This window comes from Mesorhizobium sp. dw_380 (genome assembly GCF_018588885.1).
GTDB lineage: Bacteria > Pseudomonadota > Alphaproteobacteria > Rhizobiales > Rhizobiaceae > Mesorhizobium.
Map to the genome: position 1 here is coordinate 223,787 of NZ_JAFFIW010000001.1, position 109,899 is coordinate 333,685.

The following is a 109,899-nucleotide window of genomic DNA, read 5'->3' on the forward strand; positions in this document are numbered from 1 at the left end:
GCGCCTTGGCGGTTTCCTTGCCGTCCTTGTAAGCCCAGGCAAAGAACTTCAGTGCCTCGCCAGTGGCGGCGGCATCATCGGGAGCCTTGTGGATCAGGACCCAGGTCGAAGCCGCGATCGGCCAGGTGGCGTCGCCGGGCTCGTTGGTGATGATGACGTTGAAGTTCTTCGCGCCCTTGAAGTCGGCATTCGAAGCGGCGGCGCCGAAGGATTCGAGCGACGGCTCGACGACCTTGCCGGCTGCATTCAGCATCTTGGAGTAGGACAGGTTGTTCTGCTTGGCATAGGCGTATTCGACATAGCCGATGCCGCCGTCCGTCTGCTTGACGGTGTTGGCAACGCCTTCGCTGCCCTTGGCGCCGACGCCGGTCGGCCATTCGACGGCGGTGTCCGAACCGACCTTGTCCTTCCAGTCGGGCGAGAGCTTCACCAGATAGTTGGTGAAGTTGAAAGTGGTGCCCGAGCCGTCCGAGCGATGCACGACGGCGATCGCCGTCGACGGCAGGGTGAGGGTCGGGTTCAGCGCCTTGATCGCGGCATCGTCCCAGGTGGTGATGGCGCCGAGATAGATCTGGGCGAGCGTCTTGCCGTCGAGGATGAGTTCGCCCGGCTTGACGCCGGAAAGGTTGACGATCGGCACGATGCCGCCCATCACCATCGGGAACTGCACGAGGCCGTTCTTTTCCAGATCGGCGTCGGACATCGGCTTGTCGGTGGCGCCGAAGGTCACGGTCTTGGCGATGACCTGCTTGATACCGCCGCCCGAACCGATCGACTGGTAGTTGAGGCCGATGCCGGTATCCTTCTTGTAGGTGTCGGCCCACTTGGCGAACACCGGATAGATGAAGGTCGAGCCGGCGCCGGAAAGGTCAGCTGCCATTGCCGCGGAAAGGGTGAAGGTAGACGCTGTAGCCATTGCAATCGCAACGGCCGCCGAGCGGATGAAATGTCTCATGTGGCCTGCTCCTGTTCGGAAGATGGTCTCTCGGCGCCATTTCTTTCCAGCGCCCGCTGAGGCCAATAGCCTTCGATTATAACAGTCGCATGACAGTTTCATGTCACCCCGGTAACGCGTCACCGGCGCCTCGAAAGGCGACAGCGACCGGTATCAGGGCCATGGCTCGGGTTTGCCCTCCGAATCAGCGGGTTGAGCAGCTTGCAACGTGCAGTCGCCGCCGGATTCGAGACCGCTGGCTTTGGTGAAAAAAATCCGGGCGGGAGTGCGTTGCTCGAGGCCAGAGCGTGTCGTGGCCGGGCCATCGCCAAAAACAGGTCCGTTGGGGTAGGTTGACGCTGTTCAGTGCTGGCGGTCGCTGCTCCCGCCCGTAACTGGAAGAGCGGAATTCGATGATTGCTATTGTCCCGGCTTAGCGCCGCCTTTGATATGGTGCGATCGCACCATAGGCATTGCACGCAGGGGTAGCGGCAAATCCGGATTGATTCTCTCGGCTTGCCTCTTCAGGCCCCTGGCACCGGGCGACGCGGTCTATCCCGCGTTGCGCTGGACCTGGCGGCCGGCACCGACCCAGCGCTCGACTTTCTCCAGCAGCGCCCTTGGGCTGATCGGCTTGGGCAGATAGTCGTCCATGCCCGCCTCCAGGCACCGTTCGCGATCGCCCTTGAGCGCATGCGCGGTGACACCGACGATCGGCACATGGCTGCCGGTTTCCTGCTCCAGCAGGCGGATCGCCGCGGTTGCCTCGAGCCCGCTCATCTCCGGCATCGAGACGTCCATCAGGATCATGCACGGATTGAGCCTGCCGAAGGCGTCGAGCGCCTTGCGGCCATTGCCGACGATCTCGAAACCATAGCCGGTCTCGCCGAGGATCTGGGTGAAGACCATCTGGTTCACCTCATTGTCCTCGGCGACGAGGATATCCAGCCTGTGTCCGCCCTCGCCGGTGGCGGGCAGCCGGGGACGAACCGGCGGCGGCTGCAATTGCGCGCGTTGTTCGGACGGCGCCAGCGGCGGCCGCTGAGCAGTGTCGATCCCCTCGGTTGCCGGCGGCAGGGCGGTGTGGCCGTCCGTGGCGTGGCGATGCCGCTGGATGGTCGCGACCAATGTCTCCAGGAGCACCGAGGAGCGCGCCGGCTTGATCAGCTGGGCGTCGATGCCGAGCTCGCGGTAGCTGGTGTTGGCAAGCGATTGGTCGACCGAGGTCAGCATGATGATCGGCGTGTCGGCGAGGCCTTCGGTGTTGCGCACGATGCCCGCCATTTCAGCGCCGCTCATCTCCGGCATCTGGTAGTCGAGCACGACGCAATCCACCGGCACGCCATAGGCGGCGGCGGCGATCAGCACCTTGAGGCCCTCGGCGCCGCTTTCGGCCGCGCAGGAATCGAATGTCCACGAGGTCATCTGCTCGGTCAGGATCGCTCGGTTGACGGCATTGTCGTCGACGATCAGCACGCGTGCGCCCGTCACGTCCACCGGCATGATGCGCTGCCCGTTCTGCTGTCCGGCCCTGGGCAGCGTCACGGTGAACCAGAAGGTCGAGCCCTTGCCCTCGGCGCTCTCGACGCCGATGGTGCCGCCCATCAGTTCGACCAGTCGTGAGGTGATGGCAAGGCCAAGCCCGGTGCCCTCGTGCCGTCTTGTCGACGAGGTGTCGACCTGGCTGAATTTTTCGAACACCAGTTTCAGCTTTTCCTCGGGAATGCCTATGCCGGTGTCGGTGACCGAGATTGTCAGCCTGGTTCCGGTCGGGACCCTCTCGCCGGTCACGTCGACCAGCACATGGCCCTCATCGGTGAATTTGACCGCATTGCCGATCAGGTTGGTGACGATCTGCCTGATACGGCCGACATCGCCGATGAACAGGCTCTCGAGCCTCGGCTCGATGCGCACGATGAGCTCGAGGTCCTTCTCCTTGGCGCGGGTCGACACCAGCGTCGCCACATCCTCGATCGCCTCGGCAAGATTGAAGGGCGCCGGATCGAGCACCATCTGGCCGGCATCGATCTTGGAGAAATCCAGTATGTCGTTGATGATGGTCAACAGCGCGTTGCCCGATTTGACGATGATGTCGGTGAACGTCTTCTGCTTCGGATCGAGATTGGATTTGGCCAGGAGTTCGGCCATGCCGAGCACGCCGTTCATCGGCGTGCGGATCTCATGGCTCATATTGGCGAGGAACTCCGACTTGGCGCGGTCGGCGAGCACGGCGCGCTGGCGCGCCTCGCTGAGCTCCGCCTCGCGCATCTTCAGTTCCGTGATGTCGGTGGTCGACCCGATCAGATAGAGCGAACCATCCGAGGCGATCATCGCGCCCTTGCGCGCGAACTGGTGCCTGACACTGCCGTCGGCAAGCCGCACCGTCTCCTCGATTTCCTGGGTCTCGCCGGTGCGCAGCACGGCGAGATCGCCAGCCACCAAAGCCTCGCCATCCGGCCCGAAGATCTCGACATCGGTCTTGCCGATCGCCTCCTGCTTGCTGAAGCCGGTGAGATCGCACCAGCCCTTGTTGACATAGAACTGCCGGAGGTCGGAGCGCTTGGCGTAGATCGACACCGGCACATTGTCGATCAGGCTGCGGAACACCTCGTTCTCGCGCATGCTCTGTTCCAGAGCCCGCTCGCGCGCCTTGACGTCGGTGATGTCGGTGCTGGAGCCGACCAGATGCACCGAGCCATCCAGCGCCACCAGGCGGCTCTTGCGCGTCATCAGTTGCCGCACCGTGCCGTCGCGATGGGTGACCGGCTCCTCGACCTCGCGCACCGTGCCTGTCGCCACGACATCGCTGTCGTCATGGCTGTAGCCTTCCGCGTCCTCAGCACCAAACAACTGGCGATCGGTCCGGCCGATGACGTCTTCCTTGGCGAGGCCGGTAATCGCGCACCAGGCCTTGTTGACGAATTCGATGCTCAGATCCTGCGCCTTGATGAAGGCGGCCACCGGCAACTCGTCCATGACATGCCGGAAGAGATCGATCTGGCGCATCGAGTCGCGCAAGGCCGCTTCGCGGCTCTTGATGTCGGTGATGTCGACGCGCACGCCGATGAACGTGCCGTCGTCGGTACGCATGTCATAGACCTGGTACCAGCGTCCGTCCGCGTTGAGGCGCTCGTAGGAAGAATGTGGCAGACGGTAGCGCGCCAGCATGCCGTCGAGCCAGCGTTCGGAATCGACCGCGTACAGGCTGTCGATCCCGGTATCGCCGCTCGAGCGGAAATAGCCGACCGAATGGCCGAACTCCAGCGCCTGGCGGAAAGTGCGGCCAGGCTGCCAGAAGGGCTTCAGTGCCGGCAGCGTGTCCTGCAGCTTGCGGTTGGCGAAGACGAACTTGTCGTCGCGGTCGTAGATGATGACGCCTGCCGGCAGCGATTCCAGCACACTGGACAGATGCTTGCGCGCATCCTGCGCCTCGGTCTCGCGCCGCTTCATGTCGGAGATGTCGAAGAGAAAACCGGCGACATAGTCGCGGCCGCTTGGCATGCGGACGCGGTTTTTCCGCACGATGCGTGAGCGAACGACGCCTTCGTCCTCGAAATTCTCCTCGACCTCGTACATCTGTCCGGTCGACAGCACGCCGCGTTCGCTCTGTTCGAACAGCGCGATATCGGCCGGTCCAAGGAAATCGCCGCCAGGCCTGCCAAGCATGGCCTGTGGCGTCTGGCCGAACAGCGCCGCGAATGCCTCGTTGACGAAGACGAAGCGCAGCCGATCGTCCTTGACGAAGATCGGATCCTTGACGCCGTTGATCACCGCTTCCGCCAGCCGCGCCTTTTCCAGCGCGTCGGCGAGTTCGGCGTCGCGCAGCTTCAGTTCGGTGACGTCGTAGTAGGTCAGCAGACGCTTGCCGCCCGACAGGGCGGTGACGGAGAACAGCATCGTCTTGCCGTCGGCATGGCGAAACTGGCGTGGCGCGACGCTGCCGGCGCGGATCTCATCCAGCCGGCTGGTGAGATAGCGCTCCCATTCCGGCTGGGCGATATCGCCATAAATGCCGTTGCGCCGGTTGATCTCCATCAGCAGGCTGAAGGGTGCGCCGACCGCCACATCGCTTTCCGACATCTTCGAGATGTCGCGATAGGCCTTGTTGACGATCAGCGTGTCGAGCTTAGCGTCGAGAAGCACGACGCCCATGCGCATGGCGTCCATCGTCCGCTCGAGATCGGCAAGATGCCCGGCGGTCTCGCCGCCGGCCGGCGGTTCCTGCCTGGATTCCAGGTCTTCGAAGGCGCTGGCCAGCGCGGTGACATTGCGGCCTATGCCGCGATAGCCGGAAAACTTTCCGTCGCTGTCAAAGCGTGGGAAGCCTGAGGTCAACACCCAGCGGCAATCGGCGCCGCCGCCCTTGAGCTCGTAGACGAAGTCGCGGAACGGCCGGCGCGCCTGCAGATCCTCCAGATGCGCCGATGCGCTGCGGTTGCCCTTCAGGACCTGGTTGAGGAAATCGAAACGGAACCGGCCAAGCACATCAGCCGGATCGATCCCGGTGGCCGCCTGATAGTTTTGCGAAAGCCAGGAAAAGCGCAGCTCGGCGTCGGTCTCCCAGATCCAGTCCGAGCCGGCCTCGACCAGTTGGCGAAGCGCGTCCGCACAATCCCTGTCGGCAGCGCATGATGACGTGTCGTCGTCATGCACTGCCAGTTTGCCGGGCCCGCGCTTGCCGCGCGCGCCGATTGCTTCATCCATTTCCGCCATGCCGTCCCCACCCCGAAAACCAAGGCCGAACCCTCCCTCCGCGGTTCGTCGGCGGACTGTGCCCGAGAAGCATTAACGATCCGCTAACCTTAACGGCGCAACCGACCCGCTGCTCCTGCGTTATTCGGTCCGGTTGTCGGGCGGACCAAGGCCGCGTTATAAGCCTTGCAGGGGTGTTGCTTATGTCTGGACGAATAGGGCCTTTCTTGCTGGGCGTGGCGCTGCTTTTCGGCAGCGGTTGTTCGCGCAGCTATGACGGCACGGTCATCATCCCGCGGCCGCTCGACGCCAGGCGCTTCTGGGACCGGCCGCCGCCCAATGTCGACTACGCACCGCAGGTCGAAAATGATGCGCTTCCGGTATCGCCACCGCCCGCACGGTTTTCCGAGCGCAGGGTTGCGAAGCCTGCCGTGCAGAGACGGGACCAGACGAGGCTTTCACCGCCGTCTCCCCCGTCCTCGGAGCCGGAAAAACAATTGGCATGCCGGAATGTAAGCGCACCAGGCCAACGGGTTCGCATGGTCTGCGACTGAAGACATTGCTGAAGGGCGTTTACCGGCGCCTGAGCCTGAAACCTTTGCCTGACTGCGGCGTTGAAGCGCAAAGGAGAGCGCGGATGTCGATCCACTTCACGGTATCGGAACTGACAAGGAATCTTTTTCATTCTCTTGGGCTGGATCATGAGCGTGCGCCACGACCGCTCAATCCCGAGCAGAACCTGTTGCTGGAGTGCTATCTGGCCGGGCAAATTCCGGAATCGGCCTGGAGCGACTATGTCTTCGAGACACCGGATCTGGCCCGGCATGCCGAGGCACGGCGCCTGCGCCATTGAGCCCGTTGATCCCGGAGGGGACCGGCCAGGCGCAGGTATAAAGCCTGCCGGACGTCTGCTTTTCGCGAGCTTTCCCTGCCCCATTGACTTCATGAATGGTCACCCGGTTGCAGCTGCTTCTCGCTGAAGGTCGGCGGGAACAGCTATTACTTCGGGGAGACCGATTGCAACTGCTTCGGGGAAACCAATTGCAACGTGAAGACCTTGCCGCCGATCCCCTGTGCCAGCGTCGGCGAGAAAGTCAGGGGTGTGCAATTCTTGACGGCCGCGGTGGCCGCGTCGATGAAGGCCCGCCGCGCCTTGTCATCACCGGCCACCTTGACGGCGGTCGGCCGCGGCGTGCCGATCAGGGTGCCGTCGCGCTTGAAGCTGAAGCTCAGGGTTACGGTCGAATTCCCGGCATCCGCCGGTGGGGTCCAGCACGCCTGGATCGCGGTCCCGACATCGTCCATTGTGTTGAGCGTCGCGGCCTGTGACGGGAGAAGGGTCCCGACCAGCATCCCAACGGCGATCATCGGCCTTGCCGCCACGCACTTCATCGCAATCCCTCATTTCACTGCCGGCCGGCATTCATAGCCGGGCCGCTGTAAGGGATGGTAGAGCCGAGGTCGGCAATGACAATATCTCGACGCAAAAAGTTGATGCTTCGGCGTTGCCTGACTTTTGTGCCGCGATGTCCCGGCACTACCGCCTCAAAAAGCAAAAAGGCCGGCACGGAGCCGACCTTTCCTTTCCACCGACTGGGCGCCAGTACATCCGTGGTCGCGCGGTGAATTCCCGGCAGTAGACAGGGCTTTGGTTAACGAATCCTTAAGCTCAGGCCTTCGCCTGCGACTTCACATGGGCGATATAGCCCCGCACATCGCCCGCCGGCTCGGCATAGGCCTTGCCGAGCTTCTTCTCGATGGCCGCCATGTACTCCTTCGCCCATTTGGGCAGCGTGTAGTCGATAACCGCCAGGAACTCGAGCGTCGCCGCCAGCCGGATGTCGGCAATCGACGGGTGCCTGCCGCCGATGAACGGCTTGCCATCCCGGAAGAAGCTGTGAAACACCTCCAGCGGCTCGGCGATGGCGTCCATCGCCGCCTTCTGCGCTTCGGATTTCTTGTCGGGATGGGCGTCGCTGTGGCCGACCTCGCCGGCATATTGCGGGAAACCCAGCGCCGGATAGGTGGCACGCGCAACATAGGGATAGAGCGTGGCCATCAGATAGAACATGGCGCTGTCGACCATCGCGCGCTTGGCCGGTGCCTTCGGATAGAACTTCTCCAGCCCGTGCTTGTTGGCCAGATACTGCATGATGGCGCAGCTTTCCCACAGAACGCCGCGCGGCAGGCCCTTGTCCTCGATCATCGGCGTCAGATGCGCCGGGTTTCGCGCCATGTATTCGGGTGAGCGCGTGTGTCCCCAGGCGTCGGTCTCGGCATGGTCGAGCCCGGCTGCGCGCGCGAACACCCGCACGCTCATATTGTTGACGCTCGGCTTCAGCATGCTGAGCGTCAGTGCCGGTTTCTTCGCTGATTTCGCCTTGGCCTGCGGTGCGGACGTCTTTGCGGCTGGCTTTGCCGCCGCTTTCACTGCAGCCTTTGGCGCTGCCTTGCCCGCAGGCTTCGCTGCTTTCCCTGTCGGTTTGGCCGCTGCCTTGGCGGCAGGCTTCTTCGCACTCTTCGTCACTGTCTTTGCCATTTGGTCCTCCCTTTGTTTTTTCTGGCGGTCAGTATGGGTTCTTCGGCGCCCGTTCGTCCGACAAGGTTGCGCGGGAACGCTCGACGAGCGCCTGGATCGCATCGGCGAGATGCACTTCCGCGATGTTGTAGTCGCCGCGCCCGACACGCAGCCTGTGCGCCTCCATCAAGACGTCGGCATGGGTGAAGCCCGCCGGCGGCTCGAAGCGGTAGGAGGCGAGCTCGATCAGCAGGCCGAGCGGATCCTCGAAGTAGATCGAATCCATGAAGCCGCGATCCTTCACGCCACTATGCTTGATGCCGCGCTCGTCGAGCCGGACGACGGCCTGCAGGAAGGTGACGCGCGACACCGCGAACGCGATGTGATGGACGCAGCCCGGATCGGTCGGCGTGCGCCGCTTCTGCGGCGTGCGGCTCTCATCGGTGAAGACGGTGATCAGCCGGCCGTCGCCCGGATCGAAATAGAGATGACTTTCGCTGGCCTTGTCGAGGTTGGGCTGCTCGAAGATGAACGGCATGCCGAGCACGCCTTCCCAGAAATCGATCGAAGTCTGACGCCCGGCGCCGACCAGCGTGATATGGTGGACGCCCTGCGATTGCAGTTTTTGCATTGGCCCTCTCCCGGGGCATCAGCTGCCCGTGCGGATCTGCCCGGCATCCGGCGTTGTGTGCGCCGCCGTGCCTCAGGATCCATCATGTGATGCTAATGCAATCAGTCCCACCGCGCCAGAAGCGGCGAACTCTATTGTTGTACGCCGGCGAAACCGCTCTCGGCCTTTAGGGTTACAGAACCTTTTCAAGGAAAGGCCGGCGTGAAAGTCGCCCCGTCGGTTCGTGGCGAAGCCGCGACTAAGCGACGGCCCTGAGCTCGGCTTCCGCCAGCATTCCCAGGCCGCCACACTCGGCGCAGGTGAGGGTCTTGCCCGGGCAGCTCGTCTGATGTGTCCCTTGCGGGCAGCAATACCCTTTCGACACACTCCATCTGGAGCAATCGAAAACCTTGCCGCCGCCATGGCAGCGCGAGCAAATCGTCTTGACTGAGGACATTCCAACTCTATCCGACCCAAGTCCGCTAGCCGCAGACGCTACCCCCGCACGCCAAGTACCAGAGATCGTTGCGCTTTCAAGCGTCGCGGCCTGACTTAAATTGGGGGGATTCGGGAATGCGGAGCCCCTCGACATCTCCGTCGAGGAGAAGGATCGGGCGGTTGAGAAGACTGCGAAACTTCCGTTGCTGTTTGCCTGCCCCTCCGTGATCAGACCGGGTGCAAAAATGGCCCGCTACGGTGTAGCAGCGGGCTCACGGTCTAAGGCAAACGTGCCTTCAATAGTCGGGCGTTGGTCGGACGGGGCTGGTTTCAGCCACCCATCTTCTTCGCCATCGCGCAAAATTCTGCGTGCGACTTGTTGAGCGTGGTATCGCCGCAGTCTTTCAACACGGCCTTCTTTTCATCGGGTTTCATGGCCATCCATGCGGTCTTGAAATCCGCTTCCGTTCTCAAGGTTTTCATGCCGGCATCGGTGAAGAATGGTGACATCTTTGCCGGATCGTCGAGTGCGGAAGTGCTGCCGGCGAGTGCTGAACCAGTCATCATCGCAAGCGCCATCGCGCCCGCTGTGAGCATCTTGATGTTCATCTGACTATTCCTCCGTTAGGTCATTCTCCTCCGTCAGGTCATTCAACCTGACCTTTAGGAGAAACGTCATGTGATCAACTCGGTTCCAGCGCCGAACCGGCAAGATTCGGAATTGATTGGCTACCCGGACGTGAGGAATGGCGAGGATTATCTTCACTGGAGTTTCGTCTCGCCAACCGGGCGGAGGCCGACCTCGACAGCAAACCGCACCAACTGAAGCATCGTCCGCGAGTCGGCATCCACATGCAGCGCATTTGACCGCTATTTGACGGTTTCGGTACGCCTGCAGCTATATCGCTTGAAATCCTTGGTACGCCCAAGGGGAATCGAACCCCTGTTCCCGCCGTGAGAGGGCGGTGTCCTGACCGCTAGACGATGGGCGCGCTCAAGAACCGGCGATATAGGCTGACGGCCAGGAAAAAGCAACTGGGGTTCGGCGGCTTTACCGCATCGAGGAAAACGCGACCCCGCCGCTAGAGCCGGATGACTTCAGGTCGAATCGGCCTGAAATCTGAATCCGCCTCTAGATCAAAGAGATAGAGCATGATGCCTGGACAAACGGTGCCCGTTTGTCCGAGAAAACCGCTTCACACTTTTCGGCATCATGCTCTAGCGTTTCGGCTCGATCAGATCCCAGAGATTGCCATGGAGATCGGCGAAAACCGCCACTGTGCCATAGGGTTCGAAACGCGGCGCCTCGCGGAATTCGACACCCTTTTCCAGCATCGCCGCATGGTCGCGCGCAAAGTCGTCGGTTTCGAGGAACAGGAAGACGCGGCCGCCGGTCTGGTTGCCGATGCTTTTCCGTTGCGCCTCGTCGGACGCCTCGGCCAGCAGCAGCCTGGCGCCCTGCCCGTCGGCCGGCGCGACTGTAACCCAGCGCTTGCCGCCGCCGAGATCGACATCCTCGAGGAGCTGAAAACCCAGCCGCTCGACATACCAGGCAATCGCCTCGTCATAATTGGCGACGACCAGCGCCACGGTCGCGACCCGGCGGTGTTCGGCAAATCCGCTCATTTGTTGCGAATTGCAAAGCGGCCGATCAGGCGGCGCTCGGCGATATCATAGACGAAGATCGTACGGCTGCCGTCGGTCAGTTCGGCGTCGATCGAGATGCGATTGCCGGACAGCGACTGGCTGACCACCTTGGCGCCGACCGGCAGCACGATGTCGCCGCTGAGCGGCTCGCCGGCGGGCACCTGGATATCGCCAGCCAGCGGCGGGTTTGCCGGCGGCGCCTTGCGGGCTTTGTAGACAATCGCCGCGATCACCACCATAAGGGCCAGCAAAAGCAGGCCAAGATTGATGGCCATGAAGCGGACGAGCTTGCCACGCATCTTTTCGACCTGGGGGTCGAGCGGCTTTTCCTGATCTTCTTCGGCAGCGGGCCGGGCCATGACAGATATTCCAGAACGGATTCTCGATGAGCGCTCATAGCGAAGAGGCCCCCCAATTGATAGGGGATCAATTGATAGAGGCAGCACCGACTGTGCTGGTGGCGGGCGCGGATGCGGCCGGCCAGCGCCTCGACCAATGGCTGGCGGCCAGCCTTGGCCCGGATATGTCGCGCAGCCGTGTGCAGATGCTGATCAGGCAAGGCGCGGTCACGATCGACGGCAAGCCGGTCGACGAGACCAAGCGCAAGATGGCCGCTGGCGAACGTGTATCGGTCGCCATGCCGGAGCCGGCGCCGGCCGAACCGCAGGGCGAGAACATCGCGCTCGATGTGCTCTATGAGGACGACGCGCTGATCGTCATCAACAAGCCGGCAGGCCTTGTCGTGCATCCCGGCGCCGGCAACTGGACCGGCACGCTGGTCAACGCGCTGATCCATCATTGCGGCGACAGCCTGTCAGGCATTGGCGGGGTGCGCCGGCCGGGCATCGTGCACCGCCTCGACAAGGAGACCAGCGGCGTCATGGTGGTGGCCAAGACAGACCGCGCCCACAAGGCGCTGTCCGAAGCCTTCGCCGACCATGGCCGGAGCGGCGATCTCGAACGCGCCTACCTGGCTTTGGTCTGGGGCATACCGCAGAGGCCGACCGGAACGGTCGATGCGCCGCTTGGCCGCGCCGCCGACCGGGTGCGCCGCGCCGTGGTGCCGGAGGGCCGCGACGACGCCCGTCACGCCGTCACCCACTTCGCCGTGCAGGAGCGCTTCGGCGCGGGACAGCGGGAATTCGCCACCGCAAGCCTGGTCGAATGCCGCCTGGAGACCGGCCGCACCCACCAGATCCGCGTCCACATGGCCCATATCGGCCATCCCGTCATCGGCGACCCCGATTATGGCCAGGCCTTCCGCACCAAGGCCAACCGGTTGCCCGAACCGCTGAAAAGTCAGGTCAAGGCATTTTCCCGCCAGGCCTTGCATGCCTGGCTCCTTGCATTTCGTCACCCGGATACCCATTTATCCCTGAGGTTCGAGGCGCCGTTACCGGGGGACATGGAGGAACTTGTCGACGGTTTTCGCAAGCTCTGAACTGCCAGCATCTAGCCTCGAGCTAGCCATCAAAAAACCTGACTGGTATTGTTCACTTTAGCGTGACACACTGTTTCGTGTTGAACAAATGCCTGTCTTTTCTGGTTTTGTTCCTGTATAAGATCTGGTGTCGCGGGCGAGCCTTCTGGTGCTCGCGTCACATGTCCGCCGCGTTTCGGGGGCATCACTCCAATAGAGAGGGGGCGCTATCATGGCCCAGTCACTACCAAGTATCGTTTCCGGTGAAGGCGGCCTCAGCCGCTATCTGGAAGAAATCCGCCGCTTTCCCATGCTGCAGCCGCAGGAAGAGTATATGCTCGCCAAGCGTTATGCCGAGCATGAGGACACTTCCGCCGCCCACAAGCTCGTCACCAGCCATTTGCGGCTCGTCGCCAAGATTGCCATGGGCTATCGCGGCTACGGCCTGCCGATCGGCGAGGTGATCTCGGAAGGCAATGTCGGCCTGATGCAGGCCGTCAAGAAATTCGAACCCGAGCGCGGCTTCCGCCTCGCCACCTATGCCATGTGGTGGATCAAGGCCTCGATCCAGGAATACATCCTGCGCTCGTGGAGCCTGGTCAAGATGGGCACGACCGCCAACCAGAAGCGTCTGTTCTTCAACTTGCGCAAGGTGAAGGGCAAGATCCAGGCGCTGGATGACGGCGACCTCAAGCCCGACCAGATCGCCGAGATCGCCACGCGGCTGAACGTTTCCGAAGCCGAGGTGGTGTCGATGAACCGCCGCCTGTCCGGCGACGCCTCGCTCAACGCGCCGATCCGGGCGACGGAAGGCGAGTCCGGCGAATGGCAGGACTGGCTGGTCGACGACCACGAAAGCCAGGAAGAGATGCTGATCGAGCAGGACGAGCTGGAAAACCGGCGCGGCATGCTGTCCGGCGCTCTTGCCGTGCTCAACGAGCGCGAGCGGCGCATCTTCGAGGCACGTCGCCTCGCCGAGGAGCCGCTGACCCTGGAAGAGCTGTCGGCCGAGTTCGACATCAGCCGCGAGCGCGTGCGCCAGATCGAGGTGCGCGCATTCGAGAAGGTGCAGGATGCCGTCAAGGCCGCCGCCAAGCGCCAGACCCAGGCGCTGCGCACCATCGAGGCTCAGCCCGCGGCGTAAAGCCGGGTTCGGTTACGAAAAAGCATCAAGGCGGCGTCAGGAAACTGGCGCCGCTTTTTTTGTATTCGGCTGTGGCTAGCGAAAGCGAGGGCGACAGCCAATCTCCCCACTTGAGGGGGAGAGATTGGCAACGTCAACAACGGCGCCTACAGCGTGAGCCTCCCTAAAGCCCATCCAGCGGAAACTTCAGGTACCTTCGGCCGTTGGCTTCCGGCTCCGGCAGCCGACCGCCATTCATGTTGACCTGCAGCGCGTGCAGGATCAGCCGCGGCATCGGCAGCGTCCTGTCGCGGGCTTCTCGCAGGGCGACAAACTCAGCCTCGCTATGCGCGGCGATGAGGTGGGTGTTGGTGGCCTTCTGCACCGCCACCGTGCTTTCCCATAAGGGCGCGCGGCCACCGGCCTGATAGTCATGGCCGACGAAGACGCGCGTCTCGTCCGGCAAAGCCAGGATGTTCTGGATCGAGCGCCACAGCCGCGCCGCGCTGCCGCCGGGAAAGTCCGTTCTCGCCGTGCCGCTGTCCGGCATGAACAGCGTGTCGTGGATGAAGGCGGCGTCGCCGATCACGTAGGTGATCGAGGCCAGCGTATGTCCAGGTGAAAACAGCACCTTGACCGGAAGGGTCCCGACCCGGAAGGTCTCGCCGTCCGCGAACAGCCTGTCCCATTGCGAGCCATCGGCGGGAAAATCCGGCCAGTTGTAGATCACCTTCCACAGCTTCTGGATGTCGATGATCCTGTCGCCGATCGCCATCGGCGCCCCGGTCTTCTGTTTCAGGTAGTGCGCGGCCGAGAAATGATCGGCGTGTGGATGGGTGTCGAGGATCCACTCGATCTCCAGCCCGTTTTCCCTGACGAAATCGAGCAGGGCATCCGCGCTTTTCGTACCCGTCGCGCCGGATTTCTCATCGAAGTCGAGGATCGGATCGATGATGGCGCATTGCTTCATTGTCGGGTCGGTGACGACATACTGAATGGCCCCGGTCGGCTTGTCGTAGAAGCCCCTGACCTGCGGTCTTGCCAAAGCAATGTCCAACCCGAGCTCCCAACCCAATGCCGCGGCAGGAACGATTTTCTCCGCCGAACCCCAACAGAGGCATGCTTGTCCAGCGCTGCTGGCCAGTCAAGCATGACCTGGCCAGCAAGGACGTAAAAGACAAAAATCGTTCCGGCGCCTGTCTCAGGCGGACGGCTGCTTGGTCTTCCTGAGATAGGGCAGGATGGTCTCAAAGGCGCCGAAGCGCTTGATCGCATCCTCGTTGGAAACGGCGGCGGTGATGATGACGTCCTCGCCTTGCTTCCAGTTCGCCGGCGTCGCCACCTGGTGCTTGGCGGTGAGCTGCATGGAGTCGACCGCGCGCAGGATCTCGTCGAAGTTGCGGCCCGTGGTCATCGGGTAGGTCAGCACCAGCTTGATCTTCTTGTCCGGCCCAATGACATAAACCGAGCGCACGGTGGCGTTGTCGGCGGGCGTGCGGCCTTCCGACGTCTCGCCGGCCCCGCCCGGCAACATGTCATAGAGCTTGGCGACCTTGAGGTCCTTGTCGCCGATCAGCGGATACTTCACCGACTGGCCGGTCGCCGTCTTGATGTCGTCCTGCCACTTGCCATGGCTTTCGACCGGATCGACCGAAATGCCGATGATCTTGACGTTGCGCTTCTTGAACTCGCCTTCGAGCCCAGCCATCGTGCCAAGCTCGGTGGTGCAGACCGGTGTGAAATTCTTCGGGTGGCTGAACAGGATCGCCCAGCCGTCGCCGATCCAGTCATGGAACTTGATCGTCCCTTGCGTGGTCTCGGCGGTGAAGTCCGGCGCGATGTCGTTGATACGAAGGCTCATGGTCCTACCCCTGTGACAATGCCGCAAACCCACTGCCGCGGCTCGACACCTTTTTACACCCTCGGCAGCACCAACAAAATGCTTAAACCTGCCAGCGGCAGCGCTGGCGGCGAAAAAGATGCTGTCCATCATGGCAATGGCGGCAGGAATTTTCGGATGTCCGCCGACGCCGAGGCAGCTTCCGCTGGAGAACGGCCTGCATCCGGCGCGCGGTGCTTCAGGCCTTGTTGATCGCCAGCGTTGCCGTCAGATCTTCCATGCGCTGCGCCAGCGCGCCAAGCGCGGTGGTCAATACGCTGTCGCTCTTGTCGGCCTTGGTCAGCGCCTCGTCGCGCGTCTTGCGCAAGGTCAGCACCTCGCTTTCCATGCCCTTGACGCGTTTCTGCAGCTCCGAAAGCTCGTCCATCACCATGATGCCGGCCATGACGGTCAGCCGCTGGTCACCTATCTCGCCGAAGGAATCCTTCAGGTGCGAGACATACCGGTCGAACCGCTCGGCGAGGTCGATCAGATGCTCTTCCTGGCCCTCGTCGCAGGCCATCCGATACTGTTTGCCGTCGATTGAAACCGTGACCTGCGCCATGGGCCAGCTCCTATCTGTCCAACACGGCTCGGATGGTTTCCATGGCGGTCACCAGCCGTCGCGAGACTTCCTTGTTGGCGTCTTCCAGCCGTTCGGCGCGTGCTTCGGAATTGTCGAGTTCCTGCGCCAGCCGCGAGCGGTCGGCGTTCATCCGCTGCACCTCGGCCTCGGCTTCCGAGTAGTCGCGTTCATGCTCGAGCTTGGCCGCGACGGCGTTTTCCAGCCCTTCTATGGCCTTGCCCAGCCTGGCGATCACTTCCTTGAGCGTGGTTTCCCCGGTCATGGCGTTCGTCCTGTGCCCTGCCCATCACCGAATCGTTCGCGTTCAGAACGCGTTATCCCGGAAACATTAGGCACCGGGTGAAGGCGACGTCAATAAAGCTCTCGCGACTGTCCCCCGCTAACGCTAATGTTGGCCCGCCGCCGGCATCACAAGACCGGCAAATGTGCACCCGATTTGTTGACTAAAAGCCCGCGCCTGCTATGTGTCGCGCACCCTTTTCAAGGGCTCTCCCAAGCCCCCAACTCCCCACCATGGAGGAACCATGACGTCGCGTGAACAACATGACCGGATGGCCAACGCAATCCGTTTTCTCGCCATGGATGCCGTCGAGAAAGCCAATTCGGGCCATCCCGGCCTGCCCATGGGCTGCGCCGACATCGCCACGGTGCTGTTCACGCGCTTCCTGAAATATGATCCGAAGAACCCCCATTGGCCTGACCGCGACCGCTTCATCCTGTCGGCCGGCCATGGGTCGATGCTGCTCTATTCCCTGCTGCATCTGACCGGCTACGAAGACATGACCATCGACCAGATCAAGCACTTCCGTCAGCTTGGTTCGAAGACCGCCGGCCATCCCGAATACGGCCATGCCACCGGCATCGAGACGACGACCGGCCCGCTCGGCCAGGGTCTCGCCAATTCGGTCGGCTTCGCGCTTGGCGAGCGCATCATGAACGCTGCCTTCGGCAACGACCTCGTCGACCACTACACCTATGTGCTGGCCGGCGACGGCTGCCTGATGGAAGGTGTCTCCCAGGAAGCCATCGCGCTTGCCGGGCATCTCAAGCTCAACAAGCTGATCGTCTTCTGGGACAACAACAACATCTCGATCGACGGTCCGGTCTCGCTCGCCGACAACACCGACCAGGTCGCCCGCTTCCAGGCCTCCGGCTGGAACGCCAGCCATATCGACGGCACCGATCCCGAGGCGATCGCCTACGCCATCGAGGCCGCCCGTCATTCCGACAAGCCGACGATGATCGCCTGCAAGACCACCATCGGCTTCGGCGCGCCGACCAAGGCCGGCACCAACAAGGCACATGGCTCGCCGCTCGGCGCCGACGAGATCGCCGGCGCGCGCAAGTTCTTCAACTGGCACTCGGCGCCCTTCGAGATTCCGGCCGATATCCTCGAAGCGTGGCGCACCGCCGGCAAGGGCAGCCTCAAGGCGCGCACCGACTGGGAAGGCCGCCTCGCCAAGGCCGAGCCGAAGCTGAAGGCCGAGTTCGAGCGTCGCGTCGCCGGCAAGCTGCCGTCCAATTTCGACGCCGTCATCGCCGACTACAAGAAGAAGCTTGTCGCCGACAAGCCGAAGGTCGCCACGCGCAAATCGTCCGAAATGGCGCTCGAAGTCATCAACGGCGCCGTGCCCGAAACCATCGGCGGCTCGGCCGACCTGACCGGCTCCAACAACACCAAGACCAGCCAGACCAAGAACATCACGCCCGACGATTACGGCCAGCGCTACGTTCATTACGGCGTCCGTGAGCACGGCATGGCGGCCGCGATCAACGGCTTGACGCTGCATGGCGGTCTCATCGCCTATGGCGGCACCTTCCTGTGCTTCTCGGACTATGCCCGCCCGTCGATGCGGCTCTCTTCGCTGATGGGCATCCGCTCGATCTTCGTCATGACCCATGATTCCATTGGGCTCGGCGAAGACGGCCCGACCCACCAGCCGGTCGAGCATCTGGCGGCTCTGCGCGCCATCCCGAACCACAATGTCTTCCGTCCGGCCGACGCGGTGGAAACCGCCGAATGCTGGCAGATCGCGCTCGAATCGGAAAAGACGCCCTCGACCTTGGCGCTGACCCGCCAGAACCTGCCGACGGTGCGTACCGAGTTCGTGGAAAAGAACCTGAGCAGCCAGGGCGCCTACGAACTGGCCGCCGCCAGCGGCGAGGCGGCGGTGACGATCTTCGCCACCGGCTCCGAGGTCGAGATCGCGCTTGGCGCCCGCGACCTGCTGGAAAAGCATGGCCACCCGACCCGCGTCGTCTCGGTGCCTTGCTTCGAACTGTTCGACAAGCAGGGCGACGACTACCGCAAGAAGACGATCGGCAATGCACCGATCAAAATGGCGATCGAGGCCGGCATCCGCCAGGGCTGGGATCACCTCATCGGCTCGGACGGCATCTTCATCGGCATGACCGGCTTCGGCGCCTCGGGCACCATCGAACAGCTCTACCCGCATTTCGGCATCACCGCCGAGGCGGCCGCAAAGGCGGCGGAAACCCGCCTGCACGGCAAATAAGGGATTGAGGCGTGCCCGCGAAGGCGTCCAGAGCGACTTCGTGGGCTGGCTGGCCCAACCTAATCGATTTAAATCCATGCCTTGGATGGCTGGATTCTTCTGCCGTCCGCCGCTATGAAGCTGCGGACCAAATTACCTTCCAGCTCCCAGGGAGAGAAGAATGACCGTCAGAGTTGCCATCAACGGATTCGGCCGCATCGGCCGCAACATCCTGCGCGCCATCCATGAATCCGGCCGCAAGGACATCGACGTCGTCGCCGTCAACGATCTCGGCCCGGTCGAGACCAACGCGCACCTTTTGCGCTTCGACAGCGTGCACGGCCGCTTCCCGCATGAAGTCTCGGTTTCCGGCGACCAGATCACCGTCGGCAGGGAAAAGTTCAAGGTCACCGCCATCAAGGATCCGACGCAGCTGCCGTGGAGGGAACTCGGCGTCGATATCGCGCTCGAATGCACCGGCATCTTCACCGCCCGCGACAAGGCCGCCGCGCACCTGACCGCCGGCGCCAAGCGCGTGCTGGTCTCGGCGCCTGCCGACGGCGCCGACCTGACCGTCGTCTACGGCATCAACCACGACAAGCTGACCAAGGACCACATCGTCATCTCGAACGCCTCCTGCACCACCAACTGCCTAGCGCCGCTGGCCGCCGTGCTGCATGAGACGGTCGGCATCGAAAAGGGCATGATGACGACGATCCACTCCTACACTGGCGACCAGCCGACGCTGGACACCATGCACAAGGATCTCTACCGCGGCCGCGCCGCGGCGCTGTCGCAGATCCCGACCTCGACCGGTGCCGCCAAGGCGATCGGTCTCGTCCTGCCCGACCTCAAGGGTAAGCTCGACGGCATCTCGATCCGCGTGCCGACGCCGAACGTCTCGGTCGTCGATTTCAAGTTCATCGCCAAGCGCCCGACCACGGTCCAGGAAATCAATGAGGCGGTCATCGCCGCTTCCAACGGCAAGCTGAAGGGCATTCTTTCCGTCACCCATCATCCGAACGTCTCGATCGACTTCAACCACGATCCGCATTCCTCGATCGTGGCGCTCGACCAGACCAAGGTGATGGACGGCAACTTCGTTTCGGTGCTGTCCTGGTATGACAATGAGTGGGGTTTCTCCAACCGCATGTCCGACACAGCGGTCGCATTCGGCAAGACCATCGCCTGATCGCGGATCATCTAGAGACTTGAAACGCCCGGCTTCGTCCGGGCGTTTTCATTTGCCGGAGCCACAACGCGGAACCGTCCGAAAATCAGCGGCATAGGCAAAAAACCACCCTCCCGCCTTGCGCTGGTCACGCCTTCGCCCCACTCTCCGGCAAAGCGGGAGAGTAGAGGAATTCGAGGGGCAAATCACGGATGGAGCATGCGATCTATCTCGTCACGCTGGTCGGCACGGCGCTCGTTGTCGCCGCCGCGTTTTCGAGCCTGATCGCCTTCCGCTTCGGCGCCCCGCTCCTGCTTCTGTTTCTCTGCATCGGGCTCGCCACCGGAACCGACGGCCTCGGCATCGAGTTCGACAATGCCCGCATCGCCTATTTTGCCGGCTCACTGGCGCTGGCCGTCATCCTGTTCGATTCCGGCTTCGGCACGCCGCTCAACGCCTTGCGGCAAGCGGCGGGGCCGGCGCTGTCGCTGGCGACCTTCGGCGTCCTTCTCACCACCGGCCTGTTCGGCGCCGCCGCCCACTACCTGCTCGATCTTACCTGGCTGGAATCCTTCCTGCTCGGTGCTGCGGTCGCTTCGACCGATGCGGCGGCGGTGTTCTTCCTGCTGCGTGCCGGCGAGATCAATCTGCGCGAGCGCGTGCGCTCCACGCTTGAGGTGGAATCCGGCACCAATGACCCGATCGCCATCTTCCTGACCATCACCCTGGTCGAGATCATCGCCGCCCACGCCAATCCCGAAGCCAATGTCCTGGTCACCAACCTGGTGCTCGGCTTCCTCGTCAATATGGGGCTCGGCGCCATTGTCGGCGTACTCGGCGGTCTTGGCATCGTGCGCCTTGTCGACCGGCTCAATCTCGATCATGGGCTGCTGCCGATCTTCGTGCTGACCCTGTCGCTGATGGTCTTTGCCGCCGCCGGCGCGATCGGCGGCTCGGGTTTTCTGGCGGTCTATCTCGCCGGTCTCATCGCCGGGAATTCCGACATCCGCGCCGTCACCATCCTGAAGCGTTTCCAGGACGGCATGTCTTGGCTGGCGCAGATCATCATGTTCCTGATCCTCGGCCTGTTCGCCACGCCTTCGCAATTCCCGGCGATCATGCTGCCGGCGGTGCTGCTCGGTCTGTTCCTGATGTTTATCGCGAGACCCATCGCGGTCTGGCTCTGCCTGGTCCCGTTCCGCCTGCCACGCCCCGAAGTCGCCTTCGTCTCCTGGGTGGGCTTGCGCGGCGCCGTCTCGATCCTGCTCGCCATCACCCCGCTGCTCGGCGGATTGGAAAATGGCCGCACCATCTTCAACGCAGCCTTCATCATCGTTCTGGTGTCGCTGGTCATCCAGGGCTGGACGGTCGGCCCGCTGGCGCGTCGCCTCGGCCTGATCGTGCCGGCGCGGCTGGGACCGCTGGACAAGGTCGAGCTCGAATTGCCGGGTTCCGCCCATCACGAGCTGCTCGCCTATCGCGTGGCGCCGGGCAGCCCAGTGGCGCGCGGCGAGCGCATCCCGCGCTGGGCTCGACCCTCGCTGGTGCTGCGTGACGGCCGCTCGATGCGCTTCCAGGACATGGGACGGCTCGCCGCCGGCGACCAGGTCTACATCTTCGTGCCCGATCGCTATCCGCGCCTGCTCGACAAGCTGTTCGCCAGCCGCGCGGTCGTCGATCCCGAGGATGCCGATTTCTTTGGCGCCTTCGCCGTCGACCCGGCGCGCTCCGCCGCCGAACTGGAAGCCGCTTATGCGCCGGGACTGACCGAGGCGGAACAGAAGCAAACCGTTGGCGCGCTGGTCACTGCGCGGCTCGGCGGCCATGCCGAATACGCCGACCGCGTGCTGATCGGTCCGATCGAGCTGATCGTCCGCGACGTCGACGACAAGGGCAGGATCACCGGGCTCGGCCTCTCCTTCGAGCCCACCGCGCCGGTGGCGCGTGTGCCGGTCTTCCTCAGCGCCGGCGAGATCGGCGACCGCCTCGGCGCCTTCATCCGCAACTGGCGCAAGCCGGCTGAGGCGCCTGCCGCCGAGACACAGGCGGAAGAGACGTCCGCCCCGGGACCGGCAGCGGGGAGAAGAGGGAATCCCTAGCAAATGCCACCGGCCATTCAGAACGGGGACTGGCCGGATCGCGCCATTGCGGTCATTCGGCGGGACAATATGCCTGTCCCTCCCCGCCGAATTCTGCAATGGCAAACGAGATAATGCTACGCAAGCGTGGCGTCATGCGTCGATCGCGATGGTAGATGAGTGACATGGGCCGCTCTCGCAGATGCCAATCCGGGAAGAGCCGGACGAGAAGGCCCACCTGTATATCCGAAGTCAGCAGAATGGACGGTTGCATAATTACGCCCAGCCCAGCGCGAGCAGCCATGCGTACGGCCTGACCGCTATTGACGGTGATCGACATTTTGAGATCGATTTCGACCTCATCCTTACCTTTCGATAGCCTCCAGGGCGATCGTGCTGCTGGGGTAAAGCCGATGGTTTCGTGGCCGGAAAGCTCGCTTGGATGGTGAGGATTCCCGTGGCGCGTGAGGTAATCCGGTGAAGCACAAATCATCATTCGATAGGGAGCAAGATGACGTGCAACGAGGCGGCTATCGGGTAACTCTCCGATGCGAATCGCGATGTCGAAACCTTCTTCCACGATATCGACGTTGCGATCTGTCAACGTGATATCCAGCGTCACGTTAGGGGCAAGCTCTCGATAACGCTGCAAGGCTGGCATTAAAACCTCTGCCCCAAAAGTCGTTGGCGCTGTGATCCTCAATAGCCCGCGAGGCTTCGTCTGCGATGCCTCTGCTTCCTGATCGGCAACGGCCACGCGCTCCAGGATATCCCGGCACTGCTCGACATAGCTCATGCCAAAATCCGTCAGGCTCTGGCGACGCGTGGTTCTATTCAGAAGTCGCGTACCGAGCCGTTCCTCTAGTGCGGCCACGTGCTGCCCGACCATCGCAGGCGATATGCCGAGCTTCGCGGATGCCGCGCTCATCGAGCCTTCCTGCACCGTTGTTACAAACACCTGCATGGAGCGGAAAAGGCCCATTCGATACCTATGCTTTTAAATGAGTAAATACCTTTACCTATTATCACGGAATAATATGGGAATTACAACGGCCACGACCCAATTCATTTAAGGAGCACGGCATGACGCAGACCAGATTCATGGGCAAAACGGTTCTCATTACGGGTGCTGGAACCGGTATGGGGCGGGCCGCTACCCTTCGCTTGGTGGCGGAAGGTGCACAGGTTGTCCTGGTCGGGCGCCGCCCCGATCCGATCCACCAACTGCTGTCCGAGATCGAGACATCGGGTGGTGCGGCAATTGCGATTGCTTGCGATATTGCGGACAACGAAGCAGTCGCGGCGACTGTGGAGAAGACAATTGCGCGTTTTGGACGTCTGGACGCCGTGTTCGCCAATGCTGGGGTCTTGGGCGAATTTAAACCGTTGGCAGTGACTGATGCAGACGATTTCGACGTGCTCGTCGGCACCAACCTTCGAGGTACCTTCTTCACGATCAAGCACTGCCTGCCATTCCTGGAAGGAGGCAGCATTCTCATCAACGCCTCGTGGACAGCAGGCGGAGTGATGCCAGGTGCGGGGGCTTACGCAAGCACGAAGGGGGCGTTGCTTGCCATGATGCGTACGTTCGCGGTGGAGCAGGGTACTCGGAACATCCGGATTAATGCCATCAACCCGGGCATCATTCTTACACCGATGGCAGATGACGTTATCGATCCGGCTTTTGCCGCACGCCTAGCCGCCCATACGCCTCTTCGGCGGAACGGAACATCGGAGGATGTCGCAGGTACCGTCGCTTGGTTACTTTCCGAAGATGCCAACTTCGTCACCGGGCAAGAGATCACCGTTGATGGCGGCTATACAATAGGAGGTCTCCGGCCCTAGGGCCGAGACAACCGTGTTCCTGACGTAATCCTAAGTCGCTCGCAAAGTTCGGCCGACGGTTGATTTTGTGAGCTCTTCAATGTCCGCAATGGGCACTGCCGCGAGCAGATTCATGCTGCGATTTGTATGCCAGATCCGTAATGTGTTCAGGTTTTTCCCAGCATGCTCGCCATAAGCTGGATCTCGGCATTGTGAGGGGCAGTGCTAACCACCGCCACCGCCATAGCCTCGCACCGACCTCAAAATTTCGCACCGCACCGCGGCCAAAGCCTTGCATCGCCGCCGATGCGGGGTATGGTCCCGGCGATTTTCCGAGGAAAGGGATCGGCATGGCTGCCTTCAGGACACTGGACGACATCGGCAACATCAGCGGCAAGCGCGTGCTGGTGCGCGTCGACCTCAACGTTCCCGTCGCCGACGGCAAGGTCACCGACGCCACCCGCATCGAGCGCATCGCGCCGACCATCGCCGAACTTTCGGCCAAGGGCGCCAAGGTCATCCTGCTCGCCCATTTCGGCCGCCCGAAGGATGGCCCCTCGCCCGAATTCTCGCTGGAACCGATAGCCAGGGCGACAGCCGAGGTGCTCGGCCGTCCCGTCGGCTTTGCCTCGGATTGCGTCGGCGACACGGCGGGAAGCGCCGTCGCCGCCATGAACAAGGGCGATGTGCTGCTGCTCGAAAACACCCGCTTCCATAAGGCCGAGGAGAAAAACGATCCGGCCTTCACAGAACGGCTCGCCGCCAATGGTGACATCTTCGTCAACGACGCCTTTTCCGCCGCCCACCGCGCCCATTCCTCGACGGAGGGGCTGGCACACCTTTTGCCGGCCTTCGCCGGCCGCACCATGCAGGCCGAACTCGAAGCGCTGGAGAAGGGCCTGGGCGATCCGGTCCGTCCGGTCGTCGCCATTGTCGGCGGCGCAAAGGTCTCGACCAAGATCGACCTGTTGATGAACCTGGTGAAGAAGGTCGACGCGCTGGTCATCGGCGGCGGCATGGCCAACACCTTCCTTGCCGCGCGCGGCACCAATGTCGGCAAGTCGCTGTGCGAGCATGATTTGGCCACGACCGCCAAGCAGATCATGATCGAGGCGGCAGAGTCCGGCTGCGCCATCATCCTGCCCGTCGACGGCGTCGTCGCCAAGGAATTCAAGGCGGGTGCTGCCTGCGAGACCGTCGCCATCTCGGATGTGCCGGCCGACGGCATGATCCTCGATGTCGGCGCAAAAACCGCGACCGCCGTCGGCGAATGGATCGACCGCGCCGCGACGCTGGTCTGGAATGGCCCGCTCGGCGCCTTCGAGATCAAGCCGTTCGACCACGCCACGGTGGCAGCGGCCAAGCACGCGGCGGCACGCACCAAGGCCGGCAAGCTGGTCTCCGTTGCCGGTGGCGGTGATACGGTGGCAGCCCTCAACCACGCCGGTGTCGCCGACGATTTCACCTATGTCTCGACCGCCGGTGGCGCCTTCCTGGAATGGATGGAAGGCAAGCCGCTGCCGGGCGTCGACGTTCTGAAGCGCTGAGGCGATCAACATAGAGCGAGCCATCACGGGCGCCTCTGACTTTCAATCGATTCGAGCTTTCCGATGCCATTCCTTTGGCGGTAGACTTCCGTTAAGCGCGGAACGAACCCTTTCAGGAGAAGCATGATGAGCGAACGTCTCGAAGACATTGCCGCCGCGATCGTGGCCGACGGCAAGGGCCTGCTGGCCGCCGACGAAAGTTCCGGCACCATCAAGAAGCGCTTCGACGTCATCGGCGTCGAATCGACAGCCGACAGCCGCCGCGACTATCGCGAGATGATGTTCCGCGCCAAGGACGCGATGACCAAGTACATTTCCGGGGTCATCCTCTATGACGAGACGATCCGCCAGAAGGCCGCCGACGGCACGCCGCTGGTCGACATCATCAAGGCTTCAAACGCCATTCCCGGCATCAAGGTCGATGCCGGCGCCAAGCCTCTGGCCGGCTTTCCCGGCGACACCATCACCGAGGGTCTCGATGGGCTGCGCGAGAGGCTTGCCGACTACTACAAGCTTGGCGCCCGCTTCGCCAAATGGCGGGCGGTGATCGACATCAATACGGCCAAGGGCGTGCCGTCGGCCAATTCGATCAACTCGAACACCCATGCGCTCGCCCGCTATGCCGCACTTTGCCAGGAAGCCGGCATCGTGCCGATCGTCGAGCCGGAAGTGCTGATGGACGGCGCCCACGACATCGACACTTGCTACGAAATCTCCAAGGCAACGTTGATGCGCCTCTATGACGAGCTTTACGCGGCGCGTGTCGTGCTCGAAGGCACGATCCTGAAGCCCAACATGGTCTTGTCGGGCAAGAAGTCGGGCACGGTGGACAGCCCCGAAGAGGTCGCCGAGAAGACCATAAAGCTGTTCCGCGAGACCGTGCCGACCGCGGTGCCGGGCATCGCCTTCCTCTCCGGCGGCCAGGAGGACGAGGAGGCGACCGCCAACCTCAACGCCATCAACGCCATCGGTCCGCATCCGTGGAAGCTGACCTTCTCCTATGGTCGCGCGCTGCAAGCCGCCCCGCAGAAGGCATGGAGCGGCAAGGCATCGAACGTTGCCGCCGGCCAGGCCGCCTTCACCCACCGCGCCCACATGAACCATCTGGCGGCGCTGGGCAAATGGAAGCCGATCCTCGAACAGGCCGCCTGATTTTTATCTTTCTGTCCTCATTCAAACCCGGGCCGATGCGCCCGGGTTTTTGTTTGTGGCTGCCGGACTTGGGGCCGAGCCTCGCCGTTCTTATTTCCCCTGCAGCAAATCGGCAGCGATGTCGGTTCGTGCCCATCCCGAACGTCCTTGGGGTGCAGACAGGAGAAGTTCATGCATCGCAACAAGGTTGTTTCACGCGAAGAATGGTTCCAGGCACACAAGGCACATCTCGCCCGCGAGAAGGAACTGACGCGGCTTCGCCAGCGCATCGCCGCCGAACGGCGTGAATTGCCCTGGTTGAAGATCAGGAAGGACTATGTCTTCGAGACCGAGCAGGGGCCGAAGAAACTGGCCGACCTGTTTGGCGCCAACAGCCAGCTGATCGTCTACCATTTCATGTTCGGGCCGGGCTGCGTCCATCATTGCGAGGGCTGCTCCTTCCTTGCCGACCATATTGACGGCGCCAACCTGCATCTGCGGCATCATGACGTGTCGCTGGTGGTGATCTCGCGCGCGCCGCTGGCCGAGCTTTTGCCCTACAAGCAGCGCATGGGCTGGAAATTCGACTGGGTGTCGTCCTATGCCTCGGATTTCAACTTCGACATGCAGGTCTCCTTCACCGACCGGCAGATCGCGGCCGGCGACACCACCTACAATTTCGAGACCCGTCCCCGGACGTCGAAGGAGCTTCCCGGCACCAGCGTCTTCTACAAGGACGAAAACGGCGACATCTTTCTCACCTTCATGTCGCGCGCCCGCGGCGGCGAGGCGCAGATCGGCGCTTACGACTATCTCGACATGACGCCGAAAGGCCGTAACGAGACCGGCCCCTATCACGGGCTGATGGACTGGGTGCGGCTGCATGACGAATATCAGGACAACCAGGCCGGCAAGGCCAACTGCTGCGACTGAAAGCGTTCACCTCGGCCGAAACATGCGCTAAGGCTGCCGCTGATCGTTAAACGGTATCGCCATGCGCTTCCCGGCCGTTCTCACCTGGTTCGCCTTCCCCGTCTATGTCTGGCAAGGATTGGGCGTGCGCCGCCGCACCTCGCGCATGCTGCCGGCGCAGGGACCGGTCATGCATGAGATATCGGGCGAAGCGCCTGATATCTCGCTGCTGGTGCTGGGCGACTCCTCGGCCGCCTCGGTCGGCATCGGCAATTCCGAAAACGGCCTGGCCGCGCAACTCGCCGTGCTGATCTCCCAGTGCACCGGCCGCGCGGTGCGCTGGCGCGCCGCCGGCTTCAATTCGGCGACATCGGGCCAGATCCGCGACCATGTCCTGCCCAATCTGTCGGCTGATCCGTGGACGCATATCGTGCTCGCCATCGGCACCAACGACACCAAGAATTTTCATTCCGTGCCGCGCTTCAAGAAGGAGTTCGGCGGCCTGCTTTATGCGCTGCGCGCCAAATGGCCGGAGGCGCGCGTGGTGTGGTCACCGGTGCTGGAATTCACGCGCGCGCCGGCCATGCCGCCGCTGCTTGGCAAGATCCTCGAAATCCGCGCCACCGCAATGAACCGGATGGGCGAACGTCTCTGCCTGGAACGCGGCGCGGTGCCCGCACCTCGCCTGCCGATCACCAACCCCGAGGCCGGTTTTGCCTCCGACGGATTCCATGCCTCGGAAGCCGGCTATCGCGCCTGGGCGGAACATCTCGTCGGCCCGGTGCTTGCCGGCTGAACACCGACCGCGCCGTTTGGGCAGCTATGTCAAATGGCCGAGCACCGCAGCCAGCGAGATCGCCGCCATGGCCAGCAGTGCCAGCTTCCAGAAATCGGCGCGGCGCTTCAGTCCGGGCCAGCCGAGCGGCTTGATCAGCTGGATGACCATGAAACCGACGATGACAAGGGCGAGGAGTTTCGTCATGCCGCCTTTGATCAGCAACGCGGCTGGCTGTCAAAGCGCGTTGTGCCGTCTATGGGAAAGAACAGGCGCCACGATCCCGGGACATGGCGCCCGCTTTTTGTACAGAGCGGTCTACTTCAGAGGCTTGAGACCCGCCTCGATCGAAGCGCGCTTCGGTTCAAGGAAAGGCGGCAAGGCAAGGCTCTCGCCCAACGTCTCCAGCGGCTCATCGGCGGTGAACCCCGGTCCGTCGGTGGCGATCTCGAACAGGATGCCGTTCGGCTCGCGGAAATAGAGCGAGCGGAAGTAATAGCGCTCGACCTCGCCGCTCGACGGCAGGCGGAATTCGGCCAGGCGTGCGGTCCATTGATGCAGCGTTTCCTGGTCCGGCGCCCTGAAGGCGACGTGGTGAACTGCACCGGCGCCTTGCCTTGCGGGTGCCAGCCCGGGCTGCACGGCAACATGAAGCTCCGCCGCCGGCCCGCCTTCGCCCATTTCGAAGACATGAACCTCGCCCTCGCCGTCCGGCGAGGCATAGTCGCGGACCTTGCGCATGTTCATCACCCTGGTCAGCACCGCCTCGGTGTTGGTGATGTCGGGGACACTGATGACGATCGGTCCGAGCCCGCGGATCTGGTGCTCGGCCGGCACCGGGCTTTGCGCCCAGGGATGGCTGCCGCCTTTGCCGCCATCGCTGACCAGCCGCAGGCGCTGGCCCTCGGGATCCTCGAAATCCAGGCAGGGGTAGCCGCCGATATCGGCAATCTCTCCTGCCACGATGTTTTCATCGGCCAGGTGCTGCTTCCACCAGGCAAGGCTCTCCTGGCTGCCGACCCTGAGGCTGGTCCGCGCGATGCTGTTTGTGCCGCGCCGTTCCCGGCCAACCGGCCAGTCGAAGAAGGTGAGATCGGTGCCCGGCGTTGCCTCGCCGTCGGCATAGAAGAGATGGTAGGCCGAGGTATCGTCCTGGTTCACCGTCTTCTTGACCAGCCGCAAGCCGAGCACCTTCGTGTAGAAGTGAAGATTGCCGGGCGCATTGGCGGTGATGGCGGTCAGATGGTGGATTCCTGTCAGTTGCAGGCTCATGGTCGTCTCCCTGTTTTTGGGGAAGAATTTTCTCCTTTCATATCAGAACTCCGGTCATGTCGCTGAAGGCCGCTTAATCCGACAGTCCGTCACCGCCGAGTGAACAGCAACATAACAATTGGTACTCTGCTGGTGAACAGCCGAGCGCCGCTGACCCGGCTTCGGCCACGCGTGACGGAGCGAAAACGAAGCTTTCCCCAAGGGATCTGCATCAATCGAAACAAACGTCCAGCGCCCTGCCACCCTCCTGACAGACTGCTGTCAGGAGGGGTATGCGATACTGCCTCCAGTTAAAGAGAGGAGACTAGCCATGAACGGTTTCACCATCCTGCGGGGCGTGCAGCATTATGTCGGCAAGGTTCGCACCATGCGCAACGAAATCCGCACACAGCGTTTCTTGAACTCGCTTCCCGCGGACATCCGCAAGGATATCGGCTGGCCGGATATGTATGCCGACCGTCGCCTTCGCGGCAATTGAGAAGAATTTTTCGACATCGCGGCTTGGACACGGACGTCTGAACGCCCAGATATCAACGCAGTTGCCCAAAGGTGACCCGGTTTGGGGGCACGACATGCATGAACACAACGTCCGACGCGCAAGGGATGGTTTTGCCGACTGGGAATATGGTCTGCTTGCAGCCTCGGCGGTCGAATGGTTCGGCGCTCGCGCCGTGTCGCTGACGCCCGAAGGCAAGCCGGTGACCGGAATCAGCGGTTTTCAGCTGACCCCCGACCGCTCGGCCGGCGTTGATGAGAATGCTGACCTCGATGCCGTCGCCGTGATCGGTTCCGATCAGTGGGCGGGCGAAGCGCCGCCGGATGTCGCCGAACTGCTCAATGCCGTTGCAGCGCGTGGCGGCGTGGTGGGCGGTATCTGCGCCGGCACGCTGGCGCTGGCCCGGGCCGGCATGTTCGAGAAAGCCAAACATACCAGCAATGGCCGTGATTGGATCAACGGCCATGAAGCCGGCTATGCCGGTGATCTGAACTATCAGGACGTGCCGCACGCCGTGGCCGACGGCAAGATCGTTTCCGCGCCGGGTTCGGCGCCCGGCACTTTCACCCTCGCCTTTCTGAAGACGCTCTACCCCGAAAGAAGCAGCGATCTCGCGCAAATGCGAACGCTGTTCGCCCGGGAATATGCTGAAGCCTCCTGACACTATGCTGTCAGGAGGCACGTGCGATGGTGGGATAATGCGCATGGCCGGCCGAGAGGACGATCGATGAAAAGCTGGAACGACAGGCTGAACACGCCTGGCATCAACGGCGTGAAACCAACGCCGCGTTCGATGGGGGACGTCATCGAAGGCCAGCCGATGCTGGTGCCGACGGCGCGGCAGGTCGACGATTTCATCCGCTCGATTCCCGAAGGCGTCGAAATGGACGTCCGCGCGCTGCGCACGGCGCTTGCCGTCGAACATGGCGCCGAAGTGACATGTCCGGTCACCATAGGCTATCATCTGCGCACCGTTGCCGAGGCCGCTAATGAAGACCTCGGGCGCGGCATGACGCTGGGCGACATCGCGCCCTTCTGGCGCGTGCTCGATGCGAAGACGCCGACAACGAGTAAACTGTCCTTCGGCGCGGAGTTCGTCGCCGCGCAGCGCAAGCGCGAAGGGCTGAGACCATAATGCATGTCATCTGGAAGTGGGTCCGGTCCGGGAGCCACGACATGCATAAAAACACTGGGGAAGCAAACGATGCGGCGCGCCGACAGGCTCTTTCAAATCGTGCAGCATCTGCGTGGTGGCCGTCTGGTCACCGCGCAGAAGCTTGGCACGTGGCTCGAGGTTTCCGAGCGAACGATCTATCGCGACATAGCCGACCTGCAGTCGACCGGGGTGCCGATCGACGGCGAGGCTGGCGTTGGTTACATGATGAGGGAGGGTTTCGACCTTCCGCCGCTGATGTTCACGCGTGACGAGATCGTGGCGCTGGTTGCAGGCGCGCGCATGGTGCGCGCCTTTGGCGGCGCCGCCATGGCGCGTGCCGCCGACGAAGCGCTGGTCAAGATCGGCGCCGTGCTGCCCGATGCCGAAAAGGACCGCATCGCCCGCACCGAGATCCACACGCCGATGTGGGTGGTCAGCGACGCCGCCCGCGAGGCGATCGACCTGATCGAGCGCGCGGTGGAAAAGCGCCAGGTCTTGACCATTGACTACTCGGACGAGGCCGGGCGGGGCACCGCGCGCGACATCAGGCCGCTCGGCCTGTGGTTCTGGGGCAAGGTGTGGACGCTGGTGGCCTGGTGCGAGATGCGCGATGACTTCCGCGCCTTCCGCATCGACCGCATAGCCTCGGTGGTGATCGCCGGCCGCATCTTCAAACCGGAGCGCGGCAAGCAGCTTGCCGACTTCTACCGCGCCGTGGAGCGCAGCGAGGACTACGGCATGGCGCCGGATCGCGCGGCGCGAAGCTGACAAAAAAGCCCGCGCGAAGCGGGCTTTTCGTTGTCATTTTGCCGCGCTCATTCCTCGTCGTCGGAATCCTTGTCCTTGGACTTCAGCGCCGAGAGCTTGGCGAACACCGCGTTGGCGTCGAGTTCTGCATCCTCGTCCTTCGGCTTTTCGGGAGCCGGCACCAGCCGCTCGGTCAGGGCGGCCGGCAGCAGCGTGTCACCGACCGGCTGCGCCTGTTCGCGGCCGCGCGAGGCGCGGTTGACTTCCATGTCGAGGTCGATCTGCGAGGCGAGACCCAGCGTCACCGGATCCATCGGCTGCAGATTGGCGGAGTTCCAGTGCTTGCGTTCGCGGATCTGCTCGATCGTCGACTTGGTGGTGCCGACGAGACGCGAAATCTGCGCGTCCTTGAGCTCGGGATGGTTGCGCACCAGCCACAGGATGGCGTTCGGCCGGTCCTGACGCTTCGACAGCGGCGTATAGCGCGGACCCTTGCGCTTGGATTCCGGCACCCGAACCTTGGGGTCGGAAAGCTTCAGGCGCTGGTTCGGGTCCTTCTCGGCGCGGGCGATCTCGTCGCGGGTCAGCTGGCCGGTCATGATCGGATCCATGCCCTTGATGCCTTGCGCCGATTCGCCGTCGGCGATTGCCTTGACCTCGAGCGGATGCAGCCCGCAGAACTGCGCGATCTGCTCGAAGGAGAGCGCGGTGTTGTCGACCAGCCAGACGGCGGTCGCCTTGGGCATCAGCAGCGTATTGGCCATTTTTAAAAATCCTTCTCGTTCGCCCGCGTTCCCGCGCGGGCGGTGGTTTAGAGCCACCAAAATGGGAAATTCGCGGCCTATATAACCGTTCCCTTGCCGTTTCGCAATGTTTTTGGAGGCGCTTGTTTTTTGGAGGAGCGGGGGCTCCAATACATTCGGGAACCGGCCAGCGCATTTGAATGCCTTGACCGCCAGCGATCTCAGCCGAAGCGGCCAGCGCTTTTGAGCAGGGCCACGAGCTGGCTTTGCTGACGTGTGCCGGTCTTGGCGAATATTCGCTCCAGATAGGTCCGGGCGGTTCTTTTCCGTGATGTTGGACCCGGCTGCGGCGGCGCGAGCCTATCGAAGCGCTATGCGCGCTTGTGGGATTGCCTGGATCCCAAAAGACAAAACCCGCTGGACAGGGTCCAGCGGGTTCGGAACCGGAAACGGGAAACGTCTGCGACGGCTCTACTTCTCGGCACCAGCCCGGCCTTGCGGCCAAGTCGTGCTTGAAGACGTCATGCTTGAAATCAAATCGCCTGGCGGGCGATCCGTTCGATGTCGCCGCGGTTGATGCCGAGGTCGCTGAGCTGACGTGCGTTGAGGCGGTTCAGTTCGCGCACGGTCTCGTTGTACATGCGCCAGTTACGGAAAGCGCGGATCGGGTTCATGATGGTCCTCCTGATGGGGTGTTCGTTTCGATGATGCTCAAATAGTCATCATCGACCAGGACTTGAATGGACGATTTTGCATAGCAATGATGCAAATGCTGCATTGCACCATTAAACCTCTGTTCATCTTGTAGGCAGTGAGACCCAAGCCAAGGACGTGTCGAGATTCAGGTTAGGCCGAGTCGAAAATGATGGTTTCCGAGAACCGGAGCGGAGCGCACTTAAGTACGTGAGCACCGGCCTACGCCGGCCGTAGCCTTGATTGCTACGACCATTCATAAATGCTTCGGCCGGCGAAGGCCGGAAGCGCAGGAAGCCATCATTTGCAGGCCGGCATCACCTGAATATCGATACGTCCTAGCCGACATCGAGCACGATCTTGCCGATATGCTCGCCCTCCTCCATCCGCTCGTGGGCGCGCCAGGCATCCGCGAGCGGGAAAATCATATCCATGACGGGAGCGACCTTGCGCGCGCCGAGCATTGGCCACACCTGCGCCTCCAGCGCCGCCGCGATCGCAGCCTTGAACTCGACGGTGCGCGGCCTCAGCGTCGAACCCGTATGGGTCAGCCGCTTGACCATGATCTTGGAAAAATCGGCGCTGGCGACGGCGCCGGCCTGCACGGCGATCTGGACGATGCGGCCCTCTACGGCCGCGGCCTCGTAGTTTCGCTGGACATAGTCGCCGCCGACCATGTCGAGGATGACATTGGCCCCTTTGCCATCAGTCGCCTCTTTCACCGCCGTGACGAAATCCTCCTCGCGATAGTTGATCGCGCGGTCGGCGCCGAGTTTCAGGCAGGCGTCGCATTTCTCTTTCGATCCGGCCGTGGTGATGACATAGGCGCCGAACGCCGAGGCAAGCTGGATCGCCGTGGTGCCGATGCCGGAAGACCCGCCATGCACCAGCAGCGTCTCACCCTTTTTCAGCCCGCCACGCTCGAACACATTGTGCCAGACGGTGAAATAGTTTTCCGGCACCGCCGCCGCTTCCGTGTGGGTGAAGCCGGCCGGCAGCGGCAGCACGCTTCCGGCATGAACCTTGACATATTCGGCATAGCCGCCGCCAGGCGTGAGCGCGCAGACCCGGTCGCCGATGCGCCAGCGCGATATCTCGTCGCCAAGGGCCGCCACTTCGCCCGACGCCTCAAGGCCGGGCAGGTCCGACGCCCCGGGCGGCGGCGGGTAGGCCCCTTTGCGCTGCTGCACGTCCGGCCGGTTGACGCCGGCGGCATGGACCTTGATCAGGATCTCGCCGGGGCCGGGCAAGGGAACCTCGCGCATTTCCGGTTTCAGCACCCGTGGGCCACCTGGCTCCGAGATCGCGATCGCTGTCATGCTTGCCGGAATTTTCTGTCCGCTCGCCATGAAATTTCCCGTCTTTCCTCGCCGCATTCTTACCGGCTGTTTGCATCGACGCCCCTGCCCTATGTATGCTGATTGCCAAATCAGGCAAATGGCCAATCTGGTGTGGCGGAGGAGGAGCAACGATGGCGATCTTCGACGACGAACCCAAGAAGAAGGCGCGTCCGCACGAGATCGGGCAGGACCTTTCGCTGCTTTCCGTTGCCGAGCTGTCGGAGCGGATCGGCATCCTGCGCGACGAAATCGCGAGACTGGAAGCGGAGCTCAAGGCCAAGGACAGCACCAAATCGGCCGCCGAGGCGCTGTTCCGCCGCGGATAGGCCGACGGGCGGAACGGCCCGCCGCTGAAAAGCCGGAATGCGACTGTCTTCAGACCTGCGTCCCTTCCAGAGTCCAGCCGGATCAAAAAATGCTCGCATCCTACAGACCGATCCTCTCCCTGCTTCGCGGCACCGCCTTCCTGCTGGCCGCATCGGGGCTGCACGGGCTGCTGTTGCCCTTGCGCGGCCAGTTGGAGGGCTTCTCGACCGCATCGCTCGGCCTGATGGGTACGGCCTGGGCCGGCGGCTTCGTCACCGGCTGCTTCTTTGCACCGCGCATCGTGCGCCGCGCCGGGCATGTTCGCGCCTTCGGCGCCTTTGCCGCTTCCGGTGCCATCGTGGCGCTGCTCACCGGCCTCATCATCGACGAATATGTCTGGATCCTGCTGCGCGCCTTCACCGGCTTCACCATGGCCGGCGCCTTCATGGTCATCGAAAGCTGGCTGAACGAGAAAGCCACCAACGAGAACCGCGGCACAGTCTTCGGCCTCTATATGATGGTCACCTATGCCTCGATCATGGGCGGGCAGATGATCGTCGCCGGCGGCGATGTGAAATCGGCGTCGCTGTTCATGATCACCGGCATCCTGTTCTGCCTGTCGCTGATCCCGACCGCGGTATCGACGGCCTCGCACCCCAAGCCGCTGCAGGACGTCAAGCTCGACGTCAAGGGTCTCTACGCCAATTCGCCGGTGTCGGCGATCGCCTGCGTGCTGATCGGCATCGCCAACGGCGCCTGGGGCACGCTCGGTGCGGTCTATGGCGCCCGCATCGGCATTTCCACGGCCGAGATCGCCTTGATGATGAGCCTGGTGGTCGTCGCCGGTGCCGCCATGCAGCTTCCGGCCGGGCGTCTATCCGACACGACCGACCGGCGTTTCGTGCTGGCGGGTGCGGCTTTCGGCGCCGCGCTGTTCGCGCTCATGATCTTCCTGTTCGAGCCGCGCTCCGGCGTCTTCGTCATCGTCTTCACCGCCGCCTACGGCGCTTTCGCCTACACGCTGTATTCGATCGCCGTGGCGCATGCCAACGACCACGCCCGGTCGGAGGATTTCGTCAAGGTATCGGGCGGCCTGCTGCTGCTTTACGGCTTCGGCACCATGATCGGCCCTTTGCTGGCGGCGGCGCTGATGGGCTGGATGCGCCCGGAGGGCCTGTTCCTGGCGACCGCCTTCGCGCATCTGTCATTGGCCGGCTACACGCTGCTGCGCATCAGCCGCCGCGCTCCGGTGCCGATCGGAGATCGCGACGCTTTCAAGACGCAACCCGCCGACCGCTCGGTGACGCCGGAAGCATTGCGGCTCGATCCAAGAAGAAAAGCAGAAGCAAACAGTTGAGATTCGAAAAACTTTGCCCCACAAATGAGGCATGATGTTTTCTGACGCCTTCATGGCGATCGCCGACCCCAATCGGCGCCATCTTCTGGAAGAACTTCGACGCGGTCCGAAGACCGTCAACGAGTTGGCGGCCGGGCTACCAGTCTCACGCCCGGCCGTATCACAGCATCTGAAAGTGTTGCTGGAGGCCGGGCTCGTAAATGCCAAGGCCGAAGGCACGCGGCGTGTCTATGCGGTAAGCAACTCCGGCTTCCTGAAACTCAACATCTGGCTCGATCAATTCTGGGAAGCCTGATCCGCGCGCCCTAATCAGCGAAGGCCGATACGATACTCAGGCTTGCGCATGCAGGAAGGCGCCGAGACCATCGAGCAGTTCGCCGGTTCCATGCTCGCGCGTAGCAGACGTGTCGTGGCCGTCGAGGAAGGCGCCCTGCTCCGTCATCACAAGCCGCGTGCCACCACTTTCCGCCACAAACTCGATCGTCGCCAATGACACCGAGACGCGGGTTTCGCCAAAAAGCAGTTCATAGCTGTAGACGATGCGCTGGTCCTGCACGATGTCCTGATAGACCGCGTTGAAGAAATGCATCTGCCCATCGCTCGGGCAGCCGGCATTGACCTCCTTGCCGCCGACGCGGAAATCCATTTCGTGCCGGCTGGGCATCGGATCGTGAGGATCGACGAACCAGCGCCGCTTGGCATCCGGGTTGCTAAACGCGGAGAAGACTTTCGCCGGCGCCGCCGGATAGCTCCGCTCGATGACAAAGGTGGAATGGACGACGGAACGTTGGCTCATTGAGGTCTCCTTCATGTTTCGTCCCTGGTTTCGGCAAGAAAATCGCCGAGCCGATCCAGCCGGCGCTCCCAGGAGAGGCGCCGTTCATTGATCCAGTGTTCGGCCGCCCGCAGCGCCTTGGGCTCGATCTGGCAGGTGCGCACCCGTCCAACCTTTTGCGTGCGCACCAAGCCGCTTGCCTCCAGAAGGTTCAGATGCTGGACGACGGCCGACAGCGACATCGCCAGCGGCTCGGCCAATTGGCTGACCGAAGCAGGACCACGCGACAGCCGGTCGACCATCTGCCGCCGCGCCGGATCGGCAAGCGCCTGGAACATAAGGTCGAGCTGGGCGGGATCGTGCAGCATTGCGGTCAGCCGTTGTTGTAGGGGAAGAGTTTGAAGTAGGGCTGCGCCTCCGCGATCACCCTGCTGAAGGCGGGGCGCTGCAGCAGGCGGTCATGGTAGCGTTTCACGGCCGGATATTTGTCGCCGAACGGCTCGACCTTGTTGGCGTAGAACAGCGCCGGAGAAGCCGCGCAATCGGCCATGGTGAAGGCGTCGCCCATCGCCCAGCTCTTCGACTGCATCTCCTGCTCGATGATGGCATAGGAAGTGCGCAGCTGGTCGCGCGCCTGCTCGACGCCGAACGGATCGGTCTTGTCCCGCGGCCGCAATCGGTCAGCGACGATCTTCTGCATCGGCTCCTGCACATAGAAATCATAGAAGCGATCAGCCTGGCGGACCGCCAGCGCCAGGTCGATGTCGGCGGGAACGAGCTCGACCGGCCCCGGATAGTGCGCGGCCAGATATTCGACGACGATGGTCGATTCCAGCACCGTGCGGTCGCGCGCATCGTCGCGAAGCGCCGGCATCTTGCCGGTCGGCGATATCTTCAGGAAGGCCGCACGCGAGTGCTCGTCACCGAGATCGACGATGACCGGGCTGAAGGCCGTGGCGTTCTCGTAGAGCGCGATCAGCGGCTTCCAGCAGAAGGAGGCCAGGGGATGGAAATGAAGCGTCAGGGACATTCTTTGCTCGTCGGTTTCTGGTTCATCGGTGGCCGGATGGCGTGCGCCGCCAAGCCAACACTGAAGCACTTACTTAACTATTGCGGCAAACCTTCTCCGTCAAGGCCAACCCTGGAAGTCTCAATCGGGTCGGATATGCGCGGCGATGGCGGCTACTACATCGGGCCAGTCTTGCGGATGCAGTTCATGGCCGCCACCTTCGACGCGAAGGAGTTTCGCGCCGTCGACCGCCTCGGCCAGCGCCTCGCCATGCTCGATCGGGAAGATCGGATCCGCCGTGCCATGGATGACCAGCAGCGGCGCCGTCAGTTCGCCCAGCCGGCCCTTCCAACGGTCGGAGCCCTTGACCAGGAAATGATTGGTTGCGCTCAGGAACCCTCCGGACCGGTCATAGTCCCGCTCGATGAAGGCTCTCATCGCGGCCTCGTCGAATGGATGTGCGACGCTGGCGATCGCCCTGATATCCCTGACCATGAAGTCGATCACCTGGCCGCGATCCGACCAGTCGACGTCAGCGCCCTCCGCCGAATGCTTGATATAGGCGTCGGTCGTCCGCGGCAGATGGGAGGTGTCCATCCCCATCGGCGAGCTGCTGATCACGGTCAGCGACGCGACACGCGAGGGGTGCTTGAGCGCCACGAGTTGCGCGATCATGCCGCCCATCGACATGCCGGCGACATGGGCCTTGTCGATGCCATGGCTATCGAGCGCACCCACCGCATCGTCCGCCATGTCGTCGAATGTGTAGGGCGGCTCGCCCGGTGCATATTTGGTCGAGCGGCCGGTATCGCGATTGTCATAGCGGATCACGTACAGGCCGGCATTCGCCAGCTTCCGGCAAAAAGCCTCCGGCCACCATAGCATCGAGGCCATCGCGCCCATGATCAGCAGCAGCGGGGGATTTCCAGGGTCGCCGAAGGCTTCGGATATGATCTCGGGATGGTCGATCGTCGTCATCACGGGCCTCCAAATCTGATTGCATTTCGCAATCGGTTGCACCATAGTAAAACCGATACGATAATGCAACCGGTTTTGTGGAGAGAATCGAATGAGCCTCGATCGCCGGTCCGGCTGTCCGATCAACCTGTCGCTGGAAGTGTTCGGCGACCGCTGGAGCCTGATCATCCTTCGCGACATGATTTTCGGCGGCAGGCGCCATTTTCGCGAACTGCTCAACGGATCGATGGAAGGCATCGCCTCCAACATCCTCGCCGACCGGCTGAAACGGCTCATGGAACTGGGCATGCTGACCAAGGCTGACGACCCCAGCCACAAGCAGAAGGCGATCTACAGCCTGACCGAGATGGCCATCACCCTGGTGCCGATCCTGGCCCATCTCGGTGCCTGGGGCCGGGTCTGGCTGCCGACCAGCGAGGAACTCTCGATACGCGCCGAACTCCTGGAAAAAGGTGGACCGCCACTGTGGGAGAAATTCATGGACGAGTTGCGCCACGAGCATCTCGGCACGCCGCTCGATACAGCGTCTGGGCCGTCTGTCCGCGACACCCTGCAGGCCGCCTATGAAGCCGTGGTCGCTCGTAAGGCTCTCAGTGCCAGCCCGGCTGCTTGACCAACTAATTTCCCCGCTGGGAGGCCGGTTCTGCTACAAGGGACGGAAAACCACACGTGACGGGATTGGATACGCTCTTGGTTGAGAACTCTAGGGATAGCGCCCGCGCACGCGCCGATCTGCGCTTCAAGAAGCAGGAAGAGGCGGCAACCGTCCGCCAGAAAGCGATGGCGGAATATGCCGCGGAGAGCGACGCCCGCAAGGCCAAGACCGACAAGCTGCGGGCGCTCCGCCTCGCCAAGGAAGCCGAAGACCTTGCCAATGCGCCGGCAGTGCCCGCCAAGAAGCCTGCACGCGCCAAGAAGAAGAAATAACGCGCTTCCCTCGCGCGATACGGCCTGAACCGGACCGGCTCTGCCAGCCTGTCGACATGGCCGCTCGACGGCACCACATAAACAGCCGCGGCCCTTCATCCCACCGCTTCACAAGAAGTAATTTCAACCGAAACTGGGATTGCTTCGCCCGGCTGGCCGCCGATGATTGTCCGTTCAAACAGGAGATTGCCATGACCGCACTGCTGCTCGAAAAAGCCAGGCAAATCATCGATGCCGCCTTCGCCAAGGGCGCCGAACTCAAGCTCAAGCCGCTCGGCGTCTCGGTGCTCGATGCCGGCGGCCACCTGGTCGCCTTCCAGCGCCAGGACGGCGCCTCGTTCCTGCGCCCGCAAATGTCGGCGGGCAAGGCTTATGGCGCGCTGGCCATCGGCATGGGCTCGCGCAAGGTCGAGGCCTTCGCCAAGGAGCGGCCGCATCTGGTTGCCGGCATTTCCGACGTGTCGGGCGGGCGCGTGCTGCCGGTGGTCGGCGGCGTACTGATCCGCGACAAGGCCGGCGCGATCATCGGCGCCGTCGGCATTTCCGGCGACACTTCCGACAATGACGAGGCGGCGGCCATCGCCGGCATCGAGGCCGCCGGCTTCATCGCCGATCCGGGCTGAGCCCCTTCGGCATCGGGGTCGGGACGCAGCCTCAGAGCAATTCCAGGAAAGTGTGAAGCGGTTTTCCCGGCAAAAGCGCGTAGCGCTTTGCCTGGGGAATTGCGTTAAAACAAAGAGACAGAGCGGTTCGCCGTTTCCGTGAAACGGTGAACCGTTCTAGTTGATGTTGACGTCGCGGCTCGCCGACCGCATCGACACCGCGAACCCGGCCAGCACATCGAACAGCGCAATGATCATCAGCGTGAAGAAGATGGAGTGCGCGGCACCCTTCACCAGCAGGAACTCGACCAGGAAGGCGACGAAGACCAGCGTCGACAGCAGATGGTCCATGATCGAGGCGGTGGTCGTGCGTGCCGACTTCACCATTTCGAGGAACAGGAAGATCAGCCCGATCAGCACCATCAGGTCGCCGAGCGTCATCGCGAACACCCCGCCCGACATCATGCGGAACGAGAAGACCTCGCTCGCCCACGGATCGTCACCGCCGCCGAAAATTCCGAGCAGGCCGAGATTGTAAAGAATGAAAGGCACGATCAAAAGCGGGACGGCACCGAACATCTGGCGTCTCCATATGGGGGCACCTTCTGTAGAATGCGCTACAGGCACGCCGTCAAGATTTTTCGTGCGAGCCCGCAAACACGGTGAAAGACCGGATGCAACAACCATGTCAGCCGATTGCCGGCTGACATGGTTTTCATTTTTGGCGTTTGAATTGACCGGCGCGGACGGCGGCACCAATGACATTGAGGATGATGCTGCCTGCCGTCATCGACGTGATCTCGTTGAGGTCGCGTGCCGGCGCGATCTCGACGATGTCGACGCCGACCACTTCTCCCTTGGCGAACAGACCCTTGATCAGCTCGATCGTCTGGCGAAAGCTGACGCCACCCGGCGATGGTCCCTCGACTGCGGGCATCACGGCCGGATCGAGGCCGTCGGCGTCGATCGTGAGGTAGTAACGGCCGCCATCGGGAATGCGCTCAAGCAGGGCGGCCGTGCCGATATCCTGCCACTGGCCGGCGGTGATGAGGTTGGAGCCGTAGGCGCGTGCCGCTTCGACTTCTTCCAGGCGAGCGCTGCCTTGGCCGCGAATGCCGAGCTGGAAGATCGCCTCGATATGCGCCATTTCCGATGCCCGGCGGATCGGGCTGGAATAGCCTTCCCTGACGCCGTTGACATTGTCGCGCCAGTCGAGATGGGCATCGATCTGCACCAGCGTTATCGGACCCTCGCCGTCGAGCGCCCGGAAAATCGGGATCGGAATGCCGTGATCGCCACCGATGGTGATCGGCAGCGCGCCGGCGGCGCGTATCTTGCGGATCGCCGCTTCGGCTCTGGCGTAGTGCCCGGCAGAATCGGACGCTTCAGCTGGCACGTCACCGACATCGACCACCTTGATGTCCTGCCCGTCGAACAATGTGCCGCCAATGTCGAAATCATAGCGATCGAGCCCGAGGCTTATGCGCTGCGAGGCGCGCCGCACCGCGGTCGGCGCATTGGTCTGGTCGTTGATCATCTCGTCGATCGTGTAGGGCGCGCCATAGGGCATGCCGATGATGACGACATCGGCCTCCAGCCTGTCGAGATCCTCGACCAGCGGGAAGTTCATGAATGTCTGGAAGACAGTGCGCGGCGCGATGGTAAGCTTGGACATGCGGTCTCCTCTGTTCCCTCGCCTTCGCGGTTCCAGCAGTGAGATCTCGCGGGCGTGTTTCAGCCGCGAAAAATGGCAGCGAAGGCGTTCAACCCCAGTACAGCACCGCCACCCCGGTGAATATCGCCACCGACCGCCTTGCCTTTGGCATAAAGCGAACCGCCGCACCTATGCCGGGGCATGCCCGGCCCGGAAGCCCGCACAACGCAAAAAGACCGGCCAGAGGCCGGTCTTTTGCAACTCAAACCTTCGAAAAAAGCTGAACTCAGCTTTCCTTGGGCGTCAGCACCTGGCGACCGCGATACATGCCGGTCTTCAGATCGATGTGGTGCGGGCGGCGCATTTCGCCGGAATTCTTGTCCTCGACATAGGTCGGGGCCTTGAGGGCGTCGGCCGAGCGGCGCATGCCGCGCTTGGACGGAGAGGTTTTGCGTTTCGGAACGGCCATGGATATGCTCCACTACATGGTCAAAAGCCCCGCCCGCCCTCGTGAAAGGGCCATGTCGGGGCCTAAATCTGAGAAAGTCGGGTGCCTATACACGCCTGACACGGTTTTGGCCAGCACTGCGGTGAATTTTTTTAATATTGGCTATTCGACACAGCCGACATAGGCGCCGGAGCGGCCAGCCCTGCGCTCGATAAGATTGGCGAGCCGTCTGAGGCCAGGTCCGGGTTTTGCCGGGTTGCGCGCGATCGGATTGGGCAGGGTGACGGCGAGAAGTGCCGCCTGCCGGCGCGACAGCTGCTTTGCCGAAACGCCGAAATGGTGCTGCGCCGCGGCCTCGATGCCGTAAATGCCCGGCCCCCATTCGGCGATGTTGAGATAGATCTCCATGATGCGCCGTTTCGACATCACCGCGTCGAAATAGACGGCCAGCGGCAGTTCGACCACCTTGCGCACCGAGCCCAGCGGCCGTGACCACAGGAAGAGGTTCTTCACCGTCTGCATGGTGATAGTCGAGGCCCCGCGCGTCGCTTCGCCCGCCAGCGCATCATCGACGACGCCGCGCAATTCGCCGAGATCGACGCCGCGGTGGAAGCAGAATTGCCCGTCCTCCGACATGATGACCGAATGGGCGAGCACCGGCGACACGTCGTCGATCGAAATCCAGCGGCGGTCATAGCCGGAGAAGGTCGCCAGATCCTTCAGCATCAGCGTCGACACCGGGTGCACGAAGAACGGCAGGTAAAGGAAGGTCAGCGCCGCCGGGACAAGCGCCAGCACGGCGGCTACGACAATGCCGCGCCGGACCCAGCGTCTAAGATTACGGCGGCTCACGCCGCGCAATCTCGTCGCCATGTCCAGCTTTTCGGTTTCATGATCGACGATCGGTTCCGCCAAGCCGCCCAACCCGTGCCAGAGAGCTCGTTTTGAAACTCGCTCCTGTGAATCATATGATGGTGTTTTCGAGAACCGGAGCGGAGCGTACATTCGAGTACGTGAGCACCGGAAGCGCAGAAAACGCCTTCAGATGACCGCAGGAGTAGAGTTTCCAAACGGGCTCTTACTGCTCCGGCATAATGGCGCTTGCCTTCTTGCGCAACGTCTGAGTGTCGGCTACCGCTCCCGGCCATGACGAATGACGACGAAATGGCGTTCGAAATGGCGCTCATCAGACGGGCGGCCGCCGTCGAGGTGCTGCTGCGGCGGCTGCTCGACGACCGCCCGCTTTCGGGCGAGATCGCGCGGCCCGGTCGTCTGATGGCGGCGATGCGCCATGGCGTGCTGAACGGCGGCAAGCGCCTGCGCCCGTTCCTGGTCATGGAAAGTGCAGCCCTGTTTTCAGCCGATGGCGAAGCCGCGCAGCGCGTCGCGGCGGCACTCGAATGCGTGCACTGCTATTCGCTGATCCATGACGACCTGCCGGCGATGGACGACGATGATCTGCGCCGTGGCCAGCCGACCGTGCACAAGGCGTTCGATGAAGCGACAGCCATCCTGGCCGGGGACTCCTTATTGACGCTGGCCTTCGACATCATCGCCGATGAAACGACTGTGCTGCCGGCGGAGCGGAGGGCCGCTTTGGTGGTGGCGCTTGCGCGCGCCGCCGGTGCCGGCGGCATGGTCGGCGGCCAGAAGCTCGACCTCGAAGCCGAACACACACCGCCGGATGAGGCCGGCATCATAAGGCTGCAGGCCATGAAGACCGGCGCGCTGATCCGCTTCGCCTGCGAGGCGGGCGCCATCATCGCCGGCGCTCAGGCCCAGGATCGCGAAAGACTGGCCGAATTCGGCTCCGCGATCGGCCTTGCCTTCCAGCTGGCCGATGACCTGCTCGACCTGACGGCCGACGCCAACCAGATGGGCAAGGCGACCGGCAAGGACGCCGCCGCCGGCAAGGGAACGCTGGTGGCGCTGCACGGCGCGAATTGGGCGCGCAGCCAGCTGCAGGGCCTTGTTGGCCAGGCGCACGCGCTGCTCGAACCCTACGGCGACAAGGCGGCGCTGCTGAAGGAGGCTGCAACGTTCGTGGCGACGCGCAACAACTGAGAGTGCGCCCCGATATCCGTGAGGCAAAAGGGAGATCAGCTTCGATGTCGTCCAATCTGTTCGATCTCAGCGGGCGGCGGGCCCTCGTAACCGGCTCGTCGCAAGGCATTGGGTTCGCTTTGGCCAAAGGCCTGGCGCAAGCCGGCGCCAGCGTGGTCCTCAATGGTCGTGACGCGGCGAAGCTCGGCGCCGCGGCCACGCAGATCCCCGGGGCCGAAACGCTCGCTTTCGACGCGACCGACCATGACGCGGTTCGCTCCGCGATCGACCATTTCGAGCTGTCCCGCGGACCGCTCGACATAGTGGTGAACAATGCCGGCATGCAGTTCCGCACGCCGCTCGAGGATTTTCCCGCCGATGCATTCGAGCGCCTGCTGCAGACCAATGTCGCCAGCGTCTTCCATGTCGGCCAGGCTGTCGCGCGCCATATGATCAGGCGGGGCCGCGGCAAGATCATCAACATCGCCTCGGTGCAGACAGCACTTGCCCGCCCCGGCATCGCGCCCTACACGGCAACGAAGGGCGCTGTCGGCAACCTGACCAAGGGCATGGCGACGGACTGGGCCAGGTTCGGCCTGCAGTGCAACGCCATCGCACCAGGCTATTTCGACACCCCGCTCAATGCAGCGCTTGTCGCCGATCCGGCATTCACCACCTGGCTCGAGAAGCGCACGCCGGCCGGCCGCTGGGGCAAGGTGGAGGAACTGGTCGGGGCCTGTGTGTTCCTGGCCTCCGATGCCTCGTCCTTCGTCAACGGCCAAGTCCTTTATGTCGACGGCGGCATCACCGCATCGATCTGATCCGCCGCGCTGCCGCGCGGACGAGCAATCGCGCCGCCGCGCGAACGAAATCTTAATGTAAATGAAGCGTAATCCCGACCATTAGAATAATGCGTATGTGTTGGGGTTGCGCATGCCGGAATATTCTTCCTTCATCCGGTTTGTCCGGATTCGCTATCTTTCAGGATTGCTGATTTTCGCGCTGGCCTCAACGGCCATCATGTTTGCGCTCAACCGTGTCAATTCCTTCCGCCACGAGATCGATGCGCTGAGCAGCAACCTCGTCGTCTTCACCCGCGACCTGCGCAACGCGACCAGTTTCGCCGAGACGACCGGTTCCGCCTGGCGCAACGAAACGCGCGATGCGCTGACCGCTTCGGCGCGCGATCATTCCGAACGCCTGACCGGAGAGATCGACACGCTAACCGCCCAGCTCGCCGCGATCCGCACCCGCCTGTCGGTCAAGACCATCAATGAACTCGATACCGCCTCGGTCAATGGCGATCTGTTCTGGTCGCCGCGCGATATGGTGCGCAATTTCAACCTGATGTCGGTGGCGCAGAAGGCTGATGAATGGAGCTATCGGGAAATCCGCAACCAGAACGACCTGTTCGTCCAGCCGATGCTGGTCCGCGTCCGCACCGCCCTGGACGACGAGCGCCATTTGGCCGACGCTTCCAGTGACCGGTTGCTGCTGTGGGCGAGCGGTCTGTTGTTCGCCGTGCTGGCCATCGTCGCCCTCTGGATTTTCCGGCCGATGGAACAGGCGATCCGCCGCGCCTTCGCCCAATCGGCGGAGTCCCTGTTCAAGGCCGAGGCCGCCGACCGTGCCAAGTCCGAATTCCTGGCCAATATGAGCCATGAGATCCGCACGCCGATGAACGGCGTGCTCGGCATGGCCGAACTGCTGGCCAAGACCGAATTGAACCCGCGCCAGAAGACCTTCACCGACGTCATCGTCAAGTCCGGCAATGCGCTGCTCACCATCATCAACGACATCCTCGATTTCTCCAAGATCAATGCCGGCCAGCTGACGCTGGACCCTGCTCCCTTCCGCCTCTCCGAAGCGGTCGAGGATGTGGCGACGCTGGTCTCGGCGCGTGTCGCCGAGAAGAACCTCGAACTGATCGTGCGTGTCGATCCCCGCCTGCCGCCCTATGTGGTCGGCGACGCCGGCCGCTTCCGGCAGATCGTCACCAATCTGGTCGGCAACGCCGTGAAGTTCACCGAGAAGGGTCATGTGCTGATCGATGTCGGCGGCGAAACCGTCGATGATGTCGTCCAGCTCAAGCTGCGCGTCGAGGACACCGGCATCGGCATCCCGGCCGAGAAACTGCAGAACGTGTTCGAGAAATTCGCCCAGGTCGACGGCTCCTCGACCCGCCGTCATGAAGGCACCGGCCTCGGGCTTGCCATCGCCGCCCGCCTCGTCGACCTGATGGCCGGCAAGATCGGCGTCGAGAGCGAGATCGGGCGAGGCTCCGTCTTCTGGTTCGCGGTGCCGCTGCCCGTCCATCGTGCCGAGGCGCGCGACGCGATCGTGCCGGTCGACGTCACCGGCGCGCGCGTGCTGGTCATCGACGACAACCCGGTCAACCGCGAAATCCTGCTCGAGCAGCTCAGAAGCTGGAGCTTCGACTGCGCCGCCGCCGAAAGCGGCGCGATGGGGCTGGCCTTCCTCGATCGCGCGTTCCAGCTGGGCGCCAGCGTCGATTGCATCATCCTCGACTACCAGATGCCCGGCATGAACGGCGCCGATGTCGCTCGGGCCATCGCCGCCGACAGCCGGCTGTCGGCCATTCCGGTCGTTCTCCTGACCTCGGTCGACCAAGTCGATTTCGGCAAGATGATCATCGACTTCGGCATATCGGCGCACCTGACCAAGCCGGCACGCTCGGCGGTCCTGCTCGGCACCGTTATCTCGGCCATCCAGAAGGCCCGCTCGCAGGTCGGCAAGGCACAGTTCGTTCGCGAGCCGGTCCGGCCGATGCCGCAGGCGGCTCCGCCTGCCTTCACCGTTATCCGTGGCCCCGCCCTGCCGGTCGTGACCGCGCCGGAATCGACCGCCATGCCGAACGGCCCGATCGACATCCTCATCGCCGAGGACAATGACGTGAACCAGCTTGTGTTCGGGCAGATACTCAACGGGCTCGGCCTGAGCTATCGCATCGCCGGCAATGGCCGCACGGCGGTCGAGATGTACCGGTTGTTGCATCCGAAACTGATCCTGATGGACGTCTCGATGCCCGAGATGAACGGTTACGAGGCAACCCGCGCCATCCGCGCGCTCGAAGCTTCGTCGGGCAGCCACATCCCGATCATCGGCGTCACCGCCCATGCGCTGAAGGGCGATCGCGACAAGTGCATCGAGGCCGGCATGGACGACTATCTGCCGAAACCAGTTTCGCCCGATCGCCTCGGCGCCAAGATCGGCACATGGCTGAGCGAAACGGTGGTGGCGAAGACTGCTTAGCCTTGGCCGGTCGATTGCCCGATCAGCGCAGCCGGCCGATCGGGATTATTTCCGGCGACGTGGCGACATAGGGTGCGCCCTGCCAGTCACCGAGCCACTGCTCGACCAGCAGGCCGGCCTCGCCGAGCATCCTCTCAAGATCTTCCTTTGCCGGGAACGCTATCTTCGATTCGGCCCCCAGGACCTTTCCGCCGCCAGGAATTTCATAGAACGTCGAATAGGTGACGATGGCGGTCTCAGCATCGCGTTCAACGTCATTCCAGGATTTCACCGCGCCAAGGCTGGGATGCATTACTATCCGTTCGGAGCGCTGAGGCGTCCATTCCAGCCATTCCTTCGCGGCAGGATTTCGAGTGTCGAAAATGAAGCGACCATCCGGAGCAAGATGATCGGCGATAGTGCGCAGGACTGCCTTTTGGTCCTCCTCTGTCAGAAACACCTGAAAGGCATGCCCGGTCAGCAGCACCAACTCGAAGCGCCGGCCGAGCCGAACTGTTCGCGCATCTCCCTCAACCCAGTCGACCTTGTCTCCACCAGGTCTGCCGCGCCCGACGTCGAGCATCGGCGATGCCGGATCGACGCCAGTGACATTGCGCCCTTGGATGAGCGCCGCGGCCAGCTGCCCGGTGCCGCAGCCGAGATCAAGAACTGAGCGGGCACTGCCGGCGAATCCAAGACAATAATTGAAATCGTCACCGCCTGTGTTCTCGATATCGTAGAACTGGACGAGATCAGGATCGCTATAAAGTCTGTAGGTCATGGCGGGCCTATAACCGAAATTTCTGCCGGGTGCGACTGTGGACTTGTCGGTTCGGCTACCGGTTGCGCACCACCACGCACGCCCCGCCGACGCTCTGCAGTTTTTGGCAGATGACATTGGCGGCGGCGCGGTCATCGACCCCGATCCTGACCGCATAGATGCCGCGGCGGCCGATCGGCGTGCGCACCCGGCTGACCACCGGGTCATGGTTGGCAAGCATTGCCGGAAACCGGCTCCGCACCCGCAGCCATTGGCTGATTGCGGCACTGCGGCGGAAATTGCCGGCCACCTGGATGCCCCATGGCTTGATGTTGATCGAGGCCATCGCCACGGTCTGCGACATGATCACCGGTAGCCTGCGGCAGGCGACGGCGAAATCCGTTTTGGCGTCGAGCGGCTCGACTTTTCCGGCGTAGGCCTGGTCGGCAAACTTGTCGACCGGCTCGCCCATGATGTCGAAGACATAGCTCTCGGTCTCCATCGGCAGGAAGCCGCCCGAACCAAGCCAGCGCGCCACCCGGTTTTCGCCGGCATTGTAGGCGGCGGCTGCCAGGCCAAGATTGCCGTAGCTGGTTTTCATTTCGGCAAGATACTTCGCCGAGGCCGGGATCGCCTGGTTGATGTCGAAGGAATTTTCGAGCCCCCGCATCTTGGCGGTGCCCGGCATGAACTGGGCAATTCCTTCGGCGCCGACCGGGCTGACGGCGTTGCGATCGAACCGGCTTTCCTTCCAGATCAGCCGGGCGAAGAAATCCCGCGGCAGGCCGTTCTGGTCGGCATGTGCCTGGATCAGCTTGCAGACCTGGTCGATCAGTCTCTGCTTGGCCGATTGCGGCGGATCCGCCTGAACGAGTGTCGGCCAGCCCAGCCCGCACAGCAGGATCAAAGCAATTCCAGGAAAAGTGTGAAACGGTTTTCGCGGGAAAAGCGCATGGCGCTTTCCCTTGGGAATTGCGTCAAGACAAAGAGGTAAAGCGGTTCGGCGTTTCCTCGAAACGATGAGCCGCTTTAGCGTCGCCCAGAGGAAACGCGGCATCTGATCTACTCTGCCGCGGCCTTGCCGCCGCGACCAAACCTCTGCTCGATATAGTCGGCGACCATTTTCTCGAAATCCGCTGCGATCGACGGCCCGCGCAGCGTTGCCGCCTTCTTGCCGTCGACGAAGACGGGTGCCGTCGGCGTCTCGCCGGTGCCGGGCAGCGAAATGCCGATGTCGGCATGCTTGGATTCACCCGGGCCGTTGACGATGCAGCCCATCACCGCGACCTTGAGGTTCTCGACGCCGGGATATTTCTCGCGCCATACCGGCATGTTCTTGCGCAGGTCCGCCTGGATGTTCTGGGCGAGTTCCTGGAACACTGTGGACGTCGTGCGTCCGCAGCCGGGGCAAGCGGCGACGATCGGCACGAACTGCCGGAAGCCCATGGTCTGCAGCAATTCCTGCGCCACCTGCACCTCGCGCGTGCGGTCGCCATTCGGCTCCGGCGTCAGCGAGATGCGGATGGTGTCGCCGATGCCTTGCTGCAAGAGGATGCCCATCGCCGCCGACGAGGCGACGATGCCCTTCGAGCCCATGCCAGCCTCGGTGAGGCCGAGATGCAGCGCATGGTTGGAGCGGGTGGCAAGTTCGGTGTAGACGGCGATCAGATCCTGCACGCCGCTGACCTTGGCCGACAGGATGATCTTTTCGCGGCCAAGGCCGATCTCTTCGGCCATCTCTGCCGACAGGATCGCCGACTGCACGATCGCCTCGCGCATCACCTCCTGCGCCGTCAGCGGAAAACCCTTGGCCTGGTTGTCGTCCATCAGCCGGGTCAGGAGCTCCTGGTCGAGCGAGCCCCAGTTGACGCCGATGCGCACCGGCTTGTCGTGCTTTATCGCCATCTCGACGATATCAGTGAACTGCCGGTCCTTCTTGTCCTTGAAGCCGACATTGCCCGGATTGATGCGGTATTTGGCCAGCGCCTCGGCGCAGGCCGGATGATCGGCCAGAAGCTTGTGGCCGATATAGTGGAAATCGCCGACCAGCGGCACGTTGATGCCGAGCCGCTGAAGCCGCTCGTGAATGCGCGGCACGGCCGCCGCACTCTCGTCGCGGTCGACGGTGATGCGCACAATCTCCGAGCCGGCTCGGTGCAGCGCCGCGACCTGCGCAACGGTCTGGTCGATATCTGCGGTGTCGGTGTTGGTCATCGACTGCACGACAACCGGCGCACCGCCGCCGACGACCACGCCGCCGACATCGACGCCGACCGAGGTGCGGCGAGGGAAGGGAAAGGAAAAATATCCGGTCATGCCGGCAGCCTTTTGTCTCTGAAGCCCCGTACGCCCACTCGGACGCACGAAGACTCCCGGGGCCGATGCGCTGAAGTCCGGGCATGAGGTGGAGGAGCAAAGATGGCTTGTCAATGGCGACAGGTCGCCACTGGCAGCAATTGACGCTCTACAATTTCCTTGACGCCGGAGTTTTGACGGGTCGCTTGCGCTGCGGTCCGCATGCCTTGGCGATTGGCGCAAACGCCTGTCGCTTCGTCAATCCTGGGGCGGAGCAAGGAGCAAAGCGACGCAGCGCAGACCCCAGGATTCATGACATCCGAGTGTTGCTGCGTGCAGAATTCTGCTCCGCTGCGCTCGTCGACCAGGGTTACGGCATGGATCCTCGGGTCTTCGCGACGCCGCTCTGCGGCTGCTCCGCCCGTGGATAACGAAATTTGGGAGGCTTCGGCCAATCTCGAATGTTTATGATGATCAACCGAAACGAATGATGGAACCTTGTGACAGCCGAAGCGGAGATTGGGCTGATGAAGGCCAGCTTCCGGCTCATGGCGCAGCGCTGAAAACCAAAACCCATCACACCGGCGGCGGTTGCCGCCGGCAAGGAAGACCGCAAGTGGTGAGCGGCTATGTCAGTTGAGCATCAATGGGTGGTCGGTTGCGCTTTCAGTTTCTCAATCGCATCCTTGAGTGCCAGCTTGCGTCGCTTGAGATTCACGATTTCGAGGTCGTCCACCGACGGGTGGTTCATCGCGTCATCGATTTCGCGTTCGATGTCGCCGTGTTTCCGCTGCAACTCATCAAGATGGGATGCAAGAGACATGATTGGTTCTCCCTTTCATGGTTTCCTCGATTGCAGCCGCCACTGCGCGTCCACCGCAGGTCGCTTCTGTGACGGCACAATGACAGTGTGCCACCTTCCGGCTGGGATGTCGAATGCTGCGTGGTAGCATTCCACGTCAATGTGAAATGTGATATTGGCTGCGCGCCGGTGGCAGAAATTGCCGCCCCCGCCCAATCAGGCCCAGTTTTGGGCGCCGCAGACGTGCAGACGGTAGAGAATGTCCGATCAGGAACAGGCCGATATTCGCCTCGAATTTTCCCGGCTGAAGCAGGAACACGCCGACTTCGATGCGGCGATCAACGCGATGATCGCCATGAACTGCGATCCCTTGCAGATCCAGCGCATGAAAAAGAAGAAGCTGGTGCTCAAGGACCGTCTGATGGCCCTGGAAGACAAGATCATCCCGGACATTATCGCCTGAACACATTCGCTGGTCGCACGCCTAGAGCAATTCCAGGAAAAGTGTGAAACGGTTTTCCGTCCGGAATTGCGTCAAAACAAAGAGTTAGAGCGGTTCACCGTTTCCGCGAAACGGTGAACCGCTCTAGCCGGCGATCGAAAGCCTGGCCGCGCGGTCGCGCAGCAGGCCGATGAGACTGGCGGTCCGTTCCTCGGACGTATCGATGGGAACCACCAGGCACATCGTCGCCTCGACCTTTCCCGGGGCTGAAAAGACCGGCACGGCGAGACATTTCGTATAGGCATCGACCAGACCCGAGGTGACGCAGTAGCCGGTGACCCGCGCCTTGGCGATGTCGGCGATGAAATCGTCGAGCTTGAGCTTGCGGCCGTCGGGCAGCACGAGATCGTCGTCCGACACCATGGCTTCGATCTCAGCCCGCTCCAGCCCCGCCAGAAGCAGCCGCCCGGAAGCCGTCCATGGCAGCGGTATCTGCAGGCCGGTGGCCGAGCTGATGCGGAACGGCCTGGTGCCTGGGCTCGCGTGGACGATGGTGTAGCGGCCACTCTGCAGCATGCACAGTTCCGAGGTCTCGCCGGTCTCGCGCGACAGATTGTCGACCTCCTGGCGCCCTCGCCGCAACAGGTCGTTGCCACGCACGTAGTCCATTCCATAGAGATAGAGCTTCTTGCCGAAATAGACGCGGTTGCCGTCGCCCTCCAGTTCCAGCAGGCCGGCGTCGACCAGCGAGCGCACCAGCGTATAGGTGGTCGAGCGGGGAGCATTCACTCCCTTGGCAAGATCGCCAATGCCGATCGCCCGCTGCGTCGTGTGCAGAAACTCCAGGATCTCGAGCACCCGGTTGAGCCCCTTTTCGCGCGAGCCCGAAATCTTCCCGCCAGCTGAAACTGCGAAGGCATTGCCATCTTGCATTGTCGATTCCTGGTGTTAGTATCTGTCTTGTACAGCATACACGCGTCTCTTGTAAGAGACAATCGTACAACTCATCGACGCGTGTAGCGCTCGTCCACAGGGGAACACAACACGAAAGGAGGTCGCCGTGAACGACACATCCGGAAGACGTGATTTTCTGAAATTGGGAATGGCTGGACTGGCAACCGCCGGCGTGCTGGCCACAGTCGATGCCCAGAAGGCCGCCGCCCAAGCCGCGTCCGACAGCCTGCTGCGCACCGTGCTTGACCGCGGCAAGCTGATCGTCGGCACCGGCAGCACCAACGCGCCCTGGCATTTCGAGAACGATGCCGGCGAACTGGTCGGCATGGACATCACCATGGGCCGCATTCTGGCCAAGGGCCTTTTCGATGATCCGACCAAGGTCGAGTTCGTCATGCAGGATCCGGCGCAGCGCATTCCCAACGTCACCACCAACAAGGTCGACATCACCATCCAGTTCATGACGATGACGGCGCAGCGCTCGCAGCTGATCAACTTCACCCGGCCATATTACGTCGAGGGCGTTGCACTGCTGACGCTGCCCACCGCCGAGAACAAGACCTTCGACAAGCTGCTTGCCGGCGGTTCGGCGACACGCATTTCCATCCTGCAGAATGTCGATGCCGAAAACTCCGTCCACTATGCCTTGCCGCAGGCGCAGGTGCTGCAGATCGACACCCAGGCCAACGTGCTGCAGGCGCTGGAATCAAAGCGCGCCGACGCTGCCGCGGTCGACCTGTCCACCGTGCGCTGGCTCGCCTCGCGCAATCCCGACAAATATTTCGATGCCGGCAAGAGCTGGTATTCGATGCTCTACGGCGCGGCCCTGCGCCAAAGCGATCTCGACTGGCTGACCTTCGTCAACCAGACCTTCACCATCGCCATGTTCGGTCATGAGACGGCGCTCTACGACGCCGCCTTCAAGGACTATTTCGGCCAGGAGCCGCCGGCGCGTCACCCCGGCTTCCCGGTCATCTGATCCCAGATCGCGGAAGGGCAGCATTCTCGCCCTTCCGCGATCTCCTCGACGCCCTTCACACCGAGGCGGACGCATGGGCTATGCCCTTAATTTCAACCTGATCTGGCGGCATTTCGACAAGCTTTGGGGCGGTCTGCTGCTCAGCCTCGAGCTTGCCGTCATCTCGATCGCGATCGGCGTCGTCATCGGCCTGGTGCTCGCGGTCTGGTATGTCTCGGCCGGACGCATCGTGCGGGCGGTGATCGCCGCCTATGTCGAATTCATCCGCAACGTGCCGCTGATCCTGCTGGTCTACCTCGTCTTCTACGGCCTGCCGACCGTGGTCGACCTCGCCTACAGCGCCCCGACCTCCTTTGTCCTGACGCTGTCGGTCTATAGCGGCGCCTATCTGGTCGAGGTGTTTCGCTCGGGCCTCGAGGCTGTCCCGCGCGGCCAGCTCGATGCCGGCAAGGCGATCGGCCTGACGCCATGGCAAAGGCTGATCCACGTGCGCCTGCCGACCATGCTGCGCATCACGTTGCCGGCGTTGTCCAACACTTTCATCTCACTGTTCAAGGACACGTCGATCGCCTCTGTCATCTCGGTGCCCGAACTCACCTTCGGTGCCCAATGGATCAACTTCAATACCTTCCGCATCGTCGAAGTCTATCTGGTGACGACGGCGATGTATCTCGTGACCGGCTATGCCATGCTATTCGCGCTCAGGCTGGTCGAGCGCCGGTTCAGGGCGGCGCGCTGACATGCTTGGCCAGATTCTCTACGCTCTGCCCTTCCTCGCCGAAGGCTTCGCCGTGACCTTGTGGGTGTCGCTGCTGGTTGTCGTGCTTTCGCTCATTGCCGGCGTCCTGCTGGGTGTCGGCCTGGTCTACGGCCCTGTCCCGTTGCGCTGGGCGGTGCGCATCTTCAGCGATACCATCCGCGGCATTCCGATCCTGGTGCTGATGTTCTTCGTCTATTACGGCCTGCCCGCGATCGGCCTGCATCTGCCGTCGTTCTGGGCCGCCGTGCTGGCGCTGACCCTGTTCAAGACGGCGCAGGTCATCGAATATCTCAGGGGCGCGGTCGGCTCGATCCCGAAAGGTCAATCCGAGGCCGCGATGGCGATCGGATTGACCTTCCGCCAGCGCTTGACCTACGTTATCTTCCCGCAGGCCTTCAGGCGGTTCCTGCCGCCCTGGATCAACGGCGTCACCGACGCGGTCAAGGGCAGCGCGCTGGTCTCGCTGCTCGGCATCACCGATCTGATGCAGGCCGTCAATCAGGTCATCGGCCGCACCTATGAGGCGATGCCGCTCTACATACTGGGCGCGCTCATCTATTTCGCGGTCAACTACGCGCTCTCGCTCGCCAGCCGGCGGCTCGAGCGGCGCTTCTCCTTCATCCGGGAATAGCACGATGTCCGAAGCCTCAAATGCCACTCCCGCGCTGCTCGACGTGCGCGACGTCTCCAAGGCCTTCGGCGCCGTCGAAGTGCTGCGTTCGGTCAGCCTTCAGGTGAAGCGTGGCGAGGTGGTCACCGTCATCGGCCCCTCGGGCAGCGGCAAGACCACGCTGCTGCGCTGCGTCAACTTCCTCGAAAGCTACGACAGCGGCTCGATCCGCATCGACGGCAAGGAGGTCGGCTATCGCGAGGCCGGAACGCGCCAGCGCCGCAGCGAGCGCGACCTCGCCGCCATGCGTGCCGAGACCGGCATGGTGTTCCAGAGCTTCAACCTGTTTCCGCATTTGACGGCGGCCGGCAACATCATGCTCGGGCTCACCAAGGTGCGGAAAAAGAGCGAGGCCGAGGCGCGCCAGGCCGCCGAACACTGGCTCGGCCGCGTCGGCTTGGCTCATAAGGCCGACAGCCTGCCGGCCGAGCTCTCCGGCGGCCAGCAGCAGCGCGTCGGCATCGCTCGCGCCGTGGCGATGGAGCCGAAGATCCTGCTGCTCGACGAGATCACCTCGGCGCTCGATCCCGAACTGGTCGGCGAGGTGCTGGCCGTGGTGCGCAGCCTTGCCGAGGACGGCATGACGATGCTGATGGTGACGCATGAAATGGCCTTCGCCCGCGACGCTTCGAGCCGCATCGTCTTCATGGCCGATGGCGGCGTCAGCGCCGTCGGCCCGCCCAAGGAGATCCTCGCGGCGGACACCGCCAATGAGCGCCTCCGCACCTTCCTGGCGCGCTTCCGCGCCTCGCATTTCTGACATTGGACGGCCGACGCCGCTCATTTTTGAATATCGGATGGCTGAAGCCAACCAAGGGAGCCTTCTTCCATGACGCCTTACATCCGGCTCGCCGAACTTGGCCTGACGCTGCCCGAGCCGCCGACGCCTATTGCCAACTTCGTCACCCATGCCGAGAGCGGCCGGCTGATCTTCCTCTCGGGCCAGGGGCCTCTGCGCGCCGATGGCACGCTCTGCACCGGCAAGGTCGGCGAGGATGTGACGGTCGAGCAGGCCTATGAGCATGCCCGCCTTACCGGGCTCAACCTGCTTGCCGTGATGCATGCCGCCGCCGGTGATCTCGGCCGCATCGTTCGCGTCGTCAAGCTGCTCGGCTTCGTCAACGCAACACCGACCTTCAGCGACCACCCGAAAGTGGTCAATGGCTGTTCGGACCTGTTCGCCGACGTCTTCGACAAGATTGGCGGCCATGCGCGCTCGGCGATCGGCGTCGGTTCACTGCCTGGAAACATCACTGTCGAAATCGAGGCGGTCGTCGAGATCGCCGCCTGATCTGCCACCCACGGGATCTGCTCACATGAAAACCCATTCCGACACCGGCTCCAACACCACCATCCGCGAACGGCTGGGCTTGAGGCCGATCATCAATGTCTCTGGCACCATGACCGCGCTCGGCGCCTCGATCATCGTCCCGGAAGCGATCAGCGCCATGGCCGAAATCGCCTCGCAATGGGTGGAGATGGACGATCTGCAGCGTGCCGCAAGCACGGTTGTCTCCCGCCTCACCGGCGGCGAGGCCGGCTTCATCACCGCCTGCTGCGCCAGCGGCATCACCATGGCGATCGCCGGCGCGATGACGGGAACCAGCCTGCTTGCCATCGAGCGCCTGCCTGACGACACCGGCGACCTCAAGTCGGAGGTCGTCATCCAGTTGGGCCACATCGTCAATTACGGCGCACCGATCGATCAGTCGGTCCGCGTCGCCGGCGCCAGGGTCGTGCCTGCCGGCACCGTCAGCGTGACACAGGACTACCATGTGCGCGAAGCGATCAACGAGCGCACGGCCGCGGGCCTCTATGTCGTCGCCCACCACACGGTGCAGTACGGCATGCTGTCGCTAGAGGAATTCTGCGAGATCTGCCACGCCAGCGGCGTGCCGGTGATCGTCGATGCCGCCTCAGAATACGATTTGCGCGGTTTCCTGGCGCGCGGCGCCGACGTCGTCATCTACAGCGGCCACAAATTCCTCTCAGGGCCGACCAGTGGTATCGTCACCGGCCGCAAGGACCTGGTGCGATCAGCCTATCTGCAGAACCGCGGCGTCGCACGCGCCATGAAGGTCGGCAAGGAGAGCATCGCCGGCACCATGGCGGCACTGGAGGCGTGGGAGAAGCGCGACCATGCCGGCATCCGCCGACGCGAGGAGGCGGCGCTCAATCTATGGAAGGACGCTTTGCAGGGCATACCGGGCATATCAGCCGAGATCATTCTCGACCCGACCGCCAATCCGCTCGATCGCCTGCAGGTCTTCGTCCGGCCGGAAAGCCGCTTCAGCGCCGCCGGCCTCGCCTTGGCGCTGGCCGCGGGCTCGCCGCCGATCATCGTGCGCAACCATGAGGTCGAGCGTGGCCATTTCTTCCTCGACCCCTGCAATCTCCATCCCGGAGAGGCGGAGATCGTCGCCGAACGGCTGCGGGCCGTATTGACCGCCAAGGACCGCCCCGCCGATGCCATGAAAGCTGCCCGTAAGGATTCCTCCGGCGTCTTGCGCTGGCCGGACTAGGCTCGCGGCGTCGAGTAATTATTTCATCGGGGATTCCATCGATGGATGATTCTCGTCTATCTATGCGCCCTTGGGAGGATCGCAAAAATGGAAATTCCAAGGCTTGGCGAATGTAAATTTGATGAACGCGATGGCTGCTACGTTAGCGAACCTATCTCGTTGGCGGTTATGAATAGGAAAAAATGCAGAATACTCGTTGAAGGATACGACGAAGATCCTCCGGTTGAAGACTTTCACGAAGCAATTTCCAACTTCTTGGAAGCACCCAGTACTGTTCTTATGGCAGCAGAGCCGCATAGCTTCAAATATTATCTAGACGTCAAGGCAAGCATTGAACCAGAAGATGATTTCCCATCTATCGGTTCGCCCTCTGAGATATGGCCATTCGTCCAGCTTCGCGGAGAAGCCATCGTTAGCCGCCGGCCCTACGGCGACAATGGCATATACATCTCGCTTGAGTGCAATTGTGATTGGGAGCCCGAGCACGGCCTTCAGATCGTTTTTAAGAATGGTGCCGTCGTTAACAAAATAGGCCCTTATGATGGGCACCTCACAAACTCAGACGCCTATGCTGATAGCGCCCTTGAAAATGTTGTCTATCGCTAAGCGCTGCCGCCCGCCTGATGGACAAGCACGAAAGGAGGCGCCTACACTGGCCGCGCTGAGCGCGCCAACCGACCAAGCGTATCTGCAGGGGGCTGATCACAAAACTGTGACCAACCTTAATTGCGCAGGGCAGGAATAAAACGCCTCCCGAACAAGTCTCCTCGTCATACGCCACTGCTGGCGTTGAGGAGATCGGCATGCCCTATCATCGCGAGCCCGGCGAACATGGTTGCGGCGTCAGCCGTCGCCATGTGTTGGAGCGCATGATCGTCATCAGTCCCTCCTCCTTGGTTCTTGACACTGGTGGCGCATATGAATTCACTTCCAGCAAGGCAGGCGACCTTGCCTATTCCCGGGGGTTTTGCCCCTGTGAGCAAGGCAAACTCGCTGTCGCGTCCTGAGGCGGCACGCCCGGTCTTGTCCGGAGTATCGGATCATGGTGCTGCTTTGAGCGAGAGGGCGCTGGCAGAACGCTTCAACGAGGTGGTGCTGCCGCATCTCGGCGACGCGCTGGCGCTTGCCCGCTGGCTGACCGGCAATGCCGCCGATGCCGAGGATGTCGTGCAGGACGCCTGCATCAAGGCGCATGCCGGCATGTCGGGCTATGCCGGCGGCAATGCCCGCGCCTGGCTGCTGACCATCGTGCGCAACACCTCCTACAGCTGGATGTCGCGCAACCGGCCGCGCGGCATGCTGGCCGTCGGCGACCTCGGCGATCTCGACGACATGGCGGCCGCGCACGGCACCAGCCTGTCGGACGAGGACGGCCCGGAAGCGAGCCTGATCGCCAAGGCCGATACAGCGGCGCTCGAGGCGGCGATCGCCGCCCTGCCGCAGCCGTTTCGCGAAACGCTGGTGCTGCGCGACATCAACGGCCTCAGCTATCGCGAGATATCGGCCATGCTCGACGTGCCGATGGGCACGGTGATGTCCAGGCTGGCCCGTGCCCGCGGCCTGCTGGCGTCCGAACTGGGGAGAGCGCCATGACCAGCCATGACGACGGACTACCCAACGATCCCGAAGGTATCAGACTGATGATCCACGCCCTTGTTGATGGCGAACTCGATGCGGCGGCGGCACTTGCGGTGGAGCGTCGCATCGCCGCCGATCCCCGGCTTGCGGCCGAGCATGCCCGCATCGTTGCCTTGCGCGGCGCGGTCAGCCGCTTGCCGCGGCCCGATGTCAGCGATGCCTTTCGGGCCCGCATCGCGGCGATCGGCATGGCCGGCACCGAACAGCAGGAGCCGCAGCGGGACACGTCGGTGCTGCCCGGATTGATCTCAGTCGCTGGTGGTGGCCAGAGACGAGAGGCCGGGGCACGCCCGCCCCAGGCGCGGCCATCGTCAAGGGCACGCCGCTTCGGCTCGTTCGATTGGCGCGCCATGGCCGCGTCGATCATGATCAGCGCGGTGCTCGCCAGCGGGGCGACGCAATGGGTGATGTTCAGCGGCGCGGAAGACGGCTTTGCCGCGGCGGTCGCCAGCGGCCATCGCCGCAGCCTGCTGGCCGCGAGCCCCATCGACATCATCTCGTCCGACCGCCACACGGTCAAGCCGTGGCTTGATGCCCGCATCGGCGTGTCGCCGCCGGCGCCCGACCTTGCCCAGGACGGCTTCGCACTGATCGGCGGCCGGGTCGAGGTGATATCAGGCCGGCCGGTGCCGGCACTCGTCTACCGTCACCGCGAGCACCTGATCACGCTTGTCGCCGAACCGCAGCAAGGCGGTAAGATCACCCAGCCGGACGACCTTTCATCCGGCGGCTTCTCGATGGTGCACTGGAGCGACGGCGCCTTCTCCTACTGGGCGATCTCCGACATGGAGCGGCCCGAGCTCGACGACTTCGTCGCCCGCTTCCGCAAGGCGGCGGTGTAAAGACGCCCCTGCCCCGTTGCTGATTCCAATGCGCTAACAGGTCCTTCAGCCTGCGGAGCCGGTTAAACACCGGCACTCAAGTCGCGCGTCTCAACCTCGCCAAGGCTGGGCCCGACAGCTGGTCGCAGCCTTCAAAACAATTACTTTACAAACTCTTCAATTTCTGTAAAGTTATGAAGGATGAAGGATAGATTATGCCAGCCAACCGTTTCGCCACGCGTCTGAATTCCTTTGCCTCACGGCCACAGGCCGAATGGCCTGATCTCGCTGGCAAGCCGTCGCTGATGCAGATGGCGGCGCGCGCCGCCAAGGTTGCCGGGTTGACCGATCTTGACCTCAACTTCCCCGACCATGTCGGCGAAAAGCCGGCCGAAATTGCTCGCAAACTCAGTGATCTCGGCCTGTCCATCAACGGCTTTGCCATGCGCTACTATTCCAATCCGGCCTTTAAGCTGGGCGCCTTCACCAACCCTGATCCAGCGGTGCGCCGTGAAGCCATCGACATGACCAAGGCCGGCATCGACGCCGTGCGCGAGGCTGGTGCCGGTCTGATGACTTTGTGGCTCGGACAGGATGGCTTCGACTACGCTTTCCAGGCCGACTATGCAGCGCTTTGGCAACACGAAATCGATGGAATTCGTGAAGTGGCAGCGCATGACCCCGGCTGCCAGATCAGCCTCGAATACAAACCCAACGAGCCGCGCTCCTACAGCCTGATGCCAGACGCGGCGACGACCCTCTTGGCGATCCGCGATGTCGGCCTGCCCAATCTCGGAGTCACACTCGACTTCGCCCATGTGCTCTATGCCGACGAGCAGCCGGCCTTTGCCGCAGCCCTCGTAGCGCGCCACAGCAAGCTGCTCGGCGTCCATCTCAACGACGGCTACGCCAAGCGAGACGATGGGCTGATGGTCGGCGCGGTGCACACGCTGCAGACCATCGAGTTGCTCAGGCAGATCCGCCGCGACGGCTATGCCGGCGCCATCTATTTCGACACGTTTCCGGACATGACCGGGCTCGACCCGGTGCACGAGTGCGAAGTCAACATCGCCACCGTCAAACGCATGCTGCGCGTCGTTGACCGGATCGACCAGGACAACCGCCTGGCAGCCGCCATGGACAGCCAGGACGCCGTCACATCGCAGGCCATCATCCAGGAAATCATGCTCGGACCGGACAGCTGAGGGTCGGCCGAGCCGCTGCCGTTTTTCAACAAGGGAGGAATACAATGAAGTTGCTGCTTGCCACCGCCACACTGATCGCACTGTCGATCAGCTCGGCCTTTTCGGCCGATCTTGCGCCGCTCAATTCCGATACCGAGAAGGACCGTATCGACTGGTCGCAGGTCGAGGCCAAATTCGGCGCGTTCCCCAAGCTGCCCGCTGGCACGAAGGCGGGTGCGGTCTCCAAGACGCTGACCAACGAATACTGGCGCTCGCTGGGCGATGGCTACAAGGCGTTCGGGGAAAAGGCCGGTGTGCCCGTCGTTTATCAGGCAGCGCAAAGCGAAGGCGACCAGCTCGGCCAGCTTACCATCGCCGAGGGCCTGGTGACGCAGGGCTACAACGTGCTGCTGGTCTCACCGCAGACGGACTCCAATCTGCAGCCCATCATGGAGCAGGCAAAGGCAGCCAATGTGCCGGTTGTCAACGTCAATGACGCAGTCATCCCGCAGGCGGAACATTATGTCGGCAACGTCCAGCGCGACAACGGCGTGCGCGTCGCCAAATGGTTCATCAAGAACCGGCCGAACGGCGGCAAGGTCGCCATCGTGGAGGGCCAGGCCGGCGTCTATGCGGCAGTCCAGCGCACTGACGGCTTCAAATCCACCATCACCGAGGGCGGCAAGTTCGAGGTTGTCGCCAGCGTGCCCGGCAACTGGGATCGCCAGACTTCCTATGACGCGGCCACCAACATTCTGCAGCAGCACCCCGACCTGATCGGCTTCTATGCCAACAATGACGGCATGGCGCTGGGCATCGTCGAGGCGGTGAAGGCAGCCGGCCTGCAGGACAAGGTTGCCGTCTTTGGCACTGATGGCATCTCCGATGCCTACGCTTCGATCCGCGCCGGCGAACTGACCGGCACGGTCGACAGTTTCCCGGTGTTGACCGGTGAAGTCGCGCTCGAAACGGCGTTGCGCCTCGTCGCCGGGCAGAAGCTGCCGCGCGTTGTCGCCACGCCTCAGGCACTGATCACCAAGGACAATGCCGATCGCTATTCCGGTCCCGATGCACGCAACGCGCTGCTCGAGGACGCGGCCGCCGGCAACTGAAGCACAATGGCACGGTGCCGGCCAGAGCCTCTGACGGCCGGCACCGGTCTGGGAGACCGATCCAATGTCTGTCCGGCTGCAGTTCGACGGCATTTCCAAGCTGTTTCCGGCCGTCCGGGCGCTCCATGAGGTGTCCTTTTCGGTCGGCGCCGGTGAAATTCATGGCCTGCTCGGCGAGAACGGCGCCGGCAAGTCGACGCTGCTGCGCATCCTGTCGGGCGTCTACCGGCCGACGGCGGGAAGCGTCCTGATCGACGGCAAGCCGGTCACGCTAGCCAATCCGGTTGCGGCGCGTGCGGCGGGCGTGGCCATGATCCATCAGGAACTGCAGCAGGTGCCGCGCCTCAGCGTCGCGCAGAACATGTTTCTCGGTCATCCGCTGACGCGTGGCAGCATATTCGTCGCCCGGCGCGAACAGGAGCGCCGCGCCGCCGAGGCTCTGGCGGCCATCGGCCCGTCCATCGATCCAGCGGCACCGCTCAGCACCCTCAAAGTGGCTCAAAGGCAGATGGTCGAGATCGCCCGCGCGCTGCTCGATCGTGCTAGGATCGTGGCGATGGACGAGCCGACATCGAGCCTTACGCCGAGCGAGTTCGAGCGTCTAGCCGAAGTCATCAAGGGCCTGGCGCGTGACGGCGTCGCCATCGTCTATGTCTCGCACAAGCTGGACGAGGTGTTCGGTATCTGCCGGCGCGCCACCATCATGCGCGACGGTATCGTCGTCGATTCCGTCGATCTGAAAAGCCTCTCGGAAAAGGCGGTCGTGGCGATGATGGTGGGCCGCGAGCTGGCGCAGGAACAGCACAATTCGCATGCCTCCAGTCAGGTGATGCTGAGCGTGCGAGGCCTCGCTTCTACAAAGGTGCGCGACGTCTCCTTCGATCTGCATCGCGGTGAGGTGCTGGGCATTGCCGGCCTTGTCGGGTCCGGCCGCACTGAACTGCTGCGGCTTTTGGCCGGCGTCGACCGCGCTACCACCGGTAGCATCGTGATCAATGGCAAGGCGATCAAACCTGCCAGCCCGCGCGACGCGATCGCCGCCGGCATCGGACTGGTGCCGGAAGAGCGCAAGCGTGAGGGCATCGTGCCGTTGCGCTCGATCACCAGCAACATGGCGCTGGCCTCGATGAGCGTGTTCGCGCCACACGGCATCATCGATCATCGCGGGCTGAAGCAGATCGCGGCCGAGAAGATGAAGCGGGTCAATCTCAGGCCATTTCTGCTCGACCGGCCGATCCGCCTGTTCAGCGGCGGCAACCAGCAGAAGGCGATCATCGGCCGCTGGCTGGCGGCGGGCACGCGCATCCTTTTGTTCGACGAGCCGACACGCGGTATCGATGTCGGCGCCAAGGCGGAAATCTACCACCTGATCGAGGAGCTCGCTGCCGAGGGCCATTCGGTGGTCGTCGTCTCCTCGGAGCTCCCCGAGGTGATCCGGCTCGCCGATCGCGTGCTGGTCATGCGCGACGGCGCCATCGCCGCCGAACTCGGCAGGGCGGATCTCTCGGAGCAGGCGATCGCCGCGCACGCCATCCCGCAAACCCGAACGCCGGCCGCTGAGCCGGCAAGGCAATAGGTGACGGATATGTCGGACGCTACTCTGGTTCAGCCAAGGACCGAATTCCTGCGCGGCTTTTCCATGCGCGATGCCGGCACGCTGATCGGCCTGATTGTCATCCTCGCCGTCTTCGGCGCGCTGGTGCCCGGCTTCTTCGCCGAGCGCAACCTGATCAACATCCTGCAGCAGTCGAGCATCAACGCCTGCTTGGCGCTGGGCATGACGCAGGTCATCATTTCCGGCGGCATCGACCTGTCGGTCGGGCCGACGGCGGCGCTCTCGGCCGTCATCTCCGCCTCGATGATGGTTGCCGGCGTCCCATTTCCGCTGGCCGTTGGTGCGGGCTTCGCCATCGGCCTGCTGTGCGGTCTGGTGAATGGCATCCTTGTCGCCCATGTCGGATTGCAGCCCTTCATCGTCACGCTGGGCACGCTCAGCACCTATCGCGCACTGGCGCTGATTTACACAGGCGGCAATCCGGTGCTCGGCCTGCCCGCCGGCTTTCGCGCCATCTTCAACAGCTCGCTGTTCGGCCTGCCGCTGGCGGTGATCATTGTGGCCTTCGTCGCAATCGCCGCATGGATCGTGCTGAAGAAAACCCCCTTCGGCGAATACCTGCTCGCCGTGGGTGGCAATGAGGAGGCGGCCTACATTGCCGGCGTGCCGATTGCCCGCACCAAGATCGCCGCCTACATGATCTCCGGCCTGCTAGCAGCGCTTGCGGCGCAAATCCTGATCGGCCGGCTGGGCGCGGCCGAGCCCATCCTCGGCAATCTCTGGGAGCTTGACGCGATCGCGGCGGCGGCCATCGGCGGAGCGTCGCTGATGGGTGGCAAGGGCAGCGTCGTCGGCACCATCCTTGGCGCCGTCATCCTCGGTGCGATGCGCAACGGTTTGACGCTGATGAACGTGCAGTCCTTCTATCAGCTTCTGGCAACTGGTCTTATAATCCTCGCCGCGATGCTTATCGATCGCGTGACGAGGGGGCGTGGATGACCTTGAGCGGCCTGGACCTGAAAGCGGTAGGACCGCGCATCCGCATGATGATGCCGCATCTCACCCCGCTGGAGGCGAAGGTGGTGGAAACCGTCTTCGGCCGGCGCGGCTTTGATGAGAGCATACCGCTGAAGCAGATCGCCGAGGAGGCCGGAGTATCGGAAGCGATGGTGGTCAAGATCGCCAAGAAGCTCGGTTTCTCCGGCTATCGCGACTTCCGCACCGCCGTCTATGAGTACAGCCGCCTGCCGACCGCCGAGATGCACCAGGAATTGTCGTCCGACGACAGTTCGGCCGAGATCGTGCAGAAAGTGTTCCGCACCTCGATCCAGGCGCTGGAGGAGACGCTGGCCATCCTCGACATAGAGGATTTCGACCGCGCCGCCGATCTGCTCTTCCGATCCAAAACCCGCGACTTCTACGGCGTCGGCGGTTCGGCGCAGATCGCGCGCGACGTCTCGCACAAATTCCTGCGCATCGGCATCCGCGCATCCGTCTACGACGATTCCCACATGATGCTGATGTCGGCCTCGCTGCTTGGCGCGGACGACATTGCCGTCGGCTTCTCGCATTCGGGCAACACGTCAGCCGTCATCGATGCCATCCAGCTGGCGCGCAAGAGTGGTGCGCGCACGCTTGCCATCACCAATTACGACAACTCGCCTCTGGCGGCGGTCGCCGATATCGTTCTTTGCTCGACCGCCCAGGGGTCACCCCTGATGGGCGAGAATGCGGCGGCGCGCATCGCCCAGCTCAACATCCTCGACGCGCTGTTCGTGGCGGTGGCGCAGCGCGATTACCAGTCGGCGGAGCGCAATCTCGGTCGCACCATGTCGGCGGTGGCATCGAAACGAAAAGACCGGGGCTCATGACGCTGCCAACAACACAGCCGGTCACCGTCCTCGGCAGCCTGCATTACGACATCATGGTCGACGCGCCCGACCGCCCGCGCAAGGGCGAGACGGTGACCGGCCATGCCTGGCGCCCGAAATGCGGCGGCAAGGGTGGCAATCAGGCGGTCTCAGCGGCGCGGGCCGGCGTAAGCGCGGCGATGATCGGTGCCGTCGGCGACGATGATTTCGGCACGGCGTTGCTGGCCAATCTCGATCACGCCGGCGTTGACCGACGCTTCGTGCGGGTGGCGTCGGATGCCGGCTCCGGCATGAGCGTGGCAATCTTCGACGCAGGCGGTGACTATGGCGCGGTGATCGTCTCGGGCAGCAATCTGACGCTCGGCGAAAAGGACATCGCGGCCGCTTCCGAAGTGGTGACCCAAACGGCGGTGCTCCTGCTGCAGAATGAAGTGCCGGAAGCTGCCAACATTGCCGCCGCACGCGCGGTGAAGTCACAGGGCGGCCGCGTCGTGCTCAACGCCGCGCCGGCACGCGAGCTCTCCGCCGAGTTGATCGCGCTTGTCGACATTCTCGTGGTTAACGCCATCGAGGCGGAATTCCTGGCCGGCGTGGCCGTTGTCGAAACCCTCGACGGCGCCGTGCACGCCGCGCGGCGGCTTATCGATCTCTGCCCGGTCGCAATCGTGACTGCGGGCGCGGATGGTGTCGCGTGCTGCGACCGGCAAGGGGAGGCCTTCGCGTTGCCGGCCATCCCGGTCAAGCTTGTCAGCACGCATGGCGCGGGCGATGAGTTCGTCGGGGCCCTGGCGGCGTCACTTGCCCGTGGGGAAGGAATGCGAGCGGCCGTCAGGGCCGCCAACGCCGCTTCGGCTTTGCTGGTCTCGACGCCCGAGGCGGAGCGCCATGGTCTCGGAAGCGCTGATTTTCATCGTGCCGGGGAGCGGCAATAGCCGCATATCCTTGCGGCATCGCGCGAATTCCGCTAAGGCGCGCCTTTGTCGCCGGGAGCATTAGCTTGAACGATCAACGCGCCGACGTCGCCATCATCATGGGCAGCCAGTCCGACTGGGCGACGATGCGCCAGGCGGCCGAGACGCTGGAGGCGCTGGGCGTCCCGCACAAGCGGCTGATCATCTCCGCGCATCGCACACCCGACAGGCTCTATGAGTTCGCCAGGGGCGCCAAGGCCGCCGGCTACAAGGTGATCATCGCCGGCGCCGGCGGTGCGGCGCACCTGCCCGGCATGACGGCGGCCATGACACCGCTGCCGGTATTTGGCGTCCCGGTGGAATCGAAGGCGCTGTCGGGACAAGATTCCTTGCTCTCCATCGTCCAGATGCCGGCCGGCATCCCCGTCGGGACGCTGGCCATCGGCAAGGCCGGCGCGGCCAATGCCGCCCTCCTGGCCGCCGCCGTGCTGGCGCTAAATGACGACGCGCTTGCCCAACGCCTCGATGCCTGGCGTGCCTCGCAGACCGCCAAGGTCGCGACTGAGCCGACGGACACGCCGTGAGCCTGCCCGCCGGATCGACCATCGGCATCATTGGCGGCGGCCAGCTCGGCCGCATGCTGGCGATGTCAGCCGCCCGCCTCGGCTACCGCACCGTGGTGCTGGAGCCGCAGCCGGAGTGCCCGGCCGCCCAGGTCGCCAACCGGCAGATTACGTCAGCCTATGATGACCCGGCCGCTCTTGCCGAACTGGCGGCCGCAAGTTCCGTCGTCACCTACGAGTTCGAGAATGTGCCGGTCGCGGCCGCTGGTGCGCTTGCCGCCGACGTAGCGGTTTATCCGCCGGCGCGAGCGCTTGACATGGCGCAGGACCGGGTGAGCGAAAAGACATTCCTCAACGGTATCAGCATTGCCACTGCGGATTTCCGTTCGGTCGACACTGACGATGAGCTGACGGCGGCGCTGAAGGCATTCGGTGGCAGCGGCATCCTGAAAACGCGGCGCATGGGTTATGACGGCAAGGGCCAGCGCGTGTTCCGCAACATGGAAACCGGCGGCTTCGCCGGCACCTGCGAGGCGATGGGCAATGTGCCGCTGATCCTCGAAAGCTTAGTACCGTTCGAGCGCGAGATATCCGTGATCGCGGCGCGTGGGCTGGACGGGACGGTGGCCGCCTACGATCCGGCCGAGAATGTCCACCGCGACGGCATTCTCCACACCTCGACCGTGCCGGCCGCCATCCTGCCCGAGACGGCGGCCGCCGCACGCGCGGAGGCATCGAAGATCCTGTCGGCGCTCGATTATGTCGGCGTCATCGGCGTCGAGTTCTTCGTGCTGGCCGACGGTTCGCTGCTTGCCAACGAGATCGCGCCACGCGTGCACAATTCCGGCCACTGGACCGAAGCCGCCTGCATCGTTTCGCAGTTCGAACAGCACATCCGCGCGGTTGCCGGCCTGACGCTCGGCAGTCCGGACCGCCATTCCGATTGCGTGATGGAAAACCTGATCGGCGACGACGTGCTGCGTGTTCCGGAACTGCTCGCCGAGCCCGATCTGATGCTGCATCTTTACGGCAAGGCGGAGGCGCGGCCCGGCCGCAAGATGGGCCACTTCACCCGCATCAGCCGCCGTACTTGACCTCGAAAACGAGCCTATTGCACCTCGTCCTCGTCGGGACTGGCGCAGCTCGCATCGCCTTGCTCGCAATTGGAAGAAGCGAGTTGCTTGATGCGCTCATTGGTCAGCCTGGTCAGGCATTGCGAAACCTCCATCGCGTGGATGGAGCCGCCTGCGCTGGCGGCGGTGGTATCAGCGCATTCGGCGTCACGGAAAGCGATCCAGGCGCGTTGCGCCGCCTGCAGCGATCTCTTGCCATCGGCATCGTCCGAGCCGATCAGGTTCTGGTAGGCTGTATTGAGCCTGGCGTCGGCGGCCTGGTAGTCCTCGCCGGCGCAGATGTTCATCATCTGCTGGCCGTCGTCGGAGCGGTCGCATTCCTGGGCGCGCGCGGTTGCGGTCGCCGCCAGGACGACAAGGCAGGCGGGCAGGAATATTCGGCGCATGATCGTCCCCAAATCACTTGAAATACACGGCATCATCCCAGCCCGCCCCTGGCCAGGCAATGCCGCAGGGCCGACATGGCGGATATTTGATGATATCAGGACGTGGAACACGCTTGCGGTTGACACGGGCAAGGCTCCTCGTTTATGAGCCACCCACAGTTCAAAGGCGCGTCTTCTGGCGCGCCTTAAAATTTCGACCCGGAAGCGGGTCCACACCGACAGGCAAGACAATGAAGATCAAGAATTCGCTCAAGGCGCTGAAGGCGCGTCATCGCGACAACCAGCTGGTTCGCCGCAAGGGCCGCGTCTATATCATCAACAAGACCGCCCCGCGCTACAAGGCGCGCCAGGGCTGAGCTTTCGGCCGGAGGCTTTTTTGCCTCCGTTTGCACGATGCTGTCGCCGGCCCTGCCGGCGCCTCACGCTAAAATCACTTTGATGTTCCGCCGCCCGGGATTAAAGTCGGGCGATGCGGTTTCTTTTTGCATTTTTGATAGCTTTCCCTGTTTCCGTTGCCATGCCGGCTTGGGCTGCGGACGATCAGCCTGCTCATCCGGCGGCCCCTGAGGTTCCGGCCCCGCCGGTGACCAAACAGGCCCGGCTCGACAAGCTGTTCACCGACCTCAGGCGCGAGCGCAACGAAAAGGCGGCCGAGCGCATTGCCGGCAACATCTGGAACGAGTGGTCCCGGTCCGGCAGCGCCTCCATCGACCTGATGATGCAGTGGTCGCAAAAAGCCATCGAGAACCAGAAATTCGACGTCGCGCTCGATTTCCTCGATCAGGTGGTGACCTTGCAGCCGACCTACGCCGAAGGCTGGAACCGGCGCGCCACGGTGCATTTCATGATGAAGAACTACGGCAAGTCGATGTCCGACATCAATCGCACGCTGCAGCTCGAGCCGCGCCATTTCGGTGCGCTGTCGGGTCTTGCGCAGATCATGGCGCTGACCGGCCACAAGCAGTCGGCGCTCGAGGCCTGGCAGAAGGTGCTGGCCATCTATCCGATGATGCGCAACGCCCAGGACCAGGTCGCGACACTCTCGGAAGAGCTTGCCGGAGAAGGCATATAAGGCAGTAGGGAATAGGGAGTAAGGCAGTAGGGTTGCAGATTGCACGGTGAAACGCAGCCCCTACTGCCTACTGCCTACTGCCTACTGCCTACTGCCTACTGCCTACTGCCTACTGCCTACTGCCTACTGCCTACTGCCTATTCCCCTCCTCCAGAACTTATCCCTCCCCACCCCCGTATTCCCCCATGAACCTGCTCTACGCCGCGCCCGCCTTCCTGATGGCGTTTGTTTTCAGCCTTGTCGGCGTCACCCGCGTCGGCTCATGGCTGATCGAACGTCGCAATCCGCCGATCGGCGAATTTGCCGACATTGGCGGCACACGCATCCATTATGTCCACATTCCGGCGCCCGCCAACGCGGACCTGCCGCCGATCGTCTTCATCCACGGCGCCAGCGCCAATCTGAGGGATCAGATGCTGCCGCTGAGGCCAGTGCTCGAAGGCCGCGCCGAAATGCTGTTCTTCGACCGGCCGGGGCACGGCTGGTCGGGGCGCGGACCGGGCAACAACGAAGACCCGTCGGCACAGGCACGAACGCTGGCCGCACTGATGGACCAACTCGATATTCCCAAGGCGATCATCGTCGGCCATTCCTTCGGCGGCGCCATAACCACCGCCTTTGGCCGTGAACACCCTGATAAGACGCTCGGTCTCGTCTTGCTGGCGCCCGCGACCCATCCCTGGCCGGGCGGCGCGACCGCCTGGTACTACGATCTGACCACCATTCCGTTGATCGGCCGGCTGTTCTCCGAAACGCTGGCCTATCCGGCCGGAACGCTGCGGATGGGTGATGCCACGACCTGCGTCTTCTCACCCAACAAGGTGCCGGATGGCTATGGCAACAAGGCCGCGATCCCCCTGGTGCTGCGGCCATCGGCCTTTCGCGCCAACGCCACCGATGTAGCCGGACTCTATCGCTATACGCTCGGCGCGGCGCCGCACTACAACGAAATCACGGCGCCGACCGTCGTCATCTCCGGCGACCGCGACAAGGTCGTTTTTGCGCATATTCACTCCGTCGGCCTGGCACGCGACATATCGGGCGCCGAACTGGTCTGGGTGCGCAATCTCGGCCACAAGCCGGACTGGATTGCCGCCGACCTCGTCGTCGGCGCCATCGAGAAGGTCGCGGGCAAGGATATCGATCTGGAGGCGATGGCCAGGGTGGTCGAAGCTCGGATTGCAGTCGATGCCCATGGCGTCGGCAAGTGCGCCGACATCAAGGAGCCGGAGGCGGAGCTGGCACCGACCTGACCGCCAACTCCGCCACAGCTAAGACTTTCAGGGCAGCGCTGCCTCATCGCCTACCGGGCATTTCTCCCCGTATTGCGACGAGGAAAGGGCCGGCAGGCGGAAGGGGCTGGCGCCCGCGTCGGAGATTCCGCGCGGCAGTCCCACCGGTCTACCGGCCGGCCGATTCCGATCCGACATAGGCGATGCGCAGCATGTTGGTCGATCCAGGCGTCCTCAACGGAACGCCGGCGGTGATGATGATGCGATCGCCTGGCTTGCCGAACTCTTCTTCCAGCGCGATGCGGCAGGCACGGTTGACCATGTCGTCTAGATCGGTGGCATCGGGCGAGACGACGCAATGCGTGCCCCACAGAAGCGACAGCCGCCTGGCCGTGTTGACGATCGGCGACAGCGCCACGATCGGCACCTGCGGCCGTTCGCGCGCGGCGCGCAGGCCGGTGGTGCCGGACGCGGTGTAGGTGATGATTGCCGACAGTTTCAGCGTCTCGGCGATTTCGCGGGCGGCCAGCGAAATGGCGTCCGCGCCCGTCGCTTCCGGCTCCGAGCGCTGCGCATTGATGATGCCGGCATAGGTCGGGTCGGTTTCGACCTTGGTGGCGATGCGGTTCATCATCGCCACCGCTTCGACTGGATAAGCACCCGCCGCCGATTCGGCCGACAGCATGATGGCGTCGGCGCCCTCGAAGACGGCGATCGAGACGTCGGACACTTCGGCGCGGGTCGGCACCGGTGCGGTGATCATCGATTCCAGCATCTGCGTGGCGATCACCACCGGCTTGCCGGCGCGGCGTGCGGCGCGCGTGATCTGCTTCTGGATGCCAGGCACAGCCTCGAGCGGCATTTCGACGCCGAGATCGCCCCGGGCGACCATCAGCGCATCGGACAGTTCGATGATCTCGGCCAACCGGGTGACGGCCTGCGGCTTCTCGATCTTGGCCATGATCAGCGCCCGGCCGCGCGCGATCTTGCGCGCTTCGGCCAGATCTTCCGGCCGCTGCACGAAGGACAGTGCGACCCAGTCGACGCCCGTGGCGAGCACGGCGTCGAGATCCCTGCGATCCTTCTCGGTCAGCGCGCCGACCGGCAGGTCGGTGTCAGGCAGGCTGACGCCCTTCTTGTCGGAAATCGTGGTGCCGGCAATGACGGTGCAGACGATCGACTTGCCGTCGCTCTTCACCGCCTTCAGCTCGAGCTTGCCGTCATCGATCAGCAGGCGGTGGCCGGCTTCAACCGAACTCAGGATTTCGGGATGCGGCAGATAGACCCTGCTCGACGTGCCGGGCTCGGGATTGTCGTCGAGCGTGAAAGTCTGGCCTGGTGTCAGCACTTCCTTGCCGTTGGCGAACTTGCCGACGCGCAGCTTGGGGCCTTGTAGGTCGGCGAGGATGCCGATCGGCCGGCCAACCTGTTCCTCGACGGCACGGATGCGCCCGACCAGCGTGCGCATCAGTTCGTGGTCGGTGTGGCTCATATTGATGCGGAAAACGTCGGCGCCCGCTTCGAATAATTTCTTCAGCATCTCCTCGGAAGAGGAGGCCGGACCGATTGTGGCTAGGATCTTGACCTTGCGGCTGCGTCTCATTGACTGTTGGTTCCCGGGGCGGCTGGTGCCCCTCCCGTTGCGGGCTCATCGGTCAGCTGGACCATCCAGCTTGCCTGCTCGCCCGTGTCATATTCCTGGAATCCGGCGCGCTGGAAGCCCCGGGCGACGCAGTCGTTTACGCCGGCGATCTTGAACTCTTTCTCAGCCACGCACATGTTGATCGGGCCGTCCCAGCGTCCACCGCGCTCGGCGTCTTCTGCGTAAAGGTAATAAAACCTTGATGACAGCGGCCCTTCGATCAACGTCTTGCAGCTCGATCCTTCAATGTGCCACCAGCCTTCTGTGATCCAGCCGGCCTTGGCACGATAGCCGATGCCGACGCCGACCAGGTTCTGCGTGGCGTTGCAGACGCGGAAATCGGCGCGCGCCGGCGAGGCCATGACTATTGCCGACATGCCAACGGTCAGGGTCAGGAGCGGCATGGCAAAGGCAGAGCGCATGCTCTGCCTGCCGGCGGAACCCATTCCAAAACCCCTCAAGAACCACATCAGCATCTCTCTGCGCCCCTTTTCGGAAAAGTCCGCGCGCATGTCAACGCGCCGTCTTGTCCAATTCCAATCGATTTAGGAAGGCTCCCGGCGCACTTTCCGTCACCCTTGCCAGATTTCAGCGGAAACCTTGGCCAAACAACGGCATTGCACACGCATCGTCTTCGTGGAATGACGATAGCACCCTCCCCGGAAGCCAGCGAACAGACCATTTCCCGCCAATGACCCGATCCACAGTTTTCGCGCCTTGCGACATTGTCGAAGGCGACCGCAAGCGAGGCATCGTGCTTTTGGCCGATCATGCCCGCCGCGACCTGCCCGACGACTATGGCAGCCTCGGCCTGCCCGCGGCGGAGTTCGACCGCCACATCGCCTACGACATCGGCGTCGAGGCGGTGACGCGCGAACTCGCCGCCTTGCTTGACGTGCCGGCGGTCATCGCCAATTTCTCGCGGCTGCTGATCGATCCCAATCGCGGCGAGGACGACCCGACCCTCATTCGCCAGCTTTACGACGGCACCGTCGTTCCGGGGAACTATCCCATCGCGTCGGAGGAGCGCGAGAGGCGGCTCGAGCGCTTCTACCGCCCCTACCATGACGCCGTCGGCGCCATGATTGCTTCGGTCGCGCGGGCTTCCGGGCAAGCGCCCTTCATCTTCTCGGTGCATTCCTTCACGCCGACCATGCAGGGGATCAAGCGTCCCTGGCATGTCGGTATCCTGTGGGATCGCGACGACCGGGTGGCGCGGCCGCTGATCGATATGCTGGCCGAGGACAAGAACCTCGTCGTCGGCGACAACGAACCCTATGACGGCGCGCTGCGCGGCGACACCATGTTCAGGCATGCCATCGTCAATGGCTATGCGCATGCGCTGCTCGAAATCCGCCAGGATTTGATATCGAGCCAGCAGGGCGCCATCGCCTGGGCCGAACGGCTGGCGCCGATCGTTGACGTGATTGACCGCCGCGCCGATATACATGCGGTAAGGATGTTCGGCTCGCGCACCGGGCCGCTATGACGGAGGTTTCGATGACCGAACTCAGCGACGATCAGAAACGCGACTTCGAGGCCGCCGCCTTTCGCCGGCTGCTCGAGCATCTCAGAGAACGCAGCGACGTCCAGAACATCGACCTGATGAACCTCGCCGGCTTCTGCCGCAACTGCCTGTCGAACTGGTATCGCGAGGCGGCCAATGCCGAGGGCATTGATCTCTCCAAGGACCAGTCGCGCGAGATCGTCTACGGCATGCCCTACGCTGAATGGCAGGCGCTCAACCAGACCGAAGCCTCCGACGCCAAGAAGGCCGAATTCGAGGCAAGGCGACCCAGGGACCATTAGGTCACCAGCAGCCGGCACGCGCCTTCGTCATCCACGGGCGGAGCAGGAGCGAAAAGCTCCGTCGCGAAGACCCGAGGATCCATGCCGCGACCTTAATCGAAAAGCGCAGCGGACCAGAATTCTGCACCGTCGCATCGCTCAGAAGTCGCGGCATGGATCCTGGGGTCTGCGCTGCGTCGCTGCCTCCTTGCTTCGCCCCAGGATGACGACGGCATGGGCGCTTCAGCAATCTCCAACATAGGTAAGTCGCCACGAAGCGAGGCAGGGTTCTTCCCGCCTGTTTGGTCCAAGCATTTTCAGACAGCCAGCGCTTGACTGGAAATTGAATCGATCTAATTTGCCGCGCAAAGCCATTTTCTGACCGGATTCGCCTTATGAACGCGTCAAACGCCATGCAGACTGCCATTCGCGGACGATGGGCCGTGGCGGCGATTTTCCTTGCCAACGGCTTCCTGACCGGCAGCTGGGCGCCGCAGATCCCGGTGTTCCTGACCCGGCTCGACATCTCCAAATTCACCCTCGGCCTGCTGATCCTTTTGTTCGGCGCCGGTGCGGTCACCGCGATGACCTGGTGCGGCCACCTGATTTCGAAACACGGTTCGCGCACCGTGCTGCGCTGGTTCGGCCTCTGCGGCAGCCTCGGCCTGCTGGTCGTGGCGCTGGCGCCGAACCTGCCGCTGGCGGCCATCGCCATGTTCATCTTCGGCGGCTCGATCGGCGGCATGGATGTTGCCATGAACGCCAATGCGGTGGTGGTAGAGCGGAAATTGTCCCGCGCGATCATGTCGTCCTCGCACGGATTCTGGAGCCTTGGCGGCTTCGCCGGCGGCGCCCTTGGCGGTTTTGCCATCCAGAATTACGGCCATCTCGCCCATGCCGCGGTGGTGACCGGGCTGGCCTTCGCGGCGATTGCCTTGGCGGTCCCCCATATCGTCGCCGAGAACAGGCCGCAGGCGGTTGAGCATCATAAATTCGCTTTGCCGTCAAACCCGCTGGTCTACCTGGTCGGCGTGATGGCCCTGCTGACAATGATCTCCGAGGGCGCGGTGCTCGACTGGGCGGCACTGTATCTGCGCCAGGAACTCGGCGCCGACCTTGCCGTTGCCGGTCTTGCCTATGCCGCCTTTTCCGGCGTCATGGCGATCATGCGGTTCTTCGGCGACGGCGTGCGCAACCATTTCGGTGCCGTGACGACCCTGCGCGGCACGGCGATCATCGCTGCCGCCGGCATGCTGATCGCCGGCCTGTCGCCCTCGCCCTGGCTCGCCATAGCGGCCTTTGCGCTTTGCGGTTTCGGCATCGCCAACATGGTGCCGATCATCTTTTCGGCCGGCGGCAACCAGGAAGGCATGTCGTCCGGCACCGGCATGAGCGTCGTCACCACCATGGGCTATTCCGGCATCCTGGTGGCGCCGTCGGCGATCGGCTTCGTCGCCGAGCATTCCAGCTTCGGACCGATCTTCATCGCCATGTCGGTGCTGTTGATCGTCGTGTTGCTGATGGCCGGGCTCGCTCACCGCGCCGAATTCGCACCCGCACCCGCCGAATAGCGCTTCAGCTCCTCGTTGAGAAAGTCAGCCACGCGGCGGATGCGCACGCTGCTGCGCACATCGCGATGCATGGCCAGCCACACGGGCAGGCGGGGCAGCGGCAGGTCGGGCAGGACCTTCTCCACCAATGGGTCCCGTTCGGCCAGCGGCTCCTGGCCGAGGCCAATGCCGTTTCCCGCGCGCACCGCCTCCCATAGGACGATCTGGTTGTCGGCCCTGAAGCGGAAACTGCCGCGGGTGACAGGTATGCCGAATTGCGTAAAGGCTCGGATCATCTCGTCGCTGCGGTCGAAGCCGATCAGGGCGTGATTGACGAGATCGGCCGGTCCCAGCGGACGACCGCGCCTCTCGAGATAGGAAATCGCCGCACAGGCACAAAGGGGAATGTCGCAGACCTTGCGTGCCACCAGCTCGTTCTGCGCCGGCTTGACCATGCGGATGGCGATGTCTGCATCCCGGCGCAACAGGTTCTCCACCTGGTTGGAAGCAACGATCTCGACCTCGATGCCGGGTTCCTCGATGCCAAGCCGTGCCATCATGTCGGGCAGCACATAGGCAGCCACCACCTCGCTCGCGGCAATGCGCACCGTGCCTTCAATGGCCTCGACCGAACCCAGCGCCAGCCGTGAGAAGGCACTTGCCTGCTCGCTGACCGTCTTGCCGCGCTCGAACAGCGTGGCCCCGGCTTCCGTCAGCGCATAGCCGCTGCGCCCACGCCGGAACAGGGTGACGCCGAGCGCCTGTTCCAGTTCCGAGATGTGACGACCAAGCGTCGGCTGGCTTGCCGACAACTTTCGCGCCGCGGCCGACAGGCTGCCGGTCTCCGCGACTGTGACGAAGCTCTTGATCAGGTTCCAGTCGATGTCTGTCATTCAAGAATGAATATCAGAACTGCATCCATGGTCAATTTCAATTCATCCGTGTGGCAATCATATTCGACCTGCAGACACCGATACGGACTGCAACAAACCAACCAGGAGTAACTCAAATGACCAAGATCGCACTCACCGCCGCCGCCCTCCTCATGGCCGCCAGCACCGCTTTCGCCGGCAGCGACAAGTTCGGCTCGAACGATGCCAGCCAGGCGCCTGTCGCCAGCACCGACAAGACGATCACCAAGTCGATCGAGAAGTCGGATGCGATCATCCGGACGCCGGTCGTCCAGGGCAGCAATCGCGACCTGTTCGGCAGCCGCTGAACAGACGCCTCGGAAGATCCCGAAAGCGGCGGGCTTGTCCCGTCGCTTCAGATCAGACCCCGTTACTTCAAATCAGACAAGGAGACGAAGAATGACCAAGATCGCAATTCTCGGCGCCAACGGCCGGCTCGGCCGCATGGTCGGCAAGGCTTTCATCGATGCCGGCTATGATGTCCGTGCCGTCACCCGCGGCGGCAAGGTGCCGGCCGAACTCAAGGGCGCCAGCGCCGTTGCCGGCGACGCACTCGACCGGGAAGCCCTCATCCGCGCCACGGAAGGCGTCGACATCATCTTCAACGGCCTCAACCCGATCTACACCGACTGGGGCAAATGCCTGCCGATGGCCGAAAATGTCATGGCCGCCTGCCATGCCAACGGCGCTCTGCATCTCTTCCCCGGCACCGTCTACAATTACGGCTCACCGATGCCGGCGGTGATATCGGAAGACACGCCGTTCCATCCGACGACCGAGAAGGGCCGCATCCGCTGCGCCATGGAGGATCTGTTCCGGCATGAGGCTGAAGCGGGCCGCGTGCGCACCATCATTCTGCGCGCCGGGGATTTCTTCGGAGGCACCGGCAGCGGCTCCTGGTTCGACCTCGTCGTCGCAGCCAAGATCGGCAAGGGCACCTACACCGCGCCCGGCCCGGTCGATCTGGTGCATGAATGGGCCTACCTGCCGGACTTCGCCATAGGCTTCGTCGCGCTGGCCAAGAATGTCGACAAGCTCGGTTCCTACGAGGCGCTGAATTTTCCCGGCCACGCGGTCACCGATCTGCAGATCAAGGCAGCCGCCGAGAGGGCTGTTGGCCGCTCGCTCAAGATGACCTCGATGCCCTGGTGGGTGCTGCGCGCCGGCAGCCCGTTCATGGCGATGTGGCGCGAGATCGTGTCGATGTCCTATCTGCGTTTCGAACCGCACCAGCTGGTCTCGACCCGGCTGGAAGGCATTATCGGCGAAATCCCGCATACGCCGCTCGATCGGGCTGTCGCCGAGGCTCTGAAAGACATCGGCGTCGCAACGGTGAACGGCGTTTCCAAAGCCGCCTGAACGTAATATCGAAGGGGAGGCCTAAGCTTAGAGCCGCCCCATCAGCAGCAACACCAGAACCACCACCAGCACCACACCGACAATGCCTGAAGGTCCGTTGCCCCAGGAGCGCGAATGCGGCCAGGCCGGCACCGCGCCGATGAGGACAAGGATCAAGATGATGATGACGATGGTGGTGATCGGCATGACATTTCCCCACTGTTCCCGAGACAATGCTTCGCATTGCTTGTGGGGAGAGAATGCAAAAGGCCGCCCGGTTGTTCCAGGCGGCCTTTGCCAGTCAGACCAGGAAGCCTGTCTATTCGGCGGCTTTCGGGAAGGCGATTGCCGGCTCGGCACCGGTATCCGCCGTCGGCGTGTCCGACGAGATCTCGCCCTTGCCGCGACGGAACAGCCGGCTGAACAAGCCGCGCCGCGCGCCGGGCTTCACCTTGGCCCGGGTGAACACCATCAGCATCGACGGCGTCACCACCAGCGTCAGCACGGTGGCGAAGGACAGGCCGAAGACGATCGCCGAGGACAGCGAAATCCACCATTGCGTCGACGGTGCGTTGATCGTCGTCTCATGATGGAAGATTTCCAGCCCGAGGCCGAAGGCGATCGGCAGCACGCCAAGGATTGCCGACACCGCCGTCAGCACCACCGGGCGCGCACGCTCGCGGCAGGTCTGCAGCACGGCATCCATCTTGTCCCAACCCTCTTCGCGCAGCCGGTCATAAGTGTCGATCAGCACGATGTTGTTGTTCACCACCACGCCGGCCAGCGCGATGACGCCGATGCCCGACATGACGATGCCGAACGTCTCGCCTGTTATCAGCAGCCCGAGGAACACACCGATCGTCGCCATGACCACGCAGGACAGCACCAGCCAGACGCTGGTGAACTTGTTGAACTGCGCCAAAAGCACCAGGAAAATCAGGAAGATCGCGGCGCCGAAGGCCTTGCTGAGGAAGGCGCTGGCTTCCGCGCTGTCCTCGTTCGAGCCGGCCAGCTTCCAGCGGATGCCGCTGCCGAGATTCATGTCGGTGACGGCCTGGGTGACCTCCTGCTGCACGGCGGCGACCTGGGCGCCGGCGGCAACGTTGGCCTGCACCACCACGGTGCGGGCGCCGTCGATGCGGTTGAGGATGCCGACGCTCGGCTTTGCCTTGCGGACGACGAAGTTCGAGATCGGCACCGATCCCTGCGAGGTCTGCACCCTGAGCTCGTCGAGCGTCGACAGCGTGCGCCGGTCCTCCGGCAAGCGCAGCCGGATGTCGACCGCCTTGTCGGCGCCGGCAGGCCTATATTCCGAGAGCTTCAAGCCGTTGGTGACAAGCTGCACCACCGTCCCGACCGAGGTCGGGCTGATGCCGTACTGGGCAGCCTTGGCCCGGTCGACCTCGAGTGCCCAGTCGACGCCGGGCGGCGGCAAGCCATCGGAAATGTCGATGACGCCGGGCACCTTGGCGATGCGCGCCGCCACCGCACGCGCCTTCTCGTCCAATCCCTTGGGGTCAACAGCCGAAAGCCTGATCTGGATCGGCTTGCCGGTCGGCGGGCCGGCTTCCGGCACGCGGACCTCGACGTCGACGCCGGGAATGCCGGCCATGACGCCGCGCAGGTCGTTCAGGATGTCGTTGGCTGATTTGCGCTCGCGCCAGTCGATGAATTCATAGTTGATGACGCCGACCACATCTTCCGGAACGTCCTGGCCGCCGCCCTGGGACTTGCCGACGCGGGTATAGACCGACTTCACGCCCGGCCAGCCAAGCAGCCGGTTTTCGGCGATCTTTGTCGCCGTGTCCATTTCGGCTAGCGAAAGATTGCCGCGGGCATGAACGTAGAGCAGGCCATAGTCGGGTTCGACACTCGGGAAGAACTCGACGCCGGCGCCATACTTAGAATAGCCGACGAAGATGCCGGCCAGCAAGACGACGGTCAGCACCATCACGGTGATGGGGAAGCGCACCGCTTGCTTGACGACAGCCATGTACCAGCCGTCGCGATTGCCGTCCTCGTGATGCTGCGGCGCCTTGGCGAAGATCGCTCCCAGCGTCGGCGCGAACACCAGCGCATAGAGCATCGAGGCTGAGAGCGTGACGATCAGAGTGATCGGCATGTATTTCATGAAGTCGCCGATGATGCCCGGCCAGAACAGCAGCGGCGAGAAGGCGGCGATACGCGTCATCGTCGCCGCGATGACCGGGCCGGCCATGCGCTTGGCGGCCAGCGCGAAGGCTTCCTGCTTAGGCATGCCCTCGCTCATCCGCCGCTCGGCGAACTCGGTGACGATGATGGCATCGTCCACCAGCATGCCGACCGCCAGGATGAGGCTGAACAGCACGATCATGTTGATCGTGTAGCCCATCATGGCGAGCAGCAGGATACCGATCAGGAAGGACGACGGAATGGCGAGGCCAATGAGCAGCGAGGCGCGGCCGGACAGCGCGTAGAGGATGACGATGAACACCAGGATCACCGCGATCATCACATGGTTCTGCAGATCGCCAAGCAGCTGGTTGACGAAGACCGACTTGTCCTGCGTGTAGGTGACGTGCATCCCCTCGGGCATGGTCTTGACGAAGGTGTCGGACACCTCCCTTACCTTGGTGAGCGTGTCGATCAGATTGGCGCCGATGCGCTTCTTGACCTCGATGGCGATGGCCGGCTTGCCGTTGAGGCGCGTGATCGTGGTGGCATCGGCGAAGGTCGAGCGGATCGTCGCTATGTCCTTGGCCTGCACCACGGCATTGGGGCCGGCGACCACCGGCAGCGCCGCCACATCCTCCGGCGTCTCGATCAATGACGGCACCTTGACGGCGTATTTGCCCTCCGATCCCTCTATGTTGCCGGCGGCGACCAGGCTGTTGGAGGCGCCGACGGCACCGATCAGCTGGTCGAGCTGCAAGCCGTAGGAAGACAGTTTCATCGGATCGATGACGACCTCGACGAGATCGTCGCGGGAGCCCTGCAGCGAGCCTTCGAGAACGCCGGGCACTTCCTCGATACGGTCGCGCAGTTCGCGCGCCGCGGCGGCCAGCACGCGTTCGGGCAATTCGCCGGACAAGGTGACGACCAGCACCGGAAATTCGGAAATGTTGACCTCGGTAACGACAGGCTCCTCGGCCGCCTGCGGCAGGTCGGCCTTGCCGTCCTGCACCTTGGAGCGCGTATCCTGCAGCGCCGTCGCCAGGTTCGTCTGCGGCTGGAACTCGACCAGCACATAGCCGCCGCCCTGGAAGGCGGCCGAGCGCATTTCCTTGAGGCCCTTCAGGCTTTTCAGCTTGCTTTCCATCGGCCGCAGCAGAAGGCGCTCGGAATCCTCCGGCGAAATGCCTTGATAGATCAGGCTGACATACATCATCGGGATCGGAACGTCCGGTTCCGCTTCCTTCGGCGTCGACTGATAGGCGACCCAGCCTGCGATCAGCAGGAAGACCAGGACCGAGATGGTCAGGCGGGCATTGTTGATTGCGAGTCTGACGATATCCATGACTTATGCCTGCTGTTGCTTGTCGGGGAGTGGCGAACGGACTGACGTCGCCGGGCAGAGCCCGGCGCCGGCACGCCTGCGCTACTGCGTCCCGGCGGTGGCCTCGCCGATCAGCTTGTTGATGGTCGCCTGGTCGGCCTCGACCGGCTTGACCTCATCGCCTTCCTTCACCAGTTCCTGGCCGGCGACGATGATGCGTGCATCGGCCGGGATGCCGCCGAGCACGAGACCGGTGGGCGTGTCGTCGACGAGGTCGATCGTGAAGAACGCCACCTTGTTGTCCTTGCCGACGGCGCGGATGCCGAGGTCGCCCTTGTCGCCGAGCGTCACCACCGAACGCGGCAGCAGCACCGCGTCGGTCGGCAGCGCGCTGAGCTGGATTTCCGCCGTCATGCCGGCCGGCACGGAGCCATCGGCATTGGGGATCGCGACCTCGACACGGAAGGTGCGGGTCGCCGACGACGCGTCGCGGCTGATGTAGCGCACGGTGCCTTCCACGGTCTGGCCGCTGACCAGCCGGACATTGGCCTTGTCACCGATCTTGAGATAGCCGAGGTCGCGCTCGCTGATCTCGCCGCGCGCGATCACCGGATCGAGCTTGATGATGGTCGCCACCTCGCCGCCCTGCATGACGGAGCTGCCGAGTTCCACCGGCACCCGGTCGATGACGCCGTCGAACGGCGCCTTGACTTCGTTGCGGTCGAGTTCGGCCTGCGCGGTATCCAGCTGGGATTGCGCCTGGGTCAGATTGGAGCGCGCGGTGTCGAGCTGCAGCTTGGGCAGATTTCCGGTCTTGGCGAGCTGCTCGGCGGCGTCGAGCTCGGCCGTGCGCTGCGCCACGAGCTGCTTGGCGTTGTCGACCATCGAGATCTTTTCCTCGGCGGCCAGCATCAACACCAGGTCGCCGGTCTTGACGTGCTGGCCTTGGCTGACCGGCAGCTTGTCGATGACGCCGGCGACGCGGGTTGCCAGCACCGCGCGCTTGTCGGCCTCGGTCAGCCCGGAAATGCGGATGGCGCGCGCATAGGTCTTGCGCGGCGGCGTCACCACCGCCACCGTGCGCAGCGGCGCCTTCGGTTCGGCTTGCGCCGTCTTCGGCTTGCTCGCGTCCGGCGCCTTGCCCTGTTCGACTTCGGCTGCCTTGGCCTTGTTCGCCGCTACGCTGCCGACCGAGGAGAATTCACCTGTCGCCATCCACGCCGCGAAACCAATGAGCACAACAATGGCTGCAAGCTTGTGAAACCTGATTTTAGGCATCGTCATTTTTCCACTGCGGGTTCGGCCAGCACCGCGCCCTCATGACGCGGGCGCGTCGCCGATATGGGTGCGCGCCTGACCGTGTTCAAATTGCCGTGATAGGCGAGCGCGCTTCTACATCAAAGTTGCACCGCAATATAGTCCGAAAGTTGCAACAGCATTGCGCAGTCGGGCAAGGTGTGGCTGCTGCGAAACAGTTGGGATCACCTGTCGGGGCATTTTAGCAAAGCCGCATTAGCTTCGCGGGCCGCCGCCAATGATCTGCCTCGAGCGACGGATTTGTCATCGCCGACGGGCAGCCCGACCTCGCTGGCGATGCAGCCACCATTGCGTGCCCGATATTCGGATCGAATGCGGATTTCAGCCGGACAGCCCTGCCCTCCCGGTCGGCGAAAGATGATGATCATTGGCGGCGCAGATATCAGGCAACAGATTATAATTGCTGGATAAACACTGTATTTCGCCTCTCCGAGCCGGATCATTGAAGCCCAATCCGCCAGCCTCGAACAAACGGGGAAGCGCCAACGCATCCGACACCGGAGCGCAGCGGCGTGGCGCGGTCAGTCGTTCGCGAGATGACGCACAGTGCGATGCGGATACGGGAACGCGACTTACGTTCCCCCGCTGTTGGCAGTCGCGTTGCTGATGCTTTCGCTTGTCAGTTTCCAGTGCTCTTTCGCGGTTGCGGCGGCGTTGTCGGGACCAGGGTGGCAGCAGACGTCAGCATGATGAAGAATCCTCACACGCGAAGGTTGTCGCCTTGCCGGATCGCCCTAGCAACGCGGATCGGCTCTCGCTCCTTCGGCACTTGGCGGACTCAGGCCCGACGGCGCTCTGCTTCCGGGTTCTTGCGCACGGCGAGGAATTCCTTCACCCGCCGGCCGGGCGCCGGACCGCGCACCGGCTTGAAACCATCATCGAGTTCGCCGGAGAGATCGAGTGTGGCTTGGCTGCCGACGGCATCGTAATTCTCTTCCAGCCAGTCGCTGGCAGCGGTGCGGCCGAGGTCGCGCAGATAGGTCAGGAACGCCCATTCGGCATTGACCTTCGATGATGCCGACAGGTCCTTGAACGCCTCGTCGGCATCGATGCGGTGCATGCGGATGTCGCGGTATTCGCCATGCGGCAGCCGGCCGGCGGCGATCAGTTCCTTGACGAAGGCGATCGAGCGGAATTCGCGCAGCAGCCCGGCGTTGAAGGTGATCTCGTCGATGCGGTTCTGGATCTCGTTGGCGCTCCTGGGCGTACCCTCACGCACCACCGGATTGATCTGCACCAGAAGCACGTCTTCGGTCGCCGCCGTCTTGAAGAACGGATAGAGCGCCGGATTGCCGCCATAGCCGCCATCCCAATAGGGCACGCCCTTGATCTCGACGGCGCGGAACAGTTGCGGCAGGCAGGCCGAGGCCATCACCGTGTCGAGGTCGATCTCGCCATCGGAAAACACCCGCAATTGTCCGGTCTCGACATTGGTTGCGGAGATGAACAGTTCCATCGACTTGCAGGCGCGAACATTCTTGAAGTCTATCTCCTGGGCGACCACGTCGCGCAGCGGATTGAGGCCGAGCGGGTTGGCGACATAGGGCGAAAACACCCGCGACATGGTGTCGAAGAAGACATAGCCCGGCGAGTTCTCGATCGACCAATTGCCCCAGGCGACATCCCAGGGCATGCGCTGCACCGGGCTGAACCGGCCCTTCGCCGCTACGGCACGCCAGAAATCGTCCAGCTTCTCACGCGCGCCGTCGACCCCGCCGCGCACGAGGCCGTCGGCCAGCGCCACCGCGTTCATGGCACCGGCGCTGGTGCCGGAAACGGCCGATATCTCCAGCCTGCCGTCCTCAAGCAGCCGGTCGAGCACGCCCCAGGAAAAGGCGCCATGCGAGCCGCCGCCCTGAAGCGCGACGTTGATCTTCTTCTTTTCCTCCGCCTTGCCGTTCTTCGTCATGGCGTTCCTGTCATCGTGATGCGCCAGCCTGCCCCAGCGTCATTGCAGGGAAGCAGCTATCGGCGACTATGTTGCAGTGCAGCATATAGGGGCAGACCAAGGCAAGAACACGAACACGGTCGCGTGATCACATGAAATTTCGGGTCATGCCGAAAAGCCCCTCCGCTGCAATGCGGAGAGGCCGAGTCTTTCGAACAGACAGAGGAGTTTAGGCGACCAGGTCCGGCACCGGGCCGATATAGCGCGATTGCGGACGGATCAGCCGCCCGGTCGTCTGTTGCTCGCGCGCATGGGCAATCCAGCCGGCAACGCGCCCGGCTGCGAAGACATTGCTGAAAGCTTGCGGCGGGAAACCCGCCGCTTCCAGCACCAGCGCGGTGTAGAATTCGACATTGGTCTGCAGCGCGCGCTGCGGCTTGGCGACCCGAAGCACGTCGAGCGCCGTTTGCTCGACCTTTTCAGCGAAGGCCAGCCGGCGGCCGGTCTCGCCTTCGCTGCCGAGCTTCCGCACGACTGCTTTCAGCACATCGGCGCGCGGATCGCGCACGCGGTAGATGCGATGGCCGAAGCCCATGATGCGCTTGCCATGAGCGATCTCTTCGCGCAACCACCCGGCCGCATCGCCATGCGCCTCGATGGCGTCGAGCATCTCGATGACGGGGCCGGGCGCGCCGCCATGCAGCGGCCCCTTGAGCGCGCCGAGCCCGGCCAGCACCGATGATGTCAGCCCGGCCAATGTCGAAGCGACGACGCGGGTGGCGAAGGTGGAAGCGTTGAGGCCGTGGTCGCAGACCGTCACCAGATAGGTGTCGAGCGCCTTCGCCAATGCCGGCGACGGGACGGAACCCTTGAGCATCCTCAACATATCGGCGGCATGGTCGGCCTTGCCGTCCGGTGCGATCGGCTGTTCGCCGCGCTGCAGGCGCAGCAAGGCAGGCGTCAGCACCGCCGGCGCCGCGATCAGCCGCAAGGCATCCTTCAGCGTCTCGCCGTCCGGCAGCAGTGCCATACCGGCCCGCATGGCGCTGTAAATGTCCAGCGATGCCAGCAAGGGCAGCGAAGACAGGAGCCGCTCGAACACTTCAGCGCGCGCCTCGCCTAGTCTCGCCGCCAGATCGGCGTCACCAGGCAAATCCTCGAAGAACCCGTCCAGCAGCAGGCGGACGACCTGCGGATAGGTCCATCGTCCAGCCAGTTCCGGCAGGGAATGACCGCGGATCGTTAGGCGGCCGCCCAGACCATCCACGTCGGAGAGCACCGTTTCGGCCGCCACCACATCATCGAGCCCATTCGCCATAGCCTTGTCTCCTTGAAGCTTTTCCGGATGGGATATAAGGGTGAGCAACACAGGCATCAATCTTGATCAATAGAATCAATACCAGAGCCCGATATGTCCGAATGGTTGTCGCGGGAAGAGGCGCTGGAGAGGCTTCGGCTGAGGCCGCAGACGCTCTACGCCTATGTCAGCCGCGGCCGGATCGGCATGCGCCCGGACCGCGCCGACCCGCGCCGCAGCGAATATCGCGCCGACGATATCGCGGCGCTGGCAACCCGGCGGGCGCGCGGACGCAGCCCGTCGGCCATCGCCGAAAGTGCGATTGCCTGGGGCGAGCCGTCGTTCGTCACCTCGATTTCGACCGTTTGGCACGGGCACCTGATCTATCGGGGCCGGGACGCCGTTGCACTGTCCGACCATGCCACGCTGGAAGAGACCGCGGCGCTGCTTTGGGCCCGGCCTGAACCGGTGAGTTTCCAAGCGCCGTCGCCGGACGCGCAGCACCAGACCGGCCGAGCCCCGGCCTTTGCGCAACTTGCCATGCTTGCCGGCCACGGGCGGCCTTCCCTTGGACGCAGCGCCGCCTCGCTATGTGCCGACGCCGCGCACGCAATCGGCGCGCTGGCTAATGCCCTCGGTGCCTCGGCGGGGTCCGATCCGGTGCATCGGCGGTTGGCGCAAGGCTGGTCGGTCGACGATGGTGGCGCGGAAGCGATACGGCGCGCCCTCGTGCTGCTCGCCGATCACGAACTCAACGCTTCGACCTTTGCCGCCCGCGTCGCGGCCTCGACGGGAGCCTCGCCCGCCGCTTGCCTGTTGGCGGGTCTGGCGACCCTTTCCGGTCCAAGGCAAGGTGGCGCCGGCGAAGCGGTGATGCAGCTGGCCGAGGATGCGGCGCGGCACGGCGCCGATGCCGCGATACGGCGCTGGCTCGGCCATGACCGGCCCTTGCCAGCGTTCGGCCATCAGCTCTATCCCGAGGGCGATCCCCGGGCGACCGCGCTTCTGGCGGCCATCGGCAACACCGACGAGACCTTGCGATCGCTGGAAGCCGCCGCCATTGCCGCGACCGGCGCCCGCCCGAATATCGACTTTGCACTGGCCGCGCTGACGCGCAGCCTCGGCTTGCCGCGCGATGCGCCGTTCCATTTGTTCGCGCTGGGACGCAGCGTCGGCTGGGCCGCGCACATGGTCGAACAGATAGTGAGCGGCAGCATCATCCGGCCGCGCGGCCGCTATGAGGGACCGGTGCCGTAAGTTCGCGAGAGAGCGCTGGTCGCCTCTACGACATCGTGTCGAGTTTGCGCTGCATGGCCGCGATCTGGTCTTTCAGCTGCTGCAGATCGTCGGATTTTTCCGGCGTTTCCTTCCTGGCCGGTTCGGCGGGAGCGGCGGCCGGCGCCGAACCCGCGGGCGGAAATGGCGTGAACAGCCGCATCGCGTTCTGGAACATTTCCATGTTGCGGCGCGTCTGTTCTTCCAGCGCCTTGATCGGCGTCGCCATCTTCATCACTTCCAGCGGCGACTTGCCGATGGCGCCCTTCATCTGCTCACGGAACCGCTCCTGTTCCTTGGAGAAGGCGATCATCGACTGTTCGAGGAAACTCGGCACGATCATCTGCATCTGGTCGCCATAGAAGGCGATCAGCTGGCGCAGGAACGGGATCGGCAGCATGTTCTGCCCATCCTTGTTCTCCAGCTCGAAAATGATCTGGGTCAGCACCGGATGCGTGATGTCGTCACCGGTCTTGGCATCCTGGACGGTGAACTCCTCGCCCTTCTTGACCATCTCGGCCAGATCCTCGAGCGTCACATAGGTGCTCGTCCCCGTATTGTAGAGGCGGCGATTGGCGTATTTCTTGATAATGATCGGATCGTCTTTTGCGGCCATCTGCATCCTCCCCGGACACCGGCACGCCTGAGTAAGCCGCCGGTAACGATTGCGCCTTTTTTGAGGATATGCGCAAAAGCCTCACAATTCCAAGCGCTTTGTGCAGTGCGGGATCATATAATGCTGCATAGCAGGCAAAATATGCTGCGCAGCAGCGGCCAGCCTGCCGCCACCGCGAAGCACGACCTGCTTGCGGCGCATGGGCGCCATACCGATTTCCGGTTTGACTTGAGGTTGGGAAACGGCAAGAAAAGTCCTCAACGGCAGAACAACACCCTTGAAGTCTGGAGAAGAAAATGTCCGCTTCCATCGTCATTGCCAGCGCCGCGCGCACGGCCGTCGGCTCCTTCAACGGCGCCTTTGCCGCCACTTCAGCGCATGAGCTCGGCGCCGTCGTCATCAAGGAACTGTTGTCGCGTGCCGGTGTCGATGCGGCCGAGGTCGACGAGGTCATCCTCGGCCAGGTGCTGACCGCGGCTCAAGGCCAGAACCCGGCCCGCCAGGCCTCGATCATTGCCGGCCTTCCCAAGGAAACCACCGCCTGGGGCCTCAACCAGGTTTGCGGCTCGGGTCTGCGCGCCATCGCGCTCGGCATGCAGCAGATCGCCACTGGCGACGCCAAGGTGATCGTCGCGGGCGGCCAGGAATCGATGTCGCTGTCGCCGCATGCGCAACATCTGCGCGCCGGCGTCAAGATGGGCGACTACAAGATGATCGACACCATGATCAAGGACGGTCTGTGGGATGCCTTCAACGGCTATCACATGGGCAACACCGCCGAAAACGTCGCCCGCCAGTTCCAGATCACCCGCGACGACCAGGACCAGTTCGCGCTGGCATCGCAGAACAAGGCCGAGGCAGCGCAGAAGGCCGGCAAGTTCAAGGACGAGATCGTTGCCTTCACCATCAAGGGCAAGAAGGGCGACACCATTGTCGACCAGGATGAATATATCCGCCACGGCGCCACGATCGACGCCATGACCAAGCTGAAGCCGGCCTTCGACAAGGACGGCACCGTGACCGCAGCCAATGCTTCCGGCATCAATGATGGTGCGGCCGGCGCGCTGCTGATGAGCGAAGCGGAAGCCGTAAAGCGCGGCATCACCCCGCTGGCGCGCATCGCGTCCTGGGCAACCGCCGGCGTCGATCCGGCGATCATGGGCACCGGCCCCATTCCCGCCTCGCGCAAGGCATTGGAAAAGGCCGGCTGGTCGGTCGGCGATCTCGACCTTGTCGAGGCCAATGAAGCTTTCGCCGCGCAGGCCTGCGCCGTCAACAAAGACGTGGGCTGGGACCCCTCGATCGTCAACGTCAATGGCGGCGCCATCGCCATCGGCCATCCGATCGGCGCCTCGGGTGCGCGCATCTTTAATACGCTGGTTTACGAGATGCGGCGTCGCGGTGCCAAGAAGGGGCTGGCCACCTTATGCATCGGCGGTGGCATGGGCGTCGCGATGTGCGTGGAAGCGCTCTGAAAAAAAGAAGTGAATAGCGAATAGGGAGTAGCGAATAGGGAAGAATGGCGTTCGCGCGACGGGACATCGGATCCCTACTCGCTATTCGCTATTCGCTACTCCCTACTCGCTCCTCCGACCAACGGGAGGAGCACATATGACCAAGGTTGCAATCGTCACGGGTGGATCGCGCGGCATCGGCGCGGCGATCTCGATCGCTTTGAAGGCCGCCGGCTATTCGGTCGCCGCCAACTACGCCGGCAATGACGAGGCGGCGGCGAAGTTCAAGGCCGAGACCGGCATTCCGACCTACAAATGGTCGGTCGCCGACTATGACGCTTGCGCCGCCGGCATCAGACAGGTTGAGGCCGACCTCGGCCCGGTCTCGGTGCTGGTCAACAATGCCGGCATCACCCGCGACGCCATGTTCCACAAGATCACGCGCGAGCAGTGGAAAGAGGTCATCGACACCAATTTGTCTGGCGTCTTCAACATGACGCATCCGCTGTGGAGCGGCATGCGTGACCGCAAATTCGGCCGCGTCATCACCATCTCCTCGATCAACGGCCAGAAGGGGCAGGCCGGCCAAGTCAACTACTCCGCCGCCAAGGCCGGCGACATCGGCTTCTCGAAGGCCCTCGCTCAGGAGGGTGCGCGCGCGGGCATCACCGTCAACGTCATCTGCCCCGGCTACATCGCCACCGAGATGGTCAAGGCGATCGACGAGAAGGTGCTCAACGAGCGCATCATCCCGCAGATCCCGGTCGGCCGCCTCGGCGAGCCGGAAGAGATCGCGCGCTGCGTCGTCTTCCTTGCATCGGAGGAGGCCGGCTTCATCACCGGCTCGACTTTATCAGCCAATGGCGGCCAGTATTTCGTCTGATACGTCTGACGGCTTCGGACGATTCGTATCCTGTGGCCGACGGACCGGGAAACCGGTCCGTTTTCAACAGACGCCCTGGAGTCGCAAAAGGCCGCGCCATGCGCGATGCCCCAATCCGGCACGCAAAGGTTAATGGCTGCAGCGCCGCCTGTGCGCAACCTGTGGCCAAGCCTGTGAATTCTCGGTGGATAAGCTGTTCACAACACAAGATATTGAAGGAACAAAAGGGGAAAATTCCGCTGGCGCCGATTTGTCGCTGATTCGTTCCGGGTTTGAGCGGAATGTTAATGTTAATAGCCGCAATCCCCTGCCATTCCTTAACATCCAATTCAGAAAGATTAACGATTTCATAAGGTTGAGCGGAGGCATCGGGCCGCTTCCCTCGTTTACCGGCTAACGTTAACGGCAAAGCTCTCCCAGCATAAAACGGGCCAGTTCGGCGATTCAGCATGTGGTGAGAGTCGGGGTCCCAAAATCCATATGTAGCCGTGAACAAAACCTGAATCTGCTGGAGTCAGCGATTCGTCGCCGATTCGTTCCAGACTCGTTCCAACTCTTAATCTGCACCCGATCCCGGGCTTGACAGAGACACCCTTCGAGCCGCCGGCGGAACATTCCGCTTTCGCTTCGCGCCCGAAATCCCTATGTGTCGCCTGTCATACGCGCCGTCCAGGGCACGCTCCCGACAATGAGAGGCTAGAAAGCCCTATTTCCGAGCCGATGAACATCCAGCCGAAACACACCCAGCCGCTGATCCTGTCGGGCCGCGACGTGACCGCCGTGCTTGGGCCGACCAATACCGGCAAGACCCATCTCGCCATCGAGCGCATGGTGGCGCACGAAACCGGCATTATCGGCCTGCCGCTCCGGCTGCTGGCGCGTGAGGTTTACACCCGTGTCTGCGAAAAGGTCGGAGCCCACAAGGTTGCGCTGATCACCGGTGAGGAGAAGATCCAGCCGAAGGGCGCCAAGTATTCGGTCTGCACGGTCGAAGCCATGCCGCGCGAGACAGACGCCGCCTTCGTCGCCATCGACGAGGTGCAGCTCGCCGGCGACCTAGAGCGCGGCCACATCTTCACCGACCGCATTCTGCATCTGCGCGGCCGCCAGGAAACGCTGCTGCTGGGTGCGGCCACCATGCACGGCATCCTGCAGCGCCTGCTGAAGGGCGTCTCGGTGGTGACGCGGCCGCGGCTGTCGCACCTGGCCTATGCCGGCTCCAAGAAGCTGACCCGCCTGCCGCGCCGCACCGCGATCGTCGCCTTCTCCGCCGATGAGGTCTACGCCATCGCCGAGTTGATCCGCCGCCAGCAGGGCGGCGCCGCCGTCGTGCTCGGCGCGCTTTCACCCCGCACCCGCAACGCCCAGGTGGCGCTGTTCCAATCAGGCGATGTCGACTATCTCGTCGCCACCGACGCCATCGGCATGGGCCTCAACCTCGATCTCGACCATGTCGCCTTTGCCCAGAACCGCAAGTTCGACGGCTACCAGTATCGCAACCTGACAGCGGCCGAGCTCGGCCAGATCGCCGGCCGCGCCGGCCGACATCTGCGCGACGGCACCTTCGGCGTCACCGGCCAGGTCGACCCGCTCGACGAAGACCTGGTCAAGAAGATCGAGGGCCATGATTTTGATCCGGTGAAGGTGCTGCAGTGGCGCACCGCGCGTTTCGACTTTGCCAGCCTCGATGCGCTGAAGCGCTCGATCGAGACCAATGCCCCGGTCGAGGGCCTGACCCGCGCGCTGCCGGCGGTCGACGCACAGGCGCTCGAATATCTGTCGCGCGACGGCGACATCCGTTCGCTGGCCACCGATGCCAAACGCGTGGCGCTGCTGTGGGAAGCCTGCGCGCTCCCCGATTACCGCAAGATCGCGCCGGCCCAGCACGCCGACCTCATAGCCTCGATCTACATGGACCTTGCCCGGCATGGCCATGTCGACGAAAATTACATGGGCGAGCAGGTGCGCCGCGCCGACACCACCGAAGGCGACATCGACACGCTGTCGCACCGCATCGCTCAGATCCGCACCTGGACATTCGTGTCGAACCGGCCTGGCTGGCTGGCCGATCAGGCACACTGGCAGGAAAAGACGCGCGAAATCGAAGACAGATTGTCGGATGCGCTGCATGAGCGGTTGACGAAACGCTTCGTAGACCGCAGGACTTCCGTCCTCATGCGGCGCCTTAGAGAAAATACCATGCCTGAAGCCGAAATCAGTCCTACCGGAACCGTCCTTGTCGAAGGCCATCATGTCGGCGAGCTGCAGGGGTTCCGCTTCACCGCCGACCAGACCGCCGGCGGCGAAGACGCCAAGGCCGTGCGTACGGCCGCGCAAAAGGCGCTGGCCGCCGAGTTCGAAGCGCGCGCCGAACGCTTCGGCGCCTGCGCCAACGGCGACCTGGCACTTGGCTCGGACGGCACGCTGCGCTGGATCGGCGCGCCGATCGGCACGCTGGTTTCCGGCGAAGACACGCTGAAGCCGCGCCTGGTGCTGCTGGCCGACGAGCAGCTGACCGGCCCGGCGCGCGACAAGGTCGCCGCGCGCGCCGAACGCTTCGTCAATTTCCAGATCGAAACGCTGCTGAAGCCGCTGGTCGACCTGAAGAACGCCGAGCAGATTTCCGGCATCGGCCGTGGCATCGCCTTCCAGCTGGTCGAGAATTTCGGCCTCATCAACCGCCGCGACATCGCCGACGAGATGAAGTCGCTCGACCAGGAAGGTCGCGCAGCACTTCGCCGGCTGGGCGTGCGCTTCGGCGCCTACCATGTCTTCGTGCCGGCGCTGATCAAGCCGGCGCCCGCCGGACTGGTGACCTTGCTGTGGGCGCTGAAGAACGACGGCAAGGACAAACCGGGCTTTGGCGACGTCGTCCACGCGCTGGCGTCGGGCCGCACCTCGGTGGTCATCGACCCGGCCTTCGACAAGGCCTTCTACAAGCTTGCCGGCTATCGCAATCTCGGCCGCCGCGCCGTGCGCATCGACATATTGGAGCGGCTGGCCGACCTCATCCGTCCGGCGACCAATTGGAAGCCCGGTCTCGGCCAGCGCCCGGACGGCGCCTATGACGGCCAATCCTTCATGGTGACGCCGCCGATGATGTCGATCCTCGGCGCCACCGCCGACGACATGGAAGAGATCCTGAAAGGCCTGGGCTACCGCGCCGAGCCGAAGCCGGCGGCGGAAGTCAAGGCACGGCTCGAGGCGCAGGACAATGCCGCGCGGGAAGCTGCCGCTGCGAAACTCGCGGCGGAAGAGGCCGCGCGCGCCGAGCAGGCCAAGGCGGCGGAAGCCGCCGCTACGGATGCGGCCGCGGAGGCAGCGGTCGAGGGTTCGGAACCGGAGTCCGCCGTTGCTGTAGAGCCGGAGCCGGACAAGACCGGCGCTGTCGAGGCTGCGGCTGAAGTGCCTGCCGAGCCTGTCGCTGAGGCGGCAGCCGAACCTGTTGCTGAACAACCGGAAACTTCGACTGAAGTTACTGACGAGAACGAGCGCCTTGCGGAGTCTGTCAAGGTAGCGCCTGCTGAGAACGCCGACGCCCCCACCTCCCCCTCGATAGGGGAGGTCGCGGCGCGAAGCGAGGGGGGTGATGGCGCTGACGGCGCAAGTGGTGCTGACGACGGCGGCGCGGCCCCCACCCCGGCGCTGCGCGCCGACCCTCCCCACGAGGGGGAGGGTGAGGCCAGCGAGCCCGCCGCCGAAGCCGAAGCGCCAAAGCCGATTCTGTTGTGGCGTCAGGGCCGTTTCGACCAGCGCCCTCGTCACCATGAGGGCCGCAACAACCGCCAGCGCAACGGCCAGGCGCGCGGCCGAAGCAATGCACCGGCCGATGCAGGTGGCGCGCAGGTGGCTGCCACTCCTGGAGAACGTCCCGCCCATGAAGGGCGGCGCGACGGCGCCGGCAAGCCACGCTTCGACCGCTCCAAGTTCAAGCCCAAGCCGCAGGGCGAAGGCGAACAGCGCCGTGACGGCCGCCCGCAAGGCGAGCGTCCCGACCGCCGTGAAGGCCGGCCCGACTGGAAGGGCGGCAGACCGGACGGCAAGGGCGCGAAGCCGGCTTTCCAGCCGAAACCGCGCGAGGAGCGTCCGGCACGCTTCGATCCGGATTCGCCCTTCGCTAAGCTCGCCGCCTTGCGCGACCAGCTGAAGAAGTAGGCCAGAGCCGGATGATTTCAGGTCGAATCGACCTGAAATCTGAATCCGCCTCTAAACCAAGAGATAGAGCATGATGTCGTCCGAAAACCTCTTCGCACTTTTCGGCATCATGCTCTAGGCGCTTCGATGGTTGCTGAAGGCCGCCAGCGCATCGACAAATGGCTGTTCTTCTCGCGCGCCGTGAAATCGCGTTCGCTGGCGGCCAAGCTGGTGGTCGCCGGGCGCGTGCGCATCAATCGCGACAAAGCAGCGCAGGCCTCCGATCTGGTCAAGGCGGGCGACGTGCTGACCATCACGGTCGACCGGCGCATCTTCGTCTGGAAGGTGCTTGGCGCCGGTGTGCGGCGCGGCCCGGCCGAGGAAGCACGCACCCTCTACGAGGACATGTCGCCGCCGCCCACACCCAAGGGCGATGCCGTTCCCGATGCCATCCCGGCGCTGCGCGAGGCCGGCAGCGGCCGCCCGACCAAACGGGAGCGCCGCCAGACTGACCGCTTGCTTGACGAAGACTGAGGCTTGCCGCCCACGAAGCGGACCGCGATTTGGGGGCAACGACACCCGCCAGACAAACCCGAACCCGGCAAACGGGACACCCTTGCAGGACATTGCACGCCCTTACCGCGCTTTGCTGCATAAAATTCCATTCCGGAAATGCCGGGACCGCCGGGCATCGCAACCCTTGCAAGCGACGGTCAAAGGCGTTACCTCACGGAAAAAGCCCAACAAAACTGGCCCACTAAAGCTGGGCGTCCCGGAGCCGAGCGATGACCTATGTCGTGACCGACAATTGCATCAAATGCAAATACATGGACTGCATCGAGGTCTGTCCGGTCGATTGTTTCTACGAAGGCGAGAACATGCTCGTCATTCATCCCGACGAGTGCATCGACTGCGGCGTCTGCGAACCGGAATGCCCCGCCGACGCGATCAAGCCCGACACCGAGCCCGGCCTCGACAAATGGCTGCAGATCAACACGGAATACGCCGAGAAATGGCCCAACATCACGGCCAAGAAGGAGCCACCGGCCGACGCCAAAACCTTCGACGGCGAGGCCGGCAAGTTCGAGAAATACTTCTCCGCCGAGCCCGGCGAAGGCGATTGACAAATCGGCCGCAAAGGCCGGTATTACGCAGGGTAAGAGCCAGGTCGCATTAACCGCCTTGACAGGCGGCGCGAAGCTGTGGCCTTCGCTTATGCAGCAAAACCTTGATTCTTCCGACTTTTTGTGTTACATGAGCGAAACATGCCGGTGACACAACGTCGATTTATGGCGCAGACGCCCCAAATCACTGAAAGGTGAAAATCCCATTCCGGACCAGAGCGATCTGGGCCAGGCGGTGGCAATCCATTTGGTTGCCGGTCCGGCTTTTCCGATGGGTTCATCTGTTGTGCGGCGAACGATCGGTTCCCCCGGTCGCACGAGTTCGGGCCGGCAGGACGCCGGTACCACAACAAGGAGTTCAGGGCGTAATGGCAACGATCACCCCGCAGAAGAAGTCCACCGGTGCGCGTCACGGTTTCAAGACCGGCGAGTACATCGTCTATCCGGCGCATGGCGTCGGCCAGATCGTCTCGATCGACGAGCAGGAAGTGGCTGGTCACAAGCTGGAACTGTTCGTCATCGACTTCCAGAAGGACAAGATGCGCCTGAAGGTGCCGGTCGCCAAGGCGACCTCCATTGGCATGCGCAAACTGTCGGAAGAGGATTATGTCGAGCGCGCGCTGAAGGTCGTCCAGGGCCGCGCCCGCGTCAAGCGCACCATGTGGTCGCGCCGCGCGCAGGAATATGATGCCAAGATCAATTCGGGCGACCTGATCTCGATTTCGGAAGTCGTGCGCGACCTCTACCGCGCCGACAACCAGCCGGAGCAGTCCTATTCCGAACGCCAGCTCTATGAGGCGGCGCTCGACCGCATGGCCCGCGAGATCGCGGCCGTCAACCGTATGTCGGAAACCGAAGCCGTGCGCCTGATCGAGGTCAACCTCAACAAGGGCCCTAAGCGTGGCGCCAAGGCCGACAATGAGGAAGCCGAGCAGGAAGAAGCTGCCTGAGCTTTTTGACTTTTGAATTCTGGAAACCCGGCCTTGCGGCCGGGTTTTTTTTGACCCTCCCCCTTGTGGGGAGGGTCGCTGCGAAGCAGCGGGGTGGGCTGCGCCGGCCCCGCCCGGACCTTCGGTCCGACCTCCCCACAAGGGGAGGGCTCAGCCCCCGGCCTCTTTCTCCGCCTCCTGCTTCAACGTCGCGATGAACCGCTTGGTCCGTTCGCGCTCCGGATTGCCGAACAGCACGGCGGACGATCCCTGCTCAACGACGACGCCGGCATCGAGGAACACCGCTTCCTGTGCGATCTTGGAGGCAAGCCGCAAATCGTGCGTTGCGATCACCATGGTCGTGCCTTCGCTGGCGAGCTTGCCGAGCACGTCGACCACCTCCTGCGCCAGTTCCGGATCGAGCGCAGAGGTCGGCTCGTCGCAGAGCAGCACTTTCGGTGACGGCGCCAGTGCCCGGGCAATGGCCACGCGCTGCTGCTGGCCGCCCGACAGTGTCGCTGGCCAGGCATCGGCCTTGTGCGCCATCCCCACCTTCTCCAGCAAGGCGAGCGCCCGCTCACGTGCCTGCTCAGGCGACCATTTGAGCACCGTCACCAGCCCTTCCATGACATTCTCGATAGCGGTGCGGTGCGGGAACAGCTGGAAGTTCTGGAACACCATGCCGGTTTGCAGGCGCAGGCGCCTGATGTCTCCGGCCGGCACCTTGACGCCTGGGTGGAATTCCAGCGTTTCGTCGCCGATGCGCACCGTGCCCGAGGTCGGTATCTCCAGAAGGTTGATGCAGCGCAGCAGCGTGCTTTTGCCGCCGCCCGAAGGGCCGACGAGTGCGGTGACGCTGCCTTCGGCAATGGCAACCGTCACGCCCTTCAGCACCAGATTGTTGCCAAAGCGCTTCTCGATGTTGGTGAGGCCGATCATGAGCGTGCCTCCAGGAAGCCGCCATAGCGGTTGAGCCGTTTTTCCAGCCGCGTCTGCAAGGCCGACAGCACGGAACTCATCGCCAGATAGAGGATCGCCGCTTCGACATAGAGGATCAGCGGCTCATAGGTGGTGGCGACGATGCGTTGCGCCGCCTGGAACATCTCCGGCACGGTGATGGCGGCGGCCAGCGACGTGTCCTTGACCAGCGAGATGAAGGTGTTGGACAGCGGCGGCACCGCGACGCGGCCGGCTTGCGGCAGGATGGTGCGCCGCATCGCCTGGCTCCAGGTCATGCCGATCGAATAGGCGGCCTCCCACTGGCCTTTCGGCACCGAGCTGATGGCCGCGCGGATGATCTCCGACGTATAGGCGCCGATGTTGAGCGTGAAGCCGATCAATGCCGCCGTAAAGGCGTCGAGCAGGATGCCGACCGACGGCAGGCCGTAGAAGATCAGGAACAGCTGCACCAAGAGCGGCGTGCCGCGGAAGATCCAGACATAGAAGCGCGCGAGCGCGACCAGCGGCTTCGGGCCGAACAGGCGGCCTAGCGCTGCACCGAGGCCGACGGTCAATCCGAGGACGAAAGACAACAGCGTCAACGGCACGGTGAAGATGAGAGCGGCCCAGAGCAGCGAAGGCAGCGACTCCAGCATCAGTTGCAGCCAGTGCGGCACGAAAGACCTCCAGAATGGCGAGGCGGCGTCATCGAAGTATGGGCGCCATATCACGACAAAAGCGGCGGACCGTCAAAGACGGCTCGCCGCTGGATGCCTCGCTTGAGCCGGCACCCGGCCCATCGTCAAAAGTTACTTCGAAACGTCCTGGCCGAAATAGGTGTCGGCGATCTTCTGGTAGGTGCCGTCGGCCTTGATGTCGGCAAGCGCCTTGTTGATGGCCGCGACCAGTTCGGGATCGCCCTTGCGCACGATAACGCCGGAATAATCGGCATTTTCCTCTTGCGCGGCGATCTTCACATTGGCGTCGGGCTTGTGCTTCTTGAAGTCGAGGAACGACAGGCTGTCATTGATGGTGGCGTCGGCGCGACCGGTCAAAAGCAGCTGGATCGACTGGTCGAAGCCGTCGGTTCCGACCAGCTCGGCGCCGTTCGTCTCGGCCAGCTTGCCGAAGTTCGAGGTCAGCGACTGCGCCGACTTCTTGCCCTTGAGGTCGGCGAAACTCTTGATGTCGGTGTTGTCGCCGCGCACGATCAGCACCGCCTTGGAGGCGATGTAGGGCTCGGAGAAATCGTACTTGGCCTTGCGCGCGTCGGTGATGCCGACCTCGTTGATGACGGCGTCGTAGCGTTTGACGTCGAGACCGGCGATCAGCCCGTCCCACTTGCCTTCGAGGAACTCGACCTTGACCCCGAGCTTGCCGGCGATCGCCTTGGCGATTTCGACGTCGAAGCCGACCAGCGCGCCGGACGCGTCATGATAGGTGAAGGGTGCGTAAGTGCCTTCCGTACCGACCTTGATGACCCCGGCCTGCTTGATCTGGTCGAGATTGGCGCCGGCATGGCCCGATGCGACGGCCAGGGCCTGCAGTGTTCCGGCGATGATGAGCGACTTGAGCCATTTCATTTTTCTGTGATCCCGTCCTTGGCTTGATATCAGGCCTGTTGTGAGGGCTGGAAAATGACAGACGAAGGCCGAAAGAATAAGGAACAAGATTTCAAAAATAAATAATTTCTGAAACCTCATTCTCAAAATGAGAGTCTTCCCCACGTAAGAAGCTTCCGGGGAACCATATCGAAATCGCCCGGACAGCATCGCTCGCCTGCCCGCGCCAGCGGAACTTTTCTCGCGCATGGCAGTTTTGGCTGTTCTAGGGCACGACGCCGCCATTTCAACCCCGGCGCCGGGCAAGTTCGCAAGGTCATCCGCATCGCCTGAGCCAGGGAGCGCCTCATGATGGAAGACACGGCAGGACGGATCATGGTCCGCGCGGCAATGAAGGCTCCCTATCTCGAACGCGACGAGGAGCACCGGCTCGCCTTGCTCTGGAAGGAAGACAACGACCAGAACGCCCTGCACAGCATCACGGTCGCCCATATGCGGCTGGTCATATCGATGGCCTCGAAATTCCGCCATTACGGCCTGCCGCTCGGCGATCTGATCCAGGAGGGCCATGTCGGTTTGCTCGAGGCTGCCGCGCGTTTCGAACCGGAGCGCGAGGTGCGGTTCTCGACCTATGCGACGTGGTGGATCCGCGCCTCGATGCAGGACTACATCCTGCGCAACTGGTCGATCGTGCGCGGCGGCACGAGTTCTGCACAGAAGGCCCTGTTCTTCAATCTCAGGCGCTTGCGTGCCCGGCTGGCGAACGGCCCGGAGCCGCTGTCGAACACAAATCTCTACCGCGAAGTGTCGGTTGCGCTTGGCGTCTCCGAGGCTGATGTGGCGATGATGGATTCAAGGCTGTCGGCTCCGGATTCCTCGCTGAACGTGCCGCTTGCCGACGAGTCCGGCGCCACCGAGCGGATGGATTTCCTGGTCTCGGACGACCCGCTGCCCGACGAGATCGTCGGCGACAAGATCGACGTAGCGCGCCGCTCGCATTGGCTAAGGGAGGCTCTCGCCGCCCTGAACGCCCGCGAACTCCGCATCATCGAGGAACGTCGGCTGACCGACGAAGGCGCCACGCTGGAAGCACTGGGCGAAACACTCGGCATTTCCAAGGAGCGCGTTCGCCAGATCGAGGCGCGCGCCATGGAAAAGCTCAAGGTCGCGCTGGTCAAGCAGAACCCGGAATTTCTGGCGACTGCCGCCTAACCTCCAAAAAAGGTCAGAGCCCGTTCGTTGAAAACTCGGTCCGCTGAGGTCCAGCCGAGTGAGTTTGCAACGGCTCTTATTTGTCGGTGACGATCTTGACCTTGTCGCCGGCCGAAACCGCGGCTCCCGGCGACAGCGCGTTGAGCACGCGGAACAGGTCGAGCTTGCGGTCGACGCCGACCATCTGCGCGGCGAGCGAGCCCATGGTCTGCCCTGGCTGCACGGTGAGCACGCGGATATGCAGCGGCTTCAAGGCCGCCTTCTCAGCAGCGCTCAGGATACGGAACGACCCGCTGACCGAGCGTGCAACCGTTTCCAGCGAGGTGCTGGCGGAGGGTGCCGCGGTCAGCAGCCGGTAGACCTGGCCGCCGGCACGGATCACCGCAATGTCGAACTGCCAGCCTTCGGCGCCGGCATGCGCGGTCGCGGCCTCGTTGCCGTTGATGGTTTCCTGCTTGACGGTGCTGTCGTCGAGACCAGCCACCCAGCCGCTGCGGATATAGTCGGTCAAGGCGCGGTTCTTGTCGATCGAAACGCCGTCGAAGCGGATCGCTATGTCGCCCGGCCCGGTCGCCGTCACCGCCGCCGCCGAATTGTCGATGATGAACCCGTCCGGCACCGTGAATGACACGCCGAGGCCTGGATGCAGGAAGGTCTCGCCCCGCACATAGCCTTCCTCCGGCGTGTCGCCATAGAGCAGGCCGTCTACGCCTGCGAGGAAGGAATCGCGGTCGCGCGTGCCGACGCCGGGCGCGCCGAATTGGCGGGCGTGGCGCTGCGCCAGGTCGATGCGCTGCGGCGTGTTGGGATGGGTGGCCAGGAAGTCGAGGCTGGCGTCGGTGGCGCCGCTGATCGAGCGGAAATCGGTGTAGGCCGACATCGACTGCAGGAAGCGGCCGGCCGCGTAGGGGTCGTAGCCAGCTTCGCCGATCGACTTGATGCCGATGGCATCGGCCTCAAGTTCCTGGTTGCGCGAGAACTGCGCCAGCCTGAGCTTGCCGCGGATCAGTGCCGCCTTGGCGGTCGGGCTGTCGCCCAGCACATCCGAGACCACCTTGGTCGCCAGGCCTTCTTCGGCCTCCAGCTGCTGGCGCTGCAGGCCGTGATTGGCGGTGACGTGGCCCATCTCATGCGCGATGACAGCGGCAAGCTCGGACGAATCATTGGCCAGCGCCAGCAGACCGCGTGTGATGTAGAGATAGCCGCCCGGCAGAGCGAAGGCGTTGACGTTGGGCGAATTGAGGATGGTGATGCGGTAGGTCTGGGTCGGGTTCGCCGACACCACAGTCAGGTTGCCGACCACCTTGGCGACCATGCGCTCCAGCTTGGGATCGGAATACTCGCCGCCATAGGTGGCAAGGATGCGCGGATGTTGCGCCTTGGCCAGCTCGGCGAGCTTGTTGTTGGCGGCGACATTGTCGACCGTGATCGGCTTGTCGGACGGCTGGAAGCCGGATTCCTGGACCGCCGGAGGCGTGAACATCTGACAGCTTGCCAAGGCCACGGCAAAACCAGCCAGCGCCAGAAAGCGCGCCAGCGGATTCAATCTTGGTCTGTCAACGCCGATCGCCAGAACGGCTTCCTTTCAGGTCCCGACGCATGATCACGAAAATCGGGGGCGATCTTCGGAACCTGTCATGCGCAAAAACAAAACTTCTACAGCATCCGTCACGCGTCCCTCGGGGCGTGCGGCGGATGCTGCAGGCAAATCACGGCCTGTGCCGGACCGGTATTGAGCGGACCTAGCCACACTACTCCAGTCATGGCAAGCAAGCGCCTCATCGCCCGAACCCGGTTTGACCGTAAATTATGTCCGCTTCCGGGCAATATCTCGTGATACGGCATCCCCGGCACCTGCGCCGATATAGCGCCGGAAGGCTTGCGGACCAGCCCCGGCAAAAAAATCCTTCGCCTTGCCGGTGGCCGCGACAATACCGTCGTCCAGGAACACCACATTCTGAGCGATCCGGCGGGCATCTTCAGGCTGGTGCGTGACAAACAGCACCGTCATGCCCCGCTCGGCATGAACGGCCGCGACCAGATCCAGCATGTCGTCGCGCAAGGCAGGCCCGAGTGAGGCGAAGGGTTCGTCGAGCAGGAGCACCGGCCTGTCGCGCACCAGCACCCGTGTCAGCGCAACGCGCTGCCGTTCGCCGCCGGAGAGTTCGCGCGGCAGACGCTTCTCCTTGCCGGCAAGGCCGGTGCGCGCCAGCGCGCCAGCGATATCAGCGCGGTCGGCTTCGGTCAGTCGCAGCGATGGCGAGCGGCCGAGCCCGACATTCTGCTCGACGGAAAGATGGGCGAAGAGGTTGTTTTCCTGGAACACCATCGACACCGGCCGCGCTGCCGGCCGCGCGGCGCTGACATCGGCGCCGCCGATCAGCACATGGCCGGACCGGGGCGTCTCGAAGCCGGCGACCAGATTGAGCAGCGTCGACTTGCCCGAGCCGCTCGGCCCCATGATGGCGGTGATTTCCGCTGCGGCGAACGCAACATCGAAGGCCAGCGGCGCCTCGCCCTCGCCATAGCTGAACGAAACCTTGTCCAGCCGCACCGGAGCACCCTTCCTGCCAGTTGCCCCGTCAGACATCGCGGGCCATTTCCTTTCCCAGCCGATCCGCGGCCAGGACCAGCGCCAGGCAAACCAGGCCGAGCAACAGTGCCAGGCCGGCGGCGTCCGCGGTGCGGTAGCTGCCCATGCGCGCCAGCAGAAGGTAGGGCAATGTCTGCACGGAATCACTGCCGAACAGCGCGATGACGCCGAGATCGCCAAGCGACAGCGCCATGGCGAAAGCGAAGGCGGTGGCGAGTGGACGCCGCAGCGACGGCCAATCGACCAGCCGCAGCCTTGCCCAGCCGGAAATGCCGAGCTGCGCGCAGAGCCGTTCGTGACGTTCGCTTGCCGCATCATAGGCGGGGCGGACGGCGCGCAGCGCGAACGGCATCGCCATGACAGCATTGACGGTGACGACCATGACCGGAGCGATGGCAAAGACGTCGCCGAAATGGCGCAGCAGCAGGAACCAGCCCGCGCCGACGACGATCGGCGGCACGACCAGGACGAACCCGGCGCCGGTATCCGTGGCATGTTCGAGCAATGTGCTGGGGCCGGCGCGGCGGTTCAACGCCAGCGCCCGGCGCGCCATGGTCAATGCCAGCGACAGCATCACCGAAAGCAGCGCCGACAGAAAGGCCAGCACCGCGCTGGTCAGTGTCGCCTGCCGGACAGTGGCCTCGCCGGCGAGCCGGCCGAGATCGGCGCCCAAGCCGGCGATCACCGTGGCTGCCATCGGTCCAGCAACGAACAGCAGCGCGAGTGCGATGAGCGCGGCGTTCAGCGAGGTCTCGGTCCGGTTGACCGAGAGATAGCGGCGCGGCGCAACCGGCAGGTTGGTGTCGCCGACGACGTTCACGCCAAGTCGCGTCAGCGCCAGCACCACGACAAAGGTCAGCGCGATCTGCAGCAATGTCAGGGTGACGGCTCGCGCGGGATCGAAATCGAAGCGCAGCGCCTGATAGATGCCGACTTCCAGCGTCGTCGCGGCCGGTCCGCCGCCGAGCGTCAGCACGATGGTGAACGATGTGATGCAGAGCATGAAGACGAGCCCGGCGACTCCGGGAAAGGCGGCGCGCAACGTCGGCCATTCGATCAGCCGGAACGCCGGCCGAGCGCCCATGCCAAGCTGGCTCGCCAGCCGCCATTGGTCGGCTGGTATGGTCTGCAGCGCCTCGAGGAATAGCCGCACGCTGAGCGGCAGGTTGAAGAAGACATGGGCGACGAGAATGCCCGATAGGCCGTAGATCCCCGGCCAGCCCTGGCCGCCGGCCGCGCTGAACAGGCCGGCGAAATAGCCGGCGCGGCCGTAGAGCGCCAGTATGCCGAGCGCCGCGACGATCGCCGGCAGCGCCAGCGGCACGGCGAAGAGCTGCAGGATGAAGGCGCGGCCCAGGAAGCGCGGATGCCGCGACAGGGCGCGTGCAACGAACAATGCCGGGATGACCGAAAGCAGGGTCGACAGCGCCGCTTGCCAGAGCGTGAAGCGCACCACGCGCAAGAGGTAGGGATCGAAGGCTGCCAGGGCGCCCGAGAAATCATGGGCGCCTTCGACAAGCAGCCCGGCAAACGCGCCGCCGATCAGCAGCGTGATCGCGGCAAGCGCGATGATGCCGGCGGCGATACGGTGGTCAGACGCGCGTCTTCCACCCTCCCCCTTGTGGGGAGGGTCGGAGCGCGGATGCCGCGAAGCGGTATCCGCGAGCCGGGGTGGGGGTGAGGCAGTGCTCAGCGTCGCAGCCCCCACCCCGCTCCGCTTCGCGGATCGACCCTCCCCACAAGGGGGAGGGTGAGGTGCGCGCTCATTTGCTCATCACCGCCAGCCATTCATCCACCCATGCCTTGCGGTTGGCGGCGACCTCTTGCGGGCTGAACAGCAAGGTCTTGGTCGGCTTGACCAGTTTGTCGAAGGCCGGGTTGAGCGGCTTGTCGGTCTTGCCGGCCGGGAACATCCAGTTGGTCTCCGGAATAGCGTCCTGGAATTTCGGTCCGGTCATGAAGGCTATGAATTTCGCGGCCAGCGGGTTCTTGGCGCCCGTGGTGGTGATGCCGGCGACCTCGATCTGCAGATATTCGCCTTCTTCAAAGGACGCCGCCTGGTAGCGCTGCGTATTCTCGGCGACCATGTGATAGGCCGGCGAGGTCGTGTAGGACAGCACCATCGGCGCCTCGCCCTTGGTGAACAGGCCATAGGCCTCGCTCCAGCCCGGCGTCACGGTCAGCACCTTCGCCTTGAGCTTGGCCCAGGCTTCCGGCGCCTTGTCGCCATAGACCGACTTCACCCACAACAGCAGGCCGAGACCGGGGGTCGAGGTGCGCGGATCCTGGATGACGATCTTGTCGTCGGCACTGCCCTCGACCAGCTCCTTCAGGCTCTTGGGCGGCGTCTTCAGCTTTTCGGTGTCATAGACGACAGCGAAATAGCCGTAGTCGAAGGGAACGAAGGTATCGTCGCTCCAGCCGCCCGGCACATTGACATCCGTGACCGCGCCATGCGGGGTAAACAGGCCGGAAGCCTTGGCATCGGCGGTGAGATTTGTGTCGAGACCGAGCACGATATCGGCCTTGGTCGATGCCCCTTCGAGCTTGACGCGGTTGAGCAGGGCCACACCATCGGCGACCGAGACGAACTCGACATCGCAGCCGCACTCGGCCTCGAATTCCTTCTTCACCACGGGACCCGGACCCCAGTCGGCGGTGAAGCTCTCATAGGTGTAGACGGTGAGCTTGTCCTTGGCAAAAGCCGGCCCGGACAGCGCCACAACCAGTGCTGAAGCAGCTGAAGCAAGAGAGTATAAGAGCGTGCGCATCGGCGCCTCCTTCGTTCGTGTGACAAGGAATTGAGGCGTCGGACTATCCGAAACGTCTAATCCCTCCGCCGGTACAAACCGGATCAGGTTCAGCGGGTTGGCGAGACTGCCTCTCAGCCGGTCCGCGAAGATCGCGTCCGGCACCCCGTTAGAGCGTTTCGAGACATAGGCCCGGCCGACGAACCACGCAAGTGGGAGTTTGCCGCCTTCCGTTTCCCGTGCCGGGCTGGTAAGGGCGACAGGATATGAGCACATTCACCATCCTGCTTGGCGGCGATCTCATCCGCACGCCCCGGCTCGACCGCCAGGTCGAAGGCTCGCGCGTCATCGCCGCCGACGCCGGCATCGGTCATGCACGGATGCTGGGCCTTGTCCCGGAACTGTGGGTGGGTGACTTCGATTCCGTACCGGCCAATCTGCCTGACGATCTTGCCGCCGTCCCTCGCCAGACCTTCCCGGCGGAAAAGGACAAGACCGATGGCGAACTGGCGATCGCCGCGGCACTTGAACGCGGCGCAACCCGCCTTGTGCTGGCAGGAGCCTTCGGCGGCGAGCGCGCCGATCATGCCTTCCTGCACCTGGCGCTCGGCCTGCGCCTGGCCGAGGCCGGAACGGACGTGCTGCTGACCAGCGGTGCACAGGAAGGCGTGCCCCTGCTGCACGGCATAGCCGGTTTCGACTATGCCGGCGGCACGCTGTTTTCGATTCTCGGCTTTTCCGACCTTGCCGGCCTGACCGTCACCGGCGCCAAATGGCCGCTGAACCAGGTCGAAGTGGCTTTCGGGTCGTCACTGACCATTTCCAACGAGGTCAAGGGCCATCTCGAAATCGCGCTCGGCCGTGGCCGCGCGATGCTGCTCGCTCATCCCCATCCACTGCCTGAAAGCTGACATGGCGCCGCCCCTTCTCAATCTCGACGGGATAAAGCTGACCTTTGGCGGCACGCCGCTACTCGACGGCGCCGCCTTGACCGCTTCGGCCGGCGACAAGATCGCGCTTGTCGGCCGCAACGGGTCGGGCAAGTCGACCCTGCTCAAGATCGCCGCCGACCTGATCGAACCGCAGGACGGCGAAGTCTTCCGCCAGCCTTCGGCGACCGTGCGCTATCTGCCGCAGATGCCCGACATGGAGGGCTTTGCCACCGTGCGCGCCTATGTCGAGGCAGGCCTTGGCCCCGCCGACGATCCCTACCGCGCCAGCTATCTGATGGAACATCTCGGCCTGTCGGGCGAGGAACGGCCGAACGATCTGTCGGGCGGCGAAGCCAGGCGTGCCGCGCTTGCCCGTGTCATGGCGCCGGAACCCGACATTCTGCTGCTTGATGAGCCGACCAATCATCTTGATTTGTCCGTCATCGAATGGCTGGAAGAAGAGCTTGTCCGCACCTCCTCGGCGCTCATCGTCATCTCCCACGACCGCCGCTTCCTCGAACGCGTGTCGCGCGCCACCGTCTGGCTCGACCGTGGCCAGACGCGCAGGCTGGACAAGGGCTTTGGCCATTTCGAGGAATGGCGAGACCTGGTGCTGGAAGAGGAGGAGCGCGAGCAGCACAAGCTCGGCCGCCAGATCGTGCGCGAGGAACACTGGCTGCGCTATGGCGTCACGGCGCGGCGCAAGCGCAACATGCGACGTCTCGGCGAGTTGCAGACCATGCGCCAGCGCTTTCGTGGCCATCGCGGCGCCGAAGGATCGGCAACCATGGTGGCGAGCGACGCCGCCGAATCCGGCAAGCTGGTCATCGAGGCCAAAAACATCGAAAAGAGCTTTGGCGACCTCGCCGTGGTCAAAGGGTTCTCGACCCGCATCCAGCGCGGTGACCGCGTCGGCCTGGTCGGGCCGAACGGCGTCGGCAAGACGACGCTGCTGAAGATGCTGACCGGCGAACTGCAACCGGATGCCGGTTCGGTGCGGCTCGGCACCAATCTGGAGATCGCCACGCTCGACCAGAAGCGCGAGGCGGTGGACCCGCAGGAGACGCTGGCGCAATACCTCACCGACGGACGCGGCGAAAACCTCGTCATCAATGGCGAGCAGCGCCACGTCGTCTCCTACATGAAGGATTTCCTGTTCAAGCCGGAGCAGGCCCGCACGCCGGTGCGCGAGCTTTCCGGCGGCGAGCGGGCGCGGCTGATCCTGGCGCGCGTGCTGGCGCGGCCGGCGAACCTGCTCGTGCTCGATGAACCGACCAACGATCTCGACATGGAGACGCTGGAACTGCTGCAGGAACTGGTCGCCGGCTTTGCCGGCACCGTCATCCTGGTCAGCCACGACCGCGATTTCCTCGACCGCACCGTCACCAGCATCATCGCGCCGGACGGCGGCGGCCGCTGGATCGAATATGCCGGCGGCTATTCCGACATGCTGGCGCAGCGTGGCGGCACCAGGCTCGACGATCGCAAGGCGCGCGGCAAGGCTGAAGCCAGCGATACACCGGCGCCAGCCAGGAGCGAGCCGGCAGCACCAAAAGGGCCGGCGAAGAAACTGTCGTTCAAGCAGAAATTCGCTTTGGACTCCTTGCCCAAGAAGATCGAGGCGGTGACGGCCTCGATTTCACGGTTGGAGAACAACATCGCCGACCCGGCCTATTACGAGCGCGATCCAGCCTCTTTCCAGAAGACCATCGCCGCCCTCGACAAGGAGCGTGCGACGCTGGCGGCACTGGAGGAAGAGTGGCTGGAACTGGAAATGTTGCGCGAGGAGATGGAAGGGTAGGAGCGTTCGGCCGTAGCCAGTATTGCTTGATCCATTGTCGCGATGCGCATACATTATGCGCATGTTGCGGAGGCTATTATGCGTAAGATTGCCTTGAATGCGATCCGTCAGCCGGCAAATCTGTCGATCGATTCCAACCTCATGAGGGAAGCCAAGGGGCTTGATGTTAATGTCTCGCGCGCCGCGGAAGCTGGCATCGCGGAAGCGGTAGCGGCCGAAAAAACACGGCTGTGGAAGCTTGAGAACCGCGCCACGATGGATGCGTGGAACGACTACATCGAGAAACACGGCATCCCGTTGCAAGAGCACCGGCAATTCTGATGCCCCGCTATGATGTCTTCGCCAGTCGCGTCGAAGGCAACTATTTGCTCGATGTTCAGTCCGACCTGCTCGACAATTTCAAGACGCGGCTAGTCGTGCCGCTGCTGCCGGTTGCAATGGTGCCGCCGCCGATGCGAAAGCTTCATCCGATTTTCGAGATCAACGGCCGGAAGCTGGTTATGGCGACACACCTGATTGCCACCGTTCCGGCAACCGAATTGGGTGAAAGTCGGCTGAATCTGACGAAGCATCACGACGACATTGTCGCCGCGCTCGACATGCTGTTCCAGGGTTTCTGACCGAAGGCGCCCGTTGCGCCGCCCTCCTCAACCCGCCGTCTTGGCCTGCCAGGCCTTGATCGCCTCGTCGAACACCTTCTCGCCGGGGATGCCCTTTTCCATCGTCAGCAGCGCCCGCCGGCCGGTCTTGTAGACCACCGGCACGTCGATCCAGTCCTGGCCGCGCAGCAAGGTCATGTTGGCGTCCTCGTCGGCCTTGGTGTCGTTGAGCGCGACGAGGAAGAAGCCGTCGGCGATCTTGGCCGGAATGCCGATCAGCGGGCTGCCGGCGTCCTGTTCGGAGCTCTTCATGGCGACGCGCAGGATGTTGTCGACACCGCCGCCTTCGAACCCGTCGGGCGTCAGGAAGATCATCTCGATGATATGACTGGCCGGCAGGGTCTGATCGGTGTTGCGGCGGATGGTCATGCGCAACTGGATGTCCTTGCCGGGAATGGTCGCCTCGGCACGGATCGCGGGCTCGGGCGGCAGGTCGCCGCCGGGCGATTCCTGGACCAGCGACCAGACGATGCTGCCGGGCTCGGCCGAACCTTGCGCTGTGCTGGTGCGCTCCTCATAGAAGATCGCCTTCTGGCCGACCGGAACCGAGGCTTGCGTTGCCGGAGCGGCGGCCGGGGCCGCCGGCGGGG

At 63.5% G+C, this 109,899-nt stretch carries 110 protein-coding genes, 1 tRNA gene, 2 pseudogenes and 1 riboswitch (1 of these 114 running past the window's edge); of the genes and pseudogenes, 63 read left to right on the forward strand and 50 right to left on the reverse strand.

Annotated features, from left to right (window positions below; genetic code table 11):
- Both pstS and JT360_RS01120 read right to left on the reverse strand, forming a co-directional pair.
- Positions 1-955: the 5' portion of a phosphate ABC transporter substrate-binding protein PstS gene (gene pstS / locus JT360_RS01115; RefSeq protein ID WP_214469645.1), read on the reverse strand. The gene continues 101 nt to the left of window position 1, outside the view; only the first 955 of its 1,056 coding nucleotides appear in the window; it begins with the start codon at positions 953-955; its stop codon lies beyond the left edge, outside the window.
- 531 nt (positions 956-1,486) lie between these two features.
- Positions 1,487-5,647 (reverse strand): PAS domain-containing protein, encoded by a 4,161-nt coding sequence (locus JT360_RS01120; RefSeq protein WP_214469646.1) that lies wholly within the window; start codon positions 5,645-5,647, stop codon positions 1,487-1,489.
- A 616-nt stretch (positions 5,648-6,263) separates the two neighbouring features.
- Here JT360_RS01120 and JT360_RS01125 point away from each other — a divergent pair.
- Positions 6,264-6,479 (forward strand): hypothetical protein, encoded by a 216-nt coding sequence (locus tag JT360_RS01125; RefSeq protein WP_214469751.1) that lies wholly within the window; start codon positions 6,264-6,266, stop codon positions 6,477-6,479.
- A 146-nt stretch (positions 6,480-6,625) separates the two neighbouring features.
- Here the strand turns inward: JT360_RS01125 and tolA are convergent, their stop codons facing one another.
- The 7 genes from tolA to JT360_RS01160 all read right to left on the reverse strand — a co-directional run bounded on the left by tolA (position 6,626) and on the right by JT360_RS01160 (position 11,198).
- Positions 6,626-6,994 (reverse strand): cell envelope integrity protein TolA, encoded by a 369-nt coding sequence (gene tolA, locus JT360_RS01130; RefSeq protein ID WP_250888552.1) that lies wholly within the window; start codon positions 6,992-6,994, stop codon positions 6,626-6,628.
- A gap of 301 nt (positions 6,995-7,295) precedes the next feature.
- Entirely contained in the window at positions 7,296-8,165 is an 870-nt protein-coding gene (locus tag JT360_RS01135; RefSeq protein ID WP_214469648.1) for a glutathione S-transferase family protein, read from the reverse strand.
- A 28-nt stretch (positions 8,166-8,193) separates the two neighbouring features.
- Positions 8,194-8,775: a VOC family protein gene (locus tag JT360_RS01140; protein WP_214469649.1), complete on the reverse strand. Its 582-nt coding sequence runs from the start codon at positions 8,773-8,775 to the stop codon at positions 8,194-8,196.
- A gap of 747 nt (positions 8,776-9,522) precedes the next feature.
- On the reverse strand, positions 9,523-9,801 hold the full coding sequence (locus tag JT360_RS01145; RefSeq protein WP_214469650.1) for a hypothetical protein: 279 nt from the start codon (positions 9,799-9,801) through the stop codon (positions 9,523-9,525).
- A gap of 308 nt (positions 9,802-10,109) precedes the next feature.
- Positions 10,110-10,184, reverse strand: a tRNA-Glu gene (locus JT360_RS01150).
- Positions 10,185-10,410: 226 nt separating this feature from the next.
- Positions 10,411-10,818, reverse strand: a complete 408-nt coding sequence (locus tag JT360_RS01155; protein ID WP_214469651.1) for a VOC family protein — start codon at positions 10,816-10,818, stop codon at positions 10,411-10,413.
- Positions 10,815-11,198: a fimbrial protein gene (locus JT360_RS01160; RefSeq protein ID WP_214469652.1), complete on the reverse strand. Its 384-nt coding sequence runs from the start codon at positions 11,196-11,198 to the stop codon at positions 10,815-10,817. Before JT360_RS01160 ends, JT360_RS01155 begins: the two co-directional genes overlap by 4 nt.
- Before the next feature lie 26 nt (positions 11,199-11,224).
- Here JT360_RS01160 and JT360_RS01165 point away from each other — a divergent pair, with 26 nt between their 5' ends.
- Together JT360_RS01165 and rpoH are read left to right on the forward strand one after the other, a co-directional pair.
- Positions 11,225-12,280 carry an RluA family pseudouridine synthase gene (locus JT360_RS01165; RefSeq protein WP_214469653.1) on the forward strand — a complete coding sequence of 352 codons (1,056 nt, stop codon included), beginning with the start codon at positions 11,225-11,227 and terminating at the stop codon, positions 12,278-12,280.
- Between the two features lie 211 nt (positions 12,281-12,491).
- Positions 12,492-13,403 carry an RNA polymerase sigma factor RpoH gene (gene rpoH / locus JT360_RS01170; protein WP_019861619.1) on the forward strand — a complete coding sequence of 304 codons (912 nt, stop codon included), beginning with the start codon at positions 12,492-12,494 and terminating at the stop codon, positions 13,401-13,403.
- 163 nt (positions 13,404-13,566) lie between these two features.
- Here the strand turns inward: rpoH and JT360_RS01175 are convergent, their stop codons facing one another.
- The 4 genes from JT360_RS01175 to JT360_RS01190 form a co-directional block, all read right to left on the reverse strand.
- Positions 13,567-14,427: an MBL fold metallo-hydrolase gene (locus JT360_RS01175; protein WP_250888553.1), complete on the reverse strand. Its 861-nt coding sequence runs from the start codon at positions 14,425-14,427 to the stop codon at positions 13,567-13,569.
- Positions 14,428-14,583: 156 nt separating this feature from the next.
- On the reverse strand, positions 14,584-15,243 hold the full coding sequence (locus JT360_RS01180) for a peroxiredoxin (RefSeq protein WP_214469655.1): 660 nt from the start codon (positions 15,241-15,243) through the stop codon (positions 14,584-14,586).
- A gap of 217 nt (positions 15,244-15,460) precedes the next feature.
- Positions 15,461-15,826: a cell division protein ZapA gene (locus JT360_RS01185; RefSeq protein ID WP_214469656.1), complete on the reverse strand. Its 366-nt coding sequence runs from the start codon at positions 15,824-15,826 to the stop codon at positions 15,461-15,463.
- A gap of 10 nt (positions 15,827-15,836) precedes the next feature.
- Complete coding sequence (locus JT360_RS01190; protein ID WP_006200774.1) at positions 15,837-16,109, reverse strand: DUF4164 domain-containing protein; 273 nt, start codon at positions 16,107-16,109, stop codon at positions 15,837-15,839.
- Between the two features lie 262 nt (positions 16,110-16,371).
- Between JT360_RS01190 and tkt the strand changes: the two genes are divergently transcribed.
- The 3 genes from tkt (at position 16,372) to JT360_RS01205 (ending at position 21,612) form a co-directional block, all read left to right on the forward strand.
- Complete coding sequence (tkt, locus tag JT360_RS01195; RefSeq protein ID WP_214469657.1) at positions 16,372-18,363, forward strand: transketolase; 1,992 nt, start codon at positions 16,372-16,374, stop codon at positions 18,361-18,363.
- A 160-nt stretch (positions 18,364-18,523) separates the two neighbouring features.
- Positions 18,524-19,534 (forward strand): type I glyceraldehyde-3-phosphate dehydrogenase, encoded by a 1,011-nt coding sequence (gene gap, locus JT360_RS01200; protein WP_214469658.1) that lies wholly within the window; start codon positions 18,524-18,526, stop codon positions 19,532-19,534.
- 191 nt (positions 19,535-19,725) lie between these two features.
- A complete protein-coding gene (locus JT360_RS01205) occupies positions 19,726-21,612 on the forward strand; it encodes a potassium/proton antiporter (protein WP_214469659.1) in 1,887 nt (628 codons plus the stop codon).
- A gap of 52 nt (positions 21,613-21,664) precedes the next feature.
- Here JT360_RS01205 and JT360_RS01210 read toward each other — a convergent pair whose 3' ends face one another.
- On the reverse strand, positions 21,665-22,573 hold the full coding sequence (locus JT360_RS01210; protein ID WP_214469660.1) for a LysR family transcriptional regulator: 909 nt from the start codon (positions 22,571-22,573) through the stop codon (positions 21,665-21,667).
- Between the two features lie 101 nt (positions 22,574-22,674).
- Between JT360_RS01210 and JT360_RS01215 the strand changes: the two genes are divergently transcribed.
- From JT360_RS01215 to JT360_RS01235, 5 genes are all read left to right on the forward strand, one after another.
- Positions 22,675-23,436, forward strand: coding sequence for an SDR family NAD(P)-dependent oxidoreductase (locus tag JT360_RS01215; protein WP_214469661.1), 762 nt, complete (start codon positions 22,675-22,677; stop codon positions 23,434-23,436).
- Between the two features lie 329 nt (positions 23,437-23,765).
- Entirely contained in the window at positions 23,766-24,962 is a 1,197-nt protein-coding gene (locus JT360_RS01220) for a phosphoglycerate kinase (protein ID WP_214469662.1), read from the forward strand.
- A 126-nt stretch (positions 24,963-25,088) separates the two neighbouring features.
- Entirely contained in the window at positions 25,089-26,114 is a 1,026-nt protein-coding gene (locus JT360_RS01225) for a class I fructose-bisphosphate aldolase (protein ID WP_214469663.1), read from the forward strand.
- A 171-nt stretch (positions 26,115-26,285) separates the two neighbouring features.
- Entirely contained in the window at positions 26,286-27,026 is a 741-nt protein-coding gene (locus JT360_RS01230; RefSeq protein ID WP_214469664.1) for a DUF899 domain-containing protein, read from the forward strand.
- A 61-nt stretch (positions 27,027-27,087) separates the two neighbouring features.
- Positions 27,088-27,801, forward strand: a complete 714-nt coding sequence (locus JT360_RS01235; protein WP_214469665.1) for an SGNH/GDSL hydrolase family protein — start codon at positions 27,088-27,090, stop codon at positions 27,799-27,801.
- A gap of 24 nt (positions 27,802-27,825) precedes the next feature.
- Here JT360_RS01235 and JT360_RS01240 read toward each other — a convergent pair whose 3' ends face one another.
- Positions 27,826-27,987 (reverse strand): hypothetical protein, encoded by a 162-nt coding sequence (locus tag JT360_RS01240; RefSeq protein WP_214469666.1) that lies wholly within the window; start codon positions 27,985-27,987, stop codon positions 27,826-27,828.
- A gap of 111 nt (positions 27,988-28,098) precedes the next feature.
- On the reverse strand, positions 28,099-29,052 hold the full coding sequence (locus JT360_RS01245; protein ID WP_214469667.1) for a ring-cleaving dioxygenase: 954 nt from the start codon (positions 29,050-29,052) through the stop codon (positions 28,099-28,101).
- 310 nt (positions 29,053-29,362) lie between these two features.
- Here JT360_RS01245 and JT360_RS01250 point away from each other — a divergent pair, with 310 nt between their 5' ends.
- From JT360_RS01250 to JT360_RS01265, 4 genes are all read left to right on the forward strand, one after another.
- Complete coding sequence (locus tag JT360_RS01250) at positions 29,363-29,530, forward strand: hypothetical protein (RefSeq protein WP_214469668.1); 168 nt, start codon at positions 29,363-29,365, stop codon at positions 29,528-29,530.
- A 94-nt stretch (positions 29,531-29,624) separates the two neighbouring features.
- Entirely contained in the window at positions 29,625-30,209 is a 585-nt protein-coding gene (locus tag JT360_RS01255; RefSeq protein ID WP_214469669.1) for a DJ-1/PfpI family protein, read from the forward strand.
- A 66-nt stretch (positions 30,210-30,275) separates the two neighbouring features.
- On the forward strand, positions 30,276-30,683 hold the full coding sequence (locus tag JT360_RS01260; protein WP_214469670.1) for a hypothetical protein: 408 nt from the start codon (positions 30,276-30,278) through the stop codon (positions 30,681-30,683).
- Between the two features lie 69 nt (positions 30,684-30,752).
- Positions 30,753-31,472 carry a helix-turn-helix transcriptional regulator gene (locus tag JT360_RS01265; RefSeq protein WP_013529238.1) on the forward strand — a complete coding sequence of 240 codons (720 nt, stop codon included), beginning with the start codon at positions 30,753-30,755 and terminating at the stop codon, positions 31,470-31,472.
- Between the two features lie 47 nt (positions 31,473-31,519).
- Here JT360_RS01265 and JT360_RS01270 read toward each other — a convergent pair whose 3' ends face one another.
- The 3 genes from JT360_RS01270 to JT360_RS01280 form a co-directional block, all read right to left on the reverse strand.
- The gene (locus JT360_RS01270) at positions 31,520-32,215 is read right to left on the reverse strand and encodes a DUF1013 domain-containing protein (protein WP_214469671.1); all 696 of its coding nucleotides are present in this window, start codon (positions 32,213-32,215) and stop codon (positions 31,520-31,522) included.
- A 512-nt stretch (positions 32,216-32,727) separates the two neighbouring features.
- Positions 32,728-32,868, reverse strand: coding sequence for a DUF1127 domain-containing protein (locus JT360_RS01275; RefSeq protein ID WP_013892619.1), 141 nt, complete (start codon positions 32,866-32,868; stop codon positions 32,728-32,730).
- A gap of 357 nt (positions 32,869-33,225) precedes the next feature.
- The gene (locus JT360_RS01280) at positions 33,226-34,236 is read right to left on the reverse strand and encodes an NAD(P)H-quinone oxidoreductase (protein ID WP_214469672.1); all 1,011 of its coding nucleotides are present in this window, start codon (positions 34,234-34,236) and stop codon (positions 33,226-33,228) included.
- Positions 34,237-34,358: 122 nt separating this feature from the next.
- On the opposite strand from JT360_RS01280, the gene JT360_RS01285 reads away from it, so the two are divergent.
- The 3 genes and pseudogenes from JT360_RS01285 (at position 34,359) to JT360_RS01295 (ending at position 36,185) form a co-directional block, all read left to right on the forward strand.
- Complete coding sequence (locus JT360_RS01285; protein WP_214469673.1) at positions 34,359-34,553, forward strand: DUF1192 domain-containing protein; 195 nt, start codon at positions 34,359-34,361, stop codon at positions 34,551-34,553.
- Positions 34,554-34,621: 68 nt separating this feature from the next.
- A pseudogene (locus JT360_RS01290) lies at positions 34,622-35,890 on the forward strand (MFS transporter); the annotation flags it as partial.
- 31 nt (positions 35,891-35,921) lie between these two features.
- Positions 35,922-36,185, forward strand: coding sequence for an ArsR/SmtB family transcription factor (locus JT360_RS01295; protein ID WP_214469675.1), 264 nt, complete (start codon positions 35,922-35,924; stop codon positions 36,183-36,185).
- A 36-nt stretch (positions 36,186-36,221) separates the two neighbouring features.
- Here JT360_RS01295 and JT360_RS01300 read toward each other — a convergent pair whose 3' ends face one another.
- The 4 genes from JT360_RS01300 to JT360_RS01315 form a co-directional block, all read right to left on the reverse strand.
- A complete protein-coding gene (locus JT360_RS01300; RefSeq protein ID WP_214469676.1) occupies positions 36,222-36,686 on the reverse strand; it encodes an SRPBCC family protein in 465 nt (154 codons plus the stop codon).
- An 11-nt stretch (positions 36,687-36,697) separates the two neighbouring features.
- On the reverse strand, positions 36,698-37,033 hold the full coding sequence (locus JT360_RS01305) for an ArsR/SmtB family transcription factor (RefSeq protein ID WP_214469677.1): 336 nt from the start codon (positions 37,031-37,033) through the stop codon (positions 36,698-36,700).
- 5 nt (positions 37,034-37,038) lie between these two features.
- Positions 37,039-37,695, reverse strand: coding sequence for a glutathione S-transferase family protein (locus tag JT360_RS01310; RefSeq protein WP_214469678.1), 657 nt, complete (start codon positions 37,693-37,695; stop codon positions 37,039-37,041).
- A 120-nt stretch (positions 37,696-37,815) separates the two neighbouring features.
- On the reverse strand, positions 37,816-38,652 hold the full coding sequence (locus tag JT360_RS01315; protein WP_214469679.1) for an alpha/beta fold hydrolase: 837 nt from the start codon (positions 38,650-38,652) through the stop codon (positions 37,816-37,818).
- 91 nt (positions 38,653-38,743) lie between these two features.
- Here JT360_RS01315 and JT360_RS01320 point away from each other — a divergent pair, with 91 nt between their 5' ends.
- The 3 genes from JT360_RS01320 to JT360_RS01330 all read left to right on the forward strand — a co-directional run bounded on the left by JT360_RS01320 (position 38,744) and on the right by JT360_RS01330 (position 40,202).
- Complete coding sequence (locus tag JT360_RS01320) at positions 38,744-39,265, forward strand: winged helix-turn-helix transcriptional regulator (protein WP_214469680.1); 522 nt, start codon at positions 38,744-38,746, stop codon at positions 39,263-39,265.
- Between the two features lie 77 nt (positions 39,266-39,342).
- On the forward strand, positions 39,343-39,579 hold the full coding sequence (locus tag JT360_RS01325; RefSeq protein ID WP_214469681.1) for a hypothetical protein: 237 nt from the start codon (positions 39,343-39,345) through the stop codon (positions 39,577-39,579).
- A gap of 191 nt (positions 39,580-39,770) precedes the next feature.
- Positions 39,771-40,202: a GlcG/HbpS family heme-binding protein gene (locus JT360_RS01330; protein WP_214469682.1), complete on the forward strand. Its 432-nt coding sequence runs from the start codon at positions 39,771-39,773 to the stop codon at positions 40,200-40,202.
- A 156-nt stretch (positions 40,203-40,358) separates the two neighbouring features.
- On the opposite strand, the gene JT360_RS01335 is transcribed toward JT360_RS01330, so the two are convergent.
- From JT360_RS01335 to JT360_RS01350, 4 genes are all read right to left on the reverse strand, one after another.
- Complete coding sequence (locus tag JT360_RS01335; protein WP_214469683.1) at positions 40,359-40,760, reverse strand: hypothetical protein; 402 nt, start codon at positions 40,758-40,760, stop codon at positions 40,359-40,361.
- Between the two features lie 136 nt (positions 40,761-40,896).
- Positions 40,897-41,856, reverse strand: a complete 960-nt coding sequence (locus JT360_RS01340) for an agmatinase (RefSeq protein ID WP_214469684.1) — start codon at positions 41,854-41,856, stop codon at positions 40,897-40,899.
- A 265-nt stretch (positions 41,857-42,121) separates the two neighbouring features.
- Entirely contained in the window at positions 42,122-42,304 is a 183-nt protein-coding gene (gene rpmF / locus JT360_RS01345; RefSeq protein WP_008834724.1) for a 50S ribosomal protein L32, read from the reverse strand.
- A 141-nt stretch (positions 42,305-42,445) separates the two neighbouring features.
- Positions 42,446-43,207, reverse strand: a complete 762-nt coding sequence (locus JT360_RS01350) for a biosynthetic peptidoglycan transglycosylase (RefSeq protein ID WP_214469685.1) — start codon at positions 43,205-43,207, stop codon at positions 42,446-42,448.
- Positions 43,208-43,429: 222 nt separating this feature from the next.
- Here JT360_RS01350 and JT360_RS01355 point away from each other — a divergent pair, with 222 nt between their 5' ends.
- The 3 genes from JT360_RS01355 to JT360_RS01365 all read left to right on the forward strand — a co-directional run bounded on the left by JT360_RS01355 (position 43,430) and on the right by JT360_RS01365 (position 47,599).
- Entirely contained in the window at positions 43,430-44,347 is a 918-nt protein-coding gene (locus JT360_RS01355) for a polyprenyl synthetase family protein (protein WP_214469686.1), read from the forward strand.
- Positions 44,348-44,391: 44 nt separating this feature from the next.
- Positions 44,392-45,147, forward strand: coding sequence for an SDR family oxidoreductase (locus JT360_RS01360; RefSeq protein WP_214469687.1), 756 nt, complete (start codon positions 44,392-44,394; stop codon positions 45,145-45,147).
- 112 nt (positions 45,148-45,259) lie between these two features.
- Positions 45,260-47,599, forward strand: coding sequence for a response regulator (locus JT360_RS01365; protein WP_214469688.1), 2,340 nt, complete (start codon positions 45,260-45,262; stop codon positions 47,597-47,599).
- A gap of 22 nt (positions 47,600-47,621) precedes the next feature.
- Here JT360_RS01365 and JT360_RS01370 read toward each other — a convergent pair whose 3' ends face one another.
- The 4 genes from JT360_RS01370 to JT360_RS01385 form a co-directional block, all read right to left on the reverse strand.
- A complete protein-coding gene (locus tag JT360_RS01370) occupies positions 47,622-48,359 on the reverse strand; it encodes a class I SAM-dependent methyltransferase (protein ID WP_214469752.1) in 738 nt (245 codons plus the stop codon).
- A 55-nt stretch (positions 48,360-48,414) separates the two neighbouring features.
- Positions 48,415-49,245: a lytic transglycosylase domain-containing protein gene (locus JT360_RS01375; RefSeq protein ID WP_250888555.1), complete on the reverse strand. Its 831-nt coding sequence runs from the start codon at positions 49,243-49,245 to the stop codon at positions 48,415-48,417.
- A 155-nt stretch (positions 49,246-49,400) separates the two neighbouring features.
- Entirely contained in the window at positions 49,401-50,654 is a 1,254-nt protein-coding gene (gene ispG, locus JT360_RS01380) for a flavodoxin-dependent (E)-4-hydroxy-3-methylbut-2-enyl-diphosphate synthase (protein ID WP_214469689.1), read from the reverse strand.
- Positions 50,655-51,276: 622 nt separating this feature from the next.
- Positions 51,277-51,456 (reverse strand): YdcH family protein, encoded by a 180-nt coding sequence (locus JT360_RS01385; RefSeq protein ID WP_010911953.1) that lies wholly within the window; start codon positions 51,454-51,456, stop codon positions 51,277-51,279.
- A 238-nt stretch (positions 51,457-51,694) separates the two neighbouring features.
- Between JT360_RS01385 and JT360_RS01390 the strand changes: the two genes are divergently transcribed.
- Positions 51,695-51,898 carry a YdcH family protein gene (locus tag JT360_RS01390; RefSeq protein WP_214469690.1) on the forward strand — a complete coding sequence of 68 codons (204 nt, stop codon included), beginning with the start codon at positions 51,695-51,697 and terminating at the stop codon, positions 51,896-51,898.
- Positions 51,899-52,021: 123 nt separating this feature from the next.
- Here the strand turns inward: JT360_RS01390 and JT360_RS01395 are convergent, their stop codons facing one another.
- Complete coding sequence (locus JT360_RS01395) at positions 52,022-52,810, reverse strand: IclR family transcriptional regulator (RefSeq protein WP_214469691.1); 789 nt, start codon at positions 52,808-52,810, stop codon at positions 52,022-52,024.
- 169 nt (positions 52,811-52,979) lie between these two features.
- Here JT360_RS01395 and JT360_RS01400 point away from each other — a divergent pair, with 169 nt between their 5' ends.
- The 18 genes from JT360_RS01400 (at position 52,980) to JT360_RS01485 (ending at position 68,511) form a co-directional block, all read left to right on the forward strand.
- Positions 52,980-53,810 (forward strand): transporter substrate-binding protein, encoded by an 831-nt coding sequence (locus JT360_RS01400; RefSeq protein ID WP_214469754.1) that lies wholly within the window; start codon positions 52,980-52,982, stop codon positions 53,808-53,810.
- Positions 53,811-53,883: 73 nt separating this feature from the next.
- Positions 53,884-54,549: an amino acid ABC transporter permease gene (locus JT360_RS01405; protein ID WP_214469692.1), complete on the forward strand. Its 666-nt coding sequence runs from the start codon at positions 53,884-53,886 to the stop codon at positions 54,547-54,549.
- Between the two features lies 1 nt (position 54,550).
- Complete coding sequence (locus JT360_RS01410; protein WP_214469693.1) at positions 54,551-55,201, forward strand: amino acid ABC transporter permease; 651 nt, start codon at positions 54,551-54,553, stop codon at positions 55,199-55,201.
- A gap of 4 nt (positions 55,202-55,205) precedes the next feature.
- On the forward strand, positions 55,206-56,000 hold the full coding sequence (locus JT360_RS01415) for an amino acid ABC transporter ATP-binding protein (RefSeq protein ID WP_214469694.1): 795 nt from the start codon (positions 55,206-55,208) through the stop codon (positions 55,998-56,000).
- Positions 56,001-56,069: 69 nt separating this feature from the next.
- Entirely contained in the window at positions 56,070-56,531 is a 462-nt protein-coding gene (locus JT360_RS01420) for a RidA family protein (RefSeq protein ID WP_010911960.1), read from the forward strand.
- 25 nt (positions 56,532-56,556) lie between these two features.
- Entirely contained in the window at positions 56,557-57,762 is a 1,206-nt protein-coding gene (locus JT360_RS01425) for an aminotransferase class V-fold PLP-dependent enzyme (RefSeq protein WP_214469695.1), read from the forward strand.
- 45 nt (positions 57,763-57,807) lie between these two features.
- Positions 57,808-58,368, forward strand: coding sequence for a DUF6985 domain-containing protein (locus JT360_RS01430; protein WP_214469696.1), 561 nt, complete (start codon positions 57,808-57,810; stop codon positions 58,366-58,368).
- 197 nt (positions 58,369-58,565) lie between these two features.
- Positions 58,566-58,769, forward strand: a complete 204-nt coding sequence (locus JT360_RS01435; RefSeq protein WP_214469697.1) for a hypothetical protein — start codon at positions 58,566-58,568, stop codon at positions 58,767-58,769.
- 46 nt (positions 58,770-58,815) lie between these two features.
- Positions 58,816-59,355: a sigma-70 family RNA polymerase sigma factor gene (locus JT360_RS01440; protein ID WP_214469698.1), complete on the forward strand. Its 540-nt coding sequence runs from the start codon at positions 58,816-58,818 to the stop codon at positions 59,353-59,355.
- On the forward strand, positions 59,352-60,242 hold the full coding sequence (locus tag JT360_RS01445) for an anti-sigma factor family protein (RefSeq protein ID WP_214469699.1): 891 nt from the start codon (positions 59,352-59,354) through the stop codon (positions 60,240-60,242). Before JT360_RS01440 ends, JT360_RS01445 begins: the two co-directional genes overlap by 4 nt.
- Positions 60,243-60,436: 194 nt before the next feature.
- A complete protein-coding gene (locus JT360_RS01450) occupies positions 60,437-61,426 on the forward strand; it encodes a sugar phosphate isomerase/epimerase family protein (protein ID WP_214469700.1) in 990 nt (329 codons plus the stop codon).
- Positions 61,427-61,470: 44 nt separating this feature from the next.
- A complete protein-coding gene (locus JT360_RS01455) occupies positions 61,471-62,517 on the forward strand; it encodes a sugar ABC transporter substrate-binding protein (RefSeq protein ID WP_214469701.1) in 1,047 nt (348 codons plus the stop codon).
- A 64-nt stretch (positions 62,518-62,581) separates the two neighbouring features.
- On the forward strand, positions 62,582-64,093 hold the full coding sequence (locus JT360_RS01460) for a sugar ABC transporter ATP-binding protein (RefSeq protein WP_214469702.1): 1,512 nt from the start codon (positions 62,582-62,584) through the stop codon (positions 64,091-64,093).
- 9 nt (positions 64,094-64,102) lie between these two features.
- A complete protein-coding gene (locus tag JT360_RS01465; RefSeq protein WP_214469703.1) occupies positions 64,103-65,071 on the forward strand; it encodes an ABC transporter permease in 969 nt (322 codons plus the stop codon).
- Complete coding sequence (locus JT360_RS01470; RefSeq protein WP_214469704.1) at positions 65,068-65,943, forward strand: MurR/RpiR family transcriptional regulator; 876 nt, start codon at positions 65,068-65,070, stop codon at positions 65,941-65,943. The genes JT360_RS01465 and JT360_RS01470 overlap by 4 nt, the downstream gene beginning before the upstream one ends.
- A complete protein-coding gene (locus tag JT360_RS01475) occupies positions 65,940-66,875 on the forward strand; it encodes a ribokinase (protein WP_214469705.1) in 936 nt (311 codons plus the stop codon). Before JT360_RS01470 ends, JT360_RS01475 begins: the two co-directional genes overlap by 4 nt.
- Positions 66,876-66,940: 65 nt before the next feature.
- Complete coding sequence (gene purE / locus JT360_RS01480; RefSeq protein WP_214469706.1) at positions 66,941-67,438, forward strand: 5-(carboxyamino)imidazole ribonucleotide mutase; 498 nt, start codon at positions 66,941-66,943, stop codon at positions 67,436-67,438.
- Positions 67,435-68,511, forward strand: a complete 1,077-nt coding sequence (locus JT360_RS01485) for a 5-(carboxyamino)imidazole ribonucleotide synthase (RefSeq protein WP_214469707.1) — start codon at positions 67,435-67,437, stop codon at positions 68,509-68,511. The genes purE and JT360_RS01485 overlap by 4 nt, the downstream gene beginning before the upstream one ends.
- A 14-nt stretch (positions 68,512-68,525) precedes the next feature.
- Here JT360_RS01485 and JT360_RS01490 read toward each other — a convergent pair whose 3' ends face one another.
- A complete protein-coding gene (locus JT360_RS01490) occupies positions 68,526-68,936 on the reverse strand; it encodes a lysozyme inhibitor LprI family protein (protein ID WP_214469708.1) in 411 nt (136 codons plus the stop codon).
- A 230-nt stretch (positions 68,937-69,166) separates the two neighbouring features.
- Between JT360_RS01490 and ykgO the strand changes: the two genes are divergently transcribed.
- The 3 genes from ykgO (at position 69,167) to JT360_RS01505 (ending at position 71,261) form a co-directional block, all read left to right on the forward strand.
- Positions 69,167-69,292, forward strand: coding sequence for a type B 50S ribosomal protein L36 (ykgO, locus tag JT360_RS01495; RefSeq protein ID WP_006327841.1), 126 nt, complete (start codon positions 69,167-69,169; stop codon positions 69,290-69,292).
- A gap of 113 nt (positions 69,293-69,405) precedes the next feature.
- A complete protein-coding gene (locus tag JT360_RS01500) occupies positions 69,406-70,008 on the forward strand; it encodes a tetratricopeptide repeat protein (RefSeq protein WP_214469709.1) in 603 nt (200 codons plus the stop codon).
- A 185-nt stretch (positions 70,009-70,193) separates the two neighbouring features.
- Positions 70,194-71,261, forward strand: coding sequence for an alpha/beta fold hydrolase (locus JT360_RS01505; RefSeq protein ID WP_214469710.1), 1,068 nt, complete (start codon positions 70,194-70,196; stop codon positions 71,259-71,261).
- 148 nt (positions 71,262-71,409) lie between these two features.
- On the opposite strand, the gene pyk is transcribed toward JT360_RS01505, so the two are convergent.
- Positions 71,410-72,843, reverse strand: coding sequence for a pyruvate kinase (pyk, locus tag JT360_RS01510; protein WP_214469711.1), 1,434 nt, complete (start codon positions 72,841-72,843; stop codon positions 71,410-71,412).
- Positions 72,840-73,304, reverse strand: coding sequence for a DUF1036 domain-containing protein (locus JT360_RS01515; protein ID WP_214469755.1), 465 nt, complete (start codon positions 73,302-73,304; stop codon positions 72,840-72,842). Before JT360_RS01515 ends, pyk begins: the two co-directional genes overlap by 4 nt.
- 269 nt (positions 73,305-73,573) lie before the next feature.
- Here JT360_RS01515 and JT360_RS01520 point away from each other — a divergent pair, with 269 nt between their 5' ends.
- From JT360_RS01520 to JT360_RS01530, 3 genes are all read left to right on the forward strand, one after another.
- Positions 73,574-74,371, forward strand: coding sequence for an N-formylglutamate amidohydrolase (locus tag JT360_RS01520; protein ID WP_214469712.1), 798 nt, complete (start codon positions 73,574-73,576; stop codon positions 74,369-74,371).
- Positions 74,372-74,382: 11 nt separating this feature from the next.
- Positions 74,383-74,691, forward strand: coding sequence for a DUF1244 domain-containing protein (locus JT360_RS01525; RefSeq protein WP_214469713.1), 309 nt, complete (start codon positions 74,383-74,385; stop codon positions 74,689-74,691).
- A 374-nt stretch (positions 74,692-75,065) separates the two neighbouring features.
- Positions 75,066-76,241, forward strand: a complete 1,176-nt coding sequence (locus JT360_RS01530; RefSeq protein WP_214469714.1) for an MFS transporter — start codon at positions 75,066-75,068, stop codon at positions 76,239-76,241.
- Here JT360_RS01530 and JT360_RS01535 read toward each other — a convergent pair.
- Positions 76,205-77,113, reverse strand: coding sequence for a LysR family transcriptional regulator (locus JT360_RS01535; RefSeq protein WP_214469715.1), 909 nt, complete (start codon positions 77,111-77,113; stop codon positions 76,205-76,207). The two genes, JT360_RS01530 and JT360_RS01535, sit on opposite strands and share 37 nt — an antisense overlap.
- A gap of 116 nt (positions 77,114-77,229) precedes the next feature.
- On the opposite strand from JT360_RS01535, the gene JT360_RS01540 reads away from it, so the two are divergent.
- Together JT360_RS01540 and JT360_RS01545 are read left to right on the forward strand one after the other, a co-directional pair.
- Positions 77,230-77,439, forward strand: coding sequence for a DUF680 domain-containing protein (locus JT360_RS01540; RefSeq protein ID WP_214469716.1), 210 nt, complete (start codon positions 77,230-77,232; stop codon positions 77,437-77,439).
- A gap of 91 nt (positions 77,440-77,530) precedes the next feature.
- The gene (locus tag JT360_RS01545; protein WP_214469717.1) at positions 77,531-78,490 is read left to right on the forward strand and encodes an SDR family oxidoreductase; all 960 of its coding nucleotides are present in this window, start codon (positions 77,531-77,533) and stop codon (positions 78,488-78,490) included.
- A gap of 27 nt (positions 78,491-78,517) precedes the next feature.
- On the opposite strand, the gene JT360_RS01550 is transcribed toward JT360_RS01545, so the two are convergent.
- The 5 genes from JT360_RS01550 to JT360_RS01570 form a co-directional block, all read right to left on the reverse strand.
- Positions 78,518-78,676 (reverse strand): DUF3309 family protein, encoded by a 159-nt coding sequence (locus JT360_RS01550; protein WP_214469718.1) that lies wholly within the window; start codon positions 78,674-78,676, stop codon positions 78,518-78,520.
- 112 nt (positions 78,677-78,788) lie between these two features.
- Positions 78,789-81,965 (reverse strand): efflux RND transporter permease subunit, encoded by a 3,177-nt coding sequence (locus JT360_RS01555; RefSeq protein WP_214469719.1) that lies wholly within the window; start codon positions 81,963-81,965, stop codon positions 78,789-78,791.
- An 81-nt stretch (positions 81,966-82,046) separates the two neighbouring features.
- Positions 82,047-83,222, reverse strand: coding sequence for an efflux RND transporter periplasmic adaptor subunit (locus JT360_RS01560; RefSeq protein ID WP_214469720.1), 1,176 nt, complete (start codon positions 83,220-83,222; stop codon positions 82,047-82,049).
- Between the two features lie 817 nt (positions 83,223-84,039).
- Positions 84,040-85,170: a patatin-like phospholipase family protein gene (locus JT360_RS01565; RefSeq protein ID WP_214469721.1), complete on the reverse strand. Its 1,131-nt coding sequence runs from the start codon at positions 85,168-85,170 to the stop codon at positions 84,040-84,042.
- A gap of 208 nt (positions 85,171-85,378) precedes the next feature.
- Positions 85,379-86,467, reverse strand: a complete 1,089-nt coding sequence (locus JT360_RS01570; RefSeq protein WP_214469722.1) for a citrate synthase/methylcitrate synthase — start codon at positions 86,465-86,467, stop codon at positions 85,379-85,381.
- Between the two features lie 93 nt (positions 86,468-86,560).
- On the opposite strand from JT360_RS01570, the gene JT360_RS01575 reads away from it, so the two are divergent.
- Positions 86,561-87,703: a citrate synthase gene (locus JT360_RS01575; RefSeq protein ID WP_214469723.1), complete on the forward strand. Its 1,143-nt coding sequence runs from the start codon at positions 86,561-86,563 to the stop codon at positions 87,701-87,703.
- 25 nt (positions 87,704-87,728) lie between these two features.
- On the opposite strand, the gene phaR is transcribed toward JT360_RS01575, so the two are convergent.
- A complete protein-coding gene (gene phaR / locus JT360_RS01580; protein ID WP_214469724.1) occupies positions 87,729-88,337 on the reverse strand; it encodes a polyhydroxyalkanoate synthesis repressor PhaR in 609 nt (202 codons plus the stop codon).
- Positions 88,338-88,633: 296 nt separating this feature from the next.
- Between phaR and JT360_RS01585 the strand changes: the two genes are divergently transcribed.
- The 6 genes from JT360_RS01585 to JT360_RS01610 all read left to right on the forward strand — a co-directional run bounded on the left by JT360_RS01585 (position 88,634) and on the right by JT360_RS01610 (position 96,882).
- Positions 88,634-89,812, forward strand: a complete 1,179-nt coding sequence (locus JT360_RS01585; RefSeq protein ID WP_214469725.1) for an acetyl-CoA C-acetyltransferase — start codon at positions 88,634-88,636, stop codon at positions 89,810-89,812.
- A gap of 136 nt (positions 89,813-89,948) precedes the next feature.
- The gene (phbB, locus tag JT360_RS01590; protein ID WP_214469726.1) at positions 89,949-90,674 is read left to right on the forward strand and encodes an acetoacetyl-CoA reductase; all 726 of its coding nucleotides are present in this window, start codon (positions 89,949-89,951) and stop codon (positions 90,672-90,674) included.
- Positions 90,675-91,394: 720 nt separating this feature from the next.
- A complete protein-coding gene (locus JT360_RS01595) occupies positions 91,395-94,829 on the forward strand; it encodes a helicase-related protein (RefSeq protein ID WP_214469727.1) in 3,435 nt (1,144 codons plus the stop codon).
- A 126-nt stretch (positions 94,830-94,955) separates the two neighbouring features.
- The gene (locus JT360_RS01600; RefSeq protein WP_214469728.1) at positions 94,956-95,342 is read left to right on the forward strand and encodes an RNA-binding S4 domain-containing protein; all 387 of its coding nucleotides are present in this window, start codon (positions 94,956-94,958) and stop codon (positions 95,340-95,342) included.
- A 251-nt stretch (positions 95,343-95,593) separates the two neighbouring features.
- The gene (gene fdxA, locus JT360_RS01605; protein ID WP_008873823.1) at positions 95,594-95,932 is read left to right on the forward strand and encodes a ferredoxin FdxA; all 339 of its coding nucleotides are present in this window, start codon (positions 95,594-95,596) and stop codon (positions 95,930-95,932) included.
- A 368-nt stretch (positions 95,933-96,300) separates the two neighbouring features.
- Positions 96,301-96,882, forward strand: coding sequence for a CarD family transcriptional regulator (locus JT360_RS01610; protein WP_010911999.1), 582 nt, complete (start codon positions 96,301-96,303; stop codon positions 96,880-96,882).
- Between the two features lie 150 nt (positions 96,883-97,032).
- Here the strand turns inward: JT360_RS01610 and JT360_RS01615 are convergent, their stop codons facing one another.
- The 3 genes from JT360_RS01615 to JT360_RS01625 all read right to left on the reverse strand — a co-directional run bounded on the left by JT360_RS01615 (position 97,033) and on the right by JT360_RS01625 (position 99,383).
- A complete protein-coding gene (locus JT360_RS01615; RefSeq protein ID WP_214469729.1) occupies positions 97,033-97,800 on the reverse strand; it encodes an amino acid ABC transporter ATP-binding protein in 768 nt (255 codons plus the stop codon).
- Positions 97,797-98,477 (reverse strand): amino acid ABC transporter permease, encoded by a 681-nt coding sequence (locus tag JT360_RS01620; RefSeq protein WP_214469730.1) that lies wholly within the window; start codon positions 98,475-98,477, stop codon positions 97,797-97,799. The genes JT360_RS01615 and JT360_RS01620 overlap by 4 nt, the downstream gene beginning before the upstream one ends.
- Before the next feature lie 132 nt (positions 98,478-98,609).
- Entirely contained in the window at positions 98,610-99,383 is a 774-nt protein-coding gene (locus tag JT360_RS01625; protein ID WP_214469731.1) for an amino acid ABC transporter substrate-binding protein, read from the reverse strand.
- 327 nt (positions 99,384-99,710) lie between these two features.
- Between JT360_RS01625 and JT360_RS01630 the strand changes: the two genes are divergently transcribed.
- Positions 99,711-100,574 carry an RNA polymerase factor sigma-32 gene (locus JT360_RS01630; protein WP_214469732.1) on the forward strand — a complete coding sequence of 288 codons (864 nt, stop codon included), beginning with the start codon at positions 99,711-99,713 and terminating at the stop codon, positions 100,572-100,574.
- A 76-nt stretch (positions 100,575-100,650) separates the two neighbouring features.
- Here the strand turns inward: JT360_RS01630 and JT360_RS01635 are convergent, their stop codons facing one another.
- The 4 genes from JT360_RS01635 to thiB all read right to left on the reverse strand — a co-directional run bounded on the left by JT360_RS01635 (position 100,651) and on the right by thiB (position 105,938).
- Complete coding sequence (locus JT360_RS01635; protein WP_214469733.1) at positions 100,651-102,120, reverse strand: M48 family metalloprotease; 1,470 nt, start codon at positions 102,118-102,120, stop codon at positions 100,651-100,653.
- Between the two features lie 261 nt (positions 102,121-102,381).
- Positions 102,382-103,164, reverse strand: a complete 783-nt coding sequence (gene thiQ / locus JT360_RS01640; RefSeq protein WP_214469734.1) for a thiamine ABC transporter ATP-binding protein — start codon at positions 103,162-103,164, stop codon at positions 102,382-102,384.
- Positions 103,157-104,752, reverse strand: a complete 1,596-nt coding sequence (gene thiP / locus JT360_RS01645; RefSeq protein ID WP_214469756.1) for a thiamine/thiamine pyrophosphate ABC transporter permease — start codon at positions 104,750-104,752, stop codon at positions 103,157-103,159. The genes thiQ and thiP overlap by 8 nt, the downstream gene beginning before the upstream one ends.
- A 178-nt stretch (positions 104,753-104,930) precedes the next feature.
- Positions 104,931-105,938 carry a thiamine ABC transporter substrate binding subunit gene (gene thiB, locus JT360_RS01650; RefSeq protein WP_214469735.1) on the reverse strand — a complete coding sequence of 336 codons (1,008 nt, stop codon included), beginning with the start codon at positions 105,936-105,938 and terminating at the stop codon, positions 104,931-104,933.
- A gap of 43 nt (positions 105,939-105,981) precedes the next feature.
- Positions 105,982-106,096, reverse strand: a riboswitch (TPP riboswitch).
- Positions 106,097-106,183: 87 nt separating this feature from the next.
- Here thiB and JT360_RS01655 point away from each other — a divergent pair.
- The 4 genes from JT360_RS01655 (at position 106,184) to JT360_RS01670 (ending at position 109,270) form a co-directional block, all read left to right on the forward strand.
- Complete coding sequence (locus JT360_RS01655; protein WP_214469736.1) at positions 106,184-106,828, forward strand: thiamine diphosphokinase; 645 nt, start codon at positions 106,184-106,186, stop codon at positions 106,826-106,828.
- A gap of 1 nt (position 106,829) precedes the next feature.
- A complete protein-coding gene (locus tag JT360_RS01660; protein WP_214469737.1) occupies positions 106,830-108,650 on the forward strand; it encodes an ABC-F family ATP-binding cassette domain-containing protein in 1,821 nt (606 codons plus the stop codon).
- A 78-nt stretch (positions 108,651-108,728) separates the two neighbouring features.
- Positions 108,729-108,971: a type II toxin-antitoxin system CcdA family antitoxin gene (locus JT360_RS01665; protein ID WP_214469738.1), complete on the forward strand. Its 243-nt coding sequence runs from the start codon at positions 108,729-108,731 to the stop codon at positions 108,969-108,971.
- Positions 108,971-109,270: a CcdB family protein gene (locus JT360_RS01670; RefSeq protein ID WP_214469739.1), complete on the forward strand. Its 300-nt coding sequence runs from the start codon at positions 108,971-108,973 to the stop codon at positions 109,268-109,270. Before JT360_RS01665 ends, JT360_RS01670 begins: the two co-directional genes overlap by 1 nt.
- A gap of 27 nt (positions 109,271-109,297) precedes the next feature.
- On the opposite strand, the pseudogene JT360_RS01675 reads toward JT360_RS01670, so the two are convergent.
- Positions 109,298-109,899, reverse strand: a pseudogene (locus JT360_RS01675) (hypothetical protein); the annotation flags it as partial.

Bases quoted from the DNA above. Each gene is read 5' to 3' on its own strand.
- JT360_RS01355 (WP_214469686.1), top strand. From the start codon at position 43,430: ATGACGAATGACGACGAAATGGCGTTCGAAATGGCGCTCATCAGACGG.
- JT360_RS01395 (WP_214469691.1), bottom strand. From the start codon at position 52,810: ATGCAAGATGGCAATGCCTTCGCAGTTTCAGCTGGCGGGAAGATTTCG.
- JT360_RS01240 (WP_214469666.1), bottom strand. From the start codon at position 27,987: ATGACGAAACTCCTCGCCCTTGTCATCGTCGGTTTCATGGTCATCCAG.
- JT360_RS01225 (WP_214469663.1), top strand. From the start codon at position 25,089: ATGAGCGAACGTCTCGAAGACATTGCCGCCGCGATCGTGGCCGACGGC.
- JT360_RS01140 (WP_214469649.1), bottom strand. From the start codon at position 8,775: ATGCAAAAACTGCAATCGCAGGGCGTCCACCATATCACGCTGGTCGGC.
- JT360_RS01625 (WP_214469731.1), bottom strand. From the start codon at position 99,383: ATGAAATGGCTCAAGTCGCTCATCATCGCCGGAACACTGCAGGCCCTG.
- JT360_RS01540 (WP_214469716.1), top strand. From the start codon at position 77,230: ATGACCAAGATCGCACTCACCGCCGCCGCCCTCCTCATGGCCGCCAGC.
- JT360_RS01260 (WP_214469670.1), top strand. From the start codon at position 30,276: ATGAAAAGCTGGAACGACAGGCTGAACACGCCTGGCATCAACGGCGTG.
- JT360_RS01215 (WP_214469661.1), top strand. From the start codon at position 22,675: ATGACGCAGACCAGATTCATGGGCAAAACGGTTCTCATTACGGGTGCT.
- JT360_RS01470 (WP_214469704.1), top strand. From the start codon at position 65,068: ATGACCTTGAGCGGCCTGGACCTGAAAGCGGTAGGACCGCGCATCCGC.
- JT360_RS01185 (WP_214469656.1), bottom strand. From the start codon at position 15,826: ATGGCGCAGGTCACGGTTTCAATCGACGGCAAACAGTATCGGATGGCC.
- JT360_RS01410 (WP_214469693.1), top strand. From the start codon at position 54,551: ATGCTTGGCCAGATTCTCTACGCTCTGCCCTTCCTCGCCGAAGGCTTC.
- JT360_RS01630 (WP_214469732.1), top strand. From the start codon at position 99,711: ATGATGGAAGACACGGCAGGACGGATCATGGTCCGCGCGGCAATGAAG.
- JT360_RS01405 (WP_214469692.1), top strand. From the start codon at position 53,884: ATGGGCTATGCCCTTAATTTCAACCTGATCTGGCGGCATTTCGACAAG.
- JT360_RS01300 (WP_214469676.1), bottom strand. From the start codon at position 36,686: ATGAGCCAACGTTCCGTCGTCCATTCCACCTTTGTCATCGAGCGGAGC.
- JT360_RS01370 (WP_214469752.1), bottom strand. From the start codon at position 48,359: ATGACCTACAGACTTTATAGCGATCCTGATCTCGTCCAGTTCTACGAT.
- thiB (WP_214469735.1), bottom strand. From the start codon at position 105,938: ATGCGCACGCTCTTATACTCTCTTGCTTCAGCTGCTTCAGCACTGGTT.
- JT360_RS01505 (WP_214469710.1), top strand. From the start codon at position 70,194: ATGAACCTGCTCTACGCCGCGCCCGCCTTCCTGATGGCGTTTGTTTTC.
- JT360_RS01385 (WP_010911953.1), bottom strand. From the start codon at position 51,456: ATGTCTCTTGCATCCCATCTTGATGAGTTGCAGCGGAAACACGGCGAC.
- JT360_RS01165 (WP_214469653.1), top strand. From the start codon at position 11,225: ATGAGCGCTCATAGCGAAGAGGCCCCCCAATTGATAGGGGATCAATTG.
- JT360_RS01135 (WP_214469648.1), bottom strand. From the start codon at position 8,165: ATGGCAAAGACAGTGACGAAGAGTGCGAAGAAGCCTGCCGCCAAGGCA.
- JT360_RS01535 (WP_214469715.1), bottom strand. From the start codon at position 77,113: ATGACAGACATCGACTGGAACCTGATCAAGAGCTTCGTCACAGTCGCG.
- JT360_RS01660 (WP_214469737.1), top strand. From the start codon at position 106,830: ATGGCGCCGCCCCTTCTCAATCTCGACGGGATAAAGCTGACCTTTGGC.
- ispG (WP_214469689.1), bottom strand. From the start codon at position 50,654: ATGACCGGATATTTTTCCTTTCCCTTCCCTCGCCGCACCTCGGTCGGC.
- JT360_RS01420 (WP_010911960.1), top strand. From the start codon at position 56,070: ATGACGCCTTACATCCGGCTCGCCGAACTTGGCCTGACGCTGCCCGAG.
- JT360_RS01295 (WP_214469675.1), top strand. From the start codon at position 35,922: ATGATGTTTTCTGACGCCTTCATGGCGATCGCCGACCCCAATCGGCGC.
- JT360_RS01525 (WP_214469713.1), top strand. From the start codon at position 74,383: ATGACCGAACTCAGCGACGATCAGAAACGCGACTTCGAGGCCGCCGCC.
- JT360_RS01190 (WP_006200774.1), bottom strand. From the start codon at position 16,109: ATGACCGGGGAAACCACGCTCAAGGAAGTGATCGCCAGGCTGGGCAAG.
- JT360_RS01245 (WP_214469667.1), bottom strand. From the start codon at position 29,052: ATGAGCCTGCAACTGACAGGAATCCACCATCTGACCGCCATCACCGCC.
- JT360_RS01595 (WP_214469727.1), top strand. From the start codon at position 91,395: ATGAACATCCAGCCGAAACACACCCAGCCGCTGATCCTGTCGGGCCGC.
- rpmF (WP_008834724.1), bottom strand. From the start codon at position 42,304: ATGGCCGTTCCGAAACGCAAAACCTCTCCGTCCAAGCGCGGCATGCGC.
- JT360_RS01270 (WP_214469671.1), bottom strand. From the start codon at position 32,215: ATGGCCAATACGCTGCTGATGCCCAAGGCGACCGCCGTCTGGCTGGTC.
- JT360_RS01545 (WP_214469717.1), top strand. From the start codon at position 77,531: ATGACCAAGATCGCAATTCTCGGCGCCAACGGCCGGCTCGGCCGCATG.
- JT360_RS01320 (WP_214469680.1), top strand. From the start codon at position 38,744: ATGAGCCTCGATCGCCGGTCCGGCTGTCCGATCAACCTGTCGCTGGAA.
- JT360_RS01145 (WP_214469650.1), bottom strand. From the start codon at position 9,801: ATGAACATCAAGATGCTCACAGCGGGCGCGATGGCGCTTGCGATGATG.
- JT360_RS01615 (WP_214469729.1), bottom strand. From the start codon at position 97,800: ATGATCGGCCTCACCAACATCGAGAAGCGCTTTGGCAACAATCTGGTG.
- JT360_RS01450 (WP_214469700.1), top strand. From the start codon at position 60,437: ATGCCAGCCAACCGTTTCGCCACGCGTCTGAATTCCTTTGCCTCACGG.
- JT360_RS01515 (WP_214469755.1), bottom strand. From the start codon at position 73,304: ATGCGCTCTGCCTTTGCCATGCCGCTCCTGACCCTGACCGTTGGCATG.
- JT360_RS01530 (WP_214469714.1), top strand. From the start codon at position 75,066: ATGAACGCGTCAAACGCCATGCAGACTGCCATTCGCGGACGATGGGCC.
- JT360_RS01520 (WP_214469712.1), top strand. From the start codon at position 73,574: ATGACCCGATCCACAGTTTTCGCGCCTTGCGACATTGTCGAAGGCGAC.
- JT360_RS01265 (WP_013529238.1), top strand. From the start codon at position 30,753: ATGCGGCGCGCCGACAGGCTCTTTCAAATCGTGCAGCATCTGCGTGGT.
- thiQ (WP_214469734.1), bottom strand. From the start codon at position 103,164: ATGTCTGACGGGGCAACTGGCAGGAAGGGTGCTCCGGTGCGGCTGGAC.
- JT360_RS01330 (WP_214469682.1), top strand. From the start codon at position 39,771: ATGACCGCACTGCTGCTCGAAAAAGCCAGGCAAATCATCGATGCCGCC.
- JT360_RS01465 (WP_214469703.1), top strand. From the start codon at position 64,103: ATGTCGGACGCTACTCTGGTTCAGCCAAGGACCGAATTCCTGCGCGGC.
- JT360_RS01665 (WP_214469738.1), top strand. From the start codon at position 108,729: ATGCGTAAGATTGCCTTGAATGCGATCCGTCAGCCGGCAAATCTGTCG.
- JT360_RS01335 (WP_214469683.1), bottom strand. From the start codon at position 40,760: ATGTTCGGTGCCGTCCCGCTTTTGATCGTGCCTTTCATTCTTTACAAT.
- phbB (WP_214469726.1), top strand. From the start codon at position 89,949: ATGACCAAGGTTGCAATCGTCACGGGTGGATCGCGCGGCATCGGCGCG.
- JT360_RS01425 (WP_214469695.1), top strand. From the start codon at position 56,557: ATGAAAACCCATTCCGACACCGGCTCCAACACCACCATCCGCGAACGG.
- JT360_RS01655 (WP_214469736.1), top strand. From the start codon at position 106,184: ATGAGCACATTCACCATCCTGCTTGGCGGCGATCTCATCCGCACGCCC.
- gap (WP_214469658.1), top strand. From the start codon at position 18,524: ATGACCGTCAGAGTTGCCATCAACGGATTCGGCCGCATCGGCCGCAAC.
- JT360_RS01340 (WP_214469684.1), bottom strand. From the start codon at position 41,856: ATGTCCAAGCTTACCATCGCGCCGCGCACTGTCTTCCAGACATTCATG.
- JT360_RS01565 (WP_214469721.1), bottom strand. From the start codon at position 85,170: ATGACGAAGAACGGCAAGGCGGAGGAAAAGAAGAAGATCAACGTCGCG.
- tolA (WP_250888552.1), bottom strand. From the start codon at position 6,994: ATGATCGCCGTTGGGATGCTGGTCGGGACCCTTCTCCCGTCACAGGCC.
- fdxA (WP_008873823.1), top strand. From the start codon at position 95,594: ATGACCTATGTCGTGACCGACAATTGCATCAAATGCAAATACATGGAC.
- JT360_RS01285 (WP_214469673.1), top strand. From the start codon at position 34,359: ATGGCGATCTTCGACGACGAACCCAAGAAGAAGGCGCGTCCGCACGAG.
- JT360_RS01365 (WP_214469688.1), top strand. From the start codon at position 45,260: ATGCCGGAATATTCTTCCTTCATCCGGTTTGTCCGGATTCGCTATCTT.
- JT360_RS01430 (WP_214469696.1), top strand. From the start codon at position 57,808: ATGATTCTCGTCTATCTATGCGCCCTTGGGAGGATCGCAAAAATGGAA.
- JT360_RS01310 (WP_214469678.1), bottom strand. From the start codon at position 37,695: ATGTCCCTGACGCTTCATTTCCATCCCCTGGCCTCCTTCTGCTGGAAG.
- JT360_RS01315 (WP_214469679.1), bottom strand. From the start codon at position 38,652: ATGACGACGATCGACCATCCCGAGATCATATCCGAAGCCTTCGGCGAC.
- JT360_RS01670 (WP_214469739.1), top strand. From the start codon at position 108,971: ATGCCCCGCTATGATGTCTTCGCCAGTCGCGTCGAAGGCAACTATTTG.
- JT360_RS01610 (WP_010911999.1), top strand. From the start codon at position 96,301: ATGGCAACGATCACCCCGCAGAAGAAGTCCACCGGTGCGCGTCACGGT.
- JT360_RS01305 (WP_214469677.1), bottom strand. From the start codon at position 37,033: ATGCTGCACGATCCCGCCCAGCTCGACCTTATGTTCCAGGCGCTTGCC.
- JT360_RS01120 (WP_214469646.1), bottom strand. From the start codon at position 5,647: ATGGCGGAAATGGATGAAGCAATCGGCGCGCGCGGCAAGCGCGGGCCC.
- JT360_RS01250 (WP_214469668.1), top strand. From the start codon at position 29,363: ATGAACGGTTTCACCATCCTGCGGGGCGTGCAGCATTATGTCGGCAAG.
- JT360_RS01275 (WP_013892619.1), bottom strand. From the start codon at position 32,868: ATGAACCCGATCCGCGCTTTCCGTAACTGGCGCATGTACAACGAGACC.
- JT360_RS01570 (WP_214469722.1), bottom strand. From the start codon at position 86,467: ATGGCGAATGGGCTCGATGATGTGGTGGCGGCCGAAACGGTGCTCTCC.
- JT360_RS01180 (WP_214469655.1), bottom strand. From the start codon at position 15,243: ATGAGCCTTCGTATCAACGACATCGCGCCGGACTTCACCGCCGAGACC.
- tkt (WP_214469657.1), top strand. From the start codon at position 16,372: ATGACGTCGCGTGAACAACATGACCGGATGGCCAACGCAATCCGTTTT.
- JT360_RS01205 (WP_214469659.1), top strand. From the start codon at position 19,726: ATGGAGCATGCGATCTATCTCGTCACGCTGGTCGGCACGGCGCTCGTT.
- JT360_RS01585 (WP_214469725.1), top strand. From the start codon at position 88,634: ATGTCCGCTTCCATCGTCATTGCCAGCGCCGCGCGCACGGCCGTCGGC.
- JT360_RS01390 (WP_214469690.1), top strand. From the start codon at position 51,695: ATGTCCGATCAGGAACAGGCCGATATTCGCCTCGAATTTTCCCGGCTG.
- JT360_RS01460 (WP_214469702.1), top strand. From the start codon at position 62,582: ATGTCTGTCCGGCTGCAGTTCGACGGCATTTCCAAGCTGTTTCCGGCC.
- JT360_RS01455 (WP_214469701.1), top strand. From the start codon at position 61,471: ATGAAGTTGCTGCTTGCCACCGCCACACTGATCGCACTGTCGATCAGC.
- JT360_RS01575 (WP_214469723.1), top strand. From the start codon at position 86,561: ATGTCCGAATGGTTGTCGCGGGAAGAGGCGCTGGAGAGGCTTCGGCTG.
- JT360_RS01235 (WP_214469665.1), top strand. From the start codon at position 27,088: ATGCGCTTCCCGGCCGTTCTCACCTGGTTCGCCTTCCCCGTCTATGTC.
- JT360_RS01400 (WP_214469754.1), top strand. From the start codon at position 52,980: ATGGCTGGACTGGCAACCGCCGGCGTGCTGGCCACAGTCGATGCCCAG.
- rpoH (WP_019861619.1), top strand. From the start codon at position 12,492: ATGGCCCAGTCACTACCAAGTATCGTTTCCGGTGAAGGCGGCCTCAGC.
- JT360_RS01415 (WP_214469694.1), top strand. From the start codon at position 55,206: ATGTCCGAAGCCTCAAATGCCACTCCCGCGCTGCTCGACGTGCGCGAC.
- JT360_RS01490 (WP_214469708.1), bottom strand. From the start codon at position 68,936: ATGCGCCGAATATTCCTGCCCGCCTGCCTTGTCGTCCTGGCGGCGACC.
- JT360_RS01280 (WP_214469672.1), bottom strand. From the start codon at position 34,236: ATGGCGAGCGGACAGAAAATTCCGGCAAGCATGACAGCGATCGCGATC.
- JT360_RS01255 (WP_214469669.1), top strand. From the start codon at position 29,625: ATGCATGAACACAACGTCCGACGCGCAAGGGATGGTTTTGCCGACTGG.
- pyk (WP_214469711.1), bottom strand. From the start codon at position 72,843: ATGAGACGCAGCCGCAAGGTCAAGATCCTAGCCACAATCGGTCCGGCC.
- JT360_RS01230 (WP_214469664.1), top strand. From the start codon at position 26,286: ATGCATCGCAACAAGGTTGTTTCACGCGAAGAATGGTTCCAGGCACAC.
- JT360_RS01360 (WP_214469687.1), top strand. From the start codon at position 44,392: ATGTCGTCCAATCTGTTCGATCTCAGCGGGCGGCGGGCCCTCGTAACC.
- JT360_RS01475 (WP_214469705.1), top strand. From the start codon at position 65,940: ATGACGCTGCCAACAACACAGCCGGTCACCGTCCTCGGCAGCCTGCAT.
- JT360_RS01435 (WP_214469697.1), top strand. From the start codon at position 58,566: ATGCCCTATCATCGCGAGCCCGGCGAACATGGTTGCGGCGTCAGCCGT.
- JT360_RS01155 (WP_214469651.1), bottom strand. From the start codon at position 10,818: ATGAGCGGATTTGCCGAACACCGCCGGGTCGCGACCGTGGCGCTGGTC.
- JT360_RS01550 (WP_214469718.1), bottom strand. From the start codon at position 78,676: ATGCCGATCACCACCATCGTCATCATCATCTTGATCCTTGTCCTCATC.
- JT360_RS01555 (WP_214469719.1), bottom strand. From the start codon at position 81,965: ATGGATATCGTCAGACTCGCAATCAACAATGCCCGCCTGACCATCTCG.
- JT360_RS01160 (WP_214469652.1), bottom strand. From the start codon at position 11,198: ATGGCCCGGCCCGCTGCCGAAGAAGATCAGGAAAAGCCGCTCGACCCC.
- JT360_RS01600 (WP_214469728.1), top strand. From the start codon at position 94,956: ATGGTTGCTGAAGGCCGCCAGCGCATCGACAAATGGCTGTTCTTCTCG.
- JT360_RS01220 (WP_214469662.1), top strand. From the start codon at position 23,766: ATGGCTGCCTTCAGGACACTGGACGACATCGGCAACATCAGCGGCAAG.
- JT360_RS01560 (WP_214469720.1), bottom strand. From the start codon at position 83,222: ATGCCTAAAATCAGGTTTCACAAGCTTGCAGCCATTGTTGTGCTCATT.
- JT360_RS01210 (WP_214469660.1), bottom strand. From the start codon at position 22,573: ATGGGCCTTTTCCGCTCCATGCAGGTGTTTGTAACAACGGTGCAGGAA.
- JT360_RS01500 (WP_214469709.1), top strand. From the start codon at position 69,406: ATGCGGTTTCTTTTTGCATTTTTGATAGCTTTCCCTGTTTCCGTTGCC.
- JT360_RS01125 (WP_214469751.1), top strand. From the start codon at position 6,264: ATGTCGATCCACTTCACGGTATCGGAACTGACAAGGAATCTTTTTCAT.
- phaR (WP_214469724.1), bottom strand. From the start codon at position 88,337: ATGGCCGCAAAAGACGATCCGATCATTATCAAGAAATACGCCAATCGC.
- ykgO (WP_006327841.1), top strand. From the start codon at position 69,167: ATGAAGATCAAGAATTCGCTCAAGGCGCTGAAGGCGCGTCATCGCGAC.
- JT360_RS01445 (WP_214469699.1), top strand. From the start codon at position 59,352: ATGACCAGCCATGACGACGGACTACCCAACGATCCCGAAGGTATCAGA.